97 protein-coding genes (1 of these 97 running past the window's edge) are annotated in these 115,343 nt (G+C 66.6%); 46 read left to right on the top strand and 51 right to left on the bottom strand.

What is annotated here, in order from left to right; translation table 11 throughout:
* On the bottom strand, positions 1–1,098 hold the 5' portion of the coding sequence (locus ACH2CY_RS13455; RefSeq protein ID WP_395019772.1) for a potassium transporter Kup. Its footprint begins 837 nt before the window's first position; only the first 1,098 of its 1,935 coding nucleotides appear in the window; the start codon lies at positions 1,096–1,098; its stop codon lies off the left edge, out of view.
* Positions 1,095–1,316: a hypothetical protein gene (locus ACH2CY_RS13450; RefSeq protein ID WP_395019771.1), complete on the bottom strand. Its 222-nt coding sequence runs from the start codon at positions 1,314–1,316 to the stop codon at positions 1,095–1,097. The genes ACH2CY_RS13455 and ACH2CY_RS13450 overlap by 4 nt, the downstream gene beginning before the upstream one ends.
* 33 nt (positions 1,317–1,349) lie before the next feature.
* Here ACH2CY_RS13450 and gpt point away from each other — a divergent pair, with 33 nt between their 5' ends.
* Complete coding sequence (gpt, locus tag ACH2CY_RS13445; RefSeq protein ID WP_395019770.1) at positions 1,350–1,868, top strand: xanthine phosphoribosyltransferase; 519 nt, start codon at positions 1,350–1,352, stop codon at positions 1,866–1,868.
* 20 nt (positions 1,869–1,888) lie between these two features.
* Here gpt and panC read toward each other — a convergent pair whose 3' ends face one another.
* The 3 genes from panC to ACH2CY_RS13430 form a co-directional block, all read right to left on the bottom strand.
* A complete protein-coding gene (gene panC / locus ACH2CY_RS13440) occupies positions 1,889–2,737 on the bottom strand; it encodes a pantoate--beta-alanine ligase (RefSeq protein ID WP_395019769.1) in 849 nt (282 codons plus the stop codon).
* A gap of 13 nt (positions 2,738–2,750) precedes the next feature.
* Positions 2,751–3,626: a 3-methyl-2-oxobutanoate hydroxymethyltransferase gene (panB, locus tag ACH2CY_RS13435; RefSeq protein ID WP_395019768.1), complete on the bottom strand. Its 876-nt coding sequence runs from the start codon at positions 3,624–3,626 to the stop codon at positions 2,751–2,753.
* Between the two features lie 125 nt (positions 3,627–3,751).
* Positions 3,752–4,261 (bottom strand): ion channel, encoded by a 510-nt coding sequence (locus tag ACH2CY_RS13430; RefSeq protein ID WP_395019767.1) that lies wholly within the window; start codon positions 4,259–4,261, stop codon positions 3,752–3,754.
* 104 nt (positions 4,262–4,365) lie between these two features.
* Here ACH2CY_RS13430 and ggt point away from each other — a divergent pair, with 104 nt between their 5' ends.
* Together ggt and ACH2CY_RS13420 are read left to right on the top strand one after the other, a co-directional pair.
* Positions 4,366–6,075: a gamma-glutamyltransferase gene (gene ggt / locus ACH2CY_RS13425; RefSeq protein WP_395019766.1), complete on the top strand. Its 1,710-nt coding sequence runs from the start codon at positions 4,366–4,368 to the stop codon at positions 6,073–6,075.
* Positions 6,076–6,106: 31 nt separating this feature from the next.
* Positions 6,107–7,270: a class I SAM-dependent rRNA methyltransferase gene (locus ACH2CY_RS13420; protein WP_395019764.1), complete on the top strand. Its 1,164-nt coding sequence runs from the start codon at positions 6,107–6,109 to the stop codon at positions 7,268–7,270.
* Between the two features lie 6 nt (positions 7,271–7,276).
* On the opposite strand, the gene ACH2CY_RS13415 is transcribed toward ACH2CY_RS13420, so the two are convergent.
* The 4 genes from ACH2CY_RS13415 to hppD all read right to left on the bottom strand — a co-directional run bounded on the left by ACH2CY_RS13415 (position 7,277) and on the right by hppD (position 11,244).
* Positions 7,277–7,462 carry a hypothetical protein gene (locus ACH2CY_RS13415; protein WP_395019763.1) on the bottom strand — a complete coding sequence of 62 codons (186 nt, stop codon included), beginning with the start codon at positions 7,460–7,462 and terminating at the stop codon, positions 7,277–7,279.
* Positions 7,463–7,551: 89 nt separating this feature from the next.
* The gene (locus tag ACH2CY_RS13410) at positions 7,552–9,003 is read right to left on the bottom strand and encodes a sensor histidine kinase (protein ID WP_395019761.1); all 1,452 of its coding nucleotides are present in this window, start codon (positions 9,001–9,003) and stop codon (positions 7,552–7,554) included.
* 241 nt (positions 9,004–9,244) lie between these two features.
* Positions 9,245–10,111, bottom strand: a complete 867-nt coding sequence (phhA, locus tag ACH2CY_RS13405) for a phenylalanine 4-monooxygenase (RefSeq protein WP_395019760.1) — start codon at positions 10,109–10,111, stop codon at positions 9,245–9,247.
* 17 nt (positions 10,112–10,128) lie between these two features.
* Positions 10,129–11,244 (bottom strand): 4-hydroxyphenylpyruvate dioxygenase, encoded by a 1,116-nt coding sequence (gene hppD / locus ACH2CY_RS13400; RefSeq protein ID WP_395019759.1) that lies wholly within the window; start codon positions 11,242–11,244, stop codon positions 10,129–10,131.
* Positions 11,245–11,368: 124 nt separating this feature from the next.
* On the opposite strand from hppD, the gene ACH2CY_RS13395 reads away from it, so the two are divergent.
* The 7 genes from ACH2CY_RS13395 to argB all read left to right on the top strand — a co-directional run bounded on the left by ACH2CY_RS13395 (position 11,369) and on the right by argB (position 16,330).
* A complete protein-coding gene (locus tag ACH2CY_RS13395) occupies positions 11,369–11,875 on the top strand; it encodes an Lrp/AsnC family transcriptional regulator (RefSeq protein ID WP_395019758.1) in 507 nt (168 codons plus the stop codon).
* A gap of 86 nt (positions 11,876–11,961) precedes the next feature.
* Positions 11,962–12,096, top strand: coding sequence for a 50S ribosomal protein L34 (gene rpmH, locus ACH2CY_RS13390; protein ID WP_028099883.1), 135 nt, complete (start codon positions 11,962–11,964; stop codon positions 12,094–12,096).
* A 75-nt stretch (positions 12,097–12,171) separates the two neighbouring features.
* A complete protein-coding gene (gene rnpA, locus ACH2CY_RS13385; RefSeq protein WP_395019757.1) occupies positions 12,172–12,489 on the top strand; it encodes a ribonuclease P protein component in 318 nt (105 codons plus the stop codon).
* On the top strand, positions 12,489–12,752 hold the full coding sequence (yidD, locus tag ACH2CY_RS13380; protein WP_395019756.1) for a membrane protein insertion efficiency factor YidD: 264 nt from the start codon (positions 12,489–12,491) through the stop codon (positions 12,750–12,752). Before rnpA ends, yidD begins: the two co-directional genes overlap by 1 nt.
* Positions 12,753–12,782: 30 nt before the next feature.
* Positions 12,783–14,672, top strand: a complete 1,890-nt coding sequence (gene yidC, locus ACH2CY_RS13375; RefSeq protein ID WP_395019755.1) for a membrane protein insertase YidC — start codon at positions 12,783–12,785, stop codon at positions 14,670–14,672.
* Positions 14,673–14,677: 5 nt separating this feature from the next.
* Positions 14,678–15,304 carry a ribosome biogenesis GTP-binding protein YihA/YsxC gene (gene yihA / locus ACH2CY_RS13370; protein WP_395019754.1) on the top strand — a complete coding sequence of 209 codons (627 nt, stop codon included), beginning with the start codon at positions 14,678–14,680 and terminating at the stop codon, positions 15,302–15,304.
* Between the two features lie 129 nt (positions 15,305–15,433).
* Entirely contained in the window at positions 15,434–16,330 is an 897-nt protein-coding gene (gene argB, locus ACH2CY_RS13365) for an acetylglutamate kinase (protein WP_395019753.1), read from the top strand.
* Between the two features lie 188 nt (positions 16,331–16,518).
* On the opposite strand, the gene ACH2CY_RS13360 is transcribed toward argB, so the two are convergent.
* The 3 genes from ACH2CY_RS13360 to ACH2CY_RS13350 form a co-directional block, all read right to left on the bottom strand.
* Positions 16,519–18,438, bottom strand: a complete 1,920-nt coding sequence (locus tag ACH2CY_RS13360; RefSeq protein WP_395019752.1) for a TRAP transporter large permease subunit — start codon at positions 18,436–18,438, stop codon at positions 16,519–16,521.
* Positions 18,435–19,004: a TRAP transporter small permease subunit gene (locus ACH2CY_RS13355; protein WP_395019750.1), complete on the bottom strand. Its 570-nt coding sequence runs from the start codon at positions 19,002–19,004 to the stop codon at positions 18,435–18,437. Before ACH2CY_RS13355 ends, ACH2CY_RS13360 begins: the two co-directional genes overlap by 4 nt.
* A gap of 149 nt (positions 19,005–19,153) precedes the next feature.
* On the bottom strand, positions 19,154–20,287 hold the full coding sequence (locus ACH2CY_RS13350) for a TRAP transporter substrate-binding protein (protein WP_395019749.1): 1,134 nt from the start codon (positions 20,285–20,287) through the stop codon (positions 19,154–19,156).
* Positions 20,288–20,565: 278 nt separating this feature from the next.
* Here ACH2CY_RS13350 and ACH2CY_RS13345 point away from each other — a divergent pair, with 278 nt between their 5' ends.
* Entirely contained in the window at positions 20,566–22,395 is a 1,830-nt protein-coding gene (locus tag ACH2CY_RS13345) for a potassium/proton antiporter (RefSeq protein WP_395019748.1), read from the top strand.
* On the opposite strand, the gene ACH2CY_RS13340 is transcribed toward ACH2CY_RS13345, so the two are convergent.
* Positions 22,361–23,638 carry a DUF2336 domain-containing protein gene (locus tag ACH2CY_RS13340; RefSeq protein WP_395019747.1) on the bottom strand — a complete coding sequence of 426 codons (1,278 nt, stop codon included), beginning with the start codon at positions 23,636–23,638 and terminating at the stop codon, positions 22,361–22,363. The two genes, ACH2CY_RS13345 and ACH2CY_RS13340, sit on opposite strands and share 35 nt — an antisense overlap.
* Positions 23,639–23,803: 165 nt before the next feature.
* Here ACH2CY_RS13340 and ACH2CY_RS13335 point away from each other — a divergent pair, with 165 nt between their 5' ends.
* From ACH2CY_RS13335 to dapE, 3 genes are read left to right on the top strand one after another with little or no spacing between them, the layout of a single operon-like run.
* Positions 23,804–24,487, top strand: a complete 684-nt coding sequence (locus tag ACH2CY_RS13335; protein WP_395019746.1) for a pyrimidine 5'-nucleotidase — start codon at positions 23,804–23,806, stop codon at positions 24,485–24,487.
* 3 nt (positions 24,488–24,490) lie between these two features.
* Positions 24,491–25,345, top strand: a complete 855-nt coding sequence (gene dapD / locus ACH2CY_RS13330) for a 2,3,4,5-tetrahydropyridine-2,6-dicarboxylate N-succinyltransferase (RefSeq protein ID WP_395019745.1) — start codon at positions 24,491–24,493, stop codon at positions 25,343–25,345.
* A gap of 2 nt (positions 25,346–25,347) precedes the next feature.
* A complete protein-coding gene (gene dapE / locus ACH2CY_RS13325; protein WP_395019744.1) occupies positions 25,348–26,490 on the top strand; it encodes a succinyl-diaminopimelate desuccinylase in 1,143 nt (380 codons plus the stop codon).
* Here dapE and ACH2CY_RS13320 read toward each other — a convergent pair.
* The 8 genes from ACH2CY_RS13320 to ACH2CY_RS13285 form a co-directional block, all read right to left on the bottom strand.
* Positions 26,447–27,739, bottom strand: a complete 1,293-nt coding sequence (locus ACH2CY_RS13320) for an AI-2E family transporter (RefSeq protein WP_395019743.1) — start codon at positions 27,737–27,739, stop codon at positions 26,447–26,449. The genes dapE and ACH2CY_RS13320 overlap by 44 nt on opposite strands.
* Positions 27,740–27,755: 16 nt before the next feature.
* A complete protein-coding gene (locus ACH2CY_RS13315) occupies positions 27,756–27,980 on the bottom strand; it encodes a hypothetical protein (protein WP_395019742.1) in 225 nt (74 codons plus the stop codon).
* 24 nt (positions 27,981–28,004) lie between these two features.
* On the bottom strand, positions 28,005–29,120 hold the full coding sequence (locus tag ACH2CY_RS13310; RefSeq protein ID WP_395019741.1) for a DNA topoisomerase IB: 1,116 nt from the start codon (positions 29,118–29,120) through the stop codon (positions 28,005–28,007).
* Positions 29,121–29,211: 91 nt separating this feature from the next.
* Positions 29,212–30,111, bottom strand: coding sequence for an ABC transporter permease (locus ACH2CY_RS13305; RefSeq protein WP_395019740.1), 900 nt, complete (start codon positions 30,109–30,111; stop codon positions 29,212–29,214).
* Complete coding sequence (locus tag ACH2CY_RS13300; RefSeq protein ID WP_395019739.1) at positions 30,104–31,186, bottom strand: ABC transporter permease; 1,083 nt, start codon at positions 31,184–31,186, stop codon at positions 30,104–30,106. Before ACH2CY_RS13300 ends, ACH2CY_RS13305 begins: the two co-directional genes overlap by 8 nt.
* Positions 31,183–32,706, bottom strand: a complete 1,524-nt coding sequence (locus ACH2CY_RS13295; protein ID WP_395019738.1) for an ABC transporter ATP-binding protein — start codon at positions 32,704–32,706, stop codon at positions 31,183–31,185. Before ACH2CY_RS13295 ends, ACH2CY_RS13300 begins: the two co-directional genes overlap by 4 nt.
* A 70-nt stretch (positions 32,707–32,776) precedes the next feature.
* The gene (locus ACH2CY_RS13290) at positions 32,777–33,811 is read right to left on the bottom strand and encodes a BMP family protein (protein WP_395019737.1); all 1,035 of its coding nucleotides are present in this window, start codon (positions 33,809–33,811) and stop codon (positions 32,777–32,779) included.
* 170 nt (positions 33,812–33,981) lie between these two features.
* Entirely contained in the window at positions 33,982–36,684 is a 2,703-nt protein-coding gene (locus tag ACH2CY_RS13285) for a diguanylate cyclase domain-containing protein (protein WP_395019736.1), read from the bottom strand.
* A 205-nt stretch (positions 36,685–36,889) separates the two neighbouring features.
* Between ACH2CY_RS13285 and ACH2CY_RS13280 the strand changes: the two genes are divergently transcribed.
* Positions 36,890–37,966, top strand: a complete 1,077-nt coding sequence (locus tag ACH2CY_RS13280) for a patatin-like phospholipase family protein (protein WP_395019735.1) — start codon at positions 36,890–36,892, stop codon at positions 37,964–37,966.
* A gap of 9 nt (positions 37,967–37,975) precedes the next feature.
* Here the strand turns inward: ACH2CY_RS13280 and arfB are convergent, their stop codons facing one another.
* Entirely contained in the window at positions 37,976–38,401 is a 426-nt protein-coding gene (gene arfB, locus ACH2CY_RS13275; RefSeq protein ID WP_395019734.1) for an alternative ribosome rescue aminoacyl-tRNA hydrolase ArfB, read from the bottom strand.
* Between the two features lie 193 nt (positions 38,402–38,594).
* Here arfB and ACH2CY_RS13270 point away from each other — a divergent pair, with 193 nt between their 5' ends.
* The 5 genes from ACH2CY_RS13270 to ACH2CY_RS13250 are packed head-to-tail and all read left to right on the top strand — an operon-like array spanning position 38,595 to position 43,176.
* Positions 38,595–39,344 carry a DUF4129 domain-containing protein gene (locus tag ACH2CY_RS13270; RefSeq protein WP_395019733.1) on the top strand — a complete coding sequence of 250 codons (750 nt, stop codon included), beginning with the start codon at positions 38,595–38,597 and terminating at the stop codon, positions 39,342–39,344.
* The gene (locus ACH2CY_RS13265) at positions 39,341–40,657 is read left to right on the top strand and encodes a DUF4350 domain-containing protein (protein WP_395019732.1); all 1,317 of its coding nucleotides are present in this window, start codon (positions 39,341–39,343) and stop codon (positions 40,655–40,657) included. The genes ACH2CY_RS13270 and ACH2CY_RS13265 overlap by 4 nt, the downstream gene beginning before the upstream one ends.
* On the top strand, positions 40,632–41,582 hold the full coding sequence (locus tag ACH2CY_RS13260; RefSeq protein ID WP_395019731.1) for an AAA family ATPase: 951 nt from the start codon (positions 40,632–40,634) through the stop codon (positions 41,580–41,582). Before ACH2CY_RS13265 ends, ACH2CY_RS13260 begins: the two co-directional genes overlap by 26 nt.
* Before the next feature lie 39 nt (positions 41,583–41,621).
* Entirely contained in the window at positions 41,622–42,947 is a 1,326-nt protein-coding gene (locus ACH2CY_RS13255; protein ID WP_395019730.1) for a DUF58 domain-containing protein, read from the top strand.
* A 13-nt stretch (positions 42,948–42,960) separates the two neighbouring features.
* The gene (locus ACH2CY_RS13250; protein ID WP_395019729.1) at positions 42,961–43,176 is read left to right on the top strand and encodes a hypothetical protein; all 216 of its coding nucleotides are present in this window, start codon (positions 42,961–42,963) and stop codon (positions 43,174–43,176) included.
* A gap of 11 nt (positions 43,177–43,187) precedes the next feature.
* On the opposite strand, the gene ACH2CY_RS13245 is transcribed toward ACH2CY_RS13250, so the two are convergent.
* The 7 genes from ACH2CY_RS13245 to ACH2CY_RS13215 form a co-directional block, all read right to left on the bottom strand.
* Complete coding sequence (locus ACH2CY_RS13245) at positions 43,188–45,329, bottom strand: malate synthase G (RefSeq protein WP_395019728.1); 2,142 nt, start codon at positions 45,327–45,329, stop codon at positions 43,188–43,190.
* Positions 45,330–45,387: 58 nt separating this feature from the next.
* Complete coding sequence (locus ACH2CY_RS13240) at positions 45,388–46,713, bottom strand: NAD(P)/FAD-dependent oxidoreductase (protein ID WP_395019727.1); 1,326 nt, start codon at positions 46,711–46,713, stop codon at positions 45,388–45,390.
* Complete coding sequence (locus tag ACH2CY_RS13235) at positions 46,707–47,744, bottom strand: C45 family autoproteolytic acyltransferase/hydolase (RefSeq protein WP_395019726.1); 1,038 nt, start codon at positions 47,742–47,744, stop codon at positions 46,707–46,709. Before ACH2CY_RS13235 ends, ACH2CY_RS13240 begins: the two co-directional genes overlap by 7 nt.
* On the bottom strand, positions 47,741–48,427 hold the full coding sequence (locus ACH2CY_RS13230; RefSeq protein WP_395019725.1) for an amino acid ABC transporter permease: 687 nt from the start codon (positions 48,425–48,427) through the stop codon (positions 47,741–47,743). Before ACH2CY_RS13230 ends, ACH2CY_RS13235 begins: the two co-directional genes overlap by 4 nt.
* Entirely contained in the window at positions 48,424–49,083 is a 660-nt protein-coding gene (locus tag ACH2CY_RS13225; protein WP_395019724.1) for an amino acid ABC transporter permease, read from the bottom strand. Before ACH2CY_RS13225 ends, ACH2CY_RS13230 begins: the two co-directional genes overlap by 4 nt.
* Positions 49,084–49,089: 6 nt before the next feature.
* Positions 49,090–49,860, bottom strand: a complete 771-nt coding sequence (locus ACH2CY_RS13220) for an amino acid ABC transporter ATP-binding protein (RefSeq protein WP_395019723.1) — start codon at positions 49,858–49,860, stop codon at positions 49,090–49,092.
* 71 nt (positions 49,861–49,931) lie between these two features.
* Positions 49,932–50,801, bottom strand: coding sequence for a substrate-binding periplasmic protein (locus tag ACH2CY_RS13215; protein ID WP_395019722.1), 870 nt, complete (start codon positions 50,799–50,801; stop codon positions 49,932–49,934).
* 188 nt (positions 50,802–50,989) lie between these two features.
* On the opposite strand from ACH2CY_RS13215, the gene ACH2CY_RS13210 reads away from it, so the two are divergent.
* Both ACH2CY_RS13210 and ACH2CY_RS13205 read left to right on the top strand, forming a co-directional pair.
* Complete coding sequence (locus ACH2CY_RS13210) at positions 50,990–52,366, top strand: MmgE/PrpD family protein (RefSeq protein ID WP_395019721.1); 1,377 nt, start codon at positions 50,990–50,992, stop codon at positions 52,364–52,366.
* Between the two features lie 75 nt (positions 52,367–52,441).
* Positions 52,442–53,245, top strand: a complete 804-nt coding sequence (locus tag ACH2CY_RS13205; RefSeq protein ID WP_395019720.1) for an IclR family transcriptional regulator — start codon at positions 52,442–52,444, stop codon at positions 53,243–53,245.
* A gap of 17 nt (positions 53,246–53,262) precedes the next feature.
* Here ACH2CY_RS13205 and ACH2CY_RS13200 read toward each other — a convergent pair whose 3' ends face one another.
* The 5 genes from ACH2CY_RS13200 to ACH2CY_RS13180 form a co-directional block, all read right to left on the bottom strand.
* Complete coding sequence (locus ACH2CY_RS13200) at positions 53,263–53,859, bottom strand: DUF1989 domain-containing protein (protein ID WP_395019719.1); 597 nt, start codon at positions 53,857–53,859, stop codon at positions 53,263–53,265.
* Positions 53,860–53,864: 5 nt separating this feature from the next.
* Entirely contained in the window at positions 53,865–54,830 is a 966-nt protein-coding gene (locus ACH2CY_RS13195; RefSeq protein WP_395019718.1) for an aminotransferase class IV, read from the bottom strand.
* Entirely contained in the window at positions 54,827–56,071 is a 1,245-nt protein-coding gene (locus ACH2CY_RS13190) for an aminotransferase class III-fold pyridoxal phosphate-dependent enzyme (protein WP_395019716.1), read from the bottom strand. The genes ACH2CY_RS13195 and ACH2CY_RS13190 overlap by 4 nt, the downstream gene beginning before the upstream one ends.
* A 65-nt stretch (positions 56,072–56,136) precedes the next feature.
* Positions 56,137–57,753: an ABC transporter substrate-binding protein gene (locus tag ACH2CY_RS13185; RefSeq protein WP_395019715.1), complete on the bottom strand. Its 1,617-nt coding sequence runs from the start codon at positions 57,751–57,753 to the stop codon at positions 56,137–56,139.
* 42 nt (positions 57,754–57,795) lie between these two features.
* Positions 57,796–59,973, bottom strand: coding sequence for a thiamine pyrophosphate-dependent enzyme (locus tag ACH2CY_RS13180; RefSeq protein ID WP_395019713.1), 2,178 nt, complete (start codon positions 59,971–59,973; stop codon positions 57,796–57,798).
* A 156-nt stretch (positions 59,974–60,129) separates the two neighbouring features.
* Here ACH2CY_RS13180 and ACH2CY_RS13175 point away from each other — a divergent pair, with 156 nt between their 5' ends.
* Both ACH2CY_RS13175 and ACH2CY_RS13170 read left to right on the top strand, forming a co-directional pair.
* Positions 60,130–61,269, top strand: a complete 1,140-nt coding sequence (locus ACH2CY_RS13175) for an acyl-CoA dehydrogenase family protein (protein WP_395019711.1) — start codon at positions 60,130–60,132, stop codon at positions 61,267–61,269.
* 2 nt (positions 61,270–61,271) lie between these two features.
* The gene (locus tag ACH2CY_RS13170; protein WP_395019709.1) at positions 61,272–62,540 is read left to right on the top strand and encodes a four-carbon acid sugar kinase family protein; all 1,269 of its coding nucleotides are present in this window, start codon (positions 61,272–61,274) and stop codon (positions 62,538–62,540) included.
* On the opposite strand, the gene ACH2CY_RS13165 is transcribed toward ACH2CY_RS13170, so the two are convergent.
* Together ACH2CY_RS13165 and ACH2CY_RS13160 are read right to left on the bottom strand one after the other, a co-directional pair.
* The gene (locus ACH2CY_RS13165) at positions 62,537–63,793 is read right to left on the bottom strand and encodes an acetoin dehydrogenase dihydrolipoyllysine-residue acetyltransferase subunit (protein WP_395019708.1); all 1,257 of its coding nucleotides are present in this window, start codon (positions 63,791–63,793) and stop codon (positions 62,537–62,539) included. The two genes, ACH2CY_RS13170 and ACH2CY_RS13165, sit on opposite strands and share 4 nt — an antisense overlap.
* A gap of 16 nt (positions 63,794–63,809) precedes the next feature.
* Positions 63,810–64,649, bottom strand: coding sequence for an IclR family transcriptional regulator (locus ACH2CY_RS13160; RefSeq protein WP_395019707.1), 840 nt, complete (start codon positions 64,647–64,649; stop codon positions 63,810–63,812).
* A gap of 166 nt (positions 64,650–64,815) precedes the next feature.
* On the opposite strand from ACH2CY_RS13160, the gene ACH2CY_RS13155 reads away from it, so the two are divergent.
* The 8 genes from ACH2CY_RS13155 to ACH2CY_RS13120 are packed head-to-tail and all read left to right on the top strand — an operon-like array spanning position 64,816 to position 72,927.
* Positions 64,816–65,829, top strand: coding sequence for an ABC transporter permease (locus ACH2CY_RS13155; RefSeq protein WP_395019705.1), 1,014 nt, complete (start codon positions 64,816–64,818; stop codon positions 65,827–65,829).
* Between the two features lie 13 nt (positions 65,830–65,842).
* Positions 65,843–66,667 carry an ABC transporter permease gene (locus ACH2CY_RS13150; RefSeq protein WP_395019703.1) on the top strand — a complete coding sequence of 275 codons (825 nt, stop codon included), beginning with the start codon at positions 65,843–65,845 and terminating at the stop codon, positions 66,665–66,667.
* Positions 66,664–67,683, top strand: coding sequence for an ABC transporter ATP-binding protein (locus ACH2CY_RS13145; RefSeq protein ID WP_395019702.1), 1,020 nt, complete (start codon positions 66,664–66,666; stop codon positions 67,681–67,683). The genes ACH2CY_RS13150 and ACH2CY_RS13145 overlap by 4 nt, the downstream gene beginning before the upstream one ends.
* A complete protein-coding gene (locus ACH2CY_RS13140) occupies positions 67,680–68,684 on the top strand; it encodes an ABC transporter ATP-binding protein (RefSeq protein WP_395019700.1) in 1,005 nt (334 codons plus the stop codon). Before ACH2CY_RS13145 ends, ACH2CY_RS13140 begins: the two co-directional genes overlap by 4 nt.
* A gap of 19 nt (positions 68,685–68,703) precedes the next feature.
* Positions 68,704–69,957: a CaiB/BaiF CoA transferase family protein gene (locus ACH2CY_RS13135; protein WP_395019698.1), complete on the top strand. Its 1,254-nt coding sequence runs from the start codon at positions 68,704–68,706 to the stop codon at positions 69,955–69,957.
* Positions 69,954–71,891: a 3-hydroxyacyl-CoA dehydrogenase NAD-binding domain-containing protein gene (locus tag ACH2CY_RS13130; RefSeq protein ID WP_395019696.1), complete on the top strand. Its 1,938-nt coding sequence runs from the start codon at positions 69,954–69,956 to the stop codon at positions 71,889–71,891. The genes ACH2CY_RS13135 and ACH2CY_RS13130 overlap by 4 nt, the downstream gene beginning before the upstream one ends.
* A gap of 23 nt (positions 71,892–71,914) precedes the next feature.
* Positions 71,915–72,091: a hypothetical protein gene (locus ACH2CY_RS13125; RefSeq protein ID WP_395019695.1), complete on the top strand. Its 177-nt coding sequence runs from the start codon at positions 71,915–71,917 to the stop codon at positions 72,089–72,091.
* A 5-nt stretch (positions 72,092–72,096) separates the two neighbouring features.
* On the top strand, positions 72,097–72,927 hold the full coding sequence (locus tag ACH2CY_RS13120; protein WP_395019694.1) for an SDR family oxidoreductase: 831 nt from the start codon (positions 72,097–72,099) through the stop codon (positions 72,925–72,927).
* A gap of 91 nt (positions 72,928–73,018) precedes the next feature.
* On the opposite strand, the gene ACH2CY_RS13115 is transcribed toward ACH2CY_RS13120, so the two are convergent.
* Genes ACH2CY_RS13115 through ACH2CY_RS13080 form a run of 8 tightly spaced genes read right to left on the bottom strand, consistent with a single transcriptional unit; the run spans position 73,019 to position 82,653 of the window.
* A complete protein-coding gene (locus ACH2CY_RS13115) occupies positions 73,019–74,020 on the bottom strand; it encodes an FAD:protein FMN transferase (protein WP_395019692.1) in 1,002 nt (333 codons plus the stop codon).
* Positions 74,021–74,028: 8 nt separating this feature from the next.
* Positions 74,029–74,526 (bottom strand): nitrous oxide reductase accessory protein NosL, encoded by a 498-nt coding sequence (locus ACH2CY_RS13110; RefSeq protein WP_395019691.1) that lies wholly within the window; start codon positions 74,524–74,526, stop codon positions 74,029–74,031.
* Entirely contained in the window at positions 74,523–75,347 is an 825-nt protein-coding gene (locus tag ACH2CY_RS13105) for an ABC transporter permease subunit (RefSeq protein WP_395019689.1), read from the bottom strand. The genes ACH2CY_RS13110 and ACH2CY_RS13105 overlap by 4 nt, the downstream gene beginning before the upstream one ends.
* Positions 75,344–76,261: an ABC transporter ATP-binding protein gene (locus tag ACH2CY_RS13100; RefSeq protein WP_395019687.1), complete on the bottom strand. Its 918-nt coding sequence runs from the start codon at positions 76,259–76,261 to the stop codon at positions 75,344–75,346. The genes ACH2CY_RS13105 and ACH2CY_RS13100 overlap by 4 nt, the downstream gene beginning before the upstream one ends.
* On the bottom strand, positions 76,258–77,544 hold the full coding sequence (locus tag ACH2CY_RS13095) for a nitrous oxide reductase family maturation protein NosD (protein WP_395019685.1): 1,287 nt from the start codon (positions 77,542–77,544) through the stop codon (positions 76,258–76,260). Before ACH2CY_RS13095 ends, ACH2CY_RS13100 begins: the two co-directional genes overlap by 4 nt.
* A gap of 2 nt (positions 77,545–77,546) precedes the next feature.
* Positions 77,547–79,478: a TAT-dependent nitrous-oxide reductase gene (gene nosZ, locus ACH2CY_RS13090; protein WP_395019683.1), complete on the bottom strand. Its 1,932-nt coding sequence runs from the start codon at positions 79,476–79,478 to the stop codon at positions 77,547–77,549.
* A complete protein-coding gene (locus ACH2CY_RS13085; RefSeq protein ID WP_395019681.1) occupies positions 79,475–81,709 on the bottom strand; it encodes a 4Fe-4S binding protein in 2,235 nt (744 codons plus the stop codon). Before ACH2CY_RS13085 ends, nosZ begins: the two co-directional genes overlap by 4 nt.
* Complete coding sequence (locus ACH2CY_RS13080; protein ID WP_395019680.1) at positions 81,709–82,653, bottom strand: ferritin family protein; 945 nt, start codon at positions 82,651–82,653, stop codon at positions 81,709–81,711. The genes ACH2CY_RS13085 and ACH2CY_RS13080 overlap by 1 nt, the downstream gene beginning before the upstream one ends.
* Positions 82,654–83,117: 464 nt before the next feature.
* Here ACH2CY_RS13080 and ACH2CY_RS13075 point away from each other — a divergent pair, with 464 nt between their 5' ends.
* Positions 83,118–83,651, top strand: a complete 534-nt coding sequence (locus ACH2CY_RS13075; protein WP_395019678.1) for a hemerythrin domain-containing protein — start codon at positions 83,118–83,120, stop codon at positions 83,649–83,651.
* An 86-nt stretch (positions 83,652–83,737) separates the two neighbouring features.
* Positions 83,738–84,157: a response regulator gene (locus ACH2CY_RS13070; protein WP_395019676.1), complete on the top strand. Its 420-nt coding sequence runs from the start codon at positions 83,738–83,740 to the stop codon at positions 84,155–84,157.
* Positions 84,158–84,172: 15 nt separating this feature from the next.
* Here the strand turns inward: ACH2CY_RS13070 and ACH2CY_RS13065 are convergent, their stop codons facing one another.
* The 6 genes from ACH2CY_RS13065 to ACH2CY_RS13040 all read right to left on the bottom strand — a co-directional run bounded on the left by ACH2CY_RS13065 (position 84,173) and on the right by ACH2CY_RS13040 (position 100,978).
* On the bottom strand, positions 84,173–84,754 hold the full coding sequence (locus tag ACH2CY_RS13065) for a response regulator transcription factor (protein WP_395019674.1): 582 nt from the start codon (positions 84,752–84,754) through the stop codon (positions 84,173–84,175).
* Between the two features lie 10 nt (positions 84,755–84,764).
* The gene (locus ACH2CY_RS13060; protein WP_395019672.1) at positions 84,765–85,946 is read right to left on the bottom strand and encodes a sensor histidine kinase; all 1,182 of its coding nucleotides are present in this window, start codon (positions 85,944–85,946) and stop codon (positions 84,765–84,767) included.
* A 94-nt stretch (positions 85,947–86,040) separates the two neighbouring features.
* Positions 86,041–87,177, bottom strand: a complete 1,137-nt coding sequence (locus ACH2CY_RS13055; RefSeq protein ID WP_395019670.1) for a helix-turn-helix transcriptional regulator — start codon at positions 87,175–87,177, stop codon at positions 86,041–86,043.
* A gap of 299 nt (positions 87,178–87,476) precedes the next feature.
* A complete protein-coding gene (locus ACH2CY_RS13050) occupies positions 87,477–99,557 on the bottom strand; it encodes a VCBS domain-containing protein (protein WP_395019668.1) in 12,081 nt (4,026 codons plus the stop codon).
* A 576-nt stretch (positions 99,558–100,133) separates the two neighbouring features.
* The gene (locus ACH2CY_RS13045) at positions 100,134–100,493 is read right to left on the bottom strand and encodes a hypothetical protein (RefSeq protein ID WP_395019666.1); all 360 of its coding nucleotides are present in this window, start codon (positions 100,491–100,493) and stop codon (positions 100,134–100,136) included.
* 122 nt (positions 100,494–100,615) lie between these two features.
* Positions 100,616–100,978, bottom strand: a complete 363-nt coding sequence (locus tag ACH2CY_RS13040; RefSeq protein ID WP_395019664.1) for a DUF1153 domain-containing protein — start codon at positions 100,976–100,978, stop codon at positions 100,616–100,618.
* Positions 100,979–101,513: 535 nt separating this feature from the next.
* On the opposite strand from ACH2CY_RS13040, the gene ACH2CY_RS13035 reads away from it, so the two are divergent.
* The 11 genes from ACH2CY_RS13035 to ACH2CY_RS12985 all read left to right on the top strand — a co-directional run bounded on the left by ACH2CY_RS13035 (position 101,514) and on the right by ACH2CY_RS12985 (position 113,841).
* Complete coding sequence (locus tag ACH2CY_RS13035) at positions 101,514–102,599, top strand: Gfo/Idh/MocA family protein (protein WP_395019662.1); 1,086 nt, start codon at positions 101,514–101,516, stop codon at positions 102,597–102,599.
* On the top strand, positions 102,596–103,909 hold the full coding sequence (locus ACH2CY_RS13030) for a Gfo/Idh/MocA family protein (protein ID WP_395019660.1): 1,314 nt from the start codon (positions 102,596–102,598) through the stop codon (positions 103,907–103,909). Before ACH2CY_RS13035 ends, ACH2CY_RS13030 begins: the two co-directional genes overlap by 4 nt.
* A 30-nt stretch (positions 103,910–103,939) precedes the next feature.
* Entirely contained in the window at positions 103,940–105,160 is a 1,221-nt protein-coding gene (locus tag ACH2CY_RS13025; protein ID WP_395019658.1) for a glycosyltransferase, read from the top strand.
* 212 nt (positions 105,161–105,372) lie between these two features.
* Positions 105,373–106,443, top strand: a complete 1,071-nt coding sequence (gene gmd, locus ACH2CY_RS13020) for a GDP-mannose 4,6-dehydratase (RefSeq protein WP_395019656.1) — start codon at positions 105,373–105,375, stop codon at positions 106,441–106,443.
* A gap of 1 nt (position 106,444) precedes the next feature.
* Complete coding sequence (locus tag ACH2CY_RS13015) at positions 106,445–107,401, top strand: GDP-L-fucose synthase family protein (protein WP_395019653.1); 957 nt, start codon at positions 106,445–106,447, stop codon at positions 107,399–107,401.
* Positions 107,398–108,663 (top strand): glycosyltransferase, encoded by a 1,266-nt coding sequence (locus ACH2CY_RS13010; RefSeq protein WP_395019651.1) that lies wholly within the window; start codon positions 107,398–107,400, stop codon positions 108,661–108,663. Before ACH2CY_RS13015 ends, ACH2CY_RS13010 begins: the two co-directional genes overlap by 4 nt.
* 3 nt (positions 108,664–108,666) lie before the next feature.
* Entirely contained in the window at positions 108,667–109,611 is a 945-nt protein-coding gene (locus ACH2CY_RS13005; RefSeq protein WP_395019649.1) for a methyltransferase domain-containing protein, read from the top strand.
* A 39-nt stretch (positions 109,612–109,650) separates the two neighbouring features.
* Positions 109,651–111,102, top strand: coding sequence for a lipopolysaccharide biosynthesis protein (locus tag ACH2CY_RS13000; RefSeq protein WP_395019647.1), 1,452 nt, complete (start codon positions 109,651–109,653; stop codon positions 111,100–111,102).
* A gap of 7 nt (positions 111,103–111,109) precedes the next feature.
* On the top strand, positions 111,110–111,838 hold the full coding sequence (locus ACH2CY_RS12995) for a class I SAM-dependent methyltransferase (RefSeq protein WP_395019646.1): 729 nt from the start codon (positions 111,110–111,112) through the stop codon (positions 111,836–111,838).
* Positions 111,839–111,910: 72 nt separating this feature from the next.
* Positions 111,911–112,678 carry a TylF/MycF/NovP-related O-methyltransferase gene (locus ACH2CY_RS12990; RefSeq protein WP_395019644.1) on the top strand — a complete coding sequence of 256 codons (768 nt, stop codon included), beginning with the start codon at positions 111,911–111,913 and terminating at the stop codon, positions 112,676–112,678.
* 113 nt (positions 112,679–112,791) lie between these two features.
* Positions 112,792–113,841, top strand: a complete 1,050-nt coding sequence (locus ACH2CY_RS12985) for a hypothetical protein (RefSeq protein ID WP_395019642.1) — start codon at positions 112,792–112,794, stop codon at positions 113,839–113,841.
* Between the two features lie 21 nt (positions 113,842–113,862).
* Here ACH2CY_RS12985 and ACH2CY_RS12980 read toward each other — a convergent pair whose 3' ends face one another.
* Positions 113,863–114,732: a glycosyltransferase gene (locus tag ACH2CY_RS12980; protein WP_395019641.1), complete on the bottom strand. Its 870-nt coding sequence runs from the start codon at positions 114,730–114,732 to the stop codon at positions 113,863–113,865.
* 211 nt (positions 114,733–114,943) lie between these two features.
* Between ACH2CY_RS12980 and ACH2CY_RS12975 the strand changes: the two genes are divergently transcribed.
* Positions 114,944–115,343, top strand: a 400-nt coding sequence (locus ACH2CY_RS12975; protein WP_395019039.1) for a 2-dehydropantoate 2-reductase N-terminal domain-containing protein, incomplete at its 3' end; no start/stop codon positions are given.

The raw sequence follows: 115,343 nt of genomic DNA, 5'->3' as shown, positions 1-115,343 counted from the left end.
CCAGTTCATCTGCGGCACATAGATCTGCCCGACCTGATGTTCCGAGGTGTGCTCGACCCAGAAGCGTGGTGACATGCCGAGGCGCATCGCCTGCCAGATCAGCGAGAACGCGCCGGTGATCACCGCCTGGGAGGCGATGATCGTGGCGCAGGTCGCCAGCACGATCATCGGATAGAGACCCCATTCCGGCACCAGCAGGTAGAATGGGTTCTTCACCGCGGACGGATCTTCAAGAATGAGCGCGCCCTGGCCGAAGTAGTTCAGCATCAACGCCGGCAGGACGAGGGAGAACCAGGAGGTCTGGATCGGACGACGGCCGAAATGGCCGAGGTCGGTGTAGAGCGCCTCGGCGCCGGTGATCGCCAGCAGCACCGAGCCCAGCACCGGAAAGGCGATCACCGCATGCTCGAACAGGAAGCGCACGCCGTAGTAGGGGTTGATCGCCAGCAGCACTTCCGGATTGCCGACGATGCCGTGAATGCCGAGCACCGCCAGCGCGATGAACCACAGGCACACGACCGGGCCGAACAGACCGCCGACCATGCCGGTGCCCCGGCTCTGCACCAGGAAGAGCCCGACCACAATGACCAGCGTTATCGGCACCACGTAATGCTCGAGGCCCGGCTCGGCGACGGCGAGGCCTTCGACCGCGGAAAGCACCGAGATCGCCGGGGTGATCATCCCGTCGCCGATGAAGAGCGCGGCGCCGATCATGCCCAGGACGAAGAGCAGCTTGCGGCGGCCCATGTTGCGGGCGCGCTGCAGCGCCAGCGCAATCAAGGCAAGCATGCCGCCCTGCCCCTGGTTGTCGGCGCGCAAGATCAGCAGCGCATACTTGCCGCTGACGATGATCATCACGGCCCAGAAAATGAGCGAGAGCACGCCGTAGACGCTGACACGGTCGACGCCAAGGCCGTGCGCAGGACTGAAGCATTCGCGCAGCGTGTAGAGCGGGCTGGTGCCGATGTCGCCGTAGACCACGCCCAAGGCGCCGATCGCCAGCTTGATGGCGGTCGGCGAGGGAGCGCCGGTTTCGCCCGAATGCGCGGTCGGCTGCGGTCGCGGCAGGCCGGACTCGGGATCGGATTGATGGGTCATTGAATCACGTTGAGCGCCGGCGCGGCGCGGAGAGTGAGCTTGTTTTTTGTCATTCCGTGCTCGACGTGGAGCGCCTCGCTGATTCGGCCCTTCCCCAGGGCCGGATAGCGGCGCATCCTGGCACCAAGGCCGGGGCGCCGCAATGATTGAAATCGCCGTTGCCGCCCATCAATTCGGCGTTGCCGCTGCGGAACGGTTCCGCTAATGATCGCCGCCAAACCGTTTTCCTGCCCGCAATCGGGGGAGTTCTCATGGTCAGCCCGCAGAAGACCTTCCCGGTCTCCTGGGAAGAGTTGCATCGCACCGCCAAGGCGCTGGCCTGGCGCCTGATCGCGATCGGGCCCTTCAAGGGCATCGTCGCGATCACCCGCGGCGGCCTGGTCCCCGCGGCGATCATCGCCCGCGAGCTCGACGTCCGGCTGATCGACACCGTCTGCATCACCTCCTACAGCGAGGAGGACCGCGCCGAGGGCACCGCCGGCGTGCACCAGCCGGGCGAGTTGAAGCTCCTGAAAGGCGATGCCGCGAAGATGTGGGGCGACGGCACCGGCTGGCTGATCATCGACGACCTGGTCGATACCGGCCGCACAGCCAAGTATGTCCGCGAGCTGATGCCGAAGGCGCATTTCGCCACCGTCTACGCCAAGCCCGCGGGCCGGCCGCTGGTCGACACCTTCGTCACCGAGGTCAGCCAGGACACCTGGATCTACTTCCCCTGGGACATCGAGCCGCAATTCATCCAGCCGATCGCCAAGCAGCATCGCTCTTGAGCTCATCGCCGCTCTAGGACTCATAGGACTGGCCAGTTGTCGATCAGCCGCGTCCGCCCGAGATGGGCGGCGGCGAACAGGCGCGAACCCTCGCGCGCCGCGGGCAAGGGTTGAAGCGTCTCGCTGTCGCAAAGTTCCACATAGTCGATCGGGTTGAAGCCCGCCGCGCGCAAAGCCGCGCGGGTCTTCTCCAGGACCGGCGCCGCAGCCCGGCCCGCCTGCAATTCGGTCACCGCATCCTTGAGCGCAGCCGGCAGCATGGCGGCCGCGATCCGTTCCCGCTCGGTGAGATAGCGGTTGCGCGAGGACATGGCGAGGCCGTCTTCGTCGCGCACCGTCGGGACGCCTAAGATCTCGATCGGCAGATCGAGGTCGCGGGTCAGGCGCCGGATCACCTGCAGCTGCTGGAAATCCTTCTCGCCGAAGCAGGCGATGTCGGGCTGCGCCTGGTTGAAGAGCTTGGTCACCACGGTGGCGACGCCCTCGAAATGCCCGGGCCGCGCCGGGCCGTCGAGGTAGCGCGTGAGTTCGCCTACCTTGACCTCGGTCGAGAAATTCTTCGGATACATCTCGGCCACATTGGGCGCGAAGGCCAGATCGGCGCCGGTCGCCGCCAGCAAGTTGAGATCGGTCGTTTCGTCGCGCGGATAGGCGTCGAGGTCCTCGCCGGGCTTGAACTGTAGCGGGTTCACGAAGATCGTCGCCACGACGAAATCGGCATGGCGCCGCGCCACCTTCACCAACTCGAGATGACCCTGGTGCAAGGCGCCCATGGTGGGCACCAGGCCGATGCGCTTGCCGGCTTGGCGGTGCGGGCGGGTGGCCGCGCGCAAGGCAGCGACGCTGCGGACGACGTCGATTTTCAGCATGAAAGAAGCTTCGTCAGGCCGGCCGTTTCACGGCACCGAAGATGTTGTCCGGTCCGGGGAAGCGCCGGGCGCGGACATCGGCGGCATAGCGCGAAGCCGCGGCCTCGATCTCGGAGCCCAGCTCGGCATAGCGCTTCACGAAACGCGGCTTGAACTCGGCGAAGAGGCCCAGGATGTCTTCCGAGACCAGCACCTGGCCATCACAGGACGCCGAAGCGCCGATGCCGATGGTCGGCACGGTGACACGGGTGGTGATCGCCTCGGCCAGTTGCTCCATCACGCCCTCGACCACGATCGAGAAGGCGCCGGCCTCGGCGATGGCGATCGCGTCGGCCATCACGCTGGCGGCCTCGGAATCGCCGCGGCCTCTCGCGCGATAGCCGCCCATCGTGTTCACCGATTGGGGCATCAGGCCGATATGGCCCATCACCGGAATGCCGCGCTCGACCAGGAACTGCACGGTGGGCGCCATGGCGCGGCCGCCTTCCAGCTTCACCGCCTGGCAGCCGGTTTCCTTCATCAGCCGCGCGGCGCTGTTGAATGCTTGGGCGGGACTCTCCTGGTAGGAGCCGAAGGGCATGTCGACCACGACCAGCGCGCGCTTCGAGCCGCGGCAGACCGCGGCGCCGTGCTGCGCCATCATGTCGAGCGTGACCGGCACCGTGCTGTCGAAACCGTAGAGCACCATGCCGAGCGAATCGCCGACCAGCAGCAAGTCGACGTAGGCGTCGAGCATGCGCGCCATCGGCGCCGTGTAGGCCGTCAGGCAGACGATCGGCTCCTGGCCCTTGCGGGCGACGAGATCGGGGACCGAGACGCGCGCCGACTTGGCGCCGCCGGTCTTTGCTGGATCGGTCTTGCTGGGCTCGGCTGGCCGCTGAACGCTCACCTTTCGCCTCCTAGACTTGAAGTCTACTCCCGGAGAAGACGCGGGCGGATTTTCTGCCAATCTGCTGCGGTGCACAATAGAAAAACCGTCATGGCAGCACAACGATCCACCCGGGGAGGCAATCGTTAATGCTTTGATTTCTTTGATTTCTTGCGCTCGAACTCGGCCCGGTCCTCGGGAAGATGGGGGCGGCGGCGCGGGTGCAAGACCCAGTAATGCTCGAACATGAAGTAGTTGAAGGAGGCGGTCCAGGCGATCAGGACCAGGCCGATCATGGCCTCGATCCCGGCCAGGAGGCGCAGGTCGTTGGAAAGCTGCCGGGAATCGCTGAAGCCGAGCGAGGTATAGCTCTCGGTCGAGAAGTAGAGATAGTCGAGAAAGGCGCGCCGGTTCTCGTCGGCGAATCCGCTGTCGGTCTCGACCGACAGGACATAGTAAAGACCGGCGAACAGCCAGACCTCGACGGTATGCGCGACGAAACAGCCGCAGATCCCGACCACCACATGGGCGCGCCGCGGCACGATGGCGACCCGCGGCAGCAGGTAATCGGCGGTCAGGCGCATTATCTCGTAGTGAATAAGGATGCAGGCGACGACCAGCACCGTCGAGAGCACCATCATCAGCAGGAATTCCACGCGCCCTTCCTCTCCCCTCCGAAAGCCGGTAAGACCGGGGCCGAAGCAACGGCTCAGAGCGGCCCACCGAAGCGCGGATGATAGCTTTCCTCCGAATCTGCACATTGATCCTGATCAGTCTGGTGGGCCTGGCCGGCTGCGGCGGGGGCAGCGGGCTGCCCACGCTCGCCGCTTCCGGCCGAAGCGAGACCTTCGCCGAGCAGCAGATCGTGGCCGCCGCCCATCCGCTGGCGGTCGAGGCCGGCCGCCAGGTCCTGCGCGCCGGCGGCAGCGCGGTCGATGCGGCGATCGCGGTGCAGGCGGTGCTGACCCTGGTCGAGCCGCAATCCTCCGGCATCGGCGGCGGCGGCTTCCTGCTGCATTACGACAGCCGGGCCAAGCTGCTGGAAAGCTATGACGGCCGCGAGACCGCGCCGGCCTCGGCCCGGCCCGACATGTTTCTCGGCGCCGATGGCGAACCGCTGCAATTCTACGATGCCGTGGTCGGCGGCCTCTCGGTCGGCGTGCCGGGTGTGCTCAGGATGCTCGAACAGGCGCATCAGGAGCACGGCAAGCTGCCCTGGGCGCAGCTCTTCGCGCCGGCGATCAAGCTGGCCGAAGACGGCTTCCCGGTCTCGCCGCGGCTCGCGGAATCGATCGCCGAGGACGAATATCTCGGCAAGATGCCGGTGAGCGCGCGCACCTTCTACGACGCCGACGGCAAGCCGCTGGCGGCCGGCACAACGCTCCGCAATCCCGCGCTGGCCGCGACGCTGCGCGCGATCGCCGACGGCGGCGCCGATGCCTTCTATTCCGGCAAGATCGCGCAAGACATCGTTGCCACGGTCAACAGCGCGCAGCCGCGGTCCGGCGGCATGACTCTAGCCGATCTGGCCGGCTATCAGCCGATGAAGCGCGCGGTGCCCTGCGGCACCTACCGGGTCTACAAGGTCTGCGGCATGGGCCCGCCCTCCTCCGGCGGCATCACGGTGCTGCAGATCCTCGGCATGCTCCGGCGCTTCGACATGGCAAGCGAAGACCCGCTCTCGGTCGCGGCGGCGCATCGCTTTGCGGAAGCCAGCCGTCTCGCCTATGCCGACCGCGACCGCTTTCTCGGCGATCCGGACTTCGTGAAGATGCCTTTGAACGGCATGATCGATCCCGACTATCTCGCCGAGCGGTCGGAGTTCATCCACGACGACCTTGCCTCGCCCAACGCGCTGCCGGGCAATCCGCCGGGCGACGCCACGATCGGCGCCAGCCAAAGCCAGTTCGAGCCGGTCTCGACCAGCCATATGGTGATCGTCGATCGCGACGGGAATATCGTGACCTTCACCACCACGGTGGAGAATGCCTTCGGCTCGCGGCTGATGGTGGATGGCTTCATCCTCAACAACCAGCTGACCGACTTCTCTTTCCGCCCGAGCATCGACGGCCGCCCGGTCGCCAACCGCGTCGCCGCCGGCAAGCGGCCGCGCAGCTCGATGGCGCCGGTGATCGTGTTCGACCGCGCGACCGGGGCACCTGTGTATGCGCTGGGCTCGCCGGGCGGCGCCAACATCATCGATTATGTGGCGGAGGCGCTGGTCGCCCTGCTCGACTGGAATCTCTCGCCGGCGGAAGCGGCGGCGCTGCCGCATGTGATCAACCGCAACGGCCCGACCTTGCTGGAAGAAGGCCGCGGGCTGGAATCGCTCGGCGCGGCGCTCACGGCGATGGGCGATACGGTGAAGTTTCAGCCGATCGACAGCGGCCTCAATATCGTGGCCCTGGGCGAGAACGGCATGGTGGGGGCGAGCGATCCCCGCCGCGAAGGAGTGGCACTTGGCGACTGAGACGGCTTTTGACACCAGACCCCGGATTGCGATGCGGCCAGGCGCGGAGAAGCGCGTGGCCGGCGGTCATCCCTGGGCCTATTCCAACGAGATCGAGATGAACGAGGCGGCCAAGGCCTTGCCCGCCGGCGAGCTCGTCTCGCTGATGCGCGCGGATGGTCGTTCACTCGGCGCGGCGATGTTCAACCCGCATTCTCTGATCGCGGCCCGCGTCCTGGACCGGGATCCGACCGCCGAAATCAACCAGCGCTTCTTCGAGAAGCGGCTGCAGCGTGCGCTGAAGCTCCGCGAGCGGCTGGTGGGCGTCCCCTACTACCGCCTGATCCACGCGGAGGCCGACGGAATGCCGGGCGTGGTGGTCGATCGCTTCGGCGACACGGTCGTCGTCGAAGTGAGCAGCGCCGGGATGGATCGGCTCGTCGAGGCGCTCGCCGCCGCGGTCGACGCGGTGTTGAAGCCGGCCACCATCCTGATCCGCGGCGAGGGCAACGCGCGCAAGATGGAAGGCCTTGCGCCGATGAGCCGCTTCGCCAAGGGCGGGCTCGAAGGCCCGATCGAATTGCTGGAGAACAGCGTCAAGTTCCTCGCCGATCCGGCGGGCGGGCAGAAGACCGGCTGGTTCTACGACCAGCGCGACAACCGCGCGCTGATGGCGCGGTTCGCGAACGGCGCGACGTTCCTCGATTGCTACTCTTACACCGGCGGCTTCGGCATCCAGGCCGCCGCGGCGGGCGCCACCCAGGTGCTGGCGATCGACCGTTCGGAGCCGGCGCTTGATCTGCTGAAGAAGGCGGCGGTGCTGAACGGCGTGGACAACCGCGTCACCGTGCAGCGCGGCGAGGCCTTCGAGGCCTTGGAGCAGCTGATCGCGGAGAAGAAGCGCTTCGGCGTGGTCTCGGCCGATCCGCCGGCCTTCGTGAAGTCGCGCAAGGACCTCAATGTCGGCAGCAAGGCCTATCGCAAGCTGGCGCGGCTCGCGGCGCAAACCGTCGAGCCCGGCGGGCTGCTGTTCATCGCCTCATGCTCGCACAACATGCCGGCGGCGGATTTCGCGACCCAAGTCTCGCGCGGGATTCACGAAGGCGGTCGGTCGGCCAAGCAGCTCTATGCGACCGGCGCGGCACCGGATCACCCGGTGCATCCCTTCCTGCCGGAATCCGCCTATCTGAAGGCGCTCATCCTGCAGGTGGAATAGCGTGGGTCAGTGCCCGGCGTTGTTATGCTTGACCAGGCTGATCCGGTAGAAGATCAGGCCGATCAGGAAGGCGAAAACCGCGAGCGCGCCGTATTCGCCGACGCCCTCGGCGCGCGCCGCCACGAACAGCGCGATCAAGGCGAACAGCGCCAGCAGGCCGCCGATCAGGAATTCTTGGATCTTGGCATCCATATCGATACACCCCTCATGGAATTGCCATTGTGGAATTCCCGAGAACCTAAGCAGGAACGCCTCGAAAGGCAACCGGCCGCGCTTCCGACTTAAGCGCGATCCGGCAGCTCGATCGCGAACCTTGCGCCGTGGCCGCCGCTTTCGGCCAGGCGCAGGTCGCCGCCCTGGACCCGGATCAGTTCGCGGGCGATGGCCAGCCCCAAGCCGGTGCCGCCGGCCCGGGCCGAGCCGCGGAACGGGCGGAACAGATTCTCGACGGCTTTGGGCGGCAGGCCCGGGCCGTCATCGACGACCTCGATTTCGATCCGGTCGTCGCGGCGCGCGGCGCGGATGGTGACGCGGCTGGCGCCCATCTGCAGCGCGTTTTCCCCGAGGTTGCGGATCACGCGGAACAGCTGGCCGCGATCGGCGGTGATCGCGAAGCCTGCCGCCATCTCGGTCTCCAACGCCTTGCCCTCGGTGAGGTGGCGCACCAGGCTTTCCTTCACCTCGAGGCAGAGCTCGTCGAGCGCGAAGCGGGTGAGCTCCGGCCGCGGCGGGCCCTCACGGGTGAAATTGAGGATGTCGGAGCAGAGATCGACCGCGCGGTCGAGCGCCTTCTCCAGCGCCGGCACAGCCTTGCGCACGTCGGGATCGCCGCTGCCGGTCAGCCGGTCCGCGACCAGGCGCGCGGTGGAGAGGATGCCGCGAAGATCGTGGTTGATCTTGTTGACCGCGGTGCCGAGCGCCGCAAGCCGCTCCTTCTGCCCGAGCGCGCGGCGCACCTCGGCGCGCATCAGCTCGAACTCGCGCTCGGCGATGCCGATCTCGTCGCTGCGCTTCGAGGGCGGTCCCTCGGGCGCCATTTCCGGATCGCCGCGGAAGCGCACCATCTCAGCCGTCATGCGCTGCATCGGGCGGATGATGAAGAGCTGCAGCGCCAGGAAGATGAGCGTCGCGGTGATCAGCGAGATCACGATCGACAAGCCCAGCACCCGCCAGGAATAGGCCACCATCGCCTCGTGCAGCGGGCCTTCGTCCAGCACCACCTCGATCAGCGTATCCGGCCCGCGCGGCGAATGGCCCATGACGCGGAGCAGCCGGTTGTCGGTATGGCTCAGCGTGTCGAAGGCGCTGGCGATGAGATTGACCGGCCCACGGTTGTCGAGATCGATGGTCTCGTCGATGACCAGCTGCGCCGCGGTGGCGCCGCGCAGCATCAGGTTCTTGCCGTCCGGCGTGTGCAGGGCCACCAGCCGGGCGCCGGCATGCTGCAGCAGGGTCAACTCCAGCTGCGGGTCGATCATGTAATCGGGCGTCGCCTCGAGCGCCAAGGTCGCGAGATGGCCGCTCGCCAGCTTCTCGGTCAGCCAGTCGAGCCGGAAGCGCGCGATCGACGGCGCGTAGATCAGGATCTCGCTCAGCATCACGAAGACGACGGTCAGCGCCAGCACCCGGGCCGAGAGGCCGCGGCCGAAGCTCGGCAGCTGGATCAGTCCGCCGGCCACCCCGGGTGGCGGCTGGCTGGCCCGGTCTTCGGTCCTGAGGTCGCGGCGGCTCATCATATGGTCCCGAAGAAGCGGATTTCCCGCATAGGCGTCAAGTTGCCTTGCGTAAACGGATGCCGGCCGCCCCGGGATGCAGCGGGGACGGCAAGAGAATCCTGGATGGCGAGATGGGGAGAGACGGCCGGCAATTCACCGGCCGGAGTCTAAAGGCCGGACTGAGCCGCGTCCGTCCCCATTCTTAATGAGTTGGCGATTTGTTCTGTGATCGCCCGCACAGGCGCGGCGGGATACTGAATCAGGCGGCTTGGTCGCGCCGTTGCTTCCAGCTGCCGTCGCCCAGCGTGATGACCCGGTCGCCGGCGACAATCCGGTCCGGGGTGATCTCCGGCTGGCGCTGGGTCAACTCGTAGAGCGGCGCGAAATCGCGGCGGGTCGCCTCGAACAGCTCATCGAAGCTGTCGAGCACGAAGTAGGTCTCCTGGAAATCGTCGATCTTGTAGCTGGTGCGCATCACCCGCTTCAGGTCGAAGCGGAGCCGGTTCGGGCTCTTGTCCTCGATCGAGAACCGGGTTTCGGCGGCCGAGGAGAGCATGCCGGCGCCGTAAGCCTTGAGCCCGCCGTCGGTGCGGATCAGGCCGAACTCGACCATGTACCAGTAGAGCCGGACCAGGATCTTCGATGTGCCGAGCTTCTCCGCCTCCGCGCCCTTCTCGCCATAGAGCTGCATGTAATCGGCGAAGACCGGGTTGAACAGCAGCGGCACATGGCCGAAGAAATCGTGGAAGATGTCGGGCTCGACCAGGTAGTCGATCTCGTCGGCCTTGCGGATCCAATTGGTGACCGGGAACTGCCGGCGCGCCAGATGCGCGAAGAAATCGGTCTCGGGGATCAGACCCGGCACGGCCACCAGCCGCCAGCCGGTCGCGCGGGAAAGGCGCGCCGAGGCGATCTCGAGATCCGGAATGCCGTCGCCGGCGTCGAGCGTCGCGGTGCCGTCGATGAACTCCTGCGCCGCGAAGCGCTTCAGCAGCTTCGCCTGCCGGGCATACAGCATGCGCCAGCGGGCATGCTCCTCCTCGGTATAGCGCGCCCAGTCCTGGGCAATCGTGTAGTCGGTCGCCATCTGGGAATAGTCACCGCGCAGATTGGGATAAGAGTCCATGGGCGACCTCCTTCAGCTCAGGCGGCGCTGTCTGAGAGGACGCCGCGACGCACCTGGTCGCGTTCAATCGACTCAAAAAGCGCCCGAAAGTTCCCTTCGCCGAAGCCCTCGTCGCCTTTTCGCTGGATGATCTCGAAGAAGATCGGACCGACCATGGTCTCGGTGAAGATCTGCAGCAGCAACCCGCCGCTCTTGCCGTCATGCGTGGGGCTGCCGTCCAGCAGCAGGCCGAGGCCTTTCAGCTTCTCGACGTCCTCGCCGTGGTTCGGCAGGCGCTGGTCCAGCATCTCGTAATAGGTGGCGGGCGGTGGCGTCATCAGCGCGACGCCGTTGGCGCGGAGCGCTGCCACGGTCGCGTAGATGTCGTCGGTCGAGAGCGCGATATGCTGGATGCCCTCGCCCTTGTATTCGCGCAGGTATTCCTCGATCTGCGACTTGTCGTCGGCGCTCTCGTTGATCGGGATGCGGATGTTGCCGTCGGGGCTGGTCATCGCCCGGCTCTTCAGGCCGGTCAGCTTGCCCTCGATGTCGAAGTAGCGGATTTCGCGGAAGTTGAAGAGCCGCTCGTAGAACTCGGCCCAGTAATCCATCCGGCCGCGATAGACGTTGTTGGTGAGGTGATCGACGATCTTCAGGCCGGAACCGGCGGGGTTCTTCTCGGCATCGGGCAGCGGGCGGAAATCGATGTCGTAGATCGAGCCATCCCCACCGAAACGGTCGATGAAGAAGATCCGGCTGCCGCCGATCCCTTCGACCGCGGGCAGGGTCACTTCCATCGGCCCGGCATCGGAGAGCAGCACCTTGGCGCCCAGGGCCTGGGCCCGGCGCAAGGCGGCCGGCGCGTCATCGACTCGAATGCCAATCGCGCAGACGCTGGGACCGTGTGCTGCGGCGAAGGCGCCGGCGAAGCCATCCTTCTCGGCATTGAGGATGAAATTGACGTCGCCCTGGCGGTAAAGCGTCACCGGCTTGGAGCGGTGCTGGGCGATGGGCTGGAAGCCGAGCAGGCGGAAGGTGCGGTCCAGGGTCGCGGGGTCAGGCCCGGTGAACTCGACGAACTCGAATCCGCGGGTTCCCATCGGATTGAGATCGGACATCGCCGTCTTGGTATTCGCGAAATCAGCCTGACCCATCGCTTCCTCCCAGAACGCACGCCCGAAACATGAATATAGTGCAAATAATGTGCATGTTTCGTGCGATCTAGGCCGATTTCTCTCCGAAGTTGCGCGTTTCCTGCATTTATCCTATTTTCGGCGCATGGATCATGCGAACGATCTCGACGCCTATGACCTGCGCATCCTGGAAGCGCTCCAGCACGATGGGCGCCTCTCCAACGTGGAGCTGGGCGAGAAGGTCAATCTCTCCCCCTCCCAAGCCTCGCGGCGGGTCTCGCGGCTGGTCGAGGACGGCTATATCCGCCGCTTCCAGGCGGTGCTGGACCCGCTGAAGATCGGCATCGGCTTGACCGCCTATTGCCTGATCACCCTGAAGATCCACAGCGAGGGCGGCATGGGCGATTTTCATCGCCGGGTCAAAGCCTTGCCGGAAATCCTCGAATGCCAGGCGCTGACCGGCGAGGCCGATTACCTGCTGAAGATCGCGGTCCCGGACCTGAAGGCTTTTTCGGACTTCCTGAGCGAAAACCTGATGCGGGCGCCCGAAGTGGCGGGAATCCGCTCTTCCATCGTGCTCGACAGCATCAAATCCGGGAATGAATATGCCATTCCGGAACCGGCCAAACCCCACGCCGGCCGCGGCCATTAGCGGTCCAGGTTGATTGACTTGGGGGGTCGGTTTCTCTATACACCCCGCGAAATCCCAAATTGCTGAATTTCGTGGAGTTTTGTGTCGTGAAGCGCACCTATCAGCCGTCCAAGCTGGTCCGCAAGCGCCGCCATGGTTTCCGGTCCCGGATGGAGACCGTCGGCGGTCGCAAAGTCCTGTCCTCGCGCCGTGCCAAGGGCCGCAAGCGCCTCAGCGCTTAAGACCTGGTGGGCAAGGATGAGCGCCCAAAAGGTCCATCCGTCGGCCGCCTGAAGCGGCGCGCCGATTTTCTGCGCGTGGCCGCGCTCCGGCGCAAATGGGCCGCGCCCGGGCTGATCCTGCAAGCCGCACCGCGGCCGGAATCCGAAACCGCCGAAGCCGAGATTCGCATCGGCTTCACCGCCAGCCGCAAGGTCGGCAACGCGGTGAAGCGCAACCGCGCGCGCCGGCGCCTGAAGGCGCTGGCGGCGGAGATGATCCCCCATGGCGCCAATCCCGGCCTCGACCTGGTGCTGATCGCGCGGCCCGCAACCGTCGATCGCCCGTTCGACGAGTTGCGCCGCGATCTCCAGCAGAGCCTCAACCGCACCAAAGCCGCACGAAAGACGCATTGATGCTCGCCTGGATCGCCATCGTTCCGGTGCGCGCCTATCAGTGGTTCATCTCGCCGCTGCTGCCGCCGAGCTGCCGCTACGAGCCGACCTGCTCCGCCTATGCCGTCGAGGCGTTGCAGCGCCATGGCCTCTTTCGCGGCGCCTACCTGACGATGCGCCGCCTGCTGCGCTGCCATCCCTGGGGCGGCAGCGGCTACGACCCGGTGCCGGGCCATGAAGAATGCCGGCACCATCACCATATTGCGGTCGCCGACCCGCGCTGATCGCCTCAACCAGACAAGATCGAAGAAGCAATGAACTCCGCCCGGCCGATCATGGAAAAGAAGAACCTCATCATCACGATCGTCCTCTCCGCGATCATCATGATCGGCTGGCAGTATTTCTACGAGATGCCGCGGCTGAAGCAGCAGCAGGCGCAACAGCAGGCGGCCGAGCAGCAGGCGGCGCAGCAGCCGGCCCAGACGCAGGCCGCACCCAGCGCGGCGCCGAGTGCCGCGCCGAGCACCGGCTCGACCGCGCCGACCAAGACTCGCGAAGAAGCGCTGGCCCAGAGCCCGCGCGTCGCCATCGACACGCCCAAGCTGCACGGCTCGATCGCCTTGAAGGGCGGCCGGCTCGATGACCTGGTGCTGAAGGACTATACCGAGACCGTCGACCCCACGAGCCCGCAGGTCGTGCTCTTGAGCCCCTCCGGCGGCCCGGAAGCGCAGTTCGCCGAAGCCGGCTTCACCTCGGGCGATCCCAGCGTGAAGCTGCCGGCCTTCGACACCGTCTGGCAGGCCGCCGGCGACACGCTCTCAGTCGATCATCCGGTGACGCTGACCTGGGACAACGGATCGGGTCTCATCTTCAAGCGCACCTTCTCGGTCGATCAGAACTATCTCTTCACCATCGAGCAGGCGGTCGAGAACAAGGGATCGGCGCCGGTCTCCGTCGTCCCATATTCCCGCGTGGTCGAGTTCGGCCTGCCGAAGGACTACGCGGCGCTCGGCATCCGCGAAGGCCTGATCGGCGTGCTGGACGGCGCACTCCAGGGCGGCGGCGTCTTCACCAATCCCTGGGACTATTCGCACGCCCATTCCCACGCGGTCGACAACCCGGGCGAGGCCGGCATCTACAAGATGGAAAGCCAGGGCGGCTGGATCGGCATCACCAGCAAATACTGGCTGGTGGCGGCGATCATCCCGAACGACGCCAAGGTCGGCGCCCGCGCCTTCTATGACCCGAAGCAGGATTCCTTCCAGGGCGACTTCACCGGCGCGGCGCAGACCGTGGCGCCCGGCGCCACGGCGACTTTCAGCAACCAGATCTTCGCCGGCGCCAAAGTGCTGCACGTGCTGGCCGACTATCGCGACCGCCTGGGCATCCCGCTGCTCGACCGCTCGATCGACTTCGGCCTGTTCTGGTTCGTCGCCAAGCCGCTGTTCATCGTGCTCGACTACATCTACGGCTTCCTGAAGGTGCTGGGCCCGGTCGGCAACTTCGGCATCGCCATCCTCTGCCTGACCGTGCTGGTGCGCGCCTGCCTGTTCCCGCTGGCGAACAAGTCATACGCCTCGATGAACAAGATGAAGCTGCTCCAGCCGAAGATGGCGGAGCTCAAGGAGAAGTACGGCGAAGACAAGCAGCGGATGAACACCGAGATGATGGCGCTCTACAAGCGCGAGAAGGTGAACCCCGCCGCCGGCTGCCTGCCGATCCTGATCCAGTTCCCGGTCTTCCTGGCGCTCTACAAGGTGCTTTCGGTCACAATCGAAATGCGGCATGCGCATTTCTTCGGCTGGATCCGCGATCTCTCGGCGCCGGATCCGACCTCGATCCTCAACCTGTTCGGCCTGCTGCCCTGGACCTCGGCCGACCTCATCCATATCCCGCTGATCGGCGGCATGATTGCCTTCGTCTCGATCGGCGTCTGGCCGATCATCATGGGCTTCACCATGTGGGCGCAGATGCGGATGAACCCGACGCCGCCGGATCCCGTGCAGGCGCGCATGTTCGCGTTGATGCCGTTCATCTTCACCTTCATGCTGGCACACAACACCGTCGGCCTGGTGATCTACTGGGCCTGGAACAACACGCTCTCGATCGCCCAGCAGCGCTACATCATGCGCAAGCTGGACAAGGCGAATAAGGCCAAGGAAGCGAAGGCGATCGACAAGCCCAAAGACCCGAAAAAGGACTGAGCAGGTTGGCCAAAACGCCGACCGATCCCACCTGGCTGTTCGCGCAGGAATGCCGCTTCATCGCCGGCACCATGACGGTCGAGGCCTTGCCGCCGCCGGGCCCGATCGAAGTCGCCTTCGCCGGCCGCTCCAATGTCGGCAAGTCGAGCCTGATCAACGCCCTCACCAACCGCAACAGCCTGGCGCGCATCTCGCGGACGCCCGGCCGCACCCAGCAGATCAACTTCTTCGATCTGGCCGGGCGGCTGGTGCTGGTCGATCTGCCCGGCCATGGCTATGCCAAGGTCGGCCGCGCCGTGGTCAAGGAATGGTCGAAGCTGATCTCGGCCTATCTCAAGGGCCGGCCCAACCTGGTCCGGCTGCTGCTGCTGATCGACTGCCGGGTCGGCTTCAAGGAGCCCGACCTCGCGCTGATGGACCTGCTGGACAAGGCCGCCCTTTCCTACCAGATCGTCATGACCAAGGCCGACGAGATGAAGGCCGACGAGATCGAGATCGCCCGCGCAAGGCTCGCCATCCAGCTCGAGCGCCGGCCGGCCGCGCATCCCGAGATCATCGTCACCAGCAGCCGCAGCAAGGCCGGTATCGACCAGCTCCGCGCCGAACTTGCCGCGGTGGTCGATCGGTCCTGAGCGCCGGACTGCTCTTGGCCGCAGGACTGGGCGCCTCGTCTTCGTAATGACTCTTGATTTCCCGGGCGACTGACCGCAACGTCAGCCCCGCCTTTTTCCGCCACAGCATCGGATCGGACGCCGCCGCAGATGTCGCAGTCCCCCATCAACTTCACCGACACCAAATACTGGCTGAAGACCGCCCAGACGCTGACCGACGCCCTGCCCTATATGCAGAAATACTCGGGCAAGCGCTTCGTCATCAAATACGGCGGCCATGCCATGGTCGATCCGGAACTGGCCCGCGTCTTCGCCCGCGACATCGTGCTCTTGCGCCAGGTCGGCATCCTGCCGGTGGTGGTGCATGGCGGCGGCCCGCAGATCGGCGACATGCTGAAGCGGCTCAACATCCAATCGACCTTCATCGACGGGCTCAGGGTCACCGACGCCGCGACCATGGAAGTGGTCGAGATGGTGCTGGCCGGCAGCCTGAACAAGCAGATCGTGGCGGCGATCAACGCCGCCGGCGGCCATGCGGTCGGCCTCTCGGGCAAGGACGACAACCTGCTGATGGCCAAGCCCGCCAAGATGATGAAGGACGGCAAGCCGGTCGATCTCGGCCTGGTCGGCGAGCCGGACCGGGTCAACCCGACCATTCTCAACGGGTTGGAGCAGGACGGCATCATCCCGGTGATCGCCCCGGTCGGCTTCGGCCCCAACCGCCAGACCTACAACATCAACGCCGACACCGCGGCCGGCGCGATCGCCTGCGCGATCGGCGCCCAGCGCCTCTTGATGATGACCGACGTGCCGGGCGTGCTCGACAAGTCGGGCAAGATGATCCCGCAGCTCACTTCGGGCGAAGTGCGCGCACTGACCGCCGACGGCACCATCTCCGGCGGCATGATCCCGAAGCTCGAGACCTGCCTGATGGCGGTCGAGGGCGGGGTCGAGGCCGCGGTCGTGCTCGACGGCCGCGTGCCGCATGCGATGCTGCTGGAAATCTTCACCCCGCAGGGCGTCGGCACCTTGGTGACGCGGGGCTGAGCGCAACAGTCTTGGCTCTTTCGGCTCGAGGATAGCGGCAACAGCGCGGCTGCAACCTACCCCCACCCCAGCCCGCCCCCGAATCGGGGGCGGGGGTTTATCGAGTTCTCTTTCGCCGCAGCTTCTTCATAAAGTCCCTCCCCCCGATACGGGGGAAGGCCAGGTGGGGGGTGCGTGGCGCCGCCGCCTCAATCATACAAAATATGCGGCAGCCACAGCCCGATCTCCGGCCAGACGTAGAGCAGGAACATCGCCAGAACCTGGATCAGCATGAAGGGCATCATGCCGGTGAAGATCTGGTTCAGGGTCACGTGCGGCGGCGAGACGCCCTTCAAGTAGAAGGCCGCCATCGCCACCGGCGGCGAGAGGAACGCCGTCTGCAGGTTGAGCGCTACCATCAGCCCGAAGAACAGCGGGTCGATCTCGAAGTGCTCCAACAACGGAATGAAGATCGGCATGAAGATGACGATGATCTCGGTCCATTCCAGCGGCCAGCCCAGGATGAAGATGATCACCTGGGAGAGCAGCATGAACTGGAGCGGCGTCATGTCCATGCCGAGCACCCAGCGCTCGATCAGCTCCTGGCCGCCCAGGAGCGCGAAGGCCGCCGAGAAGATCGCCGAACCGACGAACAGCCAGCAGACCATGGCCGAGGTCTTGGCGGTCAGGAACACTGATTCCGTCAGCACCCGACGATTGAGCTGCCGATAGAGCGCTGCCAGCAGCACGCCGCCCAGGCCACCGATCGCCGCGGCTTCCGTTGGGGTCGCGAAACCGAACACGATCGAGCCCAGCACCGCCAGGATCAGCACCGAGAGCGGCACGAAGCTCTGCAGCAGCATGCGGTAAACCTGGTAGCGCTGGAAATTGAGGATTGCGTAGAACACGACCAGGCCCAGCACGCCGACGCCAAGCACCCACCAGAACGCCGCCGGCGCCGGCGTGGCTTCGGCTGCAGCAACTGCCGGCGCTTCGCCGGCCGGTGCCGGGCTCGCCGGTGCGGCGGGCGGCTCACTAAGACCACCGGATTCCTGCGGCGGTTCGGCGAGACCGCCTTCTTCCATCGGCGGCTCCTCCAATCCGCCGGTCATCGGCGGCTCTTCCAGCCCGCCGCTCTCGAAGCTGCCGGACTCTTCTGTGCCGATCTCATGCAGCCCGTTGTCGGCGGCTTCGACCGGCGCGGTGACGCCGCGATAGACCAGGCCCATCAGCAGCGCGAAGGTCGCGAGCGGCATGATCATCAGCGCCACTTCGCCGAAGGCGCGCGGGCGCGAGACCGCGCTGCGGCCGAAGGCCGAGGCGAGCAAAGCCATCGGCGCCCAGGGCCGGCGCTGCTCGCCGGAGATCGCCGCGAGCACGGGCGAGAGCTTCACCTCCCGCTCCGCCTGGGGCAGCGGCGGAGCGAGGCTGGGCTTCAGCCAGGAGAGGATGATCACCGCGCCGATATAGAGCCCGGTCAGCATCAGCCCGGGGAAGAAGGCGCCGGCATAGAGCTGCACCACCGAGACGCCGGCGGTGGCGCCATAGACGATCAGCAACACCGAAGGTGGGATCAGGATGCCGAGGCAGCCGCCGGCGGTGATGACACCGGCCGAGAGGCGGATGTCGTAGCGCGACTTCAGCATCGCCGGGAAGGCAAGCAGCCCCATCAGGGTCACCACCGCGCCGACGATGCCGGTGGCGGTGGCGAAGATCGCGCAGGTGACCAGGGTCGCGACCGCGAGGCTGCCCGGCAGCCAGGCGGTGGCAAGATGCAGGCTGCGAAACAGCTTCTCGATCAGGTTGGCGCGTTCGACCAGATAGCCCATGAAGACGAAGAGCGGCACCGAGATCAGCACGTCGTTGGTCATCACGCCGTAGGTCCGCTGCACCATCAGGTCCAGCGCCAGCTCGGTGTTGAAATCGAAGGCGAACCAGGTGAACAGCATCCCCATGCCCATCAGGGTGAAGGCGGTGGGGAAGCCCAGCATGATGGTGACGACGACCAGCGCCAGCATCAGCAGGCCGAGATGGCCGCGGGTCATCTCGGAGGGCGCCGGCAGGATGTAGGCCGTGCCGGCCAGGATGATCGCCATCAGGATGAGGCCGAACCAGAGCTCCTTTCTCACGGCTTCGGCCCACCCGTTGCCGCGCCGTCCCCATGGGGCTGATCGGGGGTCACATATTTGTCGAGCGCCGCGATGTCCTTGTCGCTGACATGGACCATCTCTTTGAGCTTATCGACATCGACCTCCTCGACGTCGGTGGAGCGGCGCGGCCATTTGCCGGTCTGCAGGCAGCGGATGCAGCGCACGATCTCGACCAGGCCCTGCAGCAGCAGCAGCGCGCCGGCGATCGGGATCACGAACTTGAACGGCCAGACCGGCGGCCCGTCCGCCGAGATCGAGGAATGCTCGTTGATCGCCAGCGATTCCGCGGCGAAGAACCAGCCGGCCCAGACCATCGCCACGATGCCGGGGATGAAGAAGACGATGTAGAGGATGAGATCGATCGAGGCCTGGAGCCTTGCGGGGAAGAAGCCGTAGAGCACGTCGCCGCGCACATGCCCGCTGTGCGCCAGCGTGTAGGCGCCCGCCATCATGAACAGCAGGCCGTAAAACATGGCCGAGACGTCGAACACCCAGGCATGCGGCGCATGGAGCGCGTAGCGGGAGAACACCTCGTAGCTGATCATCAGGGTGAGCGCGACGATCGCCCAGGCGCAGGCACGCCCGGACCAGGTGCTGAGCCCATCGATGAAATCGAGCGCCTTACCCAGCAGCCGTCCCCTCGGTCAATCCCGGGTCCGGTCTCGCGCCGGACCCGGGGTCTCGGTCCCCGCCGTCAGCCTTCGGCAAAGAAGTGGTTATACGCCATGCGCATGCTGACCAGCGTGTCGCCTTGCCACTTGCCGGCGCGTTGCGCATAGGCCTTCTGGGATTCCAGGACCTTCTTGAACATCGCGTTCTCGCCCGACTTCTTCTCGATGATCTTGCTCCAGGCATCGAGCTGGGCCTTCAAGACCGCATCCGGCGTCTTGTAGAACTTGATGCCGTCGGCCTTCAGCGCCTCGTAGTCCTTGGAATAGCGATCAATCGCCTTCCAGGACATGTCGGCCGAGGACGCGCTTGCCGCCTGGGTGATGATCGCGCGCAGGTCTTCCGGCAGGGCGTCGTATTTCGCCTTGTTGAACAGGATCTCGAACTGCTCCGAGCATTGGTGGAAGCTCTGCAGCATGCAAATCTTCGAGACGTCCGGGAAGCCCAGCACCTTGTCCGACGAGGCGTTGTTGAACTCGGCGGCGTCGAGCAGGCCACGGTCCATCGCCGGCACGATCTCGGCGCCCGGCAGCGCGTTCACCGCCGCGCCCAGGGCCGTGAAAATGTCGATCGAGAGGCCGACGGTGCGGAACTTCAGGCCTTGCAGGTCCTCGGCCTTGGCGACCGGCTTCTTGAACCAGCCCAAGGGCTGGGTCGGCATCGGCCCGTAGAGGAACGAGACCACGTTCATGTTGAGGTTGGAGTAGATCTCCTGCTGCAGCTCCTTGCCGCCGCCGTAGTAGTGCCAGGAGAGCAGCATGTTGGGATCCATGCCGAAGGCCGGCCCCGAGCCCCAGAGCGCGAGGGCGTTTTCCTTGCCGTACCAGTAGGCGACGACGCCGTGGCCGCCGTCGAGCGTGCCCTTGTTGACGGCATCCAGCAGGTCGAAGGCCTTCACCACCGAGCCGGAAGGCAGCACTTCGATCTTCAGCCGCCCGCCGGACATGCTGTTGACCTTGGCGGCGAAGTCCTGGGCGTATTCGTGGAAGATGTCCTTGGCCGGCCAGGTGCTCTGCCACTTCATGCTGATCGGATCCTGCGCCCGCGCCACCTGCGGCGCGGCCAGCGCGGCGGCGCCGCCGATGCCCGCCGTGGCGGCGTTGCGCAGGAATTTGCGACGTGACGGATCTGATGGACGCTTGGTTTCGCGCTTCTTCATGCTTTCCCTCCCAGTGCTGGCTGATTGTTAGATGCGTTCACTCCCGACTGAAGACATGTTCCTGACATCAGACACTAAATCAGCGCAGCCATGCGGTCGAGGGCAATCCTCCGGCCGCTCCCTCCAACCTAGGTAGTAAGCGCTCCACCAATTCCCGGATTGGGCGAAACGCGCCGGCCCTACGTGGGCCGCGCGCGAAAACACGCGCCGCATCTTCCCTTGCGACACCGGCCCCGGTCTGCCATTCACGGATGCCAGGGGGTGATCCGGCAGGGGCCATGGAACTCGTCAATCAGTTCATTTTCATCGGCGCCTTGCTGATCCTGCTGAGCATTCTCGCGGGCATGGTCTCGTCGCGCCTGGGCGCGCCCTTGCTGCTGGTCTTCCTGCTGCTCGGCATGTTGGCCGGCGAGGACGGCGTGCTCGGCATCGCCTTCGCCGACTACCGCTCCACCTTCGCGGTCGGGTCGATCGCGCTCGCCATCATCCTGTTCGAAGGCGGGCTCCGCACCCCGCGCGACGTGGTCCGGCTGGTATTCTGGCCGGCCTTCAGCCTGGCCACCCTGGGCGTGCTGCTCTCGGCCTTCGCCATCGCCGGGCTGGCGCATCTCTTCATGGGCCTCTCGCCGCTGGAAGGGGTGCTCCTGGGCTCGGTGCTGGCCTCGACCGATGCCGCGGCGGTCTTCATGCTCCTCCACGGCAAGGGCGCGGCGGTCAATGCCCGGGTCGGCGGCACGCTCGAGCTGGAATCCGGCATGAACGACCCCATGGCCGTGTTCCTGACCCTGGTCTGCGTCCAGCTGCTGCTGAACCCGGCACTCTCCCCCGGCTGGTACGCGCTGGAGGAACTGGCGATCGGCTTCATCGGCGGCGGCTTGATCGGTCTGGCGGGCGGCTTCGCGCTGCGCTGGCTGGTCGAGCGCCTGAACCTCACCGCCGCGCTCTACCCGATCCTGATCGTGGCCGGGGCGCTGCTGATCTTCGGCGGCGCCAACCTGGTCCATGCCAGCGGCTTCCTCGCGGTCTATATCGCCGGCATGGTGCTGGCCCGCGCGCCCTACCGCGCGCAGCAGGTGATCGCCCGTTTCCTGGACGGACTGGCCTGGCTGTCGCAGATCGCCATGTTCCTGCTGCTGGGCCTGCTGGTGACGCCGTCGCGGCTGCTCGCCGACCTGCCCTACGGCATCGCCATCGCGCTCGCCATGATCCTGATCGCCCGGCCGGGCTCGGTGGCGATCGCGCTCCTGCCCTTCCGCTTCAGCTGGCCGGAGCGGGGCTTCATTGCCTGGGTCGGCTTGCGCGGCGCGGTGCCGATCTTCCTGGCCTCGATCCCGATCCTGGCCGGCGTGCCCGACGCCCAGCGCTATTTCAACATCGCCTTTGTCGTGGTCCTGGTCTCCCTGCTGGTCCAGGGCTGGACGGTGCAGCGCGCCGCGCGTTTCCTGGGCTTGACCGTGCCGGAGGACGATGCCGGCCATGACCCGCTGGACCTCGGCCTCGGCCCGAAGGCGGAGCGCGAGCTGGCCGGCTTCCGCGTGAAGCCCGGCGCCCGGGCGCTGCGCCACAGCTACGGCACGCTCGGGCTGCCGGGCAATGCCCAGGTCCTGGCCGCGATCCGCGAGGAGAAGCCGGTCGAGGACTTCCGCGACGCGAAGCCTGAGGTCGGCGACTATGTGATCGCCATCCTGCCGCCGGTCGAGATCGCCGCCGCCCAGCGCCTGTTCGCCGAGCACAAGCTGGCCGAGGTCGAGCCCGAGGGCTTCGGCGAGTTCATGCTGTCCGGCGACGGCGCGGTGGACGAGCTCGCGGTGGTCTACGGCCTCGATCTCGGCGCGCACCGCAGCGGCGAGACCCTGGCCGACTTCATGCACGAGCGCCTCGGCAAGATCGCCGTGGTCGGCGACCGGGTGCGCCTGGGCGAGGTCGAGCTGGTGGTGCGCTCGATTCGCGAAGGCCGGGTCCGCACCGTCGGCCTGGAGCTCGAGGATCAGCGCGAGAAACTGCCGGCGCGCAAGGCGGCGCGGCGGTTGCGGCGGCGGGTGGCGGTCTGGTCGGTCAGGACCTTCCGGTCGATCAGGCCAAAGCGCGGCGGGCGCGCGGACGCTTAGCCGCATCGGCCGGGGCCAGGGAAAGCTCCAGCTGCCATTCCATGTCGGAATCGCTCAGCGGATAGCCGCCGTCCTTCGGCTGCAGCAGCTGGTCGGCGGCGATGCCGCCGGGGCCGGACTGCAGGGCCACCGCCAGATCCATCGAATAGCCTGCCTTCCAGGCCAGCGCGGTGATCGCCTTGGCGCTCACCGAGGCCAGGATCCGCCGCACCACCGGGAGCGCGAGCCCGCTGTCGCGGGCGACCGCGGCGCGGACCGCCGGGAACTGCTCGCCCGCGATTGCGGCTTCGATCGCCGCTTCGCCGACCGGCGGGTCGATCACGTCTTCATCGGCTTCGTCCGCTGCGGCGAGCGTCGACGCGACTTCGGCCGCGGGTTCCGTGGCTTCCTCGGCCGGGCGCTGCGCCTCCTCAGTGACGATCGCCGCCACGGTTTCGGGATCGGCGTCCTTGCGCTTCTTCAGCACGCCGAGCAGCGCCTTGGAGACGAAGGCGGCGAGCCGCCGCATCATGCCGCCGGAAAGCTTCGGCCGCTCGACCAGCGGACCGTGCCAGGCGCCGAAGCCCGGGGCCACGTCGAGGATCCGCTCCATCGTCGCGGGATCGATCTCGGCATTGTGGTTCTTCAAGAGCTCGGTCACCGCCAGCACGCCGTCGGGCGCGGACAGGGCGGTCGAGACCAGCGCATCGGCCAGCGGCGTGCCGAGGCGGCGGCGCCGGGCGATCGCCTCGAGCGCGCCCTGGATCGGCTTCGAGCGGATGATCTCGATAAGCTCGGCGTCGGTCAGCAGCGGCGAGGATTCCAGGATCGGGCCGGCGACCCGGATCTCGGCGTCGCGGGCGAGTTTCTGGATCACCTCCAGCGGCGCGTCCTTGGTGTGGCGGAGGGATTCGGCGATCACCTGGCGGATTCGGGCGGTCCGGTCGGCGGCGAGGATCCCGATCACTTCCAGGGTGAGCTCGCGGATATGCGCCCGCTCCTCGCCGGAGAGGTTCGGCGCCAGGCGGCCGATCTTATGCGCCAGGCGCTCGCGCACGCCGACGTCCTGGTCCTTGGCCAGCACCAGGTCCGCCTGGCGCGGGGTGGCGCTGTTCGCGGCGATGCCGGCGCGGACCGCAGGCTCGGTGTCCTCGGCCAGGAAATAGAGGATCTCCGGCTGGACGTCGGACCGCTCGGCAAGACGCCGCCGCGTCTCCGGGTCGGCATCCGCCGCCAAGGTCCGGGCTTTGCTGTAGTCGATCATCAAGTCTCACGCCTGGCGGAATAATAACGGGTTGGGACCAGTTTCCCGCAATCCCCTTAACGTCGCGTTAGCACTACCCGCCCTGGCCGAATTGTGCCGTTGCGCCCCGGCCGACCCACCCGTAATGTCCCCGGCCACCTTGGTTTTTCTCGAGAATCCGGGACCATGCCGCAGGTCGATCTCTCTCATGTCGAGTTTTGGATATTCGACCTCGACAACACCCTCTACCCTGCCCAGTGCCGGCTGTTCGACCAGGTCGAGCGGCGAATTGGCCTTTATATTGAGCAGTTGCTGGATCTCGACCGGGAGGCCGCGCGCGCCTTGCAGAAGCAGTATTTCCGGGAGCACACCACGACCTTGAAGGGCCTGATGGTGAACCACGGGGTCGATCCCGGGCATTTCCTGGATTTCGTGCATCGGATCGACGTCAGCGGCGTCGCCGCCGACACCGCGCTCGACCGTGCGCTCGATGCCCTGCCGGGCAAGAAGCTGATCTATACCAACGGCTCGGTTGCCCATGCCCAGAACGTCATGGAGAAGGTCGGCATCACCCGCCACTTCCCCGAGATCTTCGACATCGCCGCCGGCAATTACGACCCGAAGCCGAGTGCCGCGAGCTTCGACCGGCTGATCGAGACCTTTGGCATCGCGCCGGAGCGCGCCGCCTTTCTCGACGACATGCCGCGCAATTTGAAACCCGCCGCCGATCTCGGCATGACGACAGTGCTGATCTCGACCCACAGCGAATGGGCGCAGCCGGCCGGCGACGAGGACTACATCCACCACACCACCGACAAGCTGGCCGACTGGCTGGCCGCCCTCAACACCACAAAGAAGACGGGAAGCTGAAGCATGGATATCGGGGGATTGCAGGCGGCGGTCGACGCCGGCTGGGAAAACCGCACCAAGATCAACGTCCAGACCAAGGGCGAGACGCGCGACGCGGTCGAGACCGCGCTCGAGCTCCTGGACCGCGGCGCGGTGCGCGTGGCCGAGAAGAGGGACGGCAAGTGGGAGACCCACCAGTGGCTGAAGAAGGCCGTGCTGCTCTCCTTCCGCCTCAATGACTCCGAGCTCATTCCCGGCGGCGGCGAGTATCCCGATGGCCGCTCCGCCTGGTTCGACAAGGTGCCGTCGAAATTCGCCGGCTGGGGCCAGAACCGCTTCCAAGAGGCCGGCTTCCGCGCGGTGCCGAACTGCGTCGTCCGCAAGAGCGCCTATATCGCCCCCGGCGTCGTGCTGATGCCGAGCTTCGTCAACGTCGGCGCCTATGTGGATTCCGGCACCATGGTCGACACCTGGGTGACGATCGGCTCCTGCGCCCAGATCGGGAAGAACTGCCACATCTCCGGCGGCGTCGGCATCGGCGGCGTGCTGGAGCCGCTGCAGGCCGGGCCGGTCATCATCGGCGACAACTGCTTCGTCGGCGCGCGCTCGGAAGTGGTCGAGGGCGTGGTGGTCGAGGACGGCGCGGTGATCTCCATGGGCGTCTTCATCGGCCAGACCACCAAGATCATCGACCGCGCCACCGGCGAGGTCTTCTACGGCCGGGTGCCGGCCTATTCGGTCGTGGTCTCCGGCTCGCTGCCGGGCAAGCCGCTGCCGAACGGCGAGCCGGGCCCCAGCCTCTACTGCGCGGTGATCGTGAAGCGGGTCGATGAGAAGACCCGCTCCAAGACCTCGATCAACGAACTCCTGCGCGACTGAGCATGATCGACCCGGTCGCCCTCGCCGCCGAGCTGATCCGCCGCCCGAGCGTGACCCCGCAGGATGCGGGCGCGCTGGGCGTGCTGGAGACCGCGCTGAAGCCGCTCGGCTTCGAATGCCACCGGCTGAAATTCGACGACCCCGCCGGCCCGCCGGTCGAGAACCTGTTCGCCAAGAAGGCGATCGGCAGCGGCAGGCATTTCTGCTTTGCCGGCCATACCGACGTCGTGCCGCCGGGGCCGCGCGAGAACTGGGCGCAAGATCCCTTCTCCGGCACGGTCGCCGACGGCCGGCTCTATGGCCGAGGTGCCGCCGACATGAAGGGCGCCATCGCCGCCTTCGCCGCCGCGAGCGACCGCTTCCTGGCGAAGCGCGAATTCGGTTTCGAGGGCGCGATCTCGCTGCTGATCACCGGCGACGAAGAGGGTGTCGCGGTCAACGGCACCAAGCCGGTGCTGGAATGGATGCAGAAGAAGGGCGAGAAGCTTGATGCCTGCCTGGTCGGCGAGCCGACCAACCCGACCGTGCTGGGCGAGATGGCGAAGATCGGCCGGCGCGGCAGCCTGACCGGCCGGCTCAGCGTCTACGGCACCCAGGGCCATGTCGCCTATCCGCACCTCGCCGAGAACGCGGTGCATCGTATGGCCCGGATCATCGCGCTGCTGACCGAGCCCCTGGACAAGGGCACCGAGCATTTCCCGGCCTCGAGCCTGCAATTCACCACCGTCGATGTCGGCAACCCGACCACCAACGTGATTCCGGCCGAAGCGCGCGCGACCTTCAACATCCGCTTCAACGACACCTGGAACCCGAAGAGCCTGGAGACCGAGATCCGCCAGCGCCTGGCCCTGGGCGGCGCGCGCTATGAGCTCAAGGTCGAATGCTCGGGCGGCGCCTTCTTGACCCCGCCGGGGCCCCTCGCCGAGATCCTCTCCAACGCGGTGCAGGAGATTACCGGCCGCAAGCCGGAACTCTCCACCACCGGCGGCACCTCGGACGCGCGTTTCATCAAGGATTTCTGCCCGGTGATCGAGTTCGGCCTGACCGGCGAGACCATGCACAAGATCGACGAGAACGTGCCGGTCGCCGATATCGAGAAGCTCAGTCGGGTTTATGAACGGGTGCTGGAGCGCTTCTTCGCGTGAGCCGCGCCACGTAGCGCGCCGCCGCCCCCTCCTCCTCGCCCTCCAGGAAGTGGCCGAAGGCCATCAGCGGCTTGATCCGGTCGCTGATGATCTTGACGATCGCCAGCATCGGCACCGCCAGAACCGCACCCGGCACGCCCCACATCCAGTACCAGAACACGATCGAGACGATCACGGCGACCGGGTTCATGGTGAAGCGCCGCGCCAGCAAGGCGGGCGTCACCAGCTCGCCCTCGATCAGGTGGATCAGCAGGTAGAGACCGGCCGGCAGCAGCGCCAGCCCGAGTGTCGGGAAATGCATGAAGCCGGCCAGGATCAGCAGGCCCATGCCGGTGATCGGGCCGATGATCGGCACGAAATTGAGGATGAAGCCGAGCGCGCCCCAGAGCACCGGGTCACCCACGCCGCAGAGCCAGACCGCCAGCCCGACGGCGACACCGACGATCGCGTTCATGCTGATGATGGTGAGCAGGTAGACCGAGATGTCGGACTCGACCTGCTGCGAGATCTCGACCGCACGGCGCTTATGCTCGAAATTCGGCAGGATCTCGACGCCACGCCGCAGGAAGGTGTCGCCCGAGAGCATCAGGAAGAAAAGGATGATGCCGGTGGTGAGCAGGCCCTCGATCGCCGCGCGCGTGCCGCTGAAGATGAAGCCGAAGACGCCGATCTTCTCGATCGCGACCGGGTTCTCGCCGTTGCCGCCGCCGGCCACCTCTTGCGCCTTGGTGAGAAAGGCCTGGAAGTCGCTGATCGGTCCCTGGAGGAAGCGCAGCCGCTCTTCCAGCCGCGGCAGGCCCTGGGTGATCGCCTCCCCCAGCGAAGCCGCCGGCATCGACAGCAGGAAGCCGAGCGCGACCAGCACCGCGGCGAGCACCAGCATCGCGGCCAGAGCACCGACGGCCCGCGGCAGGTTCCACCGCCCCATCACCCGGACCAGCGGCTGCAGCATCATCTTCAGCACGACGGCCATGACGAAGGGCACGATGACCGCCTGGGCGAAATAGCAGGCCACCAGAACCGCCAGCGCGAACAGCCCGCCGAGATAGATCGTCTTCGGATCGGTCGGCAGCGGCTTCTCGGCATTGGCTAAAGCCTCCGCCGTCGATTCCGGCTTCTTCTCCTCCGGCTCCTCGGGCTTGCACTCGGCCGGCAGGTTCACCGGCGCGCTGCGCGGCCCCTCGGCATCGGGAGAAGGCTCGCCGAGCGGAATCGGGCTGGATGGAAGCGTGGCCGCGCTTTGGGCCATGGCCGGGGCCGCCGGATCAGGCGCGGCGGCGGCGCGACATGAAGACCAGCGCGCCGCCGGCGATCACTGCGATGACACCGGCGATGTCGGGTACGCGGACCGAATGCTCCTTCTCGGCGGTGGCGACGATCGGGCCGACCTCCAGCACCTTCTCCTCGGTGGTGTAGCTGAAGCGCGGGACCACCAGTCCGGCGATGCCGAGCACGATCAGAAGGACGCCGACGATGGCGAGCGGTTTCATGAGAGCCTCCAGTTTCAATAATGCCTACGCCGCTTTGCGCGGCGCGAGCGATGCCTTGAGCTTGTCGTTGAGGGACAATTTCAGCCGCCGCTCCAGCAGCGCGAGCACGGCTGCCTCCTCGGGCTTCAATCCCTGCAGCTTGCGGGAGAGCTCGTGGTGGATCTTGTCCTTGATGTTGATGGCGAGATCGCCGGCCAGGTAGCCGTTGATGATCTCGGGATGGATGTAGCATTTGCGGCAGATGGTGACGGTGTTGCCGAGCCGGGTCGCGACGCTCTCGATCGCCGCTTTGAGGTTCCGCTTGGCCTTGGCCTGGCTGTCGATCTCGCTGAACTCCTGCAAGGCGACCGCCGCCAGCACCGTGCCCGCCCAGGTGCGGAAATCCTTCGCCGTGATGTCCTGGCCGGTGGCCTCGCGCAGATATGCATTCACGTCCGACGAGGTGACGCCCTGCCGGTTGCCGTCGGCGTCGAGATACTGGAACAGCTGCTGGCCCGGCAGCTCCTGGCAGGCGCGCACGATCCGGGCGACGCGCCGGTCGTTGACCTGCAGCCGCCAGGTCTTGCCGCTCTTGCCGAGAAACTGGAATCGGATCGCCGAGCCCTCGATCTTCACATGCGGCACGCGCAGGGTGGTCAAGCCGTAGCTCTTGTTCTGCTTGGCATACTCGCCGTTGCCGACGCGGATCAGCGTCGTCTCCAGCAGATGCACGATGGTGGCGAGCACGCATTCGCGGCTGAGGTCCTTGCGCGCCATATGCTGCGCCACGGTCGCGCGGATCTTCGGCAGCACGGCGGCGAAGTCGAGCATATGCTCGTACTTGCCGTCCTCGCGGATGGCGCGGAAATCGGGGTGATAGCGGTATTGCTTACGACCTTTGGCGTCGCGGCCGGTCGCCTGGATGTGACCCTCCGCCTGCTGGCAGATCCAGACCTCGGTCCAGGCCGGCGGCACCGCCAGGGCCCGGATCCGCTTCAGGGTCTTTGGATCCTTGACCGGCTTGCCGTCGGCGTCGAGATAGCGAAAGCCCTTGCCGACGCCCTTGCGGCGGATGCCCGGCTGCTCGTCGCTGGCATAGCGCAGCCCGGCGGACTTCGCCGCCTGCCGCGCTTCGACCACCAGGGGAGAGGACCCGTCCATGGGGGAAGCAAACCGCCGCCCCGATGAAGGTTCCCCACCGATTCGGAGGGAAGTTCCAGACTTTCAGCGAACGCAGGCGCTTAATCGGCCTTCAGCGCTCTTCCTTGCGGAAGGGAATGAGCAGGGCGGCCGGCGCATGGGCGTTGCGCGAGACCAGGGCCATGGCGAGGATTGTCATCACGAAGGGCAGCATCAGGAAGACCTCGTAGGGGATCTGCAGCACGTTATGCGCCTGCAAACGTAGCTGCAAAGCCTCGATCATGGCGAACAGCACGACACCGCCGGCGCAGCGCCAGGGCATCCATTGTCCGAACACCACCAGCGCGATGCAGACCCAGCCCCGGCCCGAGATCACGCCGAAGGTGAAGGCGTTGAACTGCGAGAGCGTGAGGAAGGCACCACCCACCCCCATCAGCGCGCCGCTGATCACCAGGGCCTGGATCCGCATCGACCAGACGCTCACCCCGGCGGTATCCGCCGCCCGCGGATTCTCGCCGACCGTCCGGAGATTAAGCCCCCAGCGCGTCTTATGCAGCGCCCACCAGGTCACCGGCACCGAAAGGAGAGCGAGATAGGTGAGCGCCGTCTGGCCGAACAGCACCGGCTGGAAGGCGGTGACGCTGGGCGGGATCGCCGGCTGGCCGAAGATCATGCGGTAGAAGAAGAAGGCGAGGCCGCTTGCCAGCAAGGTGGTGCCGATGCCGGAGACATGCTGGCTCACCCCCAGCACCACGGTGAGGAGCGCCATCAGCAACCCGACCAGCGCCCCGGTCGCCAGCGCCACCACCACGCCGAGCCAGAGGCTGCCGCTGAAATAGGCCGCGGTGAATCCGGTCATCGCGCCCAGCAGCATCGTGCCCTCGATGCCGAGGTTGAGCACGCCGGAGCGTTCGGCATAGAGCTCGCCCATGGTGGCGAACAGCAGCGGCGTCGCGATCCGGAGCAAGGCCGCGAGGAAGCCGAGGTCGAGGATGGCGCCGAAACTATCCATGCGCCACTTCCACCGTTGACCCTGGGCGCGTGATGCGCAGGCGGTAGAGCGTGAACAGCCGTCCCGCCACCATGGTGAGCAGGGCAACGCCCTGGATCACGTCGGCGAGATAGACCGGGACCCCGGTCTCCCGCGACATCGCATCGGCGCCGTTCATGATGATGGCGAAGAACAAGGCGGCCGGGATCACGCCCAGCGGCTTCAGGTCGGCGAGAGTCGCAATCACGATCCCCGCATAGCCGTAGCCCGAGGAGACATCCGACACGACCTGGTAGCGGATACCGCCGACCTCGCCCGCCCCGGCGAGTCCCGCCAGCGCGCCGGAGATCGCCGCAGCAGTCAGCATCACGCCGCCGACCGAGAAGCCGGCATAGGCGGCGGCTTGCGGGTTGGCCCCGACCACCTTGATGGCGAAGCCGGTGGTCGTGCGCTCCATCAGCCACCAGACGATGATGACGGCGATGATCGAGACCGCGACGCCCATATGCAAGGTGTCGCCGGCCAGGATGGGGAACTGCGCCGCCTCGCGGATCACCGGCGAATTGGGATAATTGCTGACCGGGTCCTTCCACGGCCCCTCGAGCAGGGCCATCAAGCCATAGAGCATGATCGAGTTGGCGAGCAGGGTGGTGACTACGTCATCGACCTTGAGCCGCACCTTGAGCAGGGCCGGGATCAGCGCCCAGAGCGCGCCGGCCGCCATCGCGCCCAACAGCATCGCCGGGATCAGGGTCCATTCCGGCAGGAATTCGCGCTGGCCGATGAAGGCCGCAGCCATGGCGCCGGCGATCAGCTGGCCCTCGGCGCCGATGTTCCAGAACTTCGCCCGGAAGGCCACCGCGACCGCCAGCCCAGTCCAGATCAGCGGCGAGGCCTTCACCAGGGTGTCCTGCACGTCGTAGAGCGTCTGAAACGTCGAGAGGAAGAGGAAGGAATAGGCCTCGAGCACCGGCGCACCGGCCATCGCCACCAGCAGGCTGCAGATCAGCAGCGCCAGCACCACCGCGCCGATCGGCAGAGCGATCTGCATCCAGACCGGCGTTTCGGTGCGGCGTTCGAGACGGACGCGGATCATGGTCTCTCCTCCCCGACGCCTTCCGCGACACCAGCCATCAGCAAGCCGACGCGCTCGACCGTCGCCGCCTCGATCGGCAGCTCGGCCATCACCCTGCCGGCATAGAGCACCGCGATCCGGTCGGAGAGCGCGAACAGCTCCTCCAGGTCCTCGCTGATCAGCAGCACCGCGCCGTTCCGGGCGCGGAGATCCAGCAGCTGGCGGTGCACGAACTCGGTCGCGCCGATGTCGATGCCGCGGGTCGGCTGCGCCGCCACCAGCAGCTTCGGTTGCATCGCCAGCTCGCGTGCGAGCAGCGCCTTCTGCAGATTGCCGCCGGAAAGCGTGCCGGTGCGCGCCTCGGGGCCGGAGGTGCGGATGTCGAAGCCCTGGATCTGGCTGGCGGCGAAGCGGCGGATCGCACCGCGATCGAGCATGCCGCCGCGGCTGAAGGGGGCCCGGGTGATCCAGGGCAAAGCCATGCTCTCCTCCAGCGGCAGGCTGGAGATCATGCCGGTGCTCAAGCGGTCTTCGGGAACGCGGCCGACCTTCAGCGCCTGCATCCGCCGCGGGCTCGGATCCAGCACCAGCTCGCCGCCGACCGCGATCGTGCCGGAGGCCGGCGGCAGCACGCCGGCAATGAGGTCGGCCAGCTCGCGCTGCCCGTTGCCGGAGACGCCGGCGATGCCGAGGATTTCGCCGGCGCGGACCTCCAAGGTCACGTCCTTCAGAGCGACCCGCCCCTTGCCGCCGGTCGTCACATGCGCGAGCTCCAGAAGGGCGGGGCCGGGCATCGCCTTGGGCTTCTGCGGCGGGTCGAGCTCACGTCCGCACATGAGGCGCGCAAGCTCGGCCTTCGACAATGTACCGTCGTTCTCCCGTTCGGCCACCAGCGCACCGTGGCGCATCACCGCTATCTTGTTGGTGAGCTCCAGCACCTCGCCCAGCTTATGCGAGATGAAGATGACGCCGATGCCCTTGGTTGTCATCGCCTTCAAGGCGCGGAACAAGCCCTGTGCCTCGCGCGGCGTCAGGGTTGCGGTCGGCTCGTCGAGGATGAGGATGCGCGCGCCGCGGATCAGCGCCTTGGCGATCTCGACCCGCTGCTGCTCGCCGATCGACAGCCGCGCCACCGGGGTGTTGGGATCGAGATGAAGATGGAAATCCCGGTCCAGAGTCTCCAGCTCGGCGATCACCTTGCGCTTGGTGAGCGCGCCGGAGCGTCCCGGCCGCCCGACCAGCAGGTTCTCCAGCACCGTATGCTTCGGCACCAGGTGGAAATGCTGGTGCACCATGCCGATGCCGAGCTGCAGCGCATCGGCGGAATCCGCGATCGCGACTTGCCGGCCGTCGACCGCGATTGTGCCGGCATCGGCCGCATAGGTGCCGAACAGGATATTCATCAGGGTGGTCTTGCCGGCGCCGTTCTCGCCGAGCAGGCCGAGGATATCGCCCGCGGCCAGGGCGAGATCGACGCCGCGGCAAGCCGCCACCGCGCCGAAACTCTTGGAAATGCCGCGCATCGCGAGGAGAGGCGTCAAGCGACACCCATGAGAGTCCCCTCCCCCGAGATCGGGGGAGGGGAATGTGAATGACGTGTCGGTGAGGGAATCAATCCGACGGCGGGGTGTTCTCGTCGACGTTGACGCGGAAGCTGCCGTCGAGGATCGCCGCCTGCTTGTCCGCAACCAGCTTCTTCACATCGGCGGGCAGCTTCGAATCCCAGCCATGGAACGGCGCCAGATAGGAGCCGTGCTTGGCCATCAGGGAGAAGGCGCCGAAGTCGGACGCCGTGTAGGCACCGGCCTGCACCTGCTTCACCGCCGCCTGCACCGTCGGCCACATGTCCCAGATCGGTCCGGTGATGACGGTGTCGGGCGCCAGCTCGGACTGGTCGGACATATTGGAGATGGCGAGGATGCCCTTCTCCTTGGCCGCCTCGATCACGCCGAAGCGCTCGGCATAGATCACGTCGACGCCGGCGGCGATCTGCGCCAGGGCCGCTTCCTTGGCCTTGGGCGGGTCGAAGAACGAGCCGATGAAGGTGGTCTTGCGCTTGACGTTCGGGTTCGCCTCGCGGGCGCCCTGGTAGAAGGCGTTGGTCAGCCGCGCGACTTCCGGGATATCCATGGCGGCGACGGTGCCGACCGTGTTGGTCTTGGTCATCTTGCCGGCGATCAGGCCGCAGAGATAGGCCGGCTCGTGGATCCAGTTGTCGAACACGCTGAAATTGGGATCGACCGGGCCGGAGCCGGAACCGAACACGAAGGCGACTTCGGGGAATTGCTTGGCGACCTTGCGGGCCACCTCTTCCGCGGCGAAGGCGTCGCCCATGATCAGCTGGGTGCCGCCGCGGGCATATTGCCGGAGCACGCGCTCATAGTCGGAGGACTCGACATGCTCCGACCATTTGTAGTCGATGCCGAGCTTCTCCTTGGCCTGCATCAGGGCCACGTGGATCTGGTGCACCCAGGGCTCCTCGACCGGCGTCGCGAAGACCGCCGCCACCTTCAAGCCCTCTGCCGCCCGAGCCATGCCGCCGAATGCCGTCAGCGCCGCCGCCGAGGCGACGCCGGCCAAGGCCTGGCGCCGGGTGAGCAAAAACTGCGCGCGCGAAATCTCGATCCGGGTTTCCGGCTTCTTCATCTGGCCTCTCCTGTCACAAGGCCGGCGGCTGGCCCGCCGGTCCGATGATGTCCCGAACGCTCCCACTGGGGGTGATTGGCGGGCATCACTTGGGAGAAAGCTTACGAGCGGGGAAAATCTTTGTCCATACGGTCAAGGTTTTCCACAGGGCTGCCCCGACATCGGTCCGGTCAGGCCATGCGGCGCAGCGCATAGCGGTCGCGCCCCGCGCCCTTGGCATCATAGAGCGCCATGTCCGCTTCCTTCAGCATCCCGGTAATGGTCGCGGCGTGGCCGGGTGGAACGACGGCGATGCCGATGCTGGTGGATATCCTGAGCTCCTGCGCCCCGATCGTGACCGGCAGGCGCACCCGCTCCAGCAGCGATTGCGCGACGCGCTTCGCCACGTCCTCGGCTTCCGGCGCGGAGATCAGGATCACGAACTCGTCGCCGCCCTGGCGCGCGACCCGGTCCGAGGCGCGCACCACGCTGCGGATCCGCTCGGCGAAGACCTTCAACAGCTCGTCGCCGATATCGTGGCCGAGCGTGTCGTTGATCTGCTTGAAGCGATCGATGTCGAGGTACAGCACCGCGCCGCCGCCCTCGCCGGCCTTCCAGCGCTGGGCCAGGTCCTCCATCGCCTCGGTCATGCCGCGGCGGTTCAGCAGCCCGGTCAACGAATCCGTATGCACCTCGCGGCTCAGCGCCAGCTCGCGCTTGTGGCTCTCGGTGATGTCCCAGGCGATCGCATAAAAGCCGTCGACCTTCCCGTCGGCGTCATAACTCGGGATGTAACGCTGCTCGACGTAGTGGGTGACGCCACGGGCGATCATCGGCCGGACGAAGGCGACCTCGTTGCCGGTGAGCGCGCTGTCAATCTGCGGCTTCACCACCTGGTAGATCTCCGGCTCGACCACGTCGGTGATCTTCTGGCCGACCAGGCTTTCGGGATCGACCCCGAACATGTCGCGATATTCCTTGTTGCAGTAACGGTAGCGCTCGTCCTTGCCGACATAGGAGACCAGGGCCGGCACCGCGTCGGTGATCGCCCGCATCACGCTGGAGGCGCGCTCGAGCTCCTGATGCGCGCGTTCGGTTGCCGCCTGGGCCGCCATCAGGTCTTCCAGCAGCTTGGCCAGCTCCCGCTCGCGCTGCTTCTGCTGGGTGATATCGGTGCGGATGCTGACGTAATCGCCGCCGTCGGTGCGGCGATGGCTGACCAGCACCCAGCGGCCATCGGTGAAGGCGCCTTCCCCGAAATAGGGCTCGCTGCTCTTGAACCGCGTCAGCCACTGCTTGACGAAGGACTCGACCTCGGCGCTGGACGAGACGCCCGGATACTCGCCCCGCTTGGCGCCGTAGCGCAGGATCTGCTCCAGCGAATTCCCCGGCAGGAAGGCCGAGGCGCTGGCCGGATAGAGCTCGAGCATGCGCTGGTTGACGAGCCGGAGCGTGAGGTCGCCGTCAAGCAGCATGAAGCCTTCGGGGATGTTCTCGATCGCGTCCCGGATCCGTGCCTCGGCCACTTTGAGCGCGGTGATGTCGGTCCAGACCCCGACATAGCCGCCGTCGGCGGTGCGCCGCTCGATCACGCGCATCCAGCGGCCGTCGTTCCACTGGATCTCGACCGGGGTCGGCGGCGGGTTGCGGTGCACCTCCAGCCGCCACTTGATCCAGTTCTCGCGGTCCGGTTCCGCGGCGGCCGCGGACAGCTTGCCGTAGGCGAAGGCCCGGGTCAGCTCGCCGAAGGTGTGGCCGATCGGGTTGCCGAAATCGGCCTCCTGCTCGGGGTTCATGAAGCCGGCGTTGTAGATCAGCAGCCGGTCCTCGGAATCGAACAGCGCGAAACCGTTCTCCATCGCATCGACCGCTTCCTTGAAGCGCCGCTCGTTGCGGGCGATCGTGTTCTGCAGGATGCGCTCGGTGCTGACGTCGCGATAGACGGCGACGCCGCCATGGTCGTGGCCCTGGTCGTCGATCAGCGGCCGTCCGACCGCGGAGAGCAGGCGCGGGCCGGCCGGGGCGTCGAGGAACACGATCTCCGGCACCGTGCTGGGGATGCCGGCGACCGCGCGCACCAGCGGCAGTTCCTCCAGAGGAAACGGCGTCTTGCCGTCGCCCTTGGTGGTGCGGGCGAAGCCGACCAGGTCCGGCTTTCCGCCGCCCGTCACCGAAATTCCGGTCAGCTGCTGGGCAGCCGGGTTGGAAAGGACGATCTCGCCCTTGTGATTGGCGACCACGACGGCATCGCCGATCGAGCGGAAGATGGTCTGGAACATCGCCGCCTGCTCGCGCAGCTCGGATTGCAGCCGGGCGTGCTCGTCCTCGTTCTGCAGAGCAAGGCCCAGGATCATCGTGCCCAAGGGCGAGACCAGCACCAGGGGAACCAGCAGCGCCATCAGCGACTGCTCCGATCCTGCGGGATTGAGCAGCGCAAAGCTCAAAGCGCCGGCGAAGACGACGGCGAGCCCCAGTGCCAGCAGGGACCAGAGGTTGATACGGAAGCCAAGTCGCGCCTTGAGCGCCATGTAGAGGAAGCCCAGCGCCACCGCGGCGACTGCCGCGGCGCTACCGGCCAGCGCGCCCTGGCCGCCCAGCCAAAGCCGGTAGAGAACGGTGATCGCCAGCGTGATCCCGGCCGCGATCGGGCCGCCGAACAGCACGACCAGCGAGGTCATGATGTTGCGTCCGTCGACATAGACTCCCGCCATCACCTCGATCCGGAGCGACATGGCGAGCACGGCGCCGACGCCGAACACGATCCCGATCGCAACCGGACGCCAGCGCGCGGGCAGGAACGCGCCCCGCGTCACGGTCGCATAGCCTCCGACCACGAGCGCGAACAGGCTCACGTTCTGCACGAGATCGAGAGTGACGGCGCTGAGAGAGACCATCTGCCTATCCGAAGCCCCAAACCGAATCAGGCTAGGAAATCAGGGTTAACGCCGGCTTAATTCAGGCCATAAGTCACAGGAAAACAAGCCTGATCCTGCCGCAAGCCGATAAAACCCCAACGATCGAAGCCCCGGCATCATCCTTTACGCAATGGTAACGCCGGTCGGCGACAATGGCCGATCTTCGCCACCAGCAGGTCGCCGCTTGGACGGATTGAGCCCCACCGCGCCGCATCAGCCGCAGGACCAGGCGCCGCGCGCGTCGCGTCCGGGGGTGAAGCATATCAGCCTGGCGCTGCAGGGCGGCGGCTCGCACGGCGCCTTCACCTGGGGCGTCATGCACCGGCTGATGAGCGAGCCCCGGATCTACATCGACGGCATCAGCGGCACCAGCGCGGGCGCCATGAACGCCGCGGTCTTCGTCGACGGCTTCCTCAAGGGCAAGCGCCAGGGCGCCATCGATGCGCTGGAGGCCTTCTGGAATCGCGTCGCCGAGCTTTGCCCGATCCCGCGCACCTTTCCGCGCGGCATCCCCGGCATGTCCGAGGGCTGGGCAGTGGACGGCGACCCGACCTTCATGATGGTCGATTTCATGACCCGGCTCTGGTCGCCGAAGCAGTTCAACCCGATGCAGCTCAACCCGCTCGGCGACATCCTCGAGGACCTGGTCGATTTCGAGAACCTGCGGGCGCATCCGGAGGTGAAGGTCTTCGTCACCGCCTCCAACGTCCGCACCTGCAAGTCGCGCCTGTTTCGCACCCCGGAGCTCACCGCCAAGACCCTGCTCGCCTCGGCCTGCCTGCCGCTGCTGTTCGAAGCGGTCGAGATCGAGGGCGAGTTCTATTGGGACGGCGGCTATCTCGGCAATCCGGCGATCTATCCGCTGATCAACGAATGCGCCAGCAGCGATGTCGTCATCGTGCAGATCAATCCGATGAACCGGCCTGACGTGCCCGAGACCGCGCGCGACATCCTGAACCGCATCAACGAGATGACCTTCAACGCCAGCCTGGTGCGCGAGATGGCCGGTATCACCGCGATCACCCAGCTGGTGGAAAGCGGCAAATTGAACGACGACCGCTATGTCGCGGTCCGCTTCCACGAGATCGGCGCCGAGATCGAGCTGGCCGAGATGGGCGCCCTCTCGAAGATGAACACCGAGCGCGCCTTCCTCGAGCACCTGCACCGCCTGGGCTACGAGACCGCCGACCGCTGGCTCACCGAGAACTTCGACCGCCTCGGCTGGGAAAGCACCCTCGACGTCGGCGCCCGGTTCGGGTGATATCCCGCTTCAGTCATCGAACCGCGGCTTCGAGCCGCGCAGCTTCTTCACCCCCGAGCGCTTGGCCTTGCCTTCCAGCCGCCGCTCCTTGGCACCCTTGCCGGGCTTGGTCTTGATGCGCTTCTTCGGCTGAAACGCCGCCTTTTTCAGCAACTCAACCAGCCGGTCGACCGCGTCCTTGCGGTTGGCCTCCTGGGTGCGGAAGCGCTCGGCGGTCAGCACGATGACGCCGTCCTTGGTCATCTTCGTCCCGGCGATCGCCTCGAGCCGGGTCTTCACCCGCTCCGGCAGCGAGGGCGAGTGACGGGCGTCGAAGCGGAGCTGCACCGCGCTCGAGACCTTGTTGACGTTCTGCCCGCCGGCGCCGCTCGCGCGGATGAAGGTCTCCTCGATCTCGTCCTCGCGGATGGAAATTGTGGCGGTGACCGGAATCATGATCGGCTCGTGTTGTGAAATCGTGGCGGCGGCGCGAGTCGCGGATTCCCGCGAAGGCCGCCGGGCCGCGATACTAGGTCGGCCCCCGACCTATTCCTAGTGTACCATTCCTGGTGGCATCGCCGCGCGAAACATGGTTGGATCGCGCGGCCGCCCTTGTCGGGCATGGGGCCGCGCGGCTGAGCTTGTGTCGATGGCATTGAAGTCTGGGTCCTCGTTTCCGAACCGCCTCCCCGCCGGCTGGCGGCCGATCTGGTTCGGCGCGCTCGCCGCGGTCCTGCTGACCGCCGCGTCGCCGGCGCCGGCCGAGGACGCACAGCAAGCCGTCGATTCCGCTGTCGAGAGCGACCAGATCCAGCGCGATCGCGCGCGGGATTCGCTCGAGAAGATCGAGAAGCAACCCGACATCCAGCACAACCCGCCGGTGCCGCGGCCCGAAGAGCCGCCGTCGCGCCTGTGGCTCAACCTCGCCTGGCTGCCCTACATCATCCTGGCCGTGATCGCCGTCGCGCTGGTCTTCGTCCTGGCGCGCTACGCCGGACAGCGCTACGCCGCGCGCAACACCGCGGCCGCCAAGGCGGCTGCGCCGGTCGCCACCTCCAGCGTCCTCGCCAGCCCGGAACCGGAGCGCGACCGCACCTTCGATGAGGTGGATGCGCTGGCGGAGTCCGGCGCCTTCACCGAGGCCGTGCATCGCCTGCTGCTCCTGGTGCAGGAGCGGCTGAGGAGCCGCATCGAGCACGGCATCCAGGCGTCGCTGACCAGCCGCGAGATTCTGCGCCGCGCTAGGCTCTCGCAGGAGGGCTCCACCGCCTTCGCCACCCTGGTGGCCGCAGTCGAGATCAGCCTCTTTGGCATGCGTGACGCCAATGCCGCGACCTATGCGCTCTGCCGCGAGCATTCGCGGCGCGTGCTGGCCGCCGCGGCGGAGGCGAGCGCATGACCGCCACCGCCGCCAAACGCCCCGGCCTGCGCGGCAGTTCCGCCGGGCCCTTCCCGCTCATCACCCTCATCCTGGTGATCGTGATCGGGGTCGGGGCCTTCTTCACCGCGACCTACCTGGAGATGTTCGGCAACGGCGACGGCGAGCCCCTCACCAACCAGCACAATGTCTACTCGCGCTCGGCGATCGGGCACCGTGCCTTTGCCGCCGCCTTGCGCAACCTCGACATCCCGGTCCAGGTCAGCCGCTTCCAGAGCCTCGAGCGGGCCGGCTCCGGCAGCCTGCTGCTGATGATCGAGCCGGACTTCAGTCCCGAGACGGGGCCGCAGATCGGCAAGCTGCGCGACCTGCCCCAGGCCTTGCTGGTCCTGCCGAAATGGGCCGGGTTCACCGACTTCAAGAAGCCGATCTGGGTCGGCCGGATGGACCTGCTGCCGGAGGACGAGCCTAAATCGGTGCTGCGCGCGGTGCTGCGCGACGCCGTCATCCAGCGCGACACCGGCAGCGCGGAGATCGACGCGCCGCATTTCGGCGGCACCATAAGCCTTGCCGATCCACAATACATCCTGGCCGGCTCGGTGCCGATCGAGCCGATCCTCACCAACGCCGGCAAGATCCTGCTCGGCGCGGTGAAGAGCGGTTCCGGCACGCTCTGGATCCTGAGCGATCCCGACCTGCTGTCGAATGCCGGGATCGACGAGATGGACAACGGCGTGGTCGCGATCTCGGTGATCGATGCGCTGCTGCCGAAGGGCGGCACCGTCATCTTCGACGAGACCCTGCATGGCTTCGAGCAGCGGCCGAACCTGATGCGCACCCTGCTGAACCCGCCCTTCCTGCCGATCCTGATCGCGATCATCGTCACCGCTTTCGTGCTGGCCTGGGCCGGGATCGCGCGGTTCGGCGCGCCGCACCCCGAGACCGAAGGCCTCGCCGCCGGCAAGCTCACCCTGGTGAAGAGCGCCGCCAAGCTGCTGCAATTCGGCACCAGCGCCGGCAATCTGCTCTCAAGCTACCGCCGCCTGGCGCTGTCCGATGCGATGAACGAGCTGCACGGCCCCAACGGCCTGGACGAAGCGGCGCAGGCGGCCTGGCTCGACCGCGCCGCCGCGCATCGCGGCCTCGATCTTCGCGTCGCTCCCGTCCTGGAGCGGATCTCGCAATCCGGGCGCATCGACGCCACGCGCGCCTTGCGCTTCGCCCACGAACTCTATCGCTGGAAACAGGAGATTGTGCATGGAACCGTCGTCGTCCCCCGCGGGAGACGTTTCGCCCGCGGCGTCACAGTTGACGGAGCTCAGGGCCAGCGCTGACCGGCTGCGCGCCGAAGTGGCGAAAGCGGTCGTCGGCCAGGACGACGCGCTCGACTTGCTGCTGGTCGCCCTCTTCTCCGACGGGCATATCCTGCTGGAAGGCGCGCCGGGCACGGCGAAGACCCTGCTGGTCCGAGCCTTCGCCGCGGCGATGAACTTGAAGTTCGGCCGCATCCAGTTCACCCCGGACCTGATGCCGGGCGACGTGATCGGCACCAATCTCTTCAACTTCCAGAGCAACACCTTCCAGTTGGTGCGGGGCCCGATCTTCACCCAGGTGCTGCTGGCCGACGAGATCAACCGCACCCCGCCGAAGACCCAGGCGGCCTTGCTCCAGGCGATGCAGGAGCGGCAGGTGACGATCGACAACACCACCCACGACCTCGGCGCCGGATTCATGGTGATCGCAACCCAGAACCCGATCGAGCAGCAGGGCACCTATCCTTTGCCGGAAGCGCAGCTCGACCGCTTCCTGTTCAAGCATCTGATCGGCTATCCCGCCCGCGAGGAAGAGCTCGCCATCGTCACCCGCCACGGGACCCACGGCGCCATGCCGAAGCTGGAGACGCTCGGCATCCAGCCGGTCTTCGACCTCGCCGCCCTGGAGCAGGCCCGCCGCGCGATCGAGGGCGTGCGGGTTTCGGCCGAGATCGTCGCTTATATCGTCGATCTGATCCGCGCCACCCGCGAGCATCCCTCGCTGCAATACGGCGCATCGCCGCGCGCGGCCAGCATGCTGGCGCTGGCTTCGCGCGCCTTTGCCGCACTCCAGGGCCGCGACTACGTGATCCCCGACGACGTGAAGCATCTCGCGACCCCGGTGCTGCGGCACCGTGTCGTGCTCTCCCCGGGCGCCGAGATCGAAGGCCTTACCTTCGACCAGATCATCGGCCAGATCATCACCGCGACGCCGGCGCCGCGATGATAATTAGCCCGATGAGAATCAGACTGTGAGGTTCAGGCGGTGATCTTCCCGACCGGCCGCGGCATAGCCTTCGTGGCGGCGGCACCTCTGGTGGCGCTGCTGCTGGCGGCGCTCACGCCGAAACTCTGGCTGCTCGGCCCGGCCTATCTCGGCGTCGTGATCCTGGCGCTGGTCGGCGACTTCCTGCTGGCCATGCCGCGCCGGCGGCTCGGCATCGCCTTCGATCCGCCGGACATGCTGTTCGTGGGCGAGACCGCAACGGCGACGCTCGACCTCACCCCGGACGGCGGCCGGATCCCGCGCCTGATCGAGGCCACGATCGACCATGGCGCCACGGTCGAGATGCCGGCGCTGCTGCAGATCCCGCTCGAAGGCCGGCAGACCATCCGCACCGAGATCCCGCTGCTGCCGCGCCGCCGCGGCACGGTGCCGCTCACCATGCTCTGGCTGCGCTGGACCGGTCCTTATGGGCTGATCCGCATCCAGGTGAAGCAGCCGCTCGACGCGCTGCTCAAGGTCGTGCCCAACATCCGCGCCGTGCGCGCCGCGGCGATCGCGCTGATGCGCCAGGATGCGAGCTTCGGTATCAAGGACCAGCGCCAGTTGGGCGACGGCTCGGAGTTCGACGCCTTGCGCGACTACCAGCCGGGCTTCGACCGGCGCGGCATCGACTGGAAGCACTCGGCGCGCCACCGCCGTCTGGTCTCCAAGGAATTCCGAAGCGAGCGCAACCACCAGATCATCTTGGCGCTCGATACCGGCCACCTGATGCGCGAGCCGATTGGCGGCATCCCGCGCCTGGACCACGCGATCAACGCCGCGCTGCTGCTGAGCTATGCCTCGCTCAAAGGCGGCGACCGAGTCGGCCTGTTCGGCTTCGACGCCCGGGTGCGGCTGCGCGCCGAGCCGCTGGGCGGCGTGGACCGCTTCCCGCGCCTGCAGCGCATGACCGCCGAGCTCGACTATGCCGCCGCCGAGACCAACTTCACCCTCGGCCTCACACTGCTCTCCCAGCAGCTGCAGCGCCGCTCGCTGATCGTGCTGTTCACCGATTTCGTCGACACCGTCACCGCCGAGCTGATGGTGGAGAACCTGGGCCGCCTCTCCGGCCGGCATCTGGTGCTGTTCGTCACCCTGCAGGACCCCGAGTTCCGCGCCATCGTCGACGCCGCCCCGGATTCGATCTCCGGGTCGATGGAAGCGGTCGCCCGCTCGGTCGTCGCCGACGAGCTCCGCAAGGAGCGCCTGGTGGTGTTCGAGAAACTGCGCCGCCTCGGCGTGCAATGCCTGGAAGCACCCTACAACCGGGTCGGCACCGACCTCATCAACCGCTACCTCGCCATCAAGCAGCGCGAGATGATTTGAGGGGGATCAACGCGTGAGCTACTTCATCGGCCTCGCGACGGGTTTCTTGGTCGGCTTCTTCGTACCGACCCGTGTCATGATGCTGTGCCTGGTTCCGGTGGCGGTGATCAGCGTCAATATCGGCACCGCGATGATTTTCCACAACGCTCTGAGCGTGGCCGGCCCATTGATCGGACTGGGCATCGCCTATCCCACGGCGCTGTCGATCAACCGCTTCATGCACGACTGAGTGACGCCGCCTCAGTTCCCCGCCTTGACCCGCAGTCGCGCGGCATGGAGCAGCGGCTCGGTATAGCCGTTGGGCTGCACGCGCCCCTTGAAGACGAGGTCACAGGCCGCCTGAAAGGCCGCCGACAGCGCAAAGTCGGGCGCCATCGGCCGGTAAAGCGGATCGCCGGAATTCTGCCCATCCACCACCACCGCCATCCGCTGCATCACCGCCATGACCTGGTCCTTGCTGCAGATGCCGTGATGCAGCCAGTTCGCGATATGCTGCGAGGAGATTCGCAGGGTGGCGCGGTCTTCCATCAGGCCGACATTGTTGATGTCCGGCACCTTGGAGCAGCCGATGCCCTGGTCGATCCAGCGCACCACATAGCCGAGGATGCCCTGGGCGTTGTTCTCGACCTCGCGCAGGATCTGCGCTTCGCTCCATTTGCGGAACGAGGCGACCGGGACGTCGAGCACCGCGTCGACATGCGCCCTCCGCCCGCCGGATGCGTGCTTCGCCTGCACCGCGAAGACATCGACCTTGTGGTAATGCAGCGCGTGCAGCGTCGCCGCGGTCGGCGAGGGCACCCAGGCGCAATTGGCGCCGGCCTTGGGATGCTCGATCTTTTGCTCGAGCATCGCCGCCATCAGGTCGGGCGCCGCCCACATCCCCTTGCCGATCTGCGCCTTCCCGGAGAGGCCGCATTCCAGGCCGATATCGACATTGCGGTTCTCGTAGGCGGTGATCCAGCCCTTGCGCTTGATGAAGTCCTTGCGCGAGAACGGCCCCGCTTCCATCGAGGTGTGGATCTCGTCGCCGGTGCGGTCGAGAAATCCGGTGTTGATGAAGGCGATGCGGTGCTTGGCCGCGCGGATGCATTCCTTCAGGTTGACCGAGGTGCGGCGCTCCTCGTCCATCACGCCGAGCTTCACGGTGTATTGCTTGAGGCCGAGGATGCGCTCCACCTGGGTGAAGGTCTCGTCGGCGAAGGCGACCTCCTCCGGCCCGTGCATCTTCGGCTTCACCACATAGACCGAGCCTGCGGTCGAGTTGCGTAGCGCGCCGTCGCCGCTCTTCCGGAGATCGTGGAGCGCAATCAGCGTGGTGATCATCGCGTCCATCAGGCCCTCGGGAATTTCCTTCCCTTCGGCATCGTGAATCGCCGGCGTGGTCATGAGATGGCCGACATTGCGCACCAGCAGCAGGGCACGGCCCTTGAGCTTGAGCTCGCCGCCGTCAGGCCGGGTGAAGCCGCGGTCCGGGTTGAGGCGCCGCGTGAAGCTCTTCTCGCCTTTCGCGACTTCGGTCGCGAGGTCGCCCTTCATCAGGCCGAGCCAGTTCCGGTAGGCGAGAACCTTGTCCTCGGCATCGACGCAGGCGACCGAGTCCTCGCAGTCCATGATCGCCGAGACCGCGCTCTCGAGCACCACGTCGGCCAGCAAGGCCTGGTCGCGGCTGCCGATCGGATGGGCCCGGTCGAACACCAACTCGACATGCAAACCGTTGTTCTTCAGCAGGACCGAATCCGGCGCCTTGGGATTGCCGCGGAAGCCCACGAACTTCTCCGGCTGCTGCAGCGGCAGGTCGTCCACCAGCAGCGCACCGTCCTTCACCGTATAGCGACGCACATCGGCATGGCTGGTGCCTTCGATCGGGAACGACTCGTCCAGGAAGACGCGCGTGCGCGCCACCACCCGGGCGCCGCGCCCGCGGTCATAGCCGCCCGCCGGGATCGGCAGGCCCATGACGTCGGTGCCGTAGAAACAATCATAGACGCTGCCCCAACGCGCATTGGCGGCGTTCAGCGCATAGCGCGCATTGGTGATCGGCACGACCAGCTGCGGCCCGGCGATGGTCGCGATCTCGGGATCGATCCCCGCGGTCTCGATCTGGAGATCCGGGCCCTCCGGCAGCAGGTAGCCGATCTCGGTCAGGAAATCCTTCTGCGCGGCAATGCTCGCTTCCGGATGCGCCTTCCACCAGGCATCGATCCGGGCCTGCAGCCGGTCGCGCTTTTCCAGCAGCGCCCGGTTCTTCGGCGCCAGCTCCCGGACCAAGCCGGCAAAGCCCTGCCAGAAGGCTTCCGGCTTGATACCGGTATCAGGCAGGGCCTCGCGCGTGATGAAATCGTCGAGGCGTTCGTCGACCTTGAGCCCGTGGCGTTCGATCATCTTCTCTCTCCGATCCGGCGGATTGCGGAGAGCAACAGAGCTCAAGACGGGGGCAAGGTCAAACGACGTTACGTGCACTCCCAGCGGTCGACCCCAGGCGTTCGAATCTGTAGGGCCGGGGATCGACGATCGGCGTTTCGCCCATCACCAGGTCCGCCATCAGGTGGCCGGCCGCCGGTCCGATCCCAAAGCCGTGACCGGAGAATCCGCTGGCGATGTAGAAGCCCGGCAGGGAATCGACAGCGGAGATCACCGGGACGGCATCCGGAGTCACGTCGATCAAGCCTGCCCAGCTGTCGATGACCTTCGCCGCCGCGAATTGCGGGAAGGCGCGCGTGAGGTTGCGGAACCCTTGCCGGAGCACCTGCCGCGAAGGCTGCGGATCGAGCACGCGCACCTGCTCGAACGGCGTCTCGCCATCCAGTTGCCAGCGCCGGGGAACCTGCCATTCCTCGATGAAGCGCCGCCCGACCCGCAGCCGGAGTTCGTGCCATTGCTTGACCAGGCTCGGTAGGAAATCGGCGAAGAAGCGAAAGCTGTCCGGCACGATATGCGCGAGGTTGGCGTTGCGCTGCGCCAGGGTGTAGCCGCCATCCGCGCGCTTGCGAAAGGCGAAGCGGTCGGCGCCAACCGCCGGCCCCGGGCCGGTGAAGGGCGCCGTCCGCATCACCGAGCCCAGGATCTTCAGCTGCGGAAAGCGGATGCCGAGATTGCCGCAGAACAGGCTGCTCCAGGCGCCGCCGGCCAGCACCACCCGGCTGCAGCGGACCCGTCCCCGCTCGGTCACCACTCCCGAGATGGCTCCAGCCTCGGTCTCGATGCCGCGGACGGCGCATCGCTCGATGATGGCGGCGCCCTGTCGCAGCGCCGCATTTGCGATGGCGGTTGTCGCCTGCTCCGGTTCCGCCACGCCGTCGCTGGGCGTGTAGAGCGCGCCGGCCCATCGCCTTGCAGAGCCGGGCAGCAGGTGGTCGATTTCGCGCGAAGCGATCACGCGGCTGTCGACCTGGAAATCCCGCGCCGCGGCGAGCCAGGCCTCGTGCTTCTCGACGTCGCGCGCGCGGTCGCAGAGGTAGAGGATGCCGGTCTGCCGGAATCCGGTTTCGGCGCCGGTACGCGCGTTGATCCGCTCCCAAAGCCGCAGGCTCTCGATGGCGAGCGGAATCTCCGCCGGATCGCGGCCCATCTTGCGGCACCAGCCCCAGTTCCGGCTCGACTGCTCGGCGCCGACCTGACCCTTCTCGCAGAGCGCCACCGAAACGCCGCGCTCGGCCAAGGTCAACGCCGTGCTGGCGCCGATGATGCCGCCGCCGATCACCACGACATCGCAGTCCTTCGGCAGCGCGCCGGCATGCAGGAGCGGATCGACGCGCGGACCTACCATGTGACGGGCTGATAGGAGTCTGCGTCGGTCGGCGCGCCGGCACATAAGTGAAGACTGCGCGCCGCGCAATCGAAGATCACGGAGAAGAGGGTGACCGTCGGCTCTTCCGTCACCGCCGTCCTGGCGACGGCCTCCGGCGCGCCTTCCCGATCGGAGAGCAGCGCCGCGATGGACCGGACGCTGGCTTGCGCCGGCGCCTTGCGCTCCAGGATCGCCTGTCGATGACGGCTCGACGGATAGGTCCGCTGCAACGCCGCTTCCGATTGATCCGCCGCGATCCCGGCATTGAGTGCATGATTGGCGTGCAGCACCGGGCCGACAGTCTGGAGGATGCAAGCCCCTTCCCGCGCAGAGACTTCGATCCCCGCCACGGCGCCGGCGGCGTCGCCCAGCAGATACGAACGGCCGGCCATATGCCGCAGCCCTCGCAGACGTTCCGCGGCGGCGCCGACCGTCTCCTGTTCGAGGATGAGCCGGCGGACGACTTGGCTCGGCAGGCCCGGTCCGGTCGATGACAGGACCAGGTCGTTGTTCACGAAAGCGAGGCCGTGCCGATTGCAACCGACCCAGCCGAGGCCCCCCAAGGAGCCGACAATCGCCTGCTCAAATCCCGCGGGACCGATATGGAGAAACAGCGCAAGCTCCGGCGCGACCTCGGGTGCCGCGTCCCAGTTCTGCGCCACCAAGGCAGCGCGCGGGCCTGCCGCAGCAATCGCCGAGCAGCCGGTCCTGGATCCGTCCCCGAAGAACTCGAATCCGCTGTGCAGCAGGATGTCGACCAGATCGAGCCCGGCACCGGCGGCGAGCCCCTCGAGTTCGGCGGCGGGCGCCGGCGCCTCGGCCTTGATGCGAGGCCAGGCGTCGAGGGCAAGGCCCGCGGCTCGGCGCGTCCGGGCTTCGCCTTGCCCCGCCTTCATCTTCGCAACGGCCGCGGCGACTTCGTGTCGGAACTGCGCGCCATGCTGGAAGCCGCGGTCGAAGGGCGCGCCGCGTAGGGTGATGATCGGCAGGGGCATGCCTGGCAGGGTCATGGGATCGCAGCCGACCGGCTGGCGCGCGCCAGACGGCGCTCGATCCAACGCGCGAGCAGCGACATCGGCCAGGCGACGGCGAAATAGATGGCGCCGACCAGGACGAACACATGCAGCGGCATGAAGGTCTCGGACATGATGACTTTCGAGGTCAGCATCAGCTCGTTGACGGCGATGAGCGCGCAGATCGACGAATCCTTGAGCAGCGAGATGAAGGTCACCAGCAGCGGCGCCGCCATGACCCGCAGCGCCTGCGGCAGCACAATGTAGCGGAACGTCATGAGCGGCGTGAGGCCGGCGGCGATCGCCGCCTCGCGCTGTCCGCGGTGAATCGCCGAAACGCCGCCGCGCAGGACCTCGGCGATATAGGTGCTGTAAACCAAAGCGAGGCCGATCGTCCCCGCCACGAAGGACGAGAAGGCGATGCCGATGCCCGGGAGCCCGAAATAGAGCAGGTAGAGGATGGCCAGGATCGGGACGCAGCGGACGAAGTCGATGCAGGCCCGCGCCGCCCAGCGCGCGGCCTTGGTGCGGCTCTGCCGCGCCAGCTCGAGCCCGATCGCCAGCAGCGAAGCCGCGACGAAGCTCGCCGCGGTCACCGCCAGGGTCATGAACAGGGCCGGGCGCAGCCGCTCCAGCCAACCCGGCGCGTTCTCCAGGAGCGTCGTCAGGAAACCGATCATCGCGACACCGCGAGGCGGCGCTCGACGCCCTGAATCAGCAGGATGAGCGGCATGCAGATCGCGACGTAGAGTGCCGCCGTCAGCACGTAGACCAGCGTGGTCTCGAACGAGTTCACGACCAGGTTGCGCGCCGTGAACATGATTTCGGGCGCGCCGATAGCCGCGACCAGGGAGGTATCCTTGATCAGCTGCACGCCGTAATTCCCGATCGGCGGCAGGGCGACGCGCCAGGCCTGCGGCAGCACGATCAGCCGGAACGCCTTCAGCGGGTTCATGCCCTGTGCGAGCCCGGCTTCGACCTGCCCCAGCGGCACCGATTGCAGCCCGGCGCGAAATACCTCGCTGAGGCTGGCCGAGCCGATCAGCCCCAGTCCCAGGATCGCCGCCGTCATGGATCCCAGCCGCAGCCCGGCATAGGCCAGGCCGTAATAGAGGATGAAGAGATGGGTGAGGCTCGGCACGTTGCGGAAGATCTCGACATAGACCTGGATGCCGAGCCGCAAGGCGCGCGCGCCGGTGAGGTGCCGGAGACTCGCCAGTGCCAGGCCCAGGACGACCGCGACGACGAAGGCGCCGGCGGAGATCAGGACCGTGTTGACGAGCGCCAGAGCCAGCGGCTCCAGCAGGCCGAGGACGGAATGCGGTGCGTTGATCACCCGGGCCTATCCGTGCATCTGGCGCAGGAACTGCTGCAGCCTGGCGGTTTGCGGCCTTGCCAGGATGTCCTTCGGCTGGCCTTCCTCGACGATGACGCCGCCGTCCATGAATATGACCCGGTCGGCGACTTCGCGCGCGAAGTTGATCTCATGGGTCACCAGCACCATGGATCTCCCTTCATCGGCCAGCTCGCGGATCACGGTCAGCACCTCGCCGACCAGCTCGGGATCCAGCGCCGAGGTCGGCTCGTCGAACAGCAGGAGCTGCGGCTTCTGGGCCAGCGCCCGGGCGATCGCGACCCGCTGCTGCTGGCCGCCGGAGAGGCGATCGGGATATTCGTCGGCCTTGGCCGACATATGGACCTTGCCGAGGACCTCGTCGGCCAGGGCATAGGCCTCGGCTTTCGAGAGGCCGCCGACCTTTCTCGGCTGCAGCGCCACATTGTCCCGGACCGTTAGATGCGGCCAAAGGTGAAACAGCTGGAACACCATGCCCATCTGCGTGCGTTGCCGCGCCAGCTGGTAGTCGCTCATATCCTTGAGGCTGCCGTCGGCGCGCGCCGACTGCCCCACCCTGACACCGTCCAGCTCGATGCTGCCACGGCTCGGCCGCTCGAGATAGTTGATGGCGCGGAGACAGGTCGATTTTCCCGAGCCGCTCGGCCCGATGATCGCAAGCTTCTCCCGGGCAGAGACTTCGAAGGAAACGCCTTTCAGGACTTCAAGGGCGCCGAAGGATTTGTGCAGGTCGGTGACGCGGAGGAGCGGTGCCGGCATTTTCTGATTCTCCGGGAAGAGCGCGCCCCGATCGGCGCGCCCTTCCCGTCTTCATTTATACGCGATACGGACTACTGGCAGTGCGGCTGTTTCCAATCGGCCGGGCGATCGACTCCGGCCCGCGGGTTGTCCGCACCCGGCTGGAACCAGACGTTGTCGCTCATGCCGTATTTGGTGCCGATCTCCTTCAGCTTGCAGCTCGACCAGAGCTCGGCCAGCACGGCGTTCATGTCGTCGCGCAGCTTCTTGTTGTCCGCGTTGAGGCCCAGCACGAATTGCCGGCCCTTGCCGGTCAGCATCGGATAATCCGGGTTGTTGTCGGCGAAGGGCGTGAACTCCAGCTTCCAGTCCGGGTTCTGGGCGATGGCGTAGCCCATGACCGGCGGATCGGCCAGCACCGCATCGACCCGGCCCGCGAGCAGGTCGCGCAAGGCGGCATCCGAGGTGTCGTAGAAGGAGAGCTGGATGTCCTTGATCTTCTGCAGCTCGGGGATGAAGGAGAAGCCAGTGATGGTCGCGACGCGCTTGCCTTCGAGATCGGCGAGATGCGACATCGCCTCGCCCTGCTTGTGGGTGATGCCGTTGGCGAAATATTGCGTCGGGTCGGTGAGCGCCAGGATCTTGGTGCGCTCCGCCGTCCAGGCGACATTGCCGCCGAGCACATCCATCCGGCCGGCCTGCACCGAGGCGATCACGCCCGACCATTCCATCTTCACCGGGTTGAGCTTCAGGCCGAGCTTCTCGGCGATGATCGCGAGAATCTCGCCGTCATAGCCGGCGAGGCCGCTTTCCGTCGGCACGATGCCCGGCATCTCGGCCGTCGTCGCGATCGTCAGCTTGCCCGGCTCGACCAGCTTGTAGTCCTCCGCGGCGGCCGGCGACAAAGCCAGTCCGATGATCACCGCGGCTGCCGCGGCTTTCAGCCAAATTCGCTCGTGCATGTTGCCTCCCTTTCAAAGCTGTTCTGACGAGCCGTCAGCGCCGCTCTCCTCCTTATGCCGATGGATGGATTCTTGGAGACCGGCGGGTTTCGTGTTTTCCATCGTCTGCGTCTTATACTTCCATAATATGATAATGACAAGAGTTTAATTTCATAATATGACTATTCGAAACGAAGGAAGGCAGACGGATGACGATCGCGCGGGCGTTGGCGGAGTTCATTGGCGGAAGGACGGAGGTCCCGCCTCCGGCCTTGGAGCATGCGAAGCTGGCGGTGCTTGACCTCGCGACGGCGGCACTCGCGGGCGCGCGCAGCCAGGTTGCGCAGATGTCGCTGCGCGCGGCGCGCAACATCTGGAGGCAAGGATCGGCGCCGGTCTGGTTTTCCGGCGACCGGCTGAATGCGCCCGGCGCCGCGCTGGCCAATGCCGCCAGCGCTTCGGCACTCGATCTTGACGATGGACATCGGGCCGCGGCCGGACATCCGGGCGCCGCGATCATCCCGGCGGTGTTTGCCACCGCCGCCGTCCACCGCTGCAATCCGGAGCAGATACTGCCTGCCATCGTGCTGGGTTACGAGGTCGCGGTGCGGGCTGCCGCCGCCCGCGATTTCTCGCGGCTGACGACCCTGGTCTCCGGCCCCTGGGTCGGCTATGGCGTCGCAGCCGCCGCCAGCTGGCTCCGCGGCCTGCCGCCGGCGACGATCAAACAGGCGCTTGCGATCGCCGGCGCGACCGCGCCCAACCTTTCCGCCATCGCCTATTCGAGGGTGATGGGCAATCACATCAAGGAGGGTATCCCCTGGGCGACGGCTTCGGCCTTGGCGGCGGTCGATTTCGCGGCCGAAGGATTCACCGGACCGACCGATCTGTTCGACAATGACGCGCTGTTCGACCGCAAGACCCTGCTCGACGGCTTGAGCGACTCCCGGGATGAGGAGTGGGCGATCCGCAGCATCTACTTCAAGCCCTATGGCTGCTGTCGCTGGGCGCATGCCGCGATCGACGCCGTCCTGGCGCTGCAATCCCAATCCGGCTTTGCCTTCGATGCGGTCGCCGCGATCGAGATCGACACCTTCTCCTGGGCCCTCCGCCTCAACAACGAGATCGCGCCCAAGACACCGGAGTCGGCGCAATACAGCTTGCCGTTCTGCGTCGCGCTCGCGCTGACCAAAGGTGCCGACGCCTTGATCGAGATCGGTGCCGACGACCTGCGGGATCGCGCCACCATCGCTTTGGCCGGCAAGGTCGCGCTGAAGATCGACCCCGGCTATGACGCGATGTTTCCGCAGCAGGTCCCGTCCCGGGTCCGGGTCAGGATCGGCGCAGCGACCCTGGTCAAGGAGATCGCCGCACCCTTGGGCGAGCCGACCAACCCGATGGACCGGGCGCGACTGCAACAAAAGTTCCGCAGCGTGGCCGCGGGGCGATTGAGTCCGGACCGCACCGAGACTTTCCTGGCCGCTTTCGAGCGGCTCAGCGGCGGCAACGCGACCGCGGTCATGGAGGCGCTGGCCTGCCCGCTTGAAGATCCCCCCTTGAAACTCCCATGGCCCAGCCGGGCCTGATTGGCGTTGTCTCCAAACCGGCGGCCATGTAGGACAGCTAGACCTTGGACAGCGCCGCAACGGACCGAGAGCGCCATGACCGACAATGCCACGGAGGAGAAGGCCACGGGCACGCAGTTGCTCGACCGTGCCGTGGCCATCCTCAATCACCTTGGCGAGGTCGGGCGGCAAGGCGCGCGGGTTTCCGACATCGCTGAAGAGTTCGGGTTGAACATGTCGACCGCCCACCGGATCATCAGCGGCCTGGAGCGGCACCGCTATGTGGAGCGCGACGAGGCGACCAAGCGCTATCGGCTCGGCCTCGCCCTGTTCGCCTTGGGGGCCAAGGCGGCGGACACGACCGGCATGCGCCGCACCTGCCACCCGGCGCTGATGCGGATCGCCGCCGAAACCGGCGACACGGTGTTCCTGATGGCGCGCAACGGGTTCAACACCGTCTGTGTCGATCGCCAGGATGGCGGCTATCGCATCGACAGCCTGACCGGGCAGGTCGGCGGCCAGATCCCGCTCGGGGTAGGCCCGGCCAGCCAGGCCATCCTCGCCATGCTGCCGGCGAAAGAGGCCGAGATCATCCTCTCGGCCAACCGGTCCCATTATGGCCGCTTCAACGGGCTGACCGTCGATCAGATCAAGCGCGAGCTGCCCGGCATCCGCGAGCGCCGCTTTGCGGTCGATGACGGCCGGCTGGTCGAGGGCATCTCGGCGGTCGCCGTGCCGATCGTCGTGGCCAACGGCGACGTCGCCGGCGCGATTGCCATCAACATGACCAGCGCGCGGCTGCGCAATCGCAAGGTTGAGGATCTGGTCGGCGTCCTCCGCCGCGAAGTCTCCGAGATCGAAGAGAAGATCAACCCGCACGACCTGCCCGCTTCGGGCTGAAGCGATGTTCGGCCGGCTCAGTCCGGAAGAATCTCGCACATCACCGGACGCGGCGTCTTGCCCCCGTTGACGGGCGAGATGTCCATCGGGCAGGCCGAGAAGACGACGACGCCGTCTTCGAGCGCCCGCAGGACCACGAAATCGCCCGCGCGGCTGATCGGCGGTTCCAGGGCGAGCTTGGAATCCCCGGTTACCGGGACGTTCATCCAGAGATTGACCGGATTGGGAACCTGCAGCGAATCGATGCCGATCTCGAACAGCGCGGCGACGAAGTTGTCGCGGCAGTTGGGATGGCCCGGCGCGCATCCGTAGTGCTGATAGAGCCATTTATCGCAGCAGGCGAGCAGCATGTCGTGTTTGCCCGGCGCGCTGTCCGCTTCGAGCTGAAGAAGCGGCGTACGCCGATTGGAGAAGAGCGGCTGGCCGACCTGCGGGAACAGGTTGAACAGCATCCGCCGGGTATGCTCGACGCTGAGATATTCGGACGGGTCGCGATCCCGGAGCGCCCACATGTCCACGGTCTGCGTGCCATGCGTGTTGGTGAGCTTGAGCGCCCTGCCCTTCGGCAGCCGGAAGGCTTTCGATCCGCCGCCGGCGATGACCGTGCCCGGCATCGCGCTCAGTAATAATTGATACCGAAGCTCAGCTTCGGGTCGTAATGCGCGTCCCAGTAGGCCTTCCACACCTGCTTGGTGATGGGGCCGACTTCGCCGTTGCCGACAGGCTTGCCGTCGAGCTCGCTGATCGGCATGACGCCGCCGGCGGTGGTCACGAAGAACAGCTCGTCGCAGCCATAGGCCAGTCCGACCGGAACGTCGTCGAGATGGACCTTCAATCCCAGCCCCGCGGCCAGCTCGAGAACCGTCTTCCGCGTGACGCCCTCGAGCACGCCCTTGCGCGGGGTGAAGAGCGTGCGGTCCTTCACCAGGACCACATTGAAGCCCGAGCCCTCGGTGATGTTGGTGTCGCCGTCCGTCAGGATCGGATACATGGCGCCGCGGTCGCGCGCCTCGAGGATGCCGCGCGTGAAGTCGCCCCATTGCAGGTTCTTCACCTGCGGATCGATCGCGCCGGGCGGAATGCGACGGACGGTGCGCGCGATGATCGCGCTGGCGCCTTTCTTCTGCCGCTCCTCGTCCATCACCCAGAGGAACGGCGTCACCATCAGGTAGCAGAAGTTCTCGCATTCCTCGGGCGCGTACTGCCGGATGTAGCGCAGGCCGCGGGTCACGATCATCATCACATAGGCGTCGCGGATGCCGCTCATCGCCACCATCTCGACCAGCCGGTCGCGCATCTCGGCGCGGCCGATCGGGCTGTGCAGCCGCAGGCGCCGGCAGCTCTCCTCGAACCGGTCGAGATGGTCGTCGAGCCGGAAGTAGCGGCCGTCCCAGACCGCGGGCACGTCATAGGTGAGATCGGAATGCAGGAAGCCCTGGTCCAGGATCGGGATCTTCGCCTCATGGATCGGCACGTATTGGCCATCGATGAAGGCGAGCCCTTGCGCGAGCGGGTTGGTGCTGGCCTTGAGCTCGGCGAGACGGCGGCGATACGCGACGAAGATATGGTCGGTGTAATCGGTCATTGCTGGGTGAACCCTGCCTTGGCGATGTCGGCGAAGGCCCGGTCGGCGGCCTCCATGGCGCGGTCAATGTCGGACGCCTGGTGCGCCGCGCAGAAGAACATGTTGTGCCGCGGGTGCAGGTAGATGCCGTGCCGGAGTGCGGCGGCGCAGAAAGCATTGCCGAGCGCCAGGTCCTTGTCGCCGTCGAACAGCACCATCGGCATCTGCACCGGCCCGGTCTGGCGCAGGCGATAGCCATGCCGCTCGGATGCCGCCTCCAGCCCGTCGCGGAAACGCTGTCCCATCGCCGCGATATGCGTGAGGGCATCGGTTTCCTTCAGGATCCGCACGGTGACCTTCGCCGCGGCCATCGCCGCCGCGCCGTACCAGAAGGATCCGGTGGTGAAGATCTTCGCAGCACCCTCCAGCATCCGCGCGTTGCCGGCGATACTGGCCAGCGGCCAGCCGTTGGCGATCGATTTCGAATAGGCCGCGAGGTCCGGCTGGATGCCGTAGGGCGCCCAGCTGCCGCGGACATCGAGCCGGAACCCGGCCCGCACATCATCCTGAATCAACGCGGCGCCGGTGCGATCACAAGCCTTGCGCGCGGCGGTGAGAAAGGCCTGCTCAGGCAGCTCCTGGTCGCGCTGGATGTCGTGCCGGAACGACGTCATCAGGATAGCCGCGAGGTCTTGGCCGGCCTCGGCCACGGCGGCCTCGAGGCTGGCCACGTCGTTGTAGTCGAACTGGATCAGGTGGGCGCGGTCTTCCGTCGTCACACCGACCGTCGAGGGCGAGCACCAGGGCACCGCGCCGTGGTAGGAGCCGCGCGCGACCAGGACCTTGCGCCGTCCGGTGGCGGCGCGGGCGATGGTGACGCTGACCGTGGTCGCGTCGGTGCCGTTCTTCTGGAACAGCGCCCAGTCCGCATGGTCGATGGTATCGACCAGCAGCTCCGCCAGCTCCACCATGACTTCGGTCGGACCGTTGCCGATGTCGGCGCGCTGCATCTGCGCCAGCGCCGCCTGGTCCACCTCGGGATGCTTGTAGCCGAGGACGTTCGGCCCCCAGGCGCACATGAAATCGATGTATTCGTTGCCGTCGGCATCCCAGACCCGGCAGCCTTCGGAGCGGGAGAAGAACTGCGGATAGCCGGGACCGATGCCGCGCGTCGCCATATGGCCCCAGACGCCGTTCGGCACCACGCGGCGGGCGCGCTGCAGCAGTTCCGTATCCTTGCTGTTGGGCAGGTCGCGACTCATTCGGACACCTTCATTCCAAGAAAAATGCCGGGCGGGATCGCTCCCGCCCGGCTGCACGCACACGCTCAGTATTTGATCTCGGCCAGCGGCAGGTTGCAGCAGGCGCTGTAGCGCACGCCGCTCACCTTGTCGCCATAGGTCAGGATCAAATCCGGGCTCACCATCGGGATGATGATCCGGTCCTTCGCCATCATCTCGCCGGCTTCGAACCAGAGCTTGTTGGCCTCTTCCGGCGTCGCCGCCGCAAGCGCGGCATTGCGCACCGCCGTGATCTTGGTGTTCACGATGGAGGGATCGTTCGCCGCGCCGGCCCGCTTGGCCCAGACCGAGCCCTCGGCCAGGCCGAAGTAGTCCACATAACCGGACGCACCATAGAAGTCCGGCGCGAAGAACACCGCGGTGAGCGGCGTGCCGTCGCCGTTCACCTTCTCGCGCCAGTTGGCGAAGGGAACCGGCGTCAGATCGACCTTGATGCCGACCTTGCTCAGGTCCTGCTGGATCTTCTGCATCATGACCGAGAGGTCCACGCCGTAGACGTTCATGCCGGGATAGGTGGATTCCAGCGTGAAGCCGTCGGCATAGCCCGCCTTCGCCAGCAGCTCCTTGGCCTTGTCGGGATCGTATTTCGGGATCTCATGCCCGTCGCCGCCCGGGAAGCCCAGGGGGATCGCCGCCGCCATCGGCTTGCCGGCGCCGCCGAGGGTCACGTCGATCAGGCCCTGGCGATCGATCGCCAGCGAGATCGCCTCGCGGACTTCCGGGGTCAGCTTGGCCTGGAGTCCCTTCGCGCCGGGCGAGAGCGCGATGTAGAGGAAGTTGAAGGAGGTCGCGCGCTCGACCTTCACATTCGATCCTTCCAGCGACTTCGCGGTGTCGGGATCGATCTGCATCGCGATATCCGCCGAACCCGACTGCAGCAGCTGGGCCTGGGCGACCGCGTCCTTCACCTGGCGGAAGACCACCGCCGGCACCAGCGCCTTCTTGCCCCAATAGGCGTCATTGCGCTTCAGCCGCAGCTCGGCGTTGGGCTCGTATTTCTCCAGGACGAAGGTGCCGCTGCCGGCGGAGTTGGCCAGCAGCCATTCCTCGCCCTTGTCCTTCTCCGCGGCGCCTTCGTCGGCGAGGCCGCCATGCTCCGCCACGACGTCGCTGTTCAGGATCGCCATGTTCGGTGCGGCGACCATCTGCGGAAACTCGGAATTCGCCAGGGTGAGCTTGATCAACACGGTATGCGCATCCGGCGCCTCGATCGAGGCGATCGAATCGGTGAAGAAGGCGGCGTTGCCTTTGAGGTTCTTAAGGCGCTCGAAGCTCCACTTCACATCCTTCGCTTCGACCGGCGACCCGTCGGAGAACTTGGCCGCCGCGTTGAGCTTGAAGGTGAACTCGGTCATCTCCTTGTTGGAGGCCCAGCTCTCGGCCAGCAGCGGCACGGTCTTCATGTCCTTGTCGAGCGTGGTCAGCTGCTCGTAGACCGCCGAATCATAGATCTGGCAGGTGTCGCACCAGGCGCGCGACGGATCGAGCGAGTTGATGTCCATGTCGCGCGCGATGACCAGCGGCCGGTCCTGCGCCTGCGCCGCGAAGTTCGCGGTGCCGATGACGGCGGCGGTGACCGCCGCCGACAGCAAGGCCGCACGCCGCGAAGCGCGAAGCCATTGTGAGGTTACTCCCTTACGCATTGCTCTCTCCTGTGGTGTTGAGGGAACGCGGCCGGCAGTTGTTCAGCCTGTTTCCGCGAGGGTTGATAATGCTGTCCTGACATCGTCGGCATTGGCCAAGGCGGCCTTGTTGAGCACGGCGGACACCGTCGGCGCCGAAAGGCTGCCGGTGACCCGCAGGATCTCGTAATCGAGGAAGTCGAAGAAGCGGTTCTGGATCTCGTCGGCCCAGCGGGCGCCGAGCGATTGTCCGCGCGCGGTCTGCTCGGCGATCAGCACCCGGCCGGTCTTGGCGATCGAATCCCCGATCAGGTCCCAGTCCATGCCGAAATGGTCGAGATTCCGGAGGTCGATGATCTCGGCATCGATCCCGCCCTCCTCCGCCGCCTTCACCGCATTATGGACCATCACCGAGGTGGCGAGCACCGTGCAGGCCGACCCCGGCCGCACGATGCGCGCCGAGCCGAAGGGGATGCAGAAGTCACGGTCGCCTTTCGGCACGTCGAACTCGCGCTGATAGAACTCGGTATGCTCGAGGATCAGCACCGGGTCGTTGCAGCGCAGGGCGCTGTTCATCATGCCGATATAGTCGAAGGCCGTGGTCGGCGAGAAGATCCGCCAGCCGGGAAACATCGCGAACAGGCCGGACGGATCGGCGGAATGCTGCGAGCCATAGCCGGTATGCGGCGAGACCCGGCAGCGCAGCACGATCGGCACCGGAAATCCGTCGCCGAACATATGGCGCACCTTGCCGACGCCGTTGCCGATCTGGTCGGCGGCGACCAGGCAGAAGTCGCCGAACATGATCTCGACGATCGGGCGCAGTCCGTTGAGCGCCGCGCCGAGTGCGACACCGGTGAAGCCGTTCTCCGAGATCGGCATCGCCAGCACCCGATCCGGCCATTTCTCCAGGGCGCCCTTGGTGAATCCGCTCACTCCGCCCTTCATCTGGTGCACGTCCTCGCCCAGGACGACGATGGTCGGGTCGCGCTCCATGTTGGCGGCGATCGCGTCGGAGGCCGCGGTGATGAACTTCAGCTTCTCGGTCGGCCCCTGCTGCATCTCCTCGTGCGAAAGAAGCCGCGCATCCGAAAGCTCCGAGAGATCGCCGAGGATGCCGCGATCGACATCGGCGGCTTGCGGCCAGAGCGCCTGGGGGATTCGCAGCGCATTGCCGCCCGGCACCGGCTCGGTCAGGCGCGCGGCGGCGCCGGCCACGCGCTCGGTGACCACCTGGTCGATGCGGGCAAGCTCGTCCCCGCCGGCGATGCCGAAGCCGGTGAGGCGCGCTTTGGCCAGCGCGATCGGGTCGCGGGCGCGCCATTCCGCCTCTTCCTCGGCGCTGCGATAACCGAAGTCGCTGCCGGCGCGGCTGCCGCTCTGGTGGAAGAAGCGGTAGCAGAGCGCCTCGACCACGACCGGGCCGCTTTCCACCTCGATGATCCGCCGCGCTTCCTGCATCGCCCGATGCACCGCGACCACGTCCATGCCGTCGCATTCGATCGAGGGAATGCCCAGCATCGCGCCGCGCGCGGTCTGCCGGGTCTCGCGGGTCACGTCGTTGATCCGCGTCGCGACGCCGTAGAGATTGTTCTCGATGAAGAAGATCGCCGGGACGCTCTGCGAGGCGGCGATGTTCATTGCCTCATAGCTGGCGCCGGCCTGCGCCGCGCCGTCGCCGAAGAAGGTGACCGAGATATTCTTCCGGCCGAGCATCTTGTCGGCCAGCGCATAGCCGACCGCGTGCGGCGGGTTGCCCCCGACGATCGCCGAGGTGCCGACGATGCCGGCATCCGCATAGCGCATATGCATCGAGCCGCCGCGTCCGCCGCAATAGCCCGGCGTCAGCCCCATGATCTCACCCATGAAGCGATGAATCGCCTCATCCATCTCGGGCGTGTAGGCGTCGCTGCGAATGTCGAAACCGGCTGGCAGCACCGCGCCGACCAGCTTGGTCAGCGCCTGGTGATGCGCACGATGCGTGCCGTTGATCTTGTCGCTGCCCTTGAGCACGGACATCGCGCCGACCGCGCCCGCCTCCTGGCCGATGCTCGCATGCGCCGGGCCGTGGATGAGACCGGCCTTCTCGAGCTCCAGCAGCTTCTCCTCGAAGCGCCGGATGAGCATCATCTGGCCGTACCAGTTCACCAGGTCGCGCGCATCCTCCGACTGCCAGTCCTTCGGCTCCAGCTCCAGCCGGAACCAGGGAGCTGACGGAGAAAGCGGCATCTGTCGCGCCATCCGGACCCTCGCCTGTCGATCTTGCGATGCCGTCTTCAATGCGGCATTTCTTGTTTGTGGAATTTAATTCCGTTTTCTATTGCGGCTCACATTAAGCCGTGCCAGCCTTGCCTCGCAATAGAAATCTTGGCGCGAACCGCCGCTGAGGAGAGCCCCTTGATCCGAGATCAAGACGTCCTGGAAAGCCTCCGGGAGACCGTCCGTCGCTTCGTCCGCGATCGGCTGATTCCCGCCGAAGCCCAGGTCGAGAACGACAACGCGATCCCGGCGGCGCTGGTCGAGGAGATGCGGGGGCTCGGGCTGTTCGGCATGTCGATCCCCGAAACCTATGGCGGCCTCGGCCTCACCATGGAAGAAGAGGTCACGATCGCACTCGAGCTCGGCTACACCTCGCCGGCTTTCCGCTCGGTCATCGGCACCAATAACGGGATTGGTTCGCAAGGCATCATTGTCGACGGCACGCCGGCGCAGAAGGATTACTGGCTGCCGCTGATGGCGCGCGGCGCGGTGATCGGTTCTTTCGCCCTGACCGAACCGGATTGCGGCTCCGACGCGGGCGCCATCGTCACCCGGGCCGAGCGCGACGGCGATCACTACGTCCTGAACGGCACCAAGCGCTACATCACCAATGCGCCGGTGGCCGATGTCTTCACCTTGATGGCCCGGACCGGCGGGCCGGGGCCGGGCGGCATCAGCGCCTTCCTGGTGCCGAGGGACAGTTCGGGGCTCAGCCTCGGCCCGGTGGACAAGAAGATGGGGCAGCGCGGCACGCGCACCTGCGACGTAATCCTGCAGGACTGCCGCGTTCCGGCCGAGGCGATCATCGGCGGCCAGGAAGGCCAAGGTTTCAAGACCGCGATGAAGGTGCTGAACCGCGGCCGCCTGCATATCGCCGCGGTCTGCGTCGGCGCCGCGCAGCGGCTCTGCGACGAATCCGTCAGCTTCGCCCGCAACCGGGTGCAGTTCGGCAAGCCGATCGCCGAGCACCAGCTGGTCCAGGCGATGCTGGCCGACAGCGCGACCGAGACCTTTGCCGGGCGCTGCATGGTGATCGAGGCGGCGCGCCGCTTCGATGCCGGCCAGCGCATCATCCTGGAGGCGGCCAGCGCCAAGCTGTTCTGCTCCGAGATGGTCGGCCGGGTCGCCGACCGCGCGGTGCAGATCCATGGCGGCGCCGGCTATATGCAGGATTATGCGGTGGAGCATTTCTTCCGCGACGTCCGCCTGTTCCGGCTCTATGAGGGGACCTCGCAGATCCAGCAGATCATCATCGCCCGCGAACTGACGGCGGCGTGACGATGGCGCAAAGACTGGGCATCGTCGGCGACGACTTCACGGGCGCGATGCTGATCGCGGGCGAGCTCGAGGCCGTGGGCGTGCCCTGCCCGATCCTGTTCACGCCCACCGCCCTGACGGCGAGCGAGACCGCGCCGGTGGTGATGCTGGCGACCCGGGCGCGGGTGGCGCCGCGGGCCGAAGCGCTGGCGATCCTGGAAGACGCCGCCAAGGCCTTTGCCGCCGCCGGCTACGACAAGCTCGCCTACAAGGCCTGTGCCTCCTTCGATTCCACGGCGACCGGGAACATCGGCACCGCCGCCGACTTCCTCGCGGCGCGCGCCGGACGGCCGGCGCTGCTCAATGCCGGCGCGCCGCGCTACAACGTGACGGTGTTCGAAGGGCATCTCTTCTACCGCGGCACCCTGGTCTCGGAATCGATCAAGCGCTTCGACCCGCTGACGCCGATGACCGATCCCAACCTCATCCGCTTCCTCTCGCACCAGACCGAGCGGCCGATCGCCTTGTTGCCGCACGGCAAGCTGCAGGGCGGAATCGAATCCGCGCGCCAGGCTCTGGCCGACGCCGGCGCCCAGCATGGCGGGCATGTTCTCACCGACACCGCCGACGACAACGACGTGGCTGTGGCGGTGAAGCTCGCCATCCAGACCGGCGCGCCGGTCGTCGGCAGCGACCCCATGGTCTTCGAATATGCCCGGAACCTGGCGGGCGTCGGCGGCCCGCCGAGCGCGACCCCGTCCCATGTCGACGGTCCCGCCGCCGTCCTGGTCGGCAGCGTCGGGCCGATCGCCCTCGGTCACCTCGCCCGCTTCGAGCAAAGCCACCCGGTGTTGAGACTGAATGTGCAGGATGCACGGCCGGAGGAAGCCCGCGTGGCGGAAGCACTTGCCTGGACCGATGCGCATTTCGGACGCAGGCCTTTCGCCATCACGACCGCTGAGGATCCGGATGGCGTCGCGCGCGCCCAGGCCGCGTTCGGCGCGCTCGGCGCCGCCCGCAAGGCGGAGGCCTTGCTCGCCGCCATTGCCAAGCGGCTCTATGAAAAAGGCGCGAAGCGGATCGTCGTCGCCGGCGGCGAGACCTCGGGCGCGGTGGTTGCCGCCCTCGGCCTCTCCCGCGCGCGCGCCTTGCCGGCCGGACCGCTCGGCGGCGGCTTCTGCATCGCGGAGGGACCCGCCGGCCCGGTCTCGCTCTACCTGAAGTCGGGAAAGCTCGGCGCCGAGGACATCCTGGAGCGGGCCATCGAGTTCATGCAGCCAAAGGCCCCCTAAGAAACGCTGCGCGCCAGCTCCGCCAGTATGCGCATCGCGAGCTTCGGTCGCTCCAGGTGGGGCATATGCCCGCACTGCTCGATCGCATGCAGCGCGACATTGCCGGGCAGGTCGCGGCTGAGCGCGAAGGGCAGGATGCGGTCGGCCCTGCCGAAGACGACACGGACGGGGATCTCCAGGGCCGCCAGCTCCTTGCGGATCGAGAAGGCCGGCGTTCCATCCGGAAAGTAACGCACGGCGAAGGCGCGTTGCGCCTCGATCAACCCGGCGTCGCGACGGCTTTCGCTGGCCGCCCGCAGGAAGGATTCGGAAATCACCGCCGGATCGGCGACCAGCTCGAGCAGCCAAGGCTTCAGGCTGGCGGCCTCGCGGGCGCGCAGCATGCCGTCCACGAAGGCCATGTTCATCTCCGGCCCGAGGCCGGCCGGCGCGAACAGGCCGAGCGCACGCACTTCGACGCCCCCGCGGGCGGCGATGCGCGTGGCGACGGCGGCGCCGAAGGAATGCCCGGCGAGAACCGCCGGCCCGCCGGTCTCCGCGAGGATCGCCGCCTCGACCTGCGCGGCCAAGGCGTCGAAATCCGCGGGGATCTCGCGCGGCGAGCGGCCATGGCCCGGGAGATCCAGGGCCAGCACCGGATGCCGGATCGAACCGCCGGCCAGCATGCCGCGCCAGTTGTTGATATCGGCGGAGAAGCCATGGAGCAGCACGAGCGGAGCGCCCTCGCCCTGCCGCAGCCACTGGGCGTTGAGCGGCGCGCCCGCGCGCGATGCCGCAAGCCGCGGCGCCACCGGCCGGTCAATTTTCGCCAGGACATCGGACCGCTGCACCCGGCCACGCGGACCGGTGCCGGCCATGCCGGTGAGGTCGATGCCATGCTCCAAGGCCAGACGGCGCGCCAGCGGTGTCGGATTGGGATCGCGCCGCGCACGGGCAGCCGGCTGAACGGCGGCAGGCTTCGGCGCGGGTCGCGGCGCTCCGGCCGGCGCTCCGGGCCGTTTCGCCGCGGGCGTCTCGCCCGGCGCGAAGATCATCGCGACCGGATCGCCGACCTCGACCTCTTGGTCGGCGGCCGTCATCTGTCCGATCACGCCATCGGCCGGTGCCTCGACCTCGACCGCGGCCTTGTCGTCCTCGATCTCGAACAGGATCTGGCCCTGGCGCACCTGGTCGCCTTCGGCGACCATCCAGCGGGCGATTTTGCCGCTGGCCCGTTCCAGGCTGACCTTGGGATAGAGGACGTGCGAAGGCATGGCTGTTCCTTGCCGCTCAATCGGGCCGCTTGCGGGGCGCAGGTCCGGGATCCGCCTGGCCCTGGAGTCGCGCATGCATGCGTTTGCCCAGCTGGACCAGCGCCGGGCCGACTTCCTTCATGCATTTCTCACGCGGCAGAATATCGACGATGCCGCCGCAGGTGAGGGCGACCAGCTGCGACCCGTCGGTCGGGCGAAAGGCGACGCCGACCGCGTTGATATAGCTGTACCAGGCCCCGAAACTCGCGACGAAGCCGCGCTTGGCGTATTGCGCACGCGCATCGTTCACGTGGCCCAGGATCTCCTTCGCCTTGCCGGGCTCCAACCGCACGATCTGCTCGAGCAGGGCCTCGCGCCGCTCCGGCAACATCTCCGCCATGTAGGCGAGCCCCATCGCGGTCCGCCAGATCGGCAGCCGAGAGCCGACGTTGAGGCGCAGCGAGACCGGGCTCATCGAGCGGCAGTTCGCGAGATAGACCATCTCGACCCCGTCCCGGGTGCCCAAAGCCGCGGCGGCGCCGGTGTCGTCGGCGAGCTCCTGCATCAGCGGCCGCGCGACATGCACGACCGGGCTGGAGCTCAGCGCCGAATAGCCGAGCGATACCGTCGCCGGCCCGATGCTGTAGCGGCCGAGCGATTCGTCGTAGGTGAGGTAGCCGAGGCCGACCAGCGTGTAAGTCAGCCGGGAGATCGTCGCCTTGGGCAGGCCGGTGCGCTCGATGAAATCCTGGTTGCCAAGCGACGCGTCATCGGCGGTAAAAGCGCGTAGGATATGCAGGCCGCGCGTCAGCGCGGCGGAGAAGTTGCCCTCCTCCTCGCCCCCGCGCTCAGCCGTGGCTTTCGCCCGCTTTCTCACGTCTCGTCCTCAGACCGGTTTCGCGCTCAGAAAATGGAATTTAATTTCAATTACGTTGACGGGCGGGAGGCCTGTTGTCAATATCGCATCTGAGTTTTGCCGCAACGGGGCCAGCAAAGACCCATCGGGTGGAAGTGCATCGAGCGGCAGCACAGGAAGGACCAGCGTGACCCGATACATCCTGCGCCGCTTGCTCGCGATGCCGTTCCTGGTGCTTGGAATCGTCACGCTGGCATTCCTGCTGACGACCGTCACCAAGGGCGATCCGCTGACCGCCATCGTTTCCGACCGGCAGATGAACAACCCCGAAGTCGTCGCGGCCGCCAAGGCGCGCTGGGGCTTGGATCGCAGCCTGCCGGAACGCTACGTGATCTATGTCGGCAACCTGCTGACCGGTGACATGGGCACTTCCTTCATCACCCGGCGGCCGGTAGCGCAGGATATCCTCTACCGGCTGCCGGCGACGCTCGAGCTGGTGATCTCCGCGATGCTGATCGGCTCGACGATCGGCATCGCGCTCGGCGTGCTCGCCGCCTATTACCGGAACACGGCGATCGACCACGCCGCGCGCTTCTTCGCCCTGTTCGGCTCCTCGCTGCCGGTGTTCTGGATCGGCCTCGCCTTGCTCTTCGTGTTCTCGGTCAAGCTCGGCGTGCTGCCGGGGCCGGGGCGCATGGATGCGCGCATGGCGGCACCGCCGGAGCTCACCGGCTTCCTCACCCTCGACGCCCTGCTCAGCGGCAACTTCCCGGTCCTGATCGACGCGCTCTGGCACCTCATTCTCCCGGCCTTCGTACTCGGCTGGGCGGTCGCCGGCACGATCTCGCGGCTGGTGCGCGCCAACATGCTGGAGGTGCTGGGCCGCGAGTTCATCCTGACCGCGCGCGCCAAGGGCGCCGGCGAATTGCGGGTCGTGCTCCGGCACGCGCTCCGCAATACCCTGGTGCCGACCTTGACCGTGATCGGCTACTCCTTCGCCTATCTGCTGACCGGCGCGGTCTTGACCGAGACCATCTTCTCCTGGCCGGGCATGGGCTCCTATGCAGTCTCCGCGGCACGCGGGCTGGACTTCCCGGCGATCATCGGCGTCACCATCGTCGGCGGCGTCGTCTTCCTGATCACCAATCTCTTGACCGACATCGCCTATGTCGTCGCCAACCCGCGGGTGAGGCTCGGCTAGGATGGCGCTCTCGATGACATTGCCGGCGCTGAACCGGACCCGGATCTCGGTGCCGCTCGCCATCGGCATCCTGGTGGTCCTGTTCTGGCTAGCCGCAACCCTGCTGGCGCCGGTCCTGAGCCCGTTCGATCCGATGGACATGGTGGCGAAAAGGCTGCAGGCGCCGAGCTGGAAGCATTGGCTCGGCACCGATGCGCTCGGCCGCGACGTGCTGTCCCGCACGCTCTACGGCGCCCGGCATTCGCTGCCGATCGCCGTCATCGTCGTCGGCATCGCGGTCTCGATCGGCGCCATGCTGGGGGCAATCTCCGGCTATCTCGGCGGCTGGGTGGATGCGGCGATCATGCGGCTGGTCGATGTCACGCTTTCCTTCCCGCCGATGCTCCTGGCGATGGCCGTCGCCGCCTCGCTCGGGCCCGGTCTCGGCAATGCCACCATCGCCATGGTGATCGTGTGGTGGCCGGTCTATGCGCGGCTGATGCGCGCGCAGGTGCTGGAAGTGCGCGAGCGCGAGCATGTCGAGGCCGCGATCGCGGCCGGTGCCAGCCGGCCGCGCATCCTGGTGAAGCATATCCTGCCGCTCTGCTGGACCCCGGTCCTGATCAGCGCGACCATGGATCTCGGCCAGGTCATCCTGCTCGCGGCATCCTTGAGCTTCATCGGCCTCGGCGCCACGCCGCCGACGCCGGAATGGGGCTCGATGATCTCCGAAGGTGCCGCGCAATTCTATTCCTGGTGGGTCGCCTTCGGCCCCGGCATGGCGATCCTCACCATTGTCCTCGGCTTCAACTTCATCGGGGACGCGCTGCACGACCACTTCGACCCGAAGTCGAAATGAGCGCCGCTGTGAAGACGCCCCCGGCAGCCGATCCCGCAACGCCGCTGTTCGAGGTGCGCCACCTGCGCGTCTCCTTCGAGCGCGCCGGCGTCGCCCTAGAGGCGGTCCGCGGCATCGACCTGACGCTGCATCATGGCGAGGTGCTCGGGCTGGTCGGTGAATCCGGCTCGGGAAAGTCGGTCGGCATGCTGGCGGCGCTCGGTTTGCAGCCTGAGACCGCGCGGGTGCGCGGCTCGGTCAAGTTCAAGGGCCGCGAGCTGGTCGGCCTGCCGCGACGGGAGATGCGCGCCTTGCGCGGCTCCCGCATCGCCATGATCTTCCAGGATCCGCTCTCCTCTCTGAATCCGGTGATGACCGTCGGCGCGCAGATCGTCGAGGTCCTGCGCCTGCACAACACCGCCCTGTCCGCAAAGGCCGCGCTGGAGCGGGCCGAGGAGCTGCTGTCGCTGGTTGCGATCCCGCAGCCCGACCGGCGCCTCAGGCAATATCCGCATGAATTCTCCGGCGGCATGCGCCAGCGCGTGATGATCGCGATGGCGGTGGCCAACGACCCCGACCTCTTGATCGCCGACGAGCCGACCACCGCGCTCGACGTGACCGTGCAGGCGCAGATCATGGAAGTGCTGGAAGGATTACAGGCCCGGCTCAATCTCGGCGTCATCCTGATCACCCATGACCTCGGCGTGCTCGCCGGGCATGCCGATCGGGTCGCCGTGATGTATGCCGGCGAGATCGTCGAGCAGGCCGGCATCGACGATATCTTCGCCCGCCCCAGCCATCCCTATACGCGCGGCCTCATCGAATCCATTCCCGACATGGCGGTCGAGCGCGAGCGCCTGTTCTCGATCGACGGCACGCCGCCGCCGCTCGGGCGCCTGCCGGGCGGCTGCGCCTTCCACCCGCGCTGCCCGCAGCGCCAGGTGGTCTGCACCGCGACCGCGCCGGCATTTCACGGCGACGCGCGCCACAATGCGGCCTGCCATTTCGCCGACCTGCCTGATGGAGATACGGCATGACGACGCCGATCCTCTCCGTCAAAGACCTGGTGAAGCGCTTCCCGGTCAAAGGCGGCCTCATCTTCGAGCGCACGGTCGGCCATGTCGACGCCGTCGCGGGCGTATCCTTCGACGTCCAGCCGGGCGAGACCCTGGGCCTGGTCGGCGAATCCGGCTGCGGCAAGTCCACGCTCGGGCGCTGCGTCCTGCGGCTGCTGGAGCCGACCTCCGGGCAGACGCTGTTCCGCGGCCGCAACATCAACGACGCGCCCCCGCAGGAAATGCGCGACTTGCGCAAGCATATCCAGCTCGTCTTCCAGGACCCCTATGCCTCGCTGCATCCGCGGATGACGGTCGCCGAGAACATCGCCGAGCCGCTCCGGATCAGCGATCTCTCGGCCGAAGCGCGCAAGGCGCGGGTCGCGGAGATGCTGTCCGTGGTTCGCCTCAACCCGGAGCATGCCGAGCGCTATCCGCATGCGCTTTCCGGCGGCCAGCGCCAGCGCGTGGTGATCGCCCGCGCCCTCGCCCTCCAGCCCGAGCTGCTGGTCCTGGACGAGCCGGTCTCCGCCCTGGACGTCTCGGTCCAGGCCGGCGTGCTCAATCTCTTGAAGGACATCCAGGCCAAGTTCGGCACGGCCTTCGTCTTCATCGCCCACGACCTCTCGGTGGTGCAGCATCTCTCGGACCGCGTCGCGGTCATGTATCTCGGCAAGCTCGTCGAGATCGCGGAGAAGCGCCGGCTCTACCGCGCGCCGATGCATCCCTATACCCAGGCCCTGATGTCCGCGGTGCCGCTGGCCGATCCGAAGCGCGAACGCACGCGCCAGCGCATCGTGCTCAAGGGCGAGGTGCCGAGCCCGATCAATCCGCCGTCGGGTTGCCGCTTCCGCACCCGCTGCCCGATCGCCCAGCCGGTCTGCGCCGAGCTCGAGCCGCCGCTCGAGCAGAAGGCGCCGAGCCAGGCCGTCGCCTGCCACTTCGCCAAGGCCATCGAGACCGGCCTGGTCGGCGGCAGTTGAGTTTCCGAGGAGATTTGCAATGAGCCAACAGGATCTGCCGCTCAAGGGAATACGGGTGCTCGACCTCTCGCGCGTCCTGGCCGGTCCCTGGGCGACGATGACCCTCGGCGATCTCGGCGCCGAGGTCTGGAAGATCGAGAGCACCAAGGGCGGCGACGATACCCGCGCCTGGTCCTTCCCCAACTACAAGGGTGTCAGCACCTATTATCTCTGCTGCAACCGCGGCAAGCAGAGCATGGCGATCGACCTGAAGACCAAGGAAGGCCGGCAGATCGTCCTCGATCTCGCCGCCAAGGCCGATGTCGTGGTCGAGAACTTCCGGCCCGGCACCTGCGATCGTCTCGGCATCGGCTACGCGGCGCTGAAGCAGTTCAATCCCGGCATCATCTTCTGCTCGATCTCCGGTTACGGGCAGAAGGGGCCGGAGCGCGATCGGCCCGGCTATGACTTCGTGATGCAGGCCGAGAGCGGGCTGATGTCGATCACCGGCGAGAAGGACGGCCCGCCGAGCCGCCTCGGCGTCGCCTTCACCGACGTGGTCGCCGGGATGATCGCGACCCAGTCGATCCTGGCGGCACTCTACCAGCGCCGCGACACCGGCCAGGGCCAGTATATCGACGTCGCCTTGCTGGATTCCGCGCTCAACCTGCTGATCAACATCGGCACCGGCTATCTCAACGCCGGTGTCGCGCCCGAGCGCTACGGCAACGCGCATCCGACCGTCGTGCCCTATCAGCTCTTCGACACCTCCGACGGCGCCTTTGCCTTGGCCTGCGGCAACGACCGCATGTTCGTCGATTTCTGCGAGCAGGTGATCGCCCGGCCGCAGCTACCCCGCGACCCACGCTTCAAGAACTCGCACCAGCGCGCCGTCCATCGGGCCGAGCTGCTGCCGATGCTGGCCGAGATCCTGCGCCAAGACACATCCGCCCATTGGCTCGATGCCTGCAGCCGCGCCGGCGTTCCGGCCGGGCCGGTCAAGAACGTCGCCGAGGCGTTGAGCAGCCCGAGCGTGATCGAGCGCGGCCTGATCCAGCGTCTCGAGCATCCCAGCCTCGGGCCGATCTCCCTGATCCGCCCGGCGCATGGCCTCGCCGCCCAGGCCCATTCCCAGCCCAAGGCGCCGCCGCTGCTCGGCGAAGACACCCGCGCCACGCTCCGCACGGCGCTCGGGTACAGCGACGCCCGGATCGATGCACTCGAACAGAGCGGCGCCATCGCCTGCCATGACACCGGCGCCGCCAACGCCAAGGCCGTGGAAGCTTCGGCATGACCGACGTCACGCTGACCCGGGACGGCGCGATTGCCGTCCTCACCATCGACAACCCGCCGGTCAACGCGATCAACGGCGCAATCCGCACGCAGCTGCTCGCGCTCGCCGACGCATGCGCTACCGATCCCGACATCGAGGCGGTCATCCTCACCGGCGCCGGAAAGCTCTTTGTCGGCGGCGCCGACATCACCGAGTTCGATCGCCCGGTCGAAGGCCCCACACTGCCGGAGGTCATCGCCCGGATTGAGAAATCGCCCAAGCCCTGGACCGCCGCCATCCATGGCGTCGCCTTCGGCGGCGGGCTCGAGATCACGCTGGGCTGCCGGTTTCGCGTGGCGGCCCCCGGCACCAAGCTCGGCCTGCCCGAGGTCAATCTCGGCATCATCCCCGGCGCCGGCGGCACCCAGCGCCTGCCGCGCCTGATCGGAATCGCCGCCGCCATCCCGGTCGTCGCGGAGATGACGACCTTGTCGGCAGCGGAGGCGCAGAAGCTCGGCCTGGTCGATGCCGTAGTCGAAGGCGACCTCCTCGCCGGCGCCATCGCTTTCGCGCGCGAGAAGAAGACGCAACCGCTTGCCGCCGAGCGATCGCCCGAAGCCGTATCCGAAGCGCTCTGGGCCGAAGCCACACAACGCATCGGCAAATCCGCCAAGGGCAATATCGCGCCGCTGAAAGCACTGGAATCGATGCGCTACGGCGTCGAGCACGGCATCGCCGATGGGCTCAAGAACGAACGCGCCCTGTTCCTCGAGCTCCGCAAGTCGGCCGAGGCTGCAGCTTTGCGTCATCTCTTCTTCGCCGAACGCGCTGCACCGCGTCCCGCCGATCTCAAGGGCGTCACAGCGCGCCCTGTCCACCGCGTCGGCGTGGTCGGCGGCGGAACGATGGGCGTCGGCATCGCCGCCGCCTTGCGGGATGCGGATCTTCCGGTCGTGCTGGTGGAACGCGACGCGGAGAGCCGCGACCGCGCCGAGCAGGCGCTCGCCGCCCTCTTCGACGCCGCCCGGCAGCGCGGCCGCTTGACCGCCGAGGCCGCCGCGGCGCGGCGCGCCGGCGCCGCCTTCAGCACCGACTTCGCCGCACTCGCCGATTGCGATCTGGTCATCGAGGCGGTGTTCGAGGATCTCGCCGTCAAGCGCGACGTGTTCCGCCGCCTCGCCACGGCCTGCCGCGACGACGCGATCCTCGCCACCAACACCTCCTATCTCGATCCGGGCAAGCTGGCGGAAGACCTGCCGGATCCCGGGCGGCTGATCGGCTTGCATTTCTTCAGCCCGGCCCAGGTGATGAAGCTGCTGGAGATCATCCCGACGCCGCAGACCCGGCCGGAAGTCCTCGCCGCCGGCTTCGCGCTCGCGCAGAAGCTCGGCAAGATCCCCGTGCGCGCCGGCATTTGCGACGGCTTTATCGGCAACCGCATCCTGCGCAGCTACCGCGGCGAGGCGGAGGTGCTGCTGCGATCCGGCGTCGCGATCGAGGCGATCGACGGCGCGATGCGGGACTTCGGCATGGCAATGGGACCCTTCGAGGTCCAGGACCTCTCCGGCCTCGACATTTCCTACCTGCACCGCGAGGCCGCGCGGGCCAGGGGCGAGAGCGTGCCGGAATCGCCCGGCGACATTCTGGTCCGCGCCGGGCGCAAGGGGCAGAAGACCGGCGGCGGCTGGTACGACTACCAGCAAGGCGACCGCAAGCCCCGCCCCTCCGCCGAGACCGAGCGGTTGCTGGCGCCGATGATCGCCGGCAAGCGCACGATGGCGGCGGCCGAGATTGCCGACCGCCTGATCGGTGCGATGGCCGCCGAAGGCCAGGCAATCCTCGACGAAGGCATCGCCGCCAGTCCGAGCGACATCGACCTGGTGCAAGTCCACGGCTACGGCTTCCCGCGCTGGCGCGGCGGCCCCATGTTCCTGCGCGCGCGCAAGCAAGCCTGACGGCTTTATTCAAGGAGGCCGGTATGGCTGGTTATCCAGATACTCAATGGCTGATCGACGGCACCCGGCGCGCCGGCAGCGGCGGCCGCAGCCTCCCGGTCATGGATCCCGCCACGGCACGCCCGATCCACGGCACGGAAGGCGGATCGGAAGCGCTGGAAAGCTATTTCGACACCCGCCTCGTCACCCGGAAAGGCTGAGCCGGATGCCGAAACCGCGAACCGTCCTCATCACCGGTGCCGCCAGCGGCATCGGCAAGGCGACGGCGCTCTTGATGGCCTCACAAGGTTGGAGCGTCGCGGCCGCCGATATCGACAAGGCCGGCGCGGAAGCGGTCGCGAAGAAATGCGGCGACGCGGCCTTCGCCGTCACCCTGGACATCCGTTCGGAGCCGCAATGGCGCCGCGCCCTCGACCGGGCCTGGAAGCGCTTCGGCCGGCTCGACGTGCTGATCAACAATGCCGCCGTGGTTCATACCGGCTATGCCCGGGACATTCCCCTCGCCCGGCACGCCGATACGATGAACACCAATTTCATCGGCCCGCTGACCGGCATGATGACCGCCCTGCCCCGCTTCAAGCAGCAGGGATATGGCCATCTGGTCACCATCGCCAGCATGACCTCCTTCATCCCCTTCCCCGGCCTCTCGACCTACGCCGCGGCCAAGCATGCCCTGCGCGCCTTCCACCTCGCGCTCGCCTTCGAAGAGCGCAACGCCGGCCTCGACTTCGCGATCGTCTATCCCGGCGCCACCGAGACGCCCATGCTGGAACAGGAAGCCCGGGACGATGCCAGCAAGATGGCCTTCGCCGGCAATGCGGTCGGCCCGGAGGTGATCGCCGGCGTGATTCTCGAGGCGATCGCCAAGAAGAAGATGGAAGCCTATTACCCGCCCGAGCGCGGCAAGGTGGTCCGGCGCCTCGGCGTCAACGTCAAGGCCCTGCGCGAGATGGTCGAGCGCAACGAGGCCATCGGCGCCGAGAAGCTCCGCGCCCGGCGCGCCGGCACCGGTAAGTCGCACTCCCGCTCGACATAGATCTAGATCGAATTCCCTGCACGCAACGACGGCCTATCGACCATCGGCGCCATCCTGTCGCGACCGGTCCTGGCGACGATGGCGAAGCGCCTCAGGCCGCCAGCCAGCGCTTAGCGCCCTCGGCATCGATGACCAGTGCGCGCGCGGCGCCCGCGTCCCGCAGCATCCGCTCGAGCGCATCCGGGGCCAGCAGGTTTGCCGCGGTCGCCAGGGCATCGGCGGCGGTCGCGTTGGCGGCGACGACGGAGACGCTGGCATAAAGCTGCGGACAGGCGCCGGTCGCGGGATCGAAGAGGTGGTGGAAATGTCCCGCCGGATCGAAGCGGAAGCCATAGCCGCCCGAGGTCGCCAGCGCGGCGTCGACCAGCGGCACGTCGGCGAGAAGCATGTCGCGGTTCATCGGATTCTCGATGCCGGCGGTCCAGGGACGGCCGTTGTCGCGCGCGCCGACCGCAGCGATCTCACCGAGGTCGACCAGGGCATGCTCCAACCCCTCGCGCCGGAAGAGATCGGCGATCCGATCGGTGATGTAGCCCTGCGCAATGCCGTTCAGGGTCACCTGCATGCCGGGATGCGCGAAGCGGATCTCGTCCGGATCGACCGCGATCGCCCGATAGTCGACGAGCGCGGCGGCTTTGCGGATCAGGTCCGCCGCGGGTCCCTTGGGATCGGCGCCGGGCTTGAGGAAATGGTCGGCATAGACCGTCCAGAGCGGCTGGACCGTCACGTCGAACCTGCCTGCGCTCAAATGGCCGAAGCGCTGCGCCTCGGTCAGGACCCGGACCAGATCGAACGGCGGATCGCGCAGGATGCCGTCGCGGTTGAGCGTGGAGAGCGCGGACTGCGGACGATACAGGCTCATGATCGCTTCGAGCCGCTGCAGCTCTTCGAGCGCGGCAGCCAGCAGCGCCTTGGCCCGGGCCGGATCGGAATGCCGGACCTCGATGCTGGCGAGGCTGCCCATGGCAATGCCGCGCCAGCTCGCCGCCGCCGGCTCGGTGGCGAAGGCCGGCGCACCCACGCCGGCCAGGCCGCAGGACGCGGTGGCGGCGGCGATGCGGATGAAGCGGCGGCGATTGAACCTCGATCGCATGGTGCCCTCTATTGGTTGGCGGTTTCTGCCACGGCGGCTCTGGCCTCTTCGAAGCTCACGACCTTGCCGCCATGCGCCGACGCGAAGGCCGCGGCCGCGTCCTTGGCGCCGAACGGAACGGCTTCCGCCCCGCCCATCGCCCCCTGACGGTCGCTGCCGACGACGTAGACGGCGTCGCTGGCCATGATCCAGTTCTCGCCGCCCGGGTTCTCCCAGCTCGGCGCCTTGGCCATGTCGCTGACATAGATGGCGCCGATATCCTTGGGCTCTTCGGGCAGGCGCAGGAAGTTGATGGTGTCCCTGACCGAAGTGAACCAGACCGGGGTGTCGGTGCCGCGCAGCAGGATCTGGCCCTTCGGGCCGCCATGCTCGGTCAAGAGCATGCCGCAGTAATATCCCGTGGCGTCCGCCGCCATCGCTTGGGGCGCGGGGATCGGCTCCTCCTGCTTCGAGCAGGCCGCCAGAATCAGCAGCGTGGCGAGGGCGAGTTTCCGGAAGGCGTTCATACCTGCCTCCTCCTTAAGACAAACGTGGTGAGGGCCAAAGGCACCAGGGTCCAGAGCAGCAAGGCCAGGAGCAGGGCGGCCGCGGGCAAGGCCGCGTCCTGGCTCACGCCGGCCATGCCGGTGAACTGGCTGACGCCGCCGATGCCGGTGAGGTTGAGGACGCGATAGGCGTCGGCGGGGTTGAACAGCAGCAGCGCGTTCAGCACCGGCGCCGTGATCACCTTGCCCTGGTCGACCACCAGCAAGCCGAGCAGCGCCATGTCGTAAATGAGCACGAACAGCAGCCAGATGCCGATCGCCAGGCCGCCGGCCGCGCCGCGATCCGCGACGGCAGCGCTGACGAGATAGCCCAGGGCCAGGAAGGCGGAGCCGAGCAGCACCGAACTGCCGATCATCGAGAGAAAGGATTGCCAGCCCGAGATGTCCGCCCCGGTGGCGCCGAGCGCGATCGCCGCCGAACCGTATCCGATCACGGTCGCGAAGCCGAGGATCGACAGATGCCCGAAGAACTTGCCGAGGATCAGATTGGAGCGCGACACCGGATAGCTGAGCAGGAGCAGCATCGTGCCGCGCTCGAACTCGCCGCAGATGGCGTCGTAAGAGAGCAGCAGCGCGATCAGCGGCAGCAGCAGGATGGAGAGGCTGGAGAGGCTGACCAGGGTGACCGCCAGCGGGCTGGCGCCGACCGTGCCGGTCGGGGCGCTGCCGAGGAAGGTCAAGGTCAAGGCCAGGGCCGCGAGCAGAAGTGTTGTCGCCACGATCCAGCGGTTGCGGATGCCGTCGAGGATTTCCTTCTTGGCGATGGCGAGAATGGCGTTCATGCCCGCTCCTCCTCGCCATTCAGGAAATGCGCATAGATCTGGTCCAGGCTCGGCTCCACGATGGAGATGTCGGTCACTTGCGGCATGGCCGCGACCCGGCGCACCAATTCCAGTTTGTGCGCCGACGCGCAGACCAGCGAGCGGTGCCCATTGAGGCCGCCGGCGGAAATCGTGAGCCCGTCGAGCCCGGCGAGGTCCTGCGGTCCGAAGGCCTCGGTCACGGCCAGCTCCACCTGGATCGGCAGGCCCGCCAGCTGCCGCAAGGCATCCAGCGTGCCCGAGACCAGCACCTTGCCGTGGTGCAGGATGACGACATGGTCGATCCGGGCCTCGAGCTCGCTCAAGGCATGCGAGGAGAGCAGCGCGGTGACGCCGCGGCCGCGCAGCTCGCCGACCAGGTCGTAGAAGCCCTGCCGGACCAGCGGATCGAGGCCGGTGGTCGGCTCGTCGAGGAACAGCAGCCGGGGTTCGCCCAGCAGCGCCTGGGCCAGGCCGAGGCGCTGGCGCATGCCTTTCGAATAGGCGTTGACCCGTTTGCTCGCGGCGGCGGCAAGGCCGACCTGCTCCAGCAGGGCGTCGCATTCACGCGCGGAACGCCCCTTCAACGATGCGTAGAAGCGCAGCATCTCCCGGCCGGTCAGCGCGCCGGAGAACACGACATGCTCCGGCAGGTAGCCGATATTCATGCGCGCATCGCGCCCGGCGGCGGTGCCGGGATCCTCGCCGAGCACGCGGACCACGCCCGAGGTCGGGCGGATCAGGCCGAGCATCAGCTTGAACAGCGTGGTCTTGCCGGCCCCGTTATGCCCGACCAGCGCCACGGTCTGCCCCTCGGGCAAGTCCAGGCTGACGTCCTCGACCGCCACCGACGGTCCATAGTGCTTGCGCACCGATTTAAGCTCGATCGCGCTCACTGCGCGCCTCCCTTCCATGCCGGTGCCTCGATCGCGGGCGGCGCCATCAGCGGCGCGCTGTCCACGACGCCGCCCGGATAGAGCGCCGGAAACTGGGCCTGCGCCCAGCGGACCACCTGCACCGCCGGGCTGTTCAGCAGCATCTTGGCATTCGGGTTGACCCAGAGAATCTCATCCACCATGTCGTTGGGCTTGTAGGCGGTGTCGGCGACTCCGTCGCCGTTGAGGTCGAAGGCCGGGTTGTCGCTCCAATAGTTGCCGTGGCCCTTGTCGGACCAGTCGAGCACCCGCGTCCCGACATACTTCACCTGCGTCTTGTTGCCGACGAAGGCGTTGCCGGCGATGCGATTGCGCTCCGAACCGGCGGTGAAGTGGATCCCGATGTCGCAGCCTTCGAACCAGTTGTCGTGGAACCAGTTCTTGTTCGCCGCATAGATGAAGACGCATTTCTCCGGGCCGGGCCGTACCGTGTTCTCGCCGATGTCCGAGCTGTTGGCGGTGTTGAGGAACAGGCCCTTGTCCCGGTCGCCGAGGCTGAGGTTGCCGGCGACCTTCAGGCGGTCCGAATACATGATCACGAAGCCCGCATGGTTCCCGAGCGACAGGTTACCAGAGACCTCGCTGTCGTTGGTATACATGTAGTGGACCGCGTAGCGCAGGTCCCGCATCCGGTTGCCCTGGAACAGGTTCTTGCGGCTCGAGATCACATAAATGCCGTCGCGGCCGTATCGAATGTCGTTGGCGAGGATCCTTGCGCCGGGGGCGTTCCAGATGTTGATGCCGTTGCCGTCCTCGTTCATCCGCAGGTTCTGGCGGCCTTCGATCACGTTGTCGCGGACGACGCTGTTGGCGGCGCCCAGCACGTAGATCCCCACCAGGTTTCCGATGATGCGGTTATGCTCCACCAGCGCGCCGGTCGCGTTGCGCGTCAGGAAGATCCCCGAATCCTGTAGATCGAGCCGCGAGCCGGAGCCGCGCACCTCGAGGTTCCGCAGCACGATCCCCGGTGCGTCCGCGACCAGCACTTTGCCGGTCCCGTTGCCCTCGATGATCGTTCCCGCCACGCCTTCCAGCGTCAGCGGCTTGGCGATGGTGACCGGGCCGCTGAACGTACCCGCCTCCAGGCGGAGAACATCGCCCGGCGCGGCCCGGTCGATCGCGGCCTGGAGCGAAATCCCAGGCGCGATCTCGACCGTGCCCGCCGCGGCGACCGAAGCGAGCGTCATCCCGACGGCGAAGATCGCCGCCGGGATGATACCCAGGAAGGATGCCCTTCCTTTCATGCTCAGGCCGTCTTCGGTTCGACGAACATCCGGCCCTGCATCTCCATATGCATGGCATGGCAGAACCACTGGCAATAATACCAGTAGACGCCCGGCTTATCGGCGGTGAAGGTCACCGACGAGGTCGCCTGGGGCCCGATCTCCATGGCAACGCCATAGTTGTTGATCGTGAACCCGTGCGTCAGGTCTTCCACGTCATCCATGTTGGTGACGTAGACCGTCACTTCATCGCCCTGCTTGACGGTGAAGTTTTCCAGGCTGAAGGCCGGCGCAATCGAATACATGTAGACGCGGACCTTGTTGCCGTCGCGGACCACGTCGGCCGCGGTATCGAGGTCGATGTTGTCCTTCTTGGCCTGCTCCCGGGCCTCTTCCCACATCGGGTCGTCCCGCTTCCAGATGTGGATCGGATTGACCTTGGAGCGATGCACGATCGTGGCATCGTGCGGCTCGGCAAAGCTCGGCCCATCGTGCACCAGCTTCATCTCGTCGCCGGAAATGTCGATCAGCTGGTCGTTCTCCGGCTTCAGCGGGCCGACGTTCAGGAAGCGGTCCTTGGAGAACTTGTTGAGGCTGATCAGCCATTTTCCATCCGCCTCCTTGGTCTGGCCCATGGAGCTGTGGTTGTGGCCGGGCTGGTAGTGCACGTCAAGCTTCTGGATGATCGGATCGACCTTCTGCCCGGCATAGGCCTGCTTGGCCTTCTCGATGTTCCATTTGCAGACCTGGCTGTCCAGGAACAGCGTGGTGTAGGCGTTGCCGCGGCCGTCATAGGCGGTGTGGAGAGGCCCGAGGCCGAGCTCGGGCTCGCCGACGATCACGTCCCGCGGCTGGATCTTGTCGTCGAACAGGTCGTCGAGCTTGGTCACGTCCATGATCGAGACGGTGGGCGAGAGCTTGCCGTTGATGCAGACGTGCTGCCCGTCCGGCGCGGTGTTGATGCCGTGCGGGTTGTTCGCGATCGGGATGTAGCGGGTATAGGGCGAGCCCTGCTTGCCGTCGATCACCGGCACGCCGCTCATCTCCTTGAAGTCGCCCTTCTTTACCGCTTCCTCGATGCGCTTCAGGTTGAAGACCACCACCCAGTCCTGATCCTTGGCGGTCATCTCGGCGAGCGTCACGCCTTCCTCGGAATTGTAGCAGGTGGCAAAGCAGTACTTGCCCTGGTAGTCGGCATCGACGTTGTCGAGGTTGCCGGTGACGATCACCTGCCAGGCCACTTTCATGGTCTCGCCGTCGACCGCCGAGAACATCGAGTGATACTGCTTCTGGTCGTCAAGGATCTTGCCGTCGTTCGGGATCGGCACCCGGTCCTCGCCGTTGCAGAACACATAGCCGGTCTTCGGGTACTTCTGCACCCGCAGGCCATGCACCGTGGACTGGTTCGGCAGCTGGATGATCTTGTCCACCTTCATCACGTCGCCGCGGATCCGCGCCACGCGGGTGTTCGCCTTGTCGTTGACGAAGATGTAGCGGCCGTCATAGGTGCCGTCGGTGAAGCTCATATGCGGGTGATGGAGATCGCCGTTCTGGTAGGTCCCGCCGCGGCTCGCCAGGAATTCCTTGGTCTCCGGCAGCAGGCCCTCGGTCAGGATCTTCCGGCTCTCGTTGGTCTGGCCCCAACCGGTGGCGCTGCAACGGTTGAAGACCGGAACGCGCATCAGCTCGCGCATGGACGGCAGGCCGACGATGCGCAGCTCGCCGCTCTGTCCGGAGCTGAAGAACACGTAATATTCATCGAGCTGGCCCGGCTCGACATTCACGCTTTGCCCGGCCTCTTGAGCAGACGCGGGACGCGAGAAGCCTTGGCCGAGCGTTCCCAGCGCGGTTCCGCCGGCAACGCCGCCGACGCCGGCGAGCAGCGCGAGACGCGCCGGTCCGGTCAGCATGTTGCGCCGGGTGAATTTCGGCGTGTCGTCGTTCTTGACAGTCATGGTAGCACCTCCGTTTTTCGACTTGGACTGGTCTTTCCCGCGGTTGCGGGCAGCATGGAAGGAGAAGTCGTCGCCAGGCGTTTCTCGCGCTTCAGGCGGCGCTGTATCACCACCGGGCATTTGTGATCGTCCCAGTAGAGCAGCTGGCAGTGCATGCAGTAGATGCACTCGTTGACATTGATCTGGCCTTCCGGCCGGATCGCCTGAACCGGGCATTCGATGGCGCAGCGCTGGCAGGGATTGCCGCATTCGCGGTAGCGCTTCAGCCAATCGAACATGCGCATGCGGCCGGGGATCGCCAGCGCACCGCCGAGCGGACATAGGTAGCGGCAGAAGAACCGCTCGATGAAGAGACCGGCGCCGACCAGCGCCAGTGCGAACAGCACGAACGGCCAGTCGCGGATGAAGCGGAGCACGATCGCGGTCTTGAACGGCTCGACCTCGGAGAGCTGCTCGCCGAGCGTCAGCGAATAGAGCGAGACGCCGAACAGGCCGAGGAAGACCAGGTATTTGATCGGCCACAGCCGTTCATGGACGGCCCAGGGCACGGTCACCTGCGGCACCTTCAGGCGGCGCGCCACCTTGTTGGTGAGCTCCTGCAGCGCGCCGAACGGGCAGAGCCAGCCGCAGAACGGCCCGCGTCCCCAGAACAGCAGCGCGCCGGCGATGCTGCACCACAGGATGAACAGCAGCGGGTCCATCAGGAAATAGTCCCACTTGAACTCGGTGATCAGCGCATTCGCAAAGGTGAGGACGTTGACCACCGACGGCTGGGCATGAACCATCCAGCCGAGCCAGAACAGGGTGAACAGCAGGAACCCGGTGCGCACCTTGGCGAAGAGTTTCGGGCGACGCACCAGCCAGTCCTGGAAGAAGAAGATCAGGGTCAGGACGCCGATCGCGACCAGCAGCACGCCGACCTGCAGCCAGCGCTGCGTCCAGATCCGCTGCCAGAGCGGCGTCTCGCCGGTGGGCGCCGCGGCCGGCGCGGGCTGCGCGCCTTCCGCAGCGGGCGCGGGGGCTGCTGCGTCGGCCGGCGCTTCGGCGACGACGACCGGCGCCCGGCTGCGCTTCAGGTATTTCTCCGGCGGCAGATAGCGCAGGTCGAACATCAGGAACGCCTTCTGCAGCGCTCCGGTCGCGCGTTGCACCAGCAGCTTCAACTGCCAGGGCTTGGCGGGGTCGAACTCGATCTTGGCCGGGATCGCGAACAGGCCGATTTCCTTGAAGGCCGGCGCGCCGGCCGCGGCGATCGCGCCGATCCGGGTATGATTCTTGTCGTGAAAGCGGACGCTCTCGAGGTCCTGGACGACCTCGATGCGATCGAAGATGCCGCCGCGGACATAGCCCGATCCCTTGAAGGAATAGCGGCCTTCGCCCATGACCAGGATCGCCTGCTGGCCCGGCGCAAGGCTTTGCAGCATCTGCGCATAGGCGGCGTCGCCCAGCAGGCTGCGTCCCACGCTCGGGATCGTCGCCGGCGCTACGTAGAGATCGATGAAGGTAGCATCGGGGTTGCCCGGTTCGGGCCGGGCGGCAGCGTCGGCGTTGCCGGATTCCTGGTACGCCTTGTTGATGTCGCCGATCGAGATCCGCAGGCGCCTGACCGATCCGTCGCCGATCAATGTCTGCCAGTCCTCGACCGTATTCTTGTCGGTATCGACCGTGACGATCTCCGGCGGCGCGGACGCAACGGCGGCACCGGCGGCGGTGCCGAGGCCCTTGGCCTGCACCACCTTGATCGCCGAGCGCATGATGCTGTCGCCGATGACCAGGACCGTCACCGTCGCGCCGCTGACGATGTCGGGCGCCTGCACGCCGGTGCCGCCGGAGGCGACGTCGTGGACGTCGGTGCCGCGGAAATGGTCGATCACCGCGGTGATCTTCGCCTCGGGAATGCCGACCAGAACGATCGGCTCGTGATGATCGACCAGCTTCCCGCCCAGAATCTTGCCCTTGGGGTCGAGCGCCACCAGGATCCGGATCGGCTTGCCGGAATAGCCGGTCGCATCGACCACATCCGAATTGAGATAGACGAAGCCGAGCAGCTGGTTGCCCTTGAAGATCGGCGCGGTCGGCGGCGTGCCTTCCACCGTGCCGAAGCGGTCGGCTCCCTCCGCCAGCTCCGAGGGCTGCGCCTTCCCGAGGAACTCCTGCAGGCGGCTCTCCGCCGCCGCGGACCCGCCGAGCAGAAGGGTGACCAACAGTGCCAGCAGGATACGCGCAATCATCACGGACGCGCCTCCCCTTGCGCGGCGGAGGGCGCCTGGTGCGCCAGCTCGGTCAGGCTCGGCTCCAGGGCGTAGAGCCGGTCGTTCAGCGCGGCGACGGCCGCCGTGGCCTTCTCGCAGCGCCGGCTCACTTCTTCCTGGCCGCGCGCATGCTCGGCGCGCCGCAGCAGGACCAGATACTGCTCGATCAGCTTCTCCACGCTTCCGGCGGCCTCGAACAGGATGCCGACCGGACCCACTGCGGCGGCGCGCTGGATGATGGTCGCGGTTCCCATGTCAGTCTTGTCGGCCGCAGCTTCGGCAGAGATGCTCGCGGCGAAGCCGCGGATCAGGTTCAGCAGACCCGGATCGACCTCACCGTCGAGGTACCGGGCGGCATCGTGCAGCGCCGTCGCGGTCTCGCGCTCCTGCAATGCGACGAAGCTTTGCATCGCCTGGTCATCGAGCGCGTCTGCGGCTTCCGCCTGCCGGCCCTGGCGCTCCGCATGATAGGCTCGGCGGCGCTCATGGCGGAGCTTCGCCGCATGGACCAGCTCCTGCCGCGCCATCGCCTCGGCTTGCGCGCGAACTTCGGGGTTGGCCGCCTCGCTGGCGACGTAGGTCCAGAAGGAGAAGGCCAGTTCCTCGCCTCGGACGGCGATGCCCAGCGCTTTGTAGGGTGTCAGCAGGGCGGCCGCGGCGGCGTCGCCGATCTCGAATGTTTCCGGCAACGTGATTCCCGCAATGTCGGCGGTCGATCCGGACGAATGCGACATCTGCGCCAAGTGCTCGACGCTCTCGACATGCCGCCGCTCTTCCTGTGCCAGCGCCTCGAAGACGCGGGCCAGATCGGCATGTCCCACGCGACGCATGCAGGCGCCCAGCGCCTCGTATCGCCGGACGGCCGCGCGCTCCAGAGCGTCGGCGATCGTCAGGACCTGTCGGATCGTCGTTACGAGAACCATGAAGCCGTCCCCGCGCTGCCTCGCTCTATCGTGGAACGATATGTGAACACCAGCCCGTCAATCCTTTGATTCCAGTCGTTAGCCATCATGCTGGGGTGCCTCAGCCGCTGCGCTGGGTCTCTGAGATACGCGCGGTATGCCCTCTATGAACCTATTCGACAGGCGTCGCTCTGATTTCGATCAAGTCGGACCGCCAGCCGGCTGCTGTGAATCCGTGCGTTGCTGCGCGATCGAACGCCGGCCGGATCGTGAGTGGTTGCCTGCGTGTCCAGCATGCTGCGAGTCCCTGGCTATCTCCAGTTGGCCAGAAGACTTAGTGCACCACGACGCAGCGAGGAGTATTCGGAATTCCCCTTACACCGCCGCGGAGGGTGATCGCATACGGGGTTGCCCTGATATCCCCGATCACGGCGATGCCTCAACCTCTTAGCCCGTCATGGCCAATGATCGCGGAGAGAGCCGCCATGCCCGCCATCCTTGAGCAACTGCAGATCGATCATCGCAATATGCGCCAGCTGCTGCGCGTCCTCGAAGAGGAGCTCGAAGCCGGGCATCCGGACTTCGACCTGATGCGGCAAATCGTCGACTACGCCCTGAACTATCCCGACCTGATCCACCATCCCCGGGAGGAGCGGCTGCTGCGCCGCCTGCTGGAACGCGATCCCGCATCCAAGGCGCTGGTCGGCGGGTTGACCGCCGATCACGAGCTACTGGCGCAGCTGACGCACCGGTTCGCCGCCGCGCTGCACAATGTCGAGCACGACGTCGAAGTGCCGCGCGCGCTGTTCCGGAAGCTCGCCGACGACTACCTCAGCCATTCCCGCCAGCATATGGAGTTCGAGGAAGAGCGCTTCTTTCCACGGCTGATCGCGATGTTCGACGACGCGGACTGGCGGGAGTTCGATGGACTCACCAAGGGCTACGATCCCCTGTTCGGAAACGCGGTCGAGCGCCACTACCGGGCGCTCCACGAACGGATCGTGAAGGTCGGCTTCTAGAGCCTCGGGCATGTACGGGGAATACCGGATACTCGAAGCGGCCCCCGACGATCAACTTGACTTAGATCGGCCGCAGTGCGGCCACCATGGCGTTCCGGGTCAGCATGACCAGACAGTCCATCTACCTCGTCGAGCAGGATGACATCGTGCGCGACTCCCTGAAGGTGCTGCTTGAGTCGAACGGCTTCGAGGTCGAGGACTTCCGGACCATCGCCGGGATGCCCTGTGACGACAAGTTCAGCCAGGCCGGATGCCTGATGCTCGGCTTTGACCGGCATATCGAAGAAGGGCTTGCGCTCACCCGAGCGCTCAATGATGGCGGTCCCCATCTGCCGGTTGTCTTCCTGGTGGGCAGGGGCGAACCGGCGGCAAGAGCTGCGGCAATCCGCGCCGGCGCCTTCGCCTATCTGGAACGGCCGGTCAAGGAATCCGTCCTGACCTATACGGTCAGGAACGCCCTTCAGTCGCGCCGGCAGGGTCTGGCCGCGAACGGCACCGCGCCCTGAAGCGCAACCGGATACCTACGAGGCCGGATCGACGCCGGCCCGCATGGCGATCCGCACCAGTTCGGCCAGGCTTCGCGCCTTCATCTTGTCCAGCACGCGTGCGCGGTGAATCTCGACAGTGCGCGGGCTGATGTCGAGACGATACCCGATCACCTTATTCGGATGCCCGACCACGAGCAGCTCCATCACCTCGCGTTCGCGGGGCGTCAGGTCATCGAGCCGCGCCTGCACCGCCGGATCGATATCGGCTGCCGACCGCGCCATGGCGGACGCGATGCTGGCGAGAATGGTTTCGTGGGAGAACGGCTTCTCGATGAAATCCGCGGCGCCGGCCTTCATCGCCCGGACCGCGAGAGGAACGTCGGCATGGCCGGTGATGACGATGACCGGAACATCGCGGTGGGTCTTGGCCAGCCGCTCCTGAAACTCCAGCCCGTCCATCTCCGGCATGCGGATGTCGGTGACGACGCAGCCCGGCGCAGCGCCGGCGCAGGCTTCGAGCGCACGCAGCGCGGCTTCGAAGACCTGGACCTGATGGCCGTTTGCCTCCAGCAGGAGCTGAAGCGAATCGCGGACGGCTTCGTCGTCGTCGACCACGAAAACGAGGCTATTCGGTCGCGTCGTCATCATCCTGCTCCGCCAGCGGAATCGTGAAACGGAAGCTGACCCCGCGTTCGCCGTTGGGCTCGGCCCCGATCCGCCCGCCATGCGATTCGACGATCGAGCGACAGATGGAGAGACCCAGTCCCATGCCCTTTTCCTTGGTGGTCATGAACGGCTGGAACAGCTGTGACTGAATTTCCGGCGCCAGTCCAGGGCCGGAATCCTCGACCACGACCGCGACCATCCGGGCGTCGTCGGCCGCCGGAGAGAGTCCGGTCGTTACCCGCAGGCGCCTGGGCGGCCCAGCCTCCGTCATCGCCTCGATGCTGTTGCGGACCAGGTTGAAGACCACCTGCTGGATCTGCACCTTGTCGACGAAAGCCGGCAACGGCTCGCCGCTCAGCTCGAGATGGACCGAGATGCCCGTCTCCCTTACGCCGACCAGCCCGAGCGCGATCGCTTCGGCAACCACCTTGTTGAGGTCTTCGAGCCGGCGGTCGCTTTCGCCCTTCTGGATGAAGCTGCGGAGGTTGCGAATGATGTCGCTCGCCCGAGCCGCCTGTGCGGCGGCCTTGTCCATCGCATCGGTCGCCTTGGGCGGCATATGCATGTTGGCATCCTCGAGCATGCGCCGCGCCGCCTGGACATAATTGAGCACCGCAGTCAGCGGCTGGTTGATCTCATGCGCGATCGCCGAGGCCATCTGGCCGACATCGCTCAGCCGCGACATGTGCAGCAGCTCGGCTTGCAGCTCCTGCATCCGGTTCTCGGTCAGCTGCCGCTCGGTGAGATCGCGGATGAAGCCGGTGAACAGACGGCGGCCGTTGGCATCGACCTCGCCGACCGCCAGCTCCATCGGGAAGGTCGTGCCGTCCTTGCGCTGGCCGACCACGACCCGACCGATCCCGATCACCCGGCGTTCGCCGGTCCGACGGTAGTTCTCGAGATAGCCGTCGTGCCGATCGCGATAGGGCGGCGGCATCAGAAGCGTGATGTTCCTGCCGATGGCTTCCGATGCCAGGAACCCGAACAGCCGCTCGGCCGCGGCGCTGTAGGATTCGATGATTCCGGTCTCGCCGATCACGATGATGGCATCGGGCGCGGTCTCCAGAATCGACTGCAGGCGCGCCTCGCGCTCCAAGAGGGCGCTTTGCTCGATTTCCCCGCTTCGATCGCGTTCCGCCACGCCTGGTCTCTCCGGCTCCGGTTCGCGGCGATCATAGCCAAAGCGTCCCGCAGCGCCAAATCTCGAGCCAGGGGCAACCGGGTCCGGCGTGCGCCTAAGATTGCATCATGCGCAGCACGGGATTGTTCGCGAGGTCCCGGATCAGGGCTGACTGGCGCGCATGGCCGGTCTTGGCGAAGATGCTCTTCAACTGCGAACGCGCGGTGTTGATGCTCACCCCCGCATGCCGCGCGTAGTCCTGGATGCAATCGCCCGCGAGCAGCGCGCTGGCGAGCTGGCCTTCGGCGGCGCTGAAGCCGTAGAGCTTGGAAAGGACGGCCTGGGGCGGGCGGCGGCGCGTTTCGGTATCGCCGATGAAGACCATCGCCACCGGCTCGGTCGCGCCGGGGCCGAGGAAACTCGGCGAGAGCGGACAGATGAGAAGGGTGAGCGGCGTGGTGTCGCGTCGCGGCACCGTGATCAGGCCGCCGGTACTGATCGACTTGCCCACCGCGCCGAGGCTTGCGCCTTGGATCAGCCGCTTGAGCTCTGAATCGCGGCTCGGGTCGGCGACGGCCAGGACCTTGTGGTGCAGCACGATGCCCAGGCGCTGCCGGAGATGCGCTTCGGCCGACGGGCTCGCATAGACGACCTTGGCCCGCATGTTGACAACGAGAACGCCGACATCCAGCCGCTCCAGCGCGTCCAGCGTGACGTTCAACCGATGCTCGACCTGGCCCAGCCGGTTCTGCAGATCGACCGCGCGGCCGAAATGCTCGAGGAAATGTCCCATCCAGTCGCGGTCGGTGCGGTCGAACCGCACGGCGTCCTGGGGCCGATGGATGCCGACCAGGCCGACATTGCCGGCCGCCAACGCTACCGAACCGCCGACCAGGTCGAAGATCCCGGTCGGCCGAAGCCAGTCGTTGTAGAGTTCGGTGCTGTAGATTTCCGGCTCCGGGACGAGCTCGCTGCCAAGGACCGCCCTGCCAACTCCCAGTTCCATGGCGCGCGTGGCCCAGAGGTCATGAGCAAAATAGTACTCGCTGTAGGCGGACATTCTCGCCGCCGTGAAATTGCTGGTGTGGCCCAGCACCTGGCCCGATCCGTTGGCGCGATTCTGTACCTGCAACAGGCAGCTCGCGCTCTCGAACGAGCGCGCCGCAAGGTGCGCCACGCCGGCCCAGCCCGCTGGGTCCACCGAGGCGTCGTAGAGCGCAGCAACGAGCGTCGAGAACTGTCCCGGATCCATCCCCTGCTCGGCTCCCCCTGTTCATCGCCGGCTGTTTGGACGCCGGAAACTTGCGCAAAAGTTGCCAGGGCCTTTCCGGGCGAGTCAATGGTCCGATAGTATTTTCTTAAAATGTCACCAATTTGGTGTGAGGAGTGCCGGCGGGCTAAGCACTATTTCAGCGGATGATACGGCAGGCCCGACGTCGATCCTTGGCCCCAAATGCGACAGCCGACCGCCATATTTTGTGGCGGCCGGCTGCGGATGTGCCCTGAAAGCCGCCGGGGTGGCCCCGTTCCCGGGACCACCCGAATCGCGGCTTAGCTGTGGGTCTGGATCTGCGACGGATCCGCGACCAGCTGGGTGATGTCGGTGGTCGGTGTCGCCGTGCTGCCCAAGCCGGCGAAGGTGATCGAGCCGCCCGCCGTGAAGTGCACCACCACGTCGCCGGTGTCGCCCTGGTCGTCGATCGACGAGATCTGCGCCTGCAGCTCGTCGATGATCCCGTTGTTGTTGAGATCCAGCGACGCCTTGAACGACAGGTTGTCGTTCTCCCCGTCGAAGTCGGCGATGGTGTCGTGGCCGTCGACGAAGGAGTCGAACCGGAACGTATCCGGGCCGGCCCCGCCCTCCAGCGTGTCGTCATCGGCGCCGCCGGTCAGCGTGTCAGCGCCGCTGCCGCCCTGCAGGTGGTCGCCACCGGCGCCGCCGTCGAGCTTGTCGATGCCGAGGTTGCCGATCAAGTGGTCCACGCCGCCGCCGCCGTACAAGGTGTCGGCACCGCCGCCGCCGTCGATGGTGTTGGCGCCGTTGTTGCCGGTGATGGTGTTCGCATCACCGTTGCCGGTGCCGTCGATGTTGCCGGCCGCCATGCTGAGGACCAGGTTCTCGACATCGGTGGGCAGCGTGTAGCTGGAGGCCGAGCTCTCCACCGTGTCGATCCCCTTGCCCGCTTGCTCGACCACGGAATCGCCGCTGCTATCGACGAAATAGTAGTCGTTTCCGTCACCGCCGGTCAGGGTGTCGTCGCCGGCGCCCCCGTCCAGCGTGTCGTTGCCGCCGTTGCCGACCAGGTGGTCGTTGCCCGATCCGCCGGTCAGCTTGTTGTCGCCGTCGTTGCCGGTGAGCGTGACGTCGGTGGTCAGGCTGCTGGCATCGACGTCGAGCTTCCCGGTGCCGGTGGTGACGCCGAGCGCGTTGGCGATCGTCACATGCTCGACGTTGGTGACGTTGTGCAAGGTCAGCAGGTGGCCATCCGTCGTGTCGGTGAACAGGATGGTGTCGACGTCGGCACCGCCGTCGATCGTCTCTCCGGCCGGATGGTTGGCCGGATCGTTGATCAGGAAGGTGTCGTCCCCGCCGTTGCCATGGAACGTGTCCTTGCCGCCGCTGGCCTCGAAGATGTCGTGGCCATCGGTGCCGAAGATCTGGTCGTCGGTCGGCAGGTCATGGACATGGGCGAACAGACCGCCGGGCGCCGAGTTCAAGCCGCCGATGCCCTGCAGATTGATCCCGCCGCCGCCGACCTCGTCGAGATTGATGAGACCCCAGGGCGCCGCGGCCATCAGCGAGACGTTGGTGGCGTTGAAGTCGGCGAAGTCGGCGTAGCGGTAGATGGCAATCCCGTCCTGCAGATAGCTGCCGGTCACCGTGATGGCGTTCAGCGTGACGTTGCCGCCGGATTGGAATGGCCCGACGTTCGCGACGTCGCCCGGACTCTGCAGGCCACGCAGCTGGATCGCCTTCTGCGCCGCCGCTCCGGCATCGTGGATGCTGACATTGTCGATGGTCAGATCCTGGTTGTAGCCGAAGATCAGCACGTCGCCGCGCCCGCCGCCGCCGAAGTTGGTGGTGGCGTTGTTCGCGAACTCGCTGTTCTCGATCGTGATCTCGCCCAGCGTGTCGGTCAGGGTCGGCGTCGAGCCATTGCCTTGGCGGATATAGGCCAGGCCGTTGGTCTGCGCGTTCTCCACCAGGACGTTGTCCAGGGTGAAGCTGCCGGCGAAGCCCGTCGAACTGGCCGTCACGTTGATGCCGACCTGCTTGCCGGTCGCATCCAGGATCAGGTCAGCCACCCTGGCGGCGCCGTCCACGAGTCCGGAGACCGTGATGGTGCCGTCGATCTCGGTGTTGGTGACGCCGCGGCCCGCGCCGTCGATGGTGATCGCCTTGCCGCTGACCAGCACGTCCTCGGCGAAGGTGCCGGTGCCGACCAGCACGGCGTCGCCGTCGTCCGCCGCATCGACGCCCGACTGGATGGTCGCGTATTCGGCATCCGCGCCATGCCCGACCAGGATCGCGGCATGGTCGGCGAATTGCAGCTTGCCGACGCCGACGATGGTGTCGGTTCCGTCGGTGCCGACATTGTCGTGCACGGTCGCGGTCTGGCCGTCCCAGGTGATGGTGTAGTCGGCCATGTTGCCGGAGAAGACGGCGGTGTCGCCGCCGCCGCCGCCGGTCAGGGTGTCGTCGCCCTTGCCGCCGGTCAGCCGGTCGTCGCCGCCGCCGCCGGTGACGTCGTCCTGGCCGTCGCCGGCGTTGAAGTGGAAGGCGCCGATCGATCCCGCCGCCGCCACCGCCGTGTCGTCGCCGCCGGTCAGGGTCACGGTGGTGACGGAGTGGGTCTGGTTGTCGTACTGCGCGATATCGGCGTTGCTGATCTCCACGTTGTTGATGGTCAGCGCCGGCTCGGCGTTGCCCTTGGCGGGCTCGCCGGTGCGGATGCCGACGCCGGTGCCGTCGATCGTGCCGTCATGGATCGAGACGCCGCTGAGATGCCCGGCGGGGCTCGCGTAGGACGGCGCGTCGTCGCGGGCCTTCACCAGGATGGCGCCGCCGGTGTTGTCGGCCGTGGCGTCGTTGCCGAAGCTGTGGCCGGTGTTCTGCAGGTCGAAGTTCTTAATCTCGATGTTCGAGTAGTTCTCGTACTTCAGGTTGATGTCGATGCCGGAGCCGAACTGGCCGACCTGGCTGGCGCCGAAGGCCGGGCCGCGCCCGAACTCGCCGACATTCTCCATCGAGACGCCGTCGATCACGGCGTCGCTCAGCTGCTCGGCGTAGATGCCCTTCTCGGTCAGGTTCTCGAAGTGCGTGCCGTTGATGGTGACGCCGCTGAAATCGCCGGCGCCGCTGCTCGCGGCATAGATGGCGATGCCGTGATAGCTGTCGGTGATGGAGCCGCCCTCGAGGTCGAAGCCCGTCACCACCGCGGCCGTGCCCTTGCGGATGCCGACCACGGATTCCGAGATATCGACGCCGCTGACCGTCAGCCCGTCATTGCTGCCGAGCTCGATGCCCTGCGAGAAGCCGGTGATCTTCAGGCCCTGCAAGGTCACGTTGTCGGCGGCGATGGTCACGCCGCTGCCCGAAGCGCCGGTGTAGGACGCGGCGGTTTCCAGCCATTCGGCGACCGTGGTCCCGCCCGGGATGCCGTTGTCCGAACGGAAGTCGCCCTGGATCACGGTGTCGTCGCCGGAGCCCTGGATGGTCACCGACTTGTCGACGATGACGTTCTCGTTGTAGGTGCCCGGCCCGACCAGGATGGTATCGCCGTCTCCGGCGGCATCGATCGCCGCCTGGATGGTGGCGAAACCGCCCGCGCCCACGATCAGCACATGGGTCGCGCCGACGTCGATCCGCTCGACGCCGCTCAGCGTGTCGGTGCCGTCGCCCGCCGTCGAGGTGACGGTCAGGGTCTGGCCAGGGCCCGTGCCGTTGAACTGGAACGAGAGGTTGGCGAGCGTCCCGCTGTAGTTGGCCACATCGTGGTCGGCGCCGCCCGTGAACGTGTCGTCGCCGGCGCCGCTGACGAAGATGTCATCGCCCTTGCCGCCGTTGAACACGACGCCCACCGGGTTGCCGGCGGAGATTGCGTCGGCGTCGACTATATCGGCACCATCGCCACCATTGACGGCGATGGTGCTCGGCAGGACCGAGGTCCCGTTGAGGTTGCCGACGTTCACGGTATCGCCGCCGGAGCCGAGGTTGAAGGTCAGCTCCTCGACATTGCTGGCGTCCACCGTCTTGCCGCCGGTGATGGCGATGTGGACCGGATCGGCGCCCGACGCCGTGACATCGAAGGTCGTCGGCGCAGCGCCGCCGTTGGTGACCACCAGCGTGTCGGTATCGGCGCCGCCGTCCACGATGTCGTTGCCGCCGCCGACCTTGTAGGTGAGGGTATCGTCACCGCCATTGCCGTTGAGGGTGTCGTTGCCGCCGCCGCCGGTGATCTGGTCGGCGTCCGCAGTGCCGTGGAACACGATGCTGCCGGTCGCGATCGCCGACGCATCGACGATGTGATCGGTGGTCAGCGTGACATCCAGGACGGACTGCGTCCGGTTGTCATACTCACCGGAAGTCGCATTCGTGATGTTGACGCCGTCCACGATGACGCCGCTCGGGCCGGCGTTGTTCTTGCTCGGCTCGCCGATGCGGATGCCCGTCGAGGTGCCGTCGATCGAACCGCCTTCGATCAGCACGCCGGTCAGGGACGCCGCCGGGCTGGCATAGGCCGGGGCATCGTCCCGGGCCTTGACCACGATCGCCGCACCGGTCGCGTCCGGCACCGCGTCATTGCCATAGCTGTGGCCGACATTCGTCAACGTCGCGTTCTGAATCGTGATGTTGCTGAACGGCTCGTACTTCAGGTTGATGTCGATGCCGTTGCCGAAGGTGCCGTTGCCCCCGAAGGCTGGGCCGCGGCCGTACTCGCCGACATCGTTCATGGTCACGCCCTGGATCAGCGCATTGCTGAGCTGCTCGGCGTAGATGCCCTTCTCGGTCAGGTGCTCGAACAGGGTCCCATTGATGGTGACGTTGTCGAACGAGCCGTCGCCCGGCGTCTCTGTGGACGGGTTGGCGGCATTGATGACGATGCCCTGATAGCTGTTGGTGAGGGCGCCGCCGTTCATCTCGAAGTTCGTGACGTTGGCCGGGCCGCTCTCCTTGTAGATGCCGCGGACCGAGTCATCGACGGTCACGTTGTTCAAGGTCAGGCCGTCATTGGCGTTGAGCTTGATGCCGGTCAGGAACGTCGTGATCGTCAGGTTCTGCAGCGTGACATCGTCCGCGTTGACGGTGACGCCGCTGCCCGAGTTGCCGTTATACGCGGTGGCGCTCTCCAGCCAGTCGCCGACCGTCGTGCCCGATGGAATCGACGGGTTGTCGGTGCGGAACGAGCCCTCGATCACGACGTTGCCGACGCCGATGATGGTCACCGACTCGTTGACGTTGACGTTCTCGTGGTAGGTCCCGGCATTGACCAGGATGGTGTCGCCGGCCGACGCCGCGTCGATCGCCGATTGGATGGTCGCATAGCCGCCGCTGCCGACGACCAGAACATGCGTGCCGTCGCCGCCGAATTGCAGCGCCTCGACCGTGACCGTATCGGTGGCGTCGCGGGCCGCGACGTTGTCCTGCACCGTCAGGACGCCGCCGGAAGACGAGAACGTGTAGTCGTCGAAATCGCCGGAGAATACGGCCGTGTCATGGCCGCCCTTGCCGTCGATCGTGTCGTTGCCGCCCTTGCCCTCGATGATGTTGTCGGCGCTGTTCCCGGTGATGATGTTGCCAAGCTCGTTGCCGGTCGCCTTCAGAGCGCCGGTGCTGGTCTGGACGTTGTCGATCAGGAAGCCCTGGTGGGTTGCATCCGGCGAGTTGTTGCCCGGGTCGCCGACCCGGAAGATCAGCCGGTCGATCAGGTTGGCGGCCGCATTGGCGTCGTGGCCGGCATCGCCGGTGTTCGGCGCCTGGAAGTCGCGGTAGTTCTCGAAGGTGGTGGTTGTGCCGACATGGACGCCGTCGACATAGACCTCGATCACGTCGTTGTCGCCGCCGGGATTGGCCTGCAGCACCAGCTGGATGTTGTGCCACTGGCTGGGATCCAGGCCGTCGATCAGCGTGCGGTTGCCGTCCTCGAAGGTGAAGTCGTTGTTGGCCCAGTCGCCGTCCTTGGTCGGCTCGTTGACCGCCAGGCGGATTCCGGTCGCGGTGTTCTCGAACACCAGGAAGTTCTCGCGATCGGTGCCCGCCGCGTTGGCGAAGTCGATCTCCACCCGCGAGCCGTCGCCGGCCGCTTCCGCCACGGGCTTGATGTCCAGCGAGTAGGTCATGGTGCCGTTCGTGGCGCCGGGAATCCCCGCCTCGCCGACCTTCACCGCGAGCTCCGGTGTGAACGTGCTGAAGCCGCCGGTGGTCGGGTTGTTGACGATCTGGAACGCCTTGCCGTGGCCCGGCTCGCCGGTGTCCACCACCGACTGGTTGACGTTCGGATCGGCGATCTTCCAGCCGTTCTGGCCGTCGGCGATCTTGCCGGTCGCATAGTCCTCGAAGGTCATGTTCTGGCTGTCGGTCGGGCCGTCGACCAGGGTCAGGTTCTCGACATTCGCCGTCAGCGTGTAGTCGATCGTGCTGTAGACGATGTCGGCGGTGCCCTCGCCGGCCGCCTCGGTGACGGCGTCGCCGATGTTGTCGACCGAGTAGGTGTCGTTGCCGTCGCCGCCGGCCATGGCGTCGGCGCCGGTGCCGCCGAGCAGCGTGTCGTTGCCGCCGTTGCCGTTGATGGTGTCGTCGCCGCCGCTGCCGGACAGCAGGTCGTTGCCGCTGCCGCCGTCGAGCGTGTCGCTGCCCGGCGTCATGCTGAGGATCTTCGCGTCGCCGCTGCCGCCGGTGAAGCTGTTGCCGTGGAAATAGTCGTCGATCAGCGTGCCGGACACCTTGGAGTTCTGCACCAGGATGCCGGTGGTGCTGCCGCCGGTGGTTTCATCCAGCTTGTTGTCGGTGATCTCGGTATCGTCGCGGCGGGCGCGGAGCGCGTAGCCCGTGCCGCCGGTGTCGCCGGTGAAGGTGTTGCCGTCGATCACCGAATGCGAGGCGTCGATGGTGACCAGGGTGTTGCCCTGGGGCGTCGTGTGGTCGACCGAGCTGATGCCGCCGGTCGTGCCGCTCACCAGGTTGTTGGAGAAGGTGATGTGCTGCGACGCCGATTCGCCGGCGCCGCCGCCGTTGCCGAGCACCACCAGCTGGCGCGGGACATTGGGGTCGGTGAACTGGTTGCCGAAGCCGATCCCGCCGGGTTCCAGGCCGTTGAAGGTCTGGCCGGAGAACTCGTTGCTGTCGATCAGCATGTTGGTGTTCGCGGCCGCGAACTCGGAGGTCAGGCCCGAATCCCCGTTGGCGACCACGTTGTTGCCCTGGATCACGACGCCGTCGTGATCGCCCTGCAGGTAGATCGCACCCGCCTCGATGCCGGGTGTGCTGTCGAAGCCGACGATCGTGAAGCCCTGGCCGATGCCGCCGATGGTCACGTTGTCGGCGCCCGGCAGAAGCTGGATCGTGCCGAGCTCGCCGCTGGCCGGGATGCCGGTGATGGTCGTCCCACTTGGGCCGTCCTTGCCGGCTTCCGAGACCAACGCGAGATCGGACCGGCCGATCACCACGTTCTCGACATAGTTGCCGTTCATCACCAGCACCGTCACGTGGCCGGTGATGCTGCCGGCCGCATCCACGGCCGACTGGATCGTCTGGTATTCGCCGAACTCGCCGGTCTGATCGACGATCAGCACGGTGGTGTCGGCGAACTTCAGGCCCTCGACATTGGTCAGCGTGTCGGTGTCGTCGCGACCCCCGACACTGTCCGCGACCACGATCGAGCCCGCCGACGTCGAGATGTCGTAGTCGGCGAAGTTGCCGCTGAACACCGCGGTGTCGTGGTCGGCGCCGCCGTCGATGGCGTCATAGCCCTTGCCGCCGGTGATCGTGTCGGCACCGCCGCCGGCGTCGATCGTGTCATCGCCGCCGTTGCCGAGCAGCTTGTTGCCGAGGCTGTTGCCGGTGATCTCGTTGGCGCCTTCGTTGCCCTCGCCATTGAGGGCCGCGCCGGCCGCCGTATGGATGTCGTCGATCAGGAAGCCGGCCCGGGAGCCGCCGGCGCCGTCCTGCGGGAAGCTGTTTCCGCTCGCCTCGCCGACCCGGAAGATCAGCCGGTCGATCAGGTTGTCGGCGGCATTGGTGTCGTGATCCTCGGTCGCGACGTGGAAGTCGCGATAGTTCTCGAAGCTGGTGCTGGTGCCGACCAGGTTGCCGTCGAGATAGATCTGGACCACGTCGTTGCTCGCTCCGTCGTTGGCCGTCAGCACCACCTGGATGTTGTGCCAGATGCTGGGGTCGATGTTGTCGGCCAGCATGCGGTTGCCGGTGTCGAAGGCGAAGGTGTTCTCGCTCCACACGTCCGGCGTGGTCGTCGGCTCGTTGACCACCAGGCGGAGTCCGTCCGCGGTGAATTCCAGCGCCATGAAGTTCTGGCGATCGGTGCCCGCCGCATTGGCGAAGTCGATCTCCACGCGCGACCCGTCCGGGGTCTCGCTCGCCGGCTTGAAGTTCAGGGTATAGGCGATCCGGTTGGTATCGGCGCCGGCCGAGAGCTCGCCGGCCTTGACCGACAGTTCCGGGGTGTACGGGCCGCCGAAGGCGCCGTTCGAGGGATCGTTGGCGATGCGGTAGACGTTGCCGTGCTCGGCGTCACCGGACTCGACGCCGCCGCCCGGGTTCGGTCCGACCACCTTCCAGCCGTTCTCGCCGTTCGTGATCGCGCCCGGCGTGTAGGCGGGGCTGTCGAAGTCGATGGTCTGGCTGGCCTTGCCCTCGGCCAGCGTGAGCTTCTCGACATTGTCGCTCAGCTTGTAGTCAGTGGCGTAGCTGATGACGGTGTCGGTGCCGCTGCCCACGCCGCTGTCCTCGTGGACTTCATCATCCGTCTCGTCGACGGTGAAGGTGTCGTCGCCATTGCCGCCGGTCATGTCGTCGTTGCCGGCGCCACCGTCGAGCGTGTCGTCGCCGTCCCCGCCGCTGAGCGTGTCCTCCGCGGCGCCGGTGATGATGGTATCGCCCTTGGCGGTGCCGATGACGTTGAACGCCTCGGTCGAAGCCGCGTCGGCCTCGAAGTAGGCGCCCGACGTGGTGTTGAGGATCTGGTTGCTGCTGAGGTCGTAGGTGCCGCCGCCCAGCGGGTCCGGGTAGCCCCAGCTGGAGGGATAGTCCTCGACGTCGATCGGGTATTCGGCGCCGTCGATCGTGTTGTTGGTGATGGTCGTGCCGACGGAATCCTCGGCTGCGATGCCGATGGTGCTCGAGCCCGGCGTCGCGGTCACGGTGTTGCCGTCGATCTCGAGGTCCCGATTCTCGAAGGTCAGGATGCCGGAGGCCGCCCAGGCGGTTCCGCCATAGCTCACGCCGCTGACTTCGTTGTCGTTCACGCTGCCGGTCGAGCCGTTGACCTGGATGCCGTTCTGCGCCTGCACGGCATGCAAGCCGGCGCCGGTCACGGAGTTGTCGTGGATGTCGACGCTGGCGTAGGAGACCTGGATGCCGGTCTTCTGGAAGTCGGTGACCGTCGTGTCCTTGATCTCGATGGTGTTGAGCGATGCCGCCTCGCTTGCGGACGGCGTATTGGGAGCGCCGGGCGATGGATCGCTGTTCAGCACGGCGATGCCGACGTTGCGCTGGTTGCCGAAGTTGGCCTCGTTCTCGCGAATGCCGGTGACCGTCATGCCGTCGATCGAGCCGCCGGTCGAATTCACGTAGACGATACCGGCCATGGTCGGATTCACGCTGCCCACCAGGTGCGTGGAATCGCCCAGCTGCTGCCCGTCGACGGTCATGCCCTTCAGCGTGACGCCGTCTGCGTCGACGACGGTGATCAGGCCGTCGTATTCACGGCCGGAGGTCGGCGAGGTCGCCGTCACCTCCCAGGTGCCGGTCGGCGGGACAACCGTGACGGTGGCGCCGGGGGCCGCCTCGATGGTCAATCCGTCGAGCGCCGAACCGCCGATCTGCACCTGCTCCGCATACTCGCCGTCCTGGACCACGATCCGGATCGGCCCGTTGAGGGTCGCCGCATAGTCGACCGCGTCCTGGATGGTGGTGAAGGCGCCGGTGGCGCCGCTCCAATCGACCACCAGGGGGCCGGCGTTGATGGCGAAGGTCTGCTCCGAGGTGCCGCCATGTCCGTCGTCGGCCACCGCCGTGACGGAATAGGAGTCTTCCTCGATGGTGGCGCCGGTCGCGACCGTGATGACGCCGGTGTTGGTGTCGATGGTGAACCTGCCGCCCGCGTCATCGCTCAGCGAATAGGTCACCGTGTCGCCGTCGATATCGTCGGCATGGACCGTGATGCCGACCTCGGTTCCGGCGGTGGCGCCGGCATAGATGGCGTTGTCAGCCGGGTCGTTGTCCACCGGCGTGTCCGGGTCGTCGTTGACCGGATCGACCGTGAGCGAGACGGTCGCGGTGTCCTTGGCGCCATACTTGTCCGTCACCTCGTAGGTGAAGGAATCGGGGCCGTTGTAGTTCTCGTCGGTGGCCTTGTACTCGAACGTGCCGTCGGAATTGACCACGACGCTGCCGTGCAGGGCGCCGCCGCCGCTGGCCAGGCTGAAGGTCTGGGTGTCGCCGTTGTCGGGATCGATGGCGAACACCTGACCGGTGATCTTGGTGCCTTCGTCGCCGGAGAACGACGCCGCCTGCGCATCCGGCGCGTCGTTGGCGCCGTTGATGGTGACGGTCACGAGCTTGCTGGCGGTGCCGTCCTCGCTCTTCACGGTGAAGCTATCGGTCAGCTTCTCGCCCGGCGCCAGGCTGTTGACCGCCGCCTTGGTGTCGTCGAGGTCGTAGCTCCATTGCCCGGAGCCGTCCACCGACCAGGTGCCGTAGGTCGCGACGCCGGAAGCGGCCTTGGTGTGGTTCTGGCCGTTGTCCTTGTCGTTGACGTTGAGGATGCCGGTCACGATGTCGCCGGAATCTTCGGCGACACTGCCGGTGGTCTGGCCGCTCATCGTGGCCAGGTCGTTGGTGCCGTTGATGGTGACGCTGACTTCCTTGCTGGCGGTGCCGTCCACGCTGGTGATCGTGAACTTGTCGGTCAGCGTCTGGTTGACGCCGAGCGCCTGGACGCTGGGATGGCTGTTGTTGAGCGTGTAGCTCCACTGGCCGCTGGCATTGACCGACCAGGTACCGTAGCTGGCCGCCTGCCCGCTCATCGCGGCGGCGCCGGACTCGCCGGCATCGGGATCGCTGAAGGTGACCGTGCCGTTTGTGGTCTGCACGCCGTCTTCCTTCACCGCCTTGGCGAAAGTCGAGGAGACGTAGGTCGCCGCATCATTGGTTCCGTTGATGGTGATGGTCACCGTCTGGGTGGTGGAACCATCCGTGCTGACGACGTCGAAGCTGTCGGTCGCCTGCTTGCCGGCGCCGAGCGCCTGGACCGCGGGGTTGCCATTGTCGAGCGAGTAGCTCCACTCGCCCTCGGTATTGATCGACCAGGAGCCGTAGGTGGCGGTGCCGGAGGCCGCTTGCGTGCCCTCTTCCGCCGGGTTGCTGTCGGAGACGTGCAGCGTGCCGGTGGCACCGAGCGTGATGTCTTCCTGGACGGTACCGGTGGTGTCGCCGCTGAAGACCGTCGAATCGTCGGCGCCATGGATGGTGATGCTGACTTCCTTGGTACCGGTGCCGTCGACGCTGGTCACCGTGAACTTGTCGGTCAGCGTCTGCCCAGCCTGCAACGCCTGCACGGCAGTGTTGGCATTGTCGAGATTATAGGTCCATTCGCCGTTGGCGTTGACCGACCAGGTGCCGTAGCTGGCCGCCTGGTTGGTCACTGCGACGGTGTGCTCCTGGCCGTTGTCCACGTCGTGGACATTCAGCGTGCCGCTGGCGGTCAGCGTGCCGTCCTCGGTGACGTCCCCGGAATCCTTTCCGTCGATCGTGGCGACATCGTTGGTGCCGTTGATCGTGATGGTCACGACCTTGCTGGCGGTGCCGTCCTCGCTCTTGACGGTGAAGCTGTCGGTCAGCTTCTCGCCGGCGCCCAGGCCCATGACCGCGGCATCGCTGCTGTCGAGCGTGTAGGTCCACTGGCCGGCGGCATCGACCGAATACGTGCCGTAGCCCATGGCGGAGTCTTTGTCGGTTGCCGCGACCGCCTGGTTCTCGCCCTGATCCTTGTCGTAGACCGTGAGGGTGCCGGTGGCGATCGGATCGATATCCTCGGCAACGCTGCCGGTGGTTTGGCCGCCGATTGAAGCGAGATCGTTGGTGCCGTTGATCGTGATGGCGATGGTCTTGGTGGCGCTGCCGTCCGCGCTGGTGACGGTGAAAGTATCGACCAGCTTGTCGCCGAGCCCGAGCGCCTGCACGGCAGGGTGGGAGTTGTTGAGCTTGTAGGTCCAGTTGCCGAGGACATCGATCGACCAGGTGCCGTAGCCTCCGGCGCTGGCGGCATTCGTCATGACGATCGGCTGGTTTTCGCCGGCGTCCGGGTCGCTAACCGTCAGCTTGCCGGTGGAGGTGAGTGCGCCGTCTTCCTTGGTGAAGCCAGAGCCGCTGCCGGTGATGGTCGCCTTGGTCATGACAATGCCCCTGTATTGTATGTTGTTGATTGCAACGACCGCCGGGGGTGCCTCACCCCGGGCCATTCGGCCCTTCGCAAGCAGGCATTGATTCCACGATTAATGGTGCGGTCCATCACCCATTTGAGCGAGATTTTAATAATTAACCCTGAAATCATTTGGAAATATTTGGGTTTTTTAACTTTTGCCGGGACCCGCAAACGCATTCGCCGCCGCGCCGAGAGGAGGGATCGGATCTCGGCCGGATGGATCTCGGCTGCCCGCACCGGCCCAGTTCTTTTGGAAAATTCCAGAACCCGACGCCCGACGGAAGGATGGCTTGTCGCCCAATAATTAAAACTCGCTTGTCTATCGATTTAGTCGAGTTAATTCTGAGCCTGTCGCCATCAGCTACCGGAGGCATCATGTTTTGGATGATCGCGCTGTGGCTCGCCGCCCAGTTGCCGCTGGGCGTGGCCTTGGGCCGTGCATCGGCCGGGGTCAGCTCAAGGTCACCTACGACGGAATCGAAGGATGGAGCCGGCCGGAGGCTTCAGCGCCGGCGCACCGCGCAAGCGGCCCGACGCGAATCCGGGCTCAGGGCTGCGCCAGCGGCGTGATCCGACTGTCGACCGGCCCGACCTTGATGGGCTTGCCGCTGACGATGACCCCGAGGACGGCATCGAGCGAATTGGCCGGCAGGCGCGCCAGATCGGGGACATAGCCGAAGCAGGTGCCGTCGGGCGCGCAGGTGACCGAGCTTTCCCGCGTCCTGCAGCCGTATTCCGTTTCGCTGTCGCGCACGCCATAGGCCGAGCCGCCCGCGCGTGCGCAGGCGATCTCCACGGCGCTGCGCGACAGCGGCGGCATGGCCACGGTCTTCGCGGAAGCCGGCATGGCGGTTGCCAGCAACACGCCACCGAGCAGGCCGATCAGGCAGGGCATTCGAGATTTCATGTTTCGACCGCGCGGAAGATCCAGATCGAGCAGGCCGGATTCTGCGGCCGGCCTCGCCCTCGCTTCAAGCGGAAAGAGCGAGGTGGGGCGACGGCGGTATCTAATTAGCCGTGGAACCGACGCTATCCTTTGCCGTTACCCCTGGTTCCACCCGAGCGATAGATCTGCGATCGCGTGGTGCGAAGTCCATACACGCCATGCTGCTGCAGGGTTTTTTGCCAACTTTGGAACTCCTCGACGGAAACCGAGTAGCGCTCGCAGACTTCCTCGAGACTGAGCGCTCCGGCCTGAACCGCGGCCACCACTTGCGCCTTGCGATGGATGACCCAGCGCGTGATTCCCGGCGGCGGCAGCTCGTCGATCTTGATCGGCTTACGCCGTCGCGTCGCCCGGGCGGCGGCGGCTTCACCGCCCACCGTCTGGTCAGGACTCTTCGTGCTCGGAGCGCACGAAACCGCTCCCAGTTCAGCCTCGGGATTCGTCATTCTAATACCGGTGTGTTCAGACCACGGCCTGCACGCACGGCATCCGCCGCACGTGCCAAGCCCCCACTGCCCTCCGCGCCTCCGTCGTCGAACAGTGGCTCAGCGGTTGGAGGAGTATGTCACAAACCCAGCGAACAGTTGCTCCGCAGGCGCGAAAGATGCCCGCTTAGTTGCTGCGGTTCTCTCATTGGGGTGTGACTCTGCGTTGAAATCGCATCTCCCCTTCTCCAGAGATCCACGCATCCCCGCCCCACCCCGCCGAGCAGCGGCTTATGGCACAGTCTTTCTTTCCTGGACCCCATCCAAGCCACGCACGTTTAGCAGCCGACTGAAGCGCCCGGGCGTGAAGCTGCCTTGCTTCGGGTCTGCCGGTTGGCTATGGGTGGGGACCGCGCTCGCCGGGGCTCAACAGCAAATCGGAAACAGCCCGACTCTATGATCCCAAGAGCACGCACCGCATGATCCCAAGAGCACGCACCGCAGTTTCGGCAAGCCGCCGGAAGAATTTCATCACTGCTCCAATCCGAGACGAATAATGCCATTCCGTTGGGGGATTTTCGGCACCGGTGCCATCTCGGCGAAGTTCGCTGCGGGCCTGGCTGCGGCCCAGGACGCAGAAGTATCGTTCATCGCATCTCGCACCCCGGAACGGGCGCAGCACTTCGCGCAGCAGTTCGGGATCGGCAGGGCGATCGGCGGATATCGCGAGGCGGCCAAGGCGGGCGGCGTGGACGCGGTCTACATCGCCACCCCGCCCTCCGAGCACGCCGCCCATGCGCTGCTCTGCCTGGAAGCCGGCATTCCCGTTCTGGTCGAGAAACCCTTTGCCTCTTCAGCCGCCGACGCCGCGCGAATCGCCGAGACGGCGCGCGCCCATTCCGTCTTCGCCATGGAAGCCATGTGGACGCGCTTCCTTCCGGCCGGCCGTGCGCTCAAGGAAAAGATTGCGGCCCGCGCGGTCGGCCAAGTGCGGCTGGTGGCCGGAAATTTCGGCAGCTCCCAGGTCCCGGATCCGAACAGCGGCATGTTCAACCCGAACACCGGCGGCGGCGCGCTCGCGCATCTCGCCGCCTATCCGCTTTCGCTCGGCCAATGGCTGTTCGGCGCGCCGACACTGGTCCAGGCGATCGGCACCATCGGCCCGACCGGCGTCGATGAGGATGCCGCATTCCAGCTGCTCTATCCCGGCGGCGTCATCGGCTCCTATTTCGTGAGCGCGCGCGCCTGGGCGCCCGACGCGTTCCAGGTGCTCGGCAGCGACGGCATGATCGCGGTGCGCGGCTCGGTGGTGCGGCCCTATGGGCTCGACATCGTCGAGGAGGCGCCGCTCAAGCCCGAGCAGGCCCAGTTCGGCTTGAAGGCCCGCTTGAAGCAGCACGGCCTGGTGCATCGGATCGCCCAGGTCATGGGCCGGTCGAGCCGTGGCCGCGGGAAGGCGCATCGCTACCACTACGCCGGCAACGGCTACCACTACGAGGCGGAAGAGGTGCGCGCCTGCATCGGGAAGGGCGCGGTCGAGAGCGCGATCATGCCGCTCGACGACAGCGTCGCGGTCGCCGAAACGGTGGACCGGATCCGCGCCGCCATCCGGGGCCAGGCGGCCGGGAGTGGCGTGGCGTGAAGATCGCGTTTGTCGGCTGCGGCTATGTGTTCGACATCTACATGCGGACGCGCTGGGCCTATCCCGAAATCGAGATCCGCGGCGTCTTTGACATCGATGCGCGCCGCGCGGCCGTGGTGTCGCAGCATTACGGCTTCAAGGTCTACCCGAGCTACGCGGCGCTGCTGGCGGATCCCGGGGTCGAGGCGGTGGTCAACCTCACCAGCATCAACGCGCATTACGAGGTCATCAAGCGGGCGCTGGAAGCCGGCAAGCATGTCTATTCCGAGAAGCCGACGACCAAGAATCTCGAGCAGACGCGCGAATTGTTCGCGCTGGCCGAGGCCCGCGGCCTGGTGCTGACCGGCGCGCCCTGCAATCTCTATTCGGACGCGATCTCCACGGTCTGGAAGGCGCTGCGCGACAATGCGATCGGCAAGCCGGTCCTCGTCTATGCCGAGATGGACGACAATCCCGCGCATCTGATGCGCCTCGAGACCGTGCAGAGCCCGACCGGCGCGCCGTTTCCCTATGCAGAGGAGCTGCAGGAAGGCTGCACCGTCGAGCATGTCGGCTATCACCTGGTCTGGATCTGCGCGATCTTCGGCCCGGTGCTCTCGGTGACCGCATTCTCGAAGGCGCTGGTCGCGCGCAAGACCGCGACGCCGCTCAGCCCCGCCGACACGCCGGATTTCTCCGTCGCCTGCCTCAACTTCGCCAACGGGGTTGCCGCGCGCATCACCTGTTCCTGGGTGGCGCCGCGCGACCACCGGCTGCGGATCATCGGCGATGCCGGCGAGATCGTGCTCGACAATACCTTCCACGACCAGTCGCCGGTGCACCTGGAGCGCTTTTCGCGGGTGAGCCTCGCGGCGCGCAAGGCCTATACCGCGCGCAACCAGCCGCTGATCGGCCGGGCGCTCGGGATCGGCGGGCGCCGGCAGCCGCTGGTGCGGCGCTGGAAGTCGCACGCGGTCGAGGCCGAGCGCGGCGTCGGGCGCTCGTTGAAGCATAAATTCGTGAGCTGGCTGCGCCGGCGCGAGATCTACGCCCAGGACAAGCTGCTCGGCATCGCCGAGATGATGCGCGCGCTGCGCGAAGGCCGGCCGCAGCCGATGCCGCCGGATTTCCTGCTGCATCTCAACGAGCTCACCTTGCTGATCCAGGGTTCGGGGACGGATGGCATCGCGACCGTACCCAAGACCACGTTCAAGCCGCTCGCGCCGCTGCAAGATGCCGTCTCCGGTGCGCGCAACTATGCTTCGACCTACCGTCCTCATACGCTCGAGAAGCTGATGGCCCGCGTGGTCGAGAAGCTGCATCGGCGCTGAGTCCCGCCTCCCTCCTGCATGGATCAATCCTTGTCCGTTCTCTGGGTCTGCAAACACATTCCTTATCCGATGCAGGCCGGCGACCGCGTCTATTCGGCGGAGCTGGCCCAGGCGGTTGCCCGCGCCGGGGTCGCGCTCGATGTCGTCGGCATGGCCGACGGCCCGGTCCCGGCAGCGCATGCCGCCGATCCCCGGGCGCCGCGCTGGCACCCGGTCGCCGCCCCCGAGCGCGGCACTTTGAGCGCCCTCATGAGCCCGCTGCCGCTGGCCGCCGCGCGCTTCTCGCCGCCGGCCTTGCGCGCGAAGCTGCAGGCGCTCACCCGCGAGACCAAACCCGAAGCGGTCGTGCTCGATTATTACGGCTCGGGCTGGGCGCTCGACAGCTTGCGCGCGCTGGGCTCGAAGCTGCCGATCGTCTACGTCGCGCATAACTTCGAGGAACAGGTGGCGCGCGACATCGCCGCCGGGTTCAAGGGCTCGCCGGCCCGCAAGCTGGCGGTCAAGCTCAACGCCGCCAAGATCGGGCGCCTGGAGCGCCGCATGGTCGAGGCCTGCGACCTGCTGGTCGCCCTGACCGAGAAGGACCGCGCCGACATCCTTTCCTGGTGCCCGCAGAAACCGGGGCTGGTGCTGCCGCCGGGCTTCGGCGGCTATCGCGCCGCGGCGCGGACGATCGACGCCGGCGTGCCGCGGCGGGTCGTGATGCTGGGCTCGGTCCGCTGGATCGCCAAGCAGATCAACGTCGCCGAGTTCCTCGCCGTGGCCGACGGCATCTTCCGCGAGAACGGCATCCAGTTCGACATCATCGGCGACGTCGACGAGAAATTCCGCGCCGAGTGGACGCCGCGCCTCAAGGCGACGCGCTTCCTCGGCTTCGTCGATGACCTCGCCGCCGAGCTCCGCAACGCCCGGCTCGGCCTGATCATCGAGGCGGTCGGCGGCGGCTTCAAGCTGAAGGTGCTGGACTATCTGTTCGGCCGCATGCCGATCGCGGCGCTGGAGGGCTCGTTCGAAGGCCTGCCGCCGGCCGCGCTCGCCAACATCGTCACGGAAAAGTCGGCGCGGGATCTGGTCGGGGCCGTGCTCCGGCTGATCGACGACTTCCCCGCCCTCAACCGCATGCAGGCCGCCTGCTACGACGCGGTCCAGAACGTCTATGACTGGGACGGCAACGGCCGGAAATTCGCCGACGCCCTGGAACGGCTGGCCCGGGGTGAACCGCTGGGCGCGCCGCCGTTGCCGGCCGGATAAGGAACGATTCACCGCCCCGGCGAGTTTGGTTGCCGCCTTTCGCGCCCGGAAACCACGCCGCGCTGTCCTTTTCTCGAGATTTTCCCTTCCTTTTTGGAAAAAGAAAAATACTATACTGCACTGCAACATGAGCCGGGCGACAGCCGCCCAGCGGACCCCAGCCGGATCGCACCACCTGGCGCTTGCCGCCGCATCATTGGAGTAGGAAGTCTATGGCCGACAACCGCAAGGTTGCCCTGATCACCGGCGCCACCGGGCAGGACGGCGCCTATCTCGCCGAACTGCTGCTCGCCAAGGGCTATGTCGTCCACGGCATCAAGCGGCGCTCGTCCTCCTTCAACACCGGGCGGATCGAGCATATCTACCAGGACCCGCACGAGACCAACCCGCAGTTCTTCCTGCATTACGGCGACATGGTGGACTCGACGAACATCATCCGCGTGGTGCAGGAGACCCAGCCCGACGAGATCTACAACCTCGCGGCACAATCCCATGTGCAGGTCAGCTTCGAGACCCCGGAATACACCGCCAACGCCGATGCGATCGGCACGCTCCGGCTGCTGGAGGCGATCCGGCTGCTCGGCCTCACCAACAAGTCCCGCTTCTACCAGGCCTCGACCTCGGAGCTCTACGGCAAGGTCCAGGAAGTGCCGCAGAGCGAGACCACGCCCTTCTACCCGCGCTCGCCCTATGCCGCGGCCAAGCTCTACGGCTACTGGATCACGGTCAACTACCGCGAGGCCTATGGGATGCACGCCTCGAACGGCATCCTGTTCAACCACGAGAGCCCGATCCGCGGCGAGACCTTCGTCACCCGCAAGATCACCCGCGCGGTCGCGGCGATCCATCTCGACCGCCAGGACCGGCTCTATCTCGGCAACCTCGATTCCAAGCGCGACTGGGGCCATGCCAAGGAATACGTGAAGGGCATGTGGCTGATGCTGCAGCAGGACCAGCCGGACGACTACGTGCTGGCGACCGGCGAGACCCACACCGTGCGCTCCTTCGTCGAGAAGGCCTTCGCCGAGGTCGGCACCGCGATCGAGTGGAAGGGCAGCGGCGTCGCCGAGAAGGGCCTCTGCGCCAAGACCGGCAAGACCCTGGTCGAGATCGACCCGCGCTATTTCCGCCCGACCGAAGTGGACCTCCTGATCGGCGATCCCAGGAAGGCGCAGGAGAAGCTCGGCTGGAAGCACGAGATCAAGCTCGACCAGCTGGTCTCGGAGATGGTGCGCGAGGATTTGAAGGTGATGGCCTCGGCGCCGATCATGAAGGGCGCCTAGGATGAGTGTCGGCAGCCCCTATTCGCTGGCCGGCAAGCGCGTCTGGGTCGCCGGCCATCGCGGCATGGTGGGCGCGGCGATCCTGCGCCGGCTGAAGGCGGAGCATTGCGAGCTCCTGACCGTCGGCCGCGACCAGGTCGACCTGAAGCGCCAGGCCTCGGTCGAGGCCTGGATGGCGCAGGCCCAGCCGCAGGCGGTGTTCCTGGCGGCCGCCAAGGTCGGCGGCATCCTCGCCAACGACACTTATCCCGCCGATTTCCTCTACGACAACCTGCTGATCGAGACCAACATCATCGGCGCCGCCTTCGCGACCGGGGTCGAGAAGCTGATGTTCCTGGGCTCCAGCTGCATCTACCCGAAGCTGGCGCCGCAGCCGATCACCGAGGACGCGCTGCTGACCGGCCCCTTGGAGCCGACCAACGAGTGGTACGCGATCGCCAAGATCGCCGGCATCAAGCTCTGCCAGGCCTACCGCCGCCAGCACGGCAGCGACTATGTCTCCGCCATGCCGACCAATCTCTACGGCCCCGGCGACAACTTCGACTTGAAGTCCAGCCATGTGATGCCGGCGCTGATCCGCAAGGCGCACGAGGCGAAGCTACGCGGCGACAAGGAGATCGTGATGTGGGGCACCGGCGCGCCGCGCCGCGAGTTCCTGCATGTCGATGACTGCGCCGATGCCTGCGTGCATCTCATGAAGGTCTATTCCGGCGACGGCCACGTGAACGTCGGCTCGGGCGAGGACGTCACCATCCTGGAGCTGACGCAGCTGGTCTGCGAGATCGTCGGCTTCAAGGGCGGGATCAAGCACGACCTCTCGAAGCCGGACGGCACGCCGCGGAAGCTGATGAGCGCCGCGAAGATCCGCGCGCTCGGCTGGCAGCCCAGGATCGGCCTGCGCGAAGGCATCGAAGACGCCTACCGCGCCTTCCTCGAAGCGACATCGAGGGCGGCGTGAAAGTCGGCTACCTCGTCACCGAATTCCCCACGCTCTCCCAGACTTTCGTCCTCGACGAGATCAAGGGGCACCTGAACAACAACGTCGAGGTCGTCGCGGTCTCGCTGATCAAGGCCGCCGCCGGCAGCCCGGCCTGGCGCAATCTCGACCGCGCCAGGGTCGCCATCGTCGATGTCTTCAAGGTCCGGTTCTGGAAATTTGGCCTGGTCGAGAAGCTGCTGGTCGCCGCCCTGGAACTTGCTGCACAGCCCCGCCTGAAACCGATCCTCCAGGACCGCAGCCTCGGCGGATTAAACGACCGCCTCACCGTCATCGGCCTGGCCCGCGCGATCCGCGTCAATCGCAAGCTGGCCGGGCTGGACCTGCTGCATTGCCATTTCGGGCCGAACGGCCGCTACGCCGCCGCGCTGAAGCAGGCCGGGGCCTTCGACCGCCCGATTGTGACCACCTTTCACGCCTACGAGCTGTCGTCGCTGCTGCGCGTGGTGAAGCCCGGATATTACGAAACGCTGTTCAAGTTCGGCGCGCTGTTCCTGCCGATCAGCCGGCACTGGGTCGGGAAGCTGGTCGCGCTCGGCTGCGATCCCGCGCGCATCGTGGTGCACCATATGGGCATCGACTGCCCGCGGAACCCGTTCCACGACCGGAGCGGCGGCGGGCCGCGCCTGATCGCCACCGGCCGCCTGATCGAGAAGAAGGGGCATACCTACACCCTGCGCGCGCTGGCCCTGGTGAAGCAGCGCGATCCCCATCTCGCCTTCAGCCTCGACATCGTCGGCGAAGGCCCGCAGCTGGCCCGCCTCCAGGCCGAGGCCGTGCAGCTGGGTCTCGCCGATCGGGTGACGTTCCACGGCGGCCTGCCGCATGGCCGGACGCTCGAGCTGCTGAACCAGGCCTCCATCTTCATATTGCCCAGCGTCACCGCGACCGACGGCGATGTGGAGGGAATCCCGGTGGCGATCATGGAAGCGATGGCCCAGGGCCTGCCGGTGATCAGCACCTTCCACAGCGGCATCCCGGAGCTGGTCGAGGACGGCGTCTCCGGCCTCCTGGTGCCGGAGCGCGACGTCGAGGCCCTCGCCGCGGCGATCGAGGCGATGCTCAGCACCCCGCAGAAGTGGGGCGAGGTCGGCCGCGCCGGCCGCCGCAAGATCGAATCGGAGTTCAACGGCAGCGCGCTCAGCCGGCAATTGCTGGAGCTTTACAAGTCTACCGTGACCAGCCCAGAACCCGAACGCAGTCGTGTTCTAGAGAAAGCGTAGACCGTGAAATCAACCGCACATCCAGATTTCCAGATCGTGCCCGCCGAGGGGGCCCGGCGGATCGCGCATTTCAAGCGCGACGAGATCATCCCGCTCTATGAAGAGTCCCTGCCCGTGCCGCAGGACATGCGCAACGAGTTCTGCGACTTCGAACTTTGGGAATGCGAGCAATCGAAGCTGATCTATGCCATGCCGGCCATCCCCGGTTCCGGCCGCTTCTACGAGTGGATCACCAAGGAGGAGGGCTACTACCCCACCGCCCGGCGGGAATGGGCGATCATCGCCGATGAAGTCTCGAAGCTGGGTCCGGACGCGCATGTCATCGACATCGGCTGCGGCGCCGGCAACCTGCTGGACTACCTGCGGACCTGCACCAAGGCCACGCTGCACGGCCTGGATGCCACCCCGACCTCGGTCGAGATCTGCCGCTCGAAAGGCCACACCGCCCATCTCGGCCTGCTCTCCGACCTCATCGCCGACAAGGCCAATCACGGCAAGTTCTCGGCCGTGATCATGACCCATCTGCTGGAGCATGTGCCTAAGCCGATCGAGCTGGTGGCGGAAGCGAGCGTCTTGCTGAAGAAGGATGGCGGCAAGCTCTTCATCTCGACGCCGCATTCGCCGACCCTCTATGAGGGGTCCGGCTATCACGGCAAGAACCTGCCGCCGCACCACCTGACCCGCTGGCGTGCGCCGGCCTATGTCGAGCTCGCGAAGCGATTTGGCATGCAGGTGGACATCCGTTCCCTTGTCACGGGGTCGACCCTCGGCGCGCTGGCCGATCATTTCGCCTCGGCGCTGAAGCTGAAGGTCGGAAGGAAGAAGCTGCCGATGGAGGCCGTGAAGCACCCGGTACAGCTCGTCCGGTCGCTCTACGCCATCGCCACACGCGACCGCGCGAACGGCAAAATCATCGGGGATGACATCCTTGGGATCTTTTCCTTTTGACCCAAGCCAAGCTACAGGGCGCGTCGCACCGCTAGAACGATGCTGCACAAACTCCTGATTCAACGCGGCGGCGTGGCCTCTAGGGTCAGTTGGGCCGCGATTGCCCAGGCGGGCAAGCTCGCGATCCAGTTCGGCGGCATTGCGATCATGACCCGCTTGCTGCCAGTCTCCGACTTCGGCCTGCTCGCAATGGCCGCCCTGTTCACCACCTTCGCCCTGCTTCTACAGGACATGGGCACCTCCGCGGCACTTATTCAGCGCAAGGAGTTGACGACTGAGCTGGTCAGCACCGTCTTCTGGCTCAACGTGTTCGTTGGCGTCGGCATATGTGCGATCCTCATCGCCATCTCGCCGGTCGCCGCCTTGGTTTTTGCCGAACCACGCCTCGAACCGGTTCTGATGGCGCTCGCTTTGGTCTTTCCCCTGACGACCATAGGAACCGTTCCGATCTCTTTGATGCAGCGAACCGGGCGCCTGCGCCAAATCGGCTTGATCGAGTTGGGATCGGCAACCGCCGCTCTGGCAATCGCTGTGCTCGCAGCGCAGCACGGTTTCGGCGTCTACAGTTTGGTGATCCAGCAGGCGGTCGGGGCTGCCCTTCAGAACGGAATGCTCTGGCTTTGCTCGGAGCATTACCCGCAACTCCGCTGGTCCAGCGCGGAGATGAAACGCATCTGGGGATTCACCGGCCATCTCGTCGCCTTCAACACTCTCAACTACTTCAACCGCAACGCCGACAAGATGCTGATGGCGCGCTTCCTGGGCGCGCACGACCTGGCGCTCTACTCGATGGGTTACCGGTTTATCATCGCGCCGCTGCAGTTCCTGGGCGGAATGTCCAACCGCGTGCTGCTGCCGATCTACAGCGAGAAGCAGAGCCAGCCGGCGGAAATAGGCACGCACTTCGTCAAGACGCTCGCGCTGATCAGCATCGTCATCGGTCCTATGATGGCTCTGCTGTGGGGCCTGCGTCAGCCCGTTGTAGCTGTCCTCTTGGGGCCGGATTGGTACGCGGTGGCCGATGTCCTCGCCTGGTTTGCGCCGGTCGGTTTCATCCAGGCCATCGCGACCAATGTCGGGCTGATCCTGATCGCGCTCGGCAAGACGAAGCTCCTGCGCAATCTCGGCTTCGTCGGCGTGGTGCTGTATCTTTCCGTTTTCTTCGCATGCATTCCGTTCGGCATCGTCGGCGTTGCGGCCGGGTACTTCTTCGCCAATGTCGGCCTCTGCGCCGTGACCCTCCATATTGCGCTGAAGCTGGTTCACCAAAGCCTGCCGTCGCTGTTCCGGGCGATCTGGAAACAGACTCTGTTCTCTTGCCTCATCGGCCTCGCGGCCTGGGTCCCGATCGAGTATGGCTGGCTGGACGGTATCTCGCCCTTTCTGCTGCTCGTCATCCTCGCCCCGCTGGGGATGGTCTTATACTTGGCGCTTGTGGCAATGTTTCTCCGCGACTTCTTGCGCTTGCTTCTCGGAGCGCTGCGCAAATGAGGATGAGATGAAGAACGAGGACAAATGGGTGCCGACGAAGTTCGTCGAGCGGGACGGCGCCTGGGTCTCGTCGCGGACCGATGTCGGCCCCTCTTCCTGGCTCATCACGGACTTGGTCGCTTCCGCCTATCATCGCGCTATCGCTGCGCATTGCCGAGGCCGCGTGATCGACGTGGGCTGTGGATCGGCGCCGCTCTACGCGATGTATCGGAAGCACGCGAGTAGCGTCACCTGCATCGATTGGGACAACAGCCTACACAATTTGAGCTTCTGTGACAGTTACGTGGACTTGAATCGGGCCTGGGATGGCGTCCCCAGCGACTCCTTCGACACTGTGATCTCGACCGATGTCATGGAGCATCTTCACAGCCCGGAGACGTTCTTCTCCGAGGCGGCGCGGGTCCTGGCGCCCGGTGGCAAGTTCATTCTCAGCCTTCCGTTTCTGTACTGGATTCACGAGGCTCCGCATGACTACCTGCGCCACACCGAGTTCAGCCTCAGGCGCCTCTGCCGGCTGAATCGGCTGGAAGTCGTCGAGCTCACGACCACGGGCGGCGCCCCAGAGGTCTTGGCCGACATGGCTTTCAAGATGTTCGGGCCGGGAAAAACGGCCTCGAAATTTCTTTACTATTTTGCGCGCGGAATGCTGCGGTGTCCGCCGTTTCCGCGGATCTCGAGGAGGACCCGTCAGGCATTGCCGCTCGGCTACGTGCTTGTCGCGTCGAAACCCGCTTGATGGCGCTCCCATTGCTGGCTGCCGGACGGAGTGCGATGCTTAAGTCTCAACCATTCGCTGGGAAAGTTTGACATGACGGCGTTCAAATCGATGGCCAAGAAGCCGATCCAGGCGGCGCTGGGCGCGGTGGGCCTTCAGCTTTCGAAAAAGCAGGCCGCGCAGCCCAGCGCAGAACTCTCGGATCAGCCCGACTGGATTCGGGGCATCATCCGCAAAGTGACACCCTTCACCATGACCAGTCATGAACGGCTGGCATCCCTCTGCCAGGCCGTCGCGTATGTCGTGAAGAACCGGATCGAGGGCGACATCATTGAGTGCGGCGTGTGGAAGGGCGGCAGCATGATGGCGGCCGCTTTGGCGTTGAAACACCTCGGCGACACTCAACGGTCTCTGTTCCTATTCGATACATTCGAGGGCATGTCCGAACCCTCCGAGGCGGATGTGCAGGCCTCGGACAAGCAGACCGCGACCGCGATGCAGGATCAGAACGCCGACGGGTGGTGCTATTCACCCATCGATGAGGTCCGCAGCAATATCCAATCGGTCGGCTACCCCTCCGACAAGATTCATCTGATCAAGGGAAAGGTCGAGGACACCATCCCCTACGCCTTCCCGAAACCCTTCGCGATCCTGCGCCTGGATACGGACTGGTATGAATCCACGCGCCATGAATTGCAGCACCTCTACCCGCAACTCGTCTCGCGCGGCGCGCTGATCATCGACGACTACGGACATTGGGAAGGCGCGCGCCGGGCCGTGGACGAGTACATCGAGGCCAACAAGCTTCCCTTGCTGCTCAACCGCATCGACTATACCGGCCGCATCGCGATAAAGCCGTAAAGTCGCCCATGGAAAGCAAGGTGCGCCTCGGAACACTCGACGGCCTGCGCGGTAGCGTGGCGCTCGCGCGGTCAACCGGCACGTTCTAGATTTGACGCGGGTGAACTGGCCCAATGACACCTCAGGTTGATCGGAAGCGCTCCACCTCAAACCCGCCCACCCCGCGCCACTCCGCCGCGCATTGGATCGCTGTCCGCGACGTCGGGCATTATTCCGAATACCGCCGCTTGCTGACCGCCGAGCTTCAGGCCCTGGGCATCACGCTCGAGACCGAGAACCCTTCGCCCGGCGCCACCGCGTTCTATGCCGCCATCGACGACCACTGGACCGTGTTCATGCGCTCCGCCTTGCGCGCGGCGCTGGGCGGGCCGCGGACGGTTGGGCTGTTCTTCCGGCCGGGGCAGTGCTTCCTCGGCAAGCTGCGCGCGCCGTTCAAGCGGCTGGTCTTCGCCGTCGCCGCGCGGCTGCCGCGCACCTCGGTGCTGATCATCCTGCCCTTCGACATCGACCGCCGCCTCGGCCAGGTGGCGAGCGACTGGCTCTACGACCCGCAGCTCTGGGACCTGCATTTCTTCGGCATGCCGCCGGCCGACGCCTTCCCGGCGCTCGACCATGAGATCGCGGCGGCGGCGCAGGGCCGGCAGGTGGTGCTGTCGCTGGGCCAGGTCGAGCTGCGCAAGGGCTTCGATGCCTTCGTCGAGATCTGGCGCCATTCGCCCGAGATCCGCGCCCGCTATCTCTTCGTCTCGGCGGGCCGGGTGAACGCGGAATCCCGTAACGCCGCCGACGCCTTTGCCGCAGCCGGCGGATTGCTGATCGACCGCCGCATGGCGGACGAGGAGATCCGCCATCTCTACCGCCACGCCGCGCTGATCTGGTCCTGCTACAACCCGATCCACGACCAGGCCTCCGGCATCCTGGGCCGCGCGGTGCAGCTCGGCGTTCCTGTGATCGTCCGCGCCGGCTCCTACCTGGAGAAGCTGGCGCGGCATCTCGAGCACCCGACCGTCGCGATCCCGTTCCGCGACGCCGAGGCCGCCGCCGCGCAGCTCCTCAATGCGCCTCCGCCGCCGCTCGACGCCGCGGTGGCCGAAGCACGGGTCAAGGCGATGCGCGACCGCAGCCTCGCGGTGCTGGCCCGCCATCTCGGCGGCAAGGCTTAGGCTTGCCCGCGACCGCCGACGCTAGTCGTACCGCCGCCGGCGCGGCATCTTCGCCCGCAGGTATTTCAGGATGATGCGCTTCACCTGGCCCTTGGTCGGGCGGCTGCCCAGCACATGCGTGAGATCGTGCCAGTCCGGCCAGATGTCGTAGCCGTCCTGGAAGATCTGCATGAACAGCGCGAGGTTCAGCCGCGGGTCGAGGTCGCGATGCTTGGCCGAGATCCGCGCATAGGCGTTGCGGATCCGCTCCGCCTTCGAGGAGATGCGGTCGCCGCGGTCCTCGTCGTCGTAGAGATAGCTCGGCGCGTCCGCGAGGTAGGCGGGGCCGTATTTCAGCAGGATGCGGATGAAGAGATCGAGGTCCTGCCAGGCCGGCAGCTGCTCGTCGAACATCCCGACGCCATGATAATGCGCGCGCGGCGCGAACAGCTGGTTGCCGACGACGTTGAGGCGGAACAGATCCTGGTATTGCGCCGAGGGCGGCCGCTTCCACAGGCTCTCGGTCCCGGCCCGCATCGCGACTGCGTGCGAGTAGAGGCCGGAGGGCGTGATGCCGCGGGCGGCGTAGTCGTGCCACGCCGCGATGAAGCTGCTGATGCGGTTCCCGGCAAAGGCGTCGTCGTCGTCCAGCCCGGTGACGAACTCGCCCCTGGCCTGCGCGATCGCGCGATTGCGCGCGACCGGCGCGCCCATCGGCTTGTCGTTGAACAGCGCGATCATGCGGGGATCCGCGGCGGCGGCGGCCTTGAGATAGGCCGGCGTCGTGTCGGTCGAGCCGTCGTCCACCACGATCAGCTCGATCTCGCGATGGTCCTGGCCGAGCACCGAGTTGACGGCGCGCTCGACCAGGGCCTGGCGGTTCCGCGTCGGGATGTAAACTGTAACAATCATCGGATGAATCGATCGGAGGGAACGGCCGAAGCCGGAGAAGGTTCCGTGCCGCCGCCGCGGCAACCTGAGGCTATCACCGGGATCCGCTCTCCTCGACCGTATGCGTTGCCTGTGGGCGGAAAGCCCGCTACTTTGCGCGGCGTTCAGCCGGGGCAATTTCGGCCCGTTTCAAATCGGCGAACGCCGCACAAGTTCCAGAGATAGCAATACAATGAAGATAGCGGTCATTGGTAGCGGATATGTCGGCCTGGTGTCCGGCGCCTGCCTTTCCGAGTTCGGCCACCAGGTGGTCTGCATCGACCTGGATGCGGGCAAGATCGAGCGGTTGAAGCGGGGCGAGATCCCGATCTACGAGCCCGGCCTCAACGACCTGGTCGAGCGCAACGCCGCGGCCAAGCGCCTCGCCTTCTCGACCGACATCGCCGAGATCGCCGGCGCCCAGGCGATCTTCATCGCGGTCGGCACGCCGAGCCGGCGCGGCGATGGCCATGCCGACATGAGCTATGTCCACAGCGCCGCGAAACAGATCGCCGGGCACCTCAAGGACTACGCGGTCATCGTCACCAAATCGACGGTCCCCGTCGGCACCGGCCGCGAGGTCGCGCGGATTG

Source organism: Dongia sp. (genome assembly GCF_041905885.1).
Taxonomy (GTDB): domain Bacteria; phylum Pseudomonadota; class Alphaproteobacteria; order Dongiales; family Dongiaceae; genus Dongia.
This window is presented reverse-complemented; position numbering and strand designations above follow the sequence as displayed.

Coding starts and splice junctions, on each gene's coding strand:
- ACH2CY_RS13205 (WP_395019720.1), top strand. CDS start 52,442: ATGACCGACAATGCCACGGAGGAGAAGGCCACGGGCACGCAGTTGCTC.
- ACH2CY_RS13305 (WP_395019740.1), bottom strand. CDS start 30,111: ATGGATAGTTTCGGCGCCATCCTCGACCTCGGCTTCCTCGCGGCCTTG.
- ACH2CY_RS13015 (WP_395019653.1), top strand. CDS start 106,445: ATGAGTGTCGGCAGCCCCTATTCGCTGGCCGGCAAGCGCGTCTGGGTC.
- arfB (WP_395019734.1), bottom strand. CDS start 38,401: ATGATTCCGGTCACCGCCACAATTTCCATCCGCGAGGACGAGATCGAG.
- dapE (WP_395019744.1), top strand. CDS start 25,348: ATGATCGACCCGGTCGCCCTCGCCGCCGAGCTGATCCGCCGCCCGAGC.
- yidD (WP_395019756.1), top strand. CDS start 12,489: ATGCTCGCCTGGATCGCCATCGTTCCGGTGCGCGCCTATCAGTGGTTC.
- ACH2CY_RS13350 (WP_395019749.1), bottom strand. CDS start 20,287: ATGAAGAAGCGCGAAACCAAGCGTCCATCAGATCCGTCACGTCGCAAA.
- gmd (WP_395019656.1), top strand. CDS start 105,373: ATGGCCGACAACCGCAAGGTTGCCCTGATCACCGGCGCCACCGGGCAG.
- ACH2CY_RS13270 (WP_395019733.1), top strand. CDS start 38,595: ATGGCATTGAAGTCTGGGTCCTCGTTTCCGAACCGCCTCCCCGCCGGC.
- ACH2CY_RS13135 (WP_395019698.1), top strand. CDS start 68,704: ATGAGCCAACAGGATCTGCCGCTCAAGGGAATACGGGTGCTCGACCTC.
- ACH2CY_RS13215 (WP_395019722.1), bottom strand. CDS start 50,801: ATGCACGAGCGAATTTGGCTGAAAGCCGCGGCAGCCGCGGTGATCATC.
- phhA (WP_395019760.1), bottom strand. CDS start 10,111: ATGGACTCTTATCCCAATCTGCGCGGTGACTATTCCCAGATGGCGACC.
- ACH2CY_RS13085 (WP_395019681.1), bottom strand. CDS start 81,709: ATGATTGCGCGTATCCTGCTGGCACTGTTGGTCACCCTTCTGCTCGGC.
- ACH2CY_RS13045 (WP_395019666.1), bottom strand. CDS start 100,493: ATGAAATCTCGAATGCCCTGCCTGATCGGCCTGCTCGGTGGCGTGTTG.
- ACH2CY_RS13125 (WP_395019695.1), top strand. CDS start 71,915: ATGGCTGGTTATCCAGATACTCAATGGCTGATCGACGGCACCCGGCGC.
- ACH2CY_RS13320 (WP_395019743.1), bottom strand. CDS start 27,739: ATGGCCCAAAGCGCGGCCACGCTTCCATCCAGCCCGATTCCGCTCGGC.
- dapD (WP_395019745.1), top strand. CDS start 24,491: ATGGATATCGGGGGATTGCAGGCGGCGGTCGACGCCGGCTGGGAAAAC.
- ACH2CY_RS13055 (WP_395019670.1), bottom strand. CDS start 87,177: ATGGATCCGGGACAGTTCTCGACGCTCGTTGCTGCGCTCTACGACGCC.
- ACH2CY_RS13220 (WP_395019723.1), bottom strand. CDS start 49,860: ATGCCGGCACCGCTCCTCCGCGTCACCGACCTGCACAAATCCTTCGGC.
- hppD (WP_395019759.1), bottom strand. CDS start 11,244: ATGGGTCAGGCTGATTTCGCGAATACCAAGACGGCGATGTCCGATCTC.
- ACH2CY_RS13290 (WP_395019737.1), bottom strand. CDS start 33,811: ATGAAGAAGCCGGAAACCCGGATCGAGATTTCGCGCGCGCAGTTTTTG.
- ACH2CY_RS13050 (WP_395019668.1), bottom strand. CDS start 99,557: ATGACCAAGGCGACCATCACCGGCAGCGGCTCTGGCTTCACCAAGGAA.
- ACH2CY_RS13345 (WP_395019748.1), top strand. CDS start 20,566: ATGGAACTCGTCAATCAGTTCATTTTCATCGGCGCCTTGCTGATCCTG.
- ACH2CY_RS13355 (WP_395019750.1), bottom strand. CDS start 19,004: ATGATCAGCTACGAGGTGTTCTCCCGCTACGCGCTCCATGCGCCGCAT.
- ACH2CY_RS13150 (WP_395019703.1), top strand. CDS start 65,843: ATGACATTGCCGGCGCTGAACCGGACCCGGATCTCGGTGCCGCTCGCC.
- ACH2CY_RS12985 (WP_395019642.1), top strand. CDS start 112,792: ATGACACCTCAGGTTGATCGGAAGCGCTCCACCTCAAACCCGCCCACC.
- ACH2CY_RS13170 (WP_395019709.1), top strand. CDS start 61,272: ATGGCGCAAAGACTGGGCATCGTCGGCGACGACTTCACGGGCGCGATG.
- ACH2CY_RS13070 (WP_395019676.1), top strand. CDS start 83,738: ATGGCGTTCCGGGTCAGCATGACCAGACAGTCCATCTACCTCGTCGAG.
- ACH2CY_RS13230 (WP_395019725.1), bottom strand. CDS start 48,427: ATGATCGGTTTCCTGACGACGCTCCTGGAGAACGCGCCGGGTTGGCTG.
- yidC (WP_395019755.1), top strand. CDS start 12,783: ATGAACTCCGCCCGGCCGATCATGGAAAAGAAGAACCTCATCATCACG.
- ACH2CY_RS13140 (WP_395019700.1), top strand. CDS start 67,680: ATGACGACGCCGATCCTCTCCGTCAAAGACCTGGTGAAGCGCTTCCCG.
- ACH2CY_RS13035 (WP_395019662.1), top strand. CDS start 101,514: ATGCCATTCCGTTGGGGGATTTTCGGCACCGGTGCCATCTCGGCGAAG.
- ACH2CY_RS13080 (WP_395019680.1), bottom strand. CDS start 82,653: ATGGTTCTCGTAACGACGATCCGACAGGTCCTGACGATCGCCGACGCT.
- ACH2CY_RS12990 (WP_395019644.1), top strand. CDS start 111,911: ATGACGGCGTTCAAATCGATGGCCAAGAAGCCGATCCAGGCGGCGCTG.
- ACH2CY_RS13410 (WP_395019761.1), bottom strand. CDS start 9,003: ATGAGCCGCCGCGACCTCAGGACCGAAGACCGGGCCAGCCAGCCGCCA.
- ACH2CY_RS13265 (WP_395019732.1), top strand. CDS start 39,341: ATGACCGCCACCGCCGCCAAACGCCCCGGCCTGCGCGGCAGTTCCGCC.
- ACH2CY_RS13340 (WP_395019747.1), bottom strand. CDS start 23,638: ATGATCGACTACAGCAAAGCCCGGACCTTGGCGGCGGATGCCGACCCG.
- ACH2CY_RS13195 (WP_395019718.1), bottom strand. CDS start 54,830: ATGACCGATTACACCGACCATATCTTCGTCGCGTATCGCCGCCGTCTC.
- ACH2CY_RS13185 (WP_395019715.1), bottom strand. CDS start 57,753: ATGCGTAAGGGAGTAACCTCACAATGGCTTCGCGCTTCGCGGCGTGCG.
- ACH2CY_RS13130 (WP_395019696.1), top strand. CDS start 69,954: ATGACCGACGTCACGCTGACCCGGGACGGCGCGATTGCCGTCCTCACC.
- ACH2CY_RS13335 (WP_395019746.1), top strand. CDS start 23,804: ATGCCGCAGGTCGATCTCTCTCATGTCGAGTTTTGGATATTCGACCTC.
- ACH2CY_RS13145 (WP_395019702.1), top strand. CDS start 66,664: ATGAGCGCCGCTGTGAAGACGCCCCCGGCAGCCGATCCCGCAACGCCG.
- ACH2CY_RS13210 (WP_395019721.1), top strand. CDS start 50,990: ATGACGATCGCGCGGGCGTTGGCGGAGTTCATTGGCGGAAGGACGGAG.
- ACH2CY_RS13105 (WP_395019689.1), bottom strand. CDS start 75,347: ATGAACGCCATTCTCGCCATCGCCAAGAAGGAAATCCTCGACGGCATC.
- ACH2CY_RS13165 (WP_395019708.1), bottom strand. CDS start 63,793: ATGCCTTCGCACGTCCTCTATCCCAAGGTCAGCCTGGAACGGGCCAGC.
- ACH2CY_RS13115 (WP_395019692.1), bottom strand. CDS start 74,020: ATGCGATCGAGGTTCAATCGCCGCCGCTTCATCCGCATCGCCGCCGCC.
- ACH2CY_RS13095 (WP_395019685.1), bottom strand. CDS start 77,544: ATGAAAGGAAGGGCATCCTTCCTGGGTATCATCCCGGCGGCGATCTTC.
- ACH2CY_RS13415 (WP_395019763.1), bottom strand. CDS start 7,462: ATGGATGCCAAGATCCAAGAATTCCTGATCGGCGGCCTGCTGGCGCTG.
- ACH2CY_RS13180 (WP_395019713.1), bottom strand. CDS start 59,973: ATGGCGCGACAGATGCCGCTTTCTCCGTCAGCTCCCTGGTTCCGGCTG.
- ACH2CY_RS13310 (WP_395019741.1), bottom strand. CDS start 29,120: ATGGACGGGTCCTCTCCCCTGGTGGTCGAAGCGCGGCAGGCGGCGAAG.
- ACH2CY_RS13200 (WP_395019719.1), bottom strand. CDS start 53,859: ATGCCGGGCACGGTCATCGCCGGCGGCGGATCGAAAGCCTTCCGGCTG.
- argB (WP_395019753.1), top strand. CDS start 15,434: ATGTCGCAGTCCCCCATCAACTTCACCGACACCAAATACTGGCTGAAG.
- ACH2CY_RS13285 (WP_395019736.1), bottom strand. CDS start 36,684: ATGGTCTCTCTCAGCGCCGTCACTCTCGATCTCGTGCAGAACGTGAGC.
- ACH2CY_RS12980 (WP_395019641.1), bottom strand. CDS start 114,732: ATGATTGTTACAGTTTACATCCCGACGCGGAACCGCCAGGCCCTGGTC.
- ACH2CY_RS13420 (WP_395019764.1), top strand. CDS start 6,107: ATGCGGCCAGGCGCGGAGAAGCGCGTGGCCGGCGGTCATCCCTGGGCC.
- ACH2CY_RS13395 (WP_395019758.1), top strand. CDS start 11,369: ATGGATCATGCGAACGATCTCGACGCCTATGACCTGCGCATCCTGGAA.
- ACH2CY_RS13235 (WP_395019726.1), bottom strand. CDS start 47,744: ATGACCCTGCCAGGCATGCCCCTGCCGATCATCACCCTACGCGGCGCG.
- ACH2CY_RS13075 (WP_395019678.1), top strand. CDS start 83,118: ATGCCCGCCATCCTTGAGCAACTGCAGATCGATCATCGCAATATGCGC.
- gpt (WP_395019770.1), top strand. CDS start 1,350: ATGGTCAGCCCGCAGAAGACCTTCCCGGTCTCCTGGGAAGAGTTGCAT.
- ACH2CY_RS13300 (WP_395019739.1), bottom strand. CDS start 31,186: ATGATCCGCGTCCGTCTCGAACGCCGCACCGAAACGCCGGTCTGGATG.
- ACH2CY_RS13245 (WP_395019728.1), bottom strand. CDS start 45,329: ATGATCGAACGCCACGGGCTCAAGGTCGACGAACGCCTCGACGATTTC.
- ACH2CY_RS13120 (WP_395019694.1), top strand. CDS start 72,097: ATGCCGAAACCGCGAACCGTCCTCATCACCGGTGCCGCCAGCGGCATC.
- nosZ (WP_395019683.1), bottom strand. CDS start 79,478: ATGACTGTCAAGAACGACGACACGCCGAAATTCACCCGGCGCAACATG.
- ACH2CY_RS12995 (WP_395019646.1), top strand. CDS start 111,110: ATGAAGAACGAGGACAAATGGGTGCCGACGAAGTTCGTCGAGCGGGAC.
- ACH2CY_RS13000 (WP_395019647.1), top strand. CDS start 109,651: ATGCTGCACAAACTCCTGATTCAACGCGGCGGCGTGGCCTCTAGGGTC.
- ACH2CY_RS13040 (WP_395019664.1), bottom strand. CDS start 100,978: ATGACGAATCCCGAGGCTGAACTGGGAGCGGTTTCGTGCGCTCCGAGC.
- ACH2CY_RS13190 (WP_395019716.1), bottom strand. CDS start 56,071: ATGAGTCGCGACCTGCCCAACAGCAAGGATACGGAACTGCTGCAGCGC.
- ACH2CY_RS13110 (WP_395019691.1), bottom strand. CDS start 74,526: ATGAACGCCTTCCGGAAACTCGCCCTCGCCACGCTGCTGATTCTGGCG.
- ACH2CY_RS13240 (WP_395019727.1), bottom strand. CDS start 46,713: ATGGTAGGTCCGCGCGTCGATCCGCTCCTGCATGCCGGCGCGCTGCCG.
- ACH2CY_RS13315 (WP_395019742.1), bottom strand. CDS start 27,980: ATGAAACCGCTCGCCATCGTCGGCGTCCTTCTGATCGTGCTCGGCATC.
- panC (WP_395019769.1), bottom strand. CDS start 2,737: ATGCTGAAAATCGACGTCGTCCGCAGCGTCGCTGCCTTGCGCGCGGCC.